At 56.1% G+C, this 111,872-nt stretch carries 111 protein-coding genes and 1 riboswitch (1 of these 112 running past the window's edge); of the genes, 50 read left to right on the top strand and 61 right to left on the bottom strand.

Translation table 11 applies throughout. The annotated features are described in order from the left end of the window. Positions 1-705, top strand: partial view of a MalY/PatB family protein gene (locus AC5EFR_RS14085; protein ID WP_493576423.1) — the 3' portion only. 471 nt of this gene lie to the left of the window's left edge; only the last 705 of its 1,176 coding nucleotides appear in the window; its start codon lies beyond the left edge, outside the window; its stop codon occupies positions 703-705. Positions 706-734: 29 nt separating this feature from the next. Here the strand turns inward: AC5EFR_RS14085 and AC5EFR_RS14080 are convergent, their stop codons facing one another. The 5 genes from AC5EFR_RS14080 to ispH form a co-directional block, all read right to left on the bottom strand. Further along, positions 735-1,352, bottom strand: a complete 618-nt coding sequence (locus AC5EFR_RS14080) for a trimeric intracellular cation channel family protein (protein ID WP_493576422.1) — start codon at positions 1,350-1,352, stop codon at positions 735-737. Positions 1,353-1,382: 30 nt separating this feature from the next. Continuing rightward, complete coding sequence (gene rnhA, locus AC5EFR_RS14075; RefSeq protein ID WP_299922490.1) at positions 1,383-1,844, bottom strand: ribonuclease HI; 462 nt, start codon at positions 1,842-1,844, stop codon at positions 1,383-1,385. Next, positions 1,837-2,424 carry a class I SAM-dependent methyltransferase gene (locus AC5EFR_RS14070; RefSeq protein ID WP_493576421.1) on the bottom strand — a complete coding sequence of 196 codons (588 nt, stop codon included), beginning with the start codon at positions 2,422-2,424 and terminating at the stop codon, positions 1,837-1,839. The genes rnhA and AC5EFR_RS14070 overlap by 8 nt, the downstream gene beginning before the upstream one ends. Beyond that, the gene (locus tag AC5EFR_RS14065; protein WP_493576420.1) at positions 2,424-3,038 is read right to left on the bottom strand and encodes a LysE family translocator; all 615 of its coding nucleotides are present in this window, start codon (positions 3,036-3,038) and stop codon (positions 2,424-2,426) included. The genes AC5EFR_RS14070 and AC5EFR_RS14065 overlap by 1 nt, the downstream gene beginning before the upstream one ends. 379 nt (positions 3,039-3,417) lie before the next feature. Next, positions 3,418-4,365: a 4-hydroxy-3-methylbut-2-enyl diphosphate reductase gene (gene ispH, locus AC5EFR_RS14060; RefSeq protein ID WP_493576419.1), complete on the bottom strand. Its 948-nt coding sequence runs from the start codon at positions 4,363-4,365 to the stop codon at positions 3,418-3,420. Between the two features lie 149 nt (positions 4,366-4,514). Here ispH and AC5EFR_RS14055 point away from each other — a divergent pair, with 149 nt between their 5' ends. Then, a complete protein-coding gene (locus tag AC5EFR_RS14055; protein WP_493576418.1) occupies positions 4,515-4,985 on the top strand; it encodes a c-type cytochrome in 471 nt (156 codons plus the stop codon). 124 nt (positions 4,986-5,109) lie between these two features. Here the strand turns inward: AC5EFR_RS14055 and AC5EFR_RS14050 are convergent, their stop codons facing one another. Then, complete coding sequence (locus tag AC5EFR_RS14050) at positions 5,110-5,682, bottom strand: LabA-like NYN domain-containing protein (RefSeq protein ID WP_493576417.1); 573 nt, start codon at positions 5,680-5,682, stop codon at positions 5,110-5,112. A 132-nt stretch (positions 5,683-5,814) separates the two neighbouring features. Between AC5EFR_RS14050 and folK the strand changes: the two genes are divergently transcribed. The 10 genes from folK to rnc all read left to right on the top strand — a co-directional run bounded on the left by folK (position 5,815) and on the right by rnc (position 13,502). Then, positions 5,815-6,375 (top strand): 2-amino-4-hydroxy-6-hydroxymethyldihydropteridine diphosphokinase, encoded by a 561-nt coding sequence (gene folK, locus AC5EFR_RS14045; protein ID WP_493576416.1) that lies wholly within the window; start codon positions 5,815-5,817, stop codon positions 6,373-6,375. A gap of 77 nt (positions 6,376-6,452) precedes the next feature. Next, complete coding sequence (gene rpoZ / locus AC5EFR_RS14040) at positions 6,453-6,806, top strand: DNA-directed RNA polymerase subunit omega (RefSeq protein ID WP_493576415.1); 354 nt, start codon at positions 6,453-6,455, stop codon at positions 6,804-6,806. Positions 6,807-6,837: 31 nt separating this feature from the next. Then, a complete protein-coding gene (locus AC5EFR_RS14035; protein ID WP_493576414.1) occupies positions 6,838-8,976 on the top strand; it encodes a RelA/SpoT family protein in 2,139 nt (712 codons plus the stop codon). 15 nt (positions 8,977-8,991) lie between these two features. Then, complete coding sequence (locus tag AC5EFR_RS14030; protein WP_493576413.1) at positions 8,992-9,630, top strand: DUF2062 domain-containing protein; 639 nt, start codon at positions 8,992-8,994, stop codon at positions 9,628-9,630. 90 nt (positions 9,631-9,720) lie between these two features. Then, positions 9,721-10,473, top strand: coding sequence for a pyridoxine 5'-phosphate synthase (locus tag AC5EFR_RS14025; protein WP_493576412.1), 753 nt, complete (start codon positions 9,721-9,723; stop codon positions 10,471-10,473). 15 nt (positions 10,474-10,488) lie between these two features. Next, entirely contained in the window at positions 10,489-10,923 is a 435-nt protein-coding gene (locus tag AC5EFR_RS14020; RefSeq protein ID WP_493576411.1) for an ABZJ_00895 family protein, read from the top strand. A 69-nt stretch (positions 10,924-10,992) separates the two neighbouring features. Continuing rightward, positions 10,993-11,439, top strand: a complete 447-nt coding sequence (locus tag AC5EFR_RS14015; RefSeq protein ID WP_493576410.1) for a hypothetical protein — start codon at positions 10,993-10,995, stop codon at positions 11,437-11,439. A 12-nt stretch (positions 11,440-11,451) separates the two neighbouring features. Beyond that, positions 11,452-11,880, top strand: a complete 429-nt coding sequence (gene acpS / locus AC5EFR_RS14010; protein WP_493576409.1) for a holo-ACP synthase — start codon at positions 11,452-11,454, stop codon at positions 11,878-11,880. Between the two features lie 111 nt (positions 11,881-11,991). Further along, positions 11,992-12,828, top strand: a complete 837-nt coding sequence (gene lepB, locus AC5EFR_RS14005) for a signal peptidase I (RefSeq protein WP_493576408.1) — start codon at positions 11,992-11,994, stop codon at positions 12,826-12,828. Then, positions 12,825-13,502, top strand: a complete 678-nt coding sequence (rnc, locus tag AC5EFR_RS14000) for a ribonuclease III (protein WP_493576407.1) — start codon at positions 12,825-12,827, stop codon at positions 13,500-13,502. Before lepB ends, rnc begins: the two co-directional genes overlap by 4 nt. A gap of 15 nt (positions 13,503-13,517) precedes the next feature. On the opposite strand, the gene AC5EFR_RS13995 is transcribed toward rnc, so the two are convergent. Both AC5EFR_RS13995 and AC5EFR_RS13990 read right to left on the bottom strand, forming a co-directional pair. Then, a complete protein-coding gene (locus AC5EFR_RS13995; RefSeq protein ID WP_493576406.1) occupies positions 13,518-14,039 on the bottom strand; it encodes an acyloxyacyl hydrolase in 522 nt (173 codons plus the stop codon). 326 nt (positions 14,040-14,365) lie between these two features. After that, a complete protein-coding gene (locus AC5EFR_RS13990; RefSeq protein WP_493576405.1) occupies positions 14,366-16,399 on the bottom strand; it encodes an oxidoreductase in 2,034 nt (677 codons plus the stop codon). Positions 16,400-16,616: 217 nt separating this feature from the next. Here AC5EFR_RS13990 and AC5EFR_RS13985 point away from each other — a divergent pair, with 217 nt between their 5' ends. Next, on the top strand, positions 16,617-17,051 hold the full coding sequence (locus AC5EFR_RS13985) for a globin family protein (RefSeq protein ID WP_493576404.1): 435 nt from the start codon (positions 16,617-16,619) through the stop codon (positions 17,049-17,051). Here the strand turns inward: AC5EFR_RS13985 and AC5EFR_RS13980 are convergent. Further along, complete coding sequence (locus AC5EFR_RS13980; RefSeq protein ID WP_493576403.1) at positions 17,043-17,660, bottom strand: class I SAM-dependent methyltransferase; 618 nt, start codon at positions 17,658-17,660, stop codon at positions 17,043-17,045. The genes AC5EFR_RS13985 and AC5EFR_RS13980 overlap by 9 nt on opposite strands. Positions 17,661-17,897: 237 nt before the next feature. On the opposite strand from AC5EFR_RS13980, the gene AC5EFR_RS13975 reads away from it, so the two are divergent. After that, on the top strand, positions 17,898-19,130 hold the full coding sequence (locus AC5EFR_RS13975) for a lytic murein transglycosylase (RefSeq protein ID WP_493576467.1): 1,233 nt from the start codon (positions 17,898-17,900) through the stop codon (positions 19,128-19,130). A 171-nt stretch (positions 19,131-19,301) separates the two neighbouring features. On the opposite strand, the gene AC5EFR_RS13970 is transcribed toward AC5EFR_RS13975, so the two are convergent. The 3 genes from AC5EFR_RS13970 to thiB are packed head-to-tail and all read right to left on the bottom strand — an operon-like array spanning position 19,302 to position 22,478. After that, entirely contained in the window at positions 19,302-19,973 is a 672-nt protein-coding gene (locus tag AC5EFR_RS13970; RefSeq protein ID WP_493576402.1) for a thiamine ABC transporter ATP-binding protein, read from the bottom strand. 16 nt (positions 19,974-19,989) lie between these two features. Continuing rightward, a complete protein-coding gene (locus tag AC5EFR_RS13965) occupies positions 19,990-21,510 on the bottom strand; it encodes a thiamine/thiamine pyrophosphate ABC transporter permease ThiP (protein WP_493576401.1) in 1,521 nt (506 codons plus the stop codon). After that, positions 21,486-22,478: a thiamine ABC transporter substrate binding subunit gene (thiB, locus tag AC5EFR_RS13960; protein ID WP_493576400.1), complete on the bottom strand. Its 993-nt coding sequence runs from the start codon at positions 22,476-22,478 to the stop codon at positions 21,486-21,488. The genes AC5EFR_RS13965 and thiB overlap by 25 nt, the downstream gene beginning before the upstream one ends. 46 nt (positions 22,479-22,524) lie before the next feature. Beyond that, positions 22,525-22,624, bottom strand: a riboswitch (TPP riboswitch). Positions 22,625-22,727: 103 nt separating this feature from the next. Between thiB and aroC the strand changes: the two genes are divergently transcribed. Next, on the top strand, positions 22,728-23,834 hold the full coding sequence (gene aroC, locus AC5EFR_RS13955) for a chorismate synthase (protein ID WP_493576399.1): 1,107 nt from the start codon (positions 22,728-22,730) through the stop codon (positions 23,832-23,834). Between the two features lie 12 nt (positions 23,835-23,846). Here aroC and AC5EFR_RS13950 read toward each other — a convergent pair whose 3' ends face one another. Together AC5EFR_RS13950 and AC5EFR_RS13945 are read right to left on the bottom strand one after the other, a co-directional pair. Continuing rightward, positions 23,847-25,922 (bottom strand): methyl-accepting chemotaxis protein, encoded by a 2,076-nt coding sequence (locus AC5EFR_RS13950; protein ID WP_493576398.1) that lies wholly within the window; start codon positions 25,920-25,922, stop codon positions 23,847-23,849. A 75-nt stretch (positions 25,923-25,997) separates the two neighbouring features. Beyond that, positions 25,998-26,900 carry a DMT family transporter gene (locus tag AC5EFR_RS13945; RefSeq protein WP_493576397.1) on the bottom strand — a complete coding sequence of 301 codons (903 nt, stop codon included), beginning with the start codon at positions 26,898-26,900 and terminating at the stop codon, positions 25,998-26,000. Positions 26,901-27,037: 137 nt separating this feature from the next. Between AC5EFR_RS13945 and AC5EFR_RS13940 the strand changes: the two genes are divergently transcribed. Continuing rightward, complete coding sequence (locus AC5EFR_RS13940) at positions 27,038-27,502, top strand: YbjN domain-containing protein (RefSeq protein WP_493576396.1); 465 nt, start codon at positions 27,038-27,040, stop codon at positions 27,500-27,502. A 145-nt stretch (positions 27,503-27,647) separates the two neighbouring features. Here the strand turns inward: AC5EFR_RS13940 and AC5EFR_RS13935 are convergent, their stop codons facing one another. From AC5EFR_RS13935 to groES, 5 genes are all read right to left on the bottom strand, one after another. Then, positions 27,648-28,763, bottom strand: coding sequence for a site-specific DNA-methyltransferase (locus tag AC5EFR_RS13935; protein ID WP_493576395.1), 1,116 nt, complete (start codon positions 28,761-28,763; stop codon positions 27,648-27,650). A 104-nt stretch (positions 28,764-28,867) separates the two neighbouring features. Continuing rightward, on the bottom strand, positions 28,868-29,479 hold the full coding sequence (rnhB, locus tag AC5EFR_RS13930) for a ribonuclease HII (protein WP_493576394.1): 612 nt from the start codon (positions 29,477-29,479) through the stop codon (positions 28,868-28,870). A gap of 26 nt (positions 29,480-29,505) precedes the next feature. Beyond that, positions 29,506-29,835 (bottom strand): hypothetical protein, encoded by a 330-nt coding sequence (locus tag AC5EFR_RS13925; protein WP_493576393.1) that lies wholly within the window; start codon positions 29,833-29,835, stop codon positions 29,506-29,508. 352 nt (positions 29,836-30,187) lie between these two features. Continuing rightward, positions 30,188-31,834 (bottom strand): chaperonin GroEL, encoded by a 1,647-nt coding sequence (gene groL / locus AC5EFR_RS13920; RefSeq protein ID WP_493576392.1) that lies wholly within the window; start codon positions 31,832-31,834, stop codon positions 30,188-30,190. Between the two features lie 70 nt (positions 31,835-31,904). Next, on the bottom strand, positions 31,905-32,192 hold the full coding sequence (gene groES, locus AC5EFR_RS13915) for a co-chaperone GroES (RefSeq protein ID WP_097805481.1): 288 nt from the start codon (positions 32,190-32,192) through the stop codon (positions 31,905-31,907). Positions 32,193-32,441: 249 nt separating this feature from the next. On the opposite strand from groES, the gene AC5EFR_RS13910 reads away from it, so the two are divergent. Together AC5EFR_RS13910 and AC5EFR_RS13905 are read left to right on the top strand one after the other, a co-directional pair. Continuing rightward, on the top strand, positions 32,442-33,740 hold the full coding sequence (locus AC5EFR_RS13910) for a metallophosphoesterase family protein (RefSeq protein WP_493576391.1): 1,299 nt from the start codon (positions 32,442-32,444) through the stop codon (positions 33,738-33,740). A 59-nt stretch (positions 33,741-33,799) separates the two neighbouring features. Further along, a complete protein-coding gene (locus AC5EFR_RS13905; RefSeq protein WP_493576390.1) occupies positions 33,800-34,729 on the top strand; it encodes an L-lactate dehydrogenase in 930 nt (309 codons plus the stop codon). A 15-nt stretch (positions 34,730-34,744) separates the two neighbouring features. Here the strand turns inward: AC5EFR_RS13905 and AC5EFR_RS13900 are convergent, their stop codons facing one another. Next, positions 34,745-36,025, bottom strand: coding sequence for a DEAD/DEAH box helicase (locus tag AC5EFR_RS13900; RefSeq protein ID WP_493576389.1), 1,281 nt, complete (start codon positions 36,023-36,025; stop codon positions 34,745-34,747). A 252-nt stretch (positions 36,026-36,277) separates the two neighbouring features. Beyond that, entirely contained in the window at positions 36,278-36,958 is a 681-nt protein-coding gene (locus AC5EFR_RS13895) for a DUF2161 domain-containing phosphodiesterase (protein ID WP_493576466.1), read from the bottom strand. An 86-nt stretch (positions 36,959-37,044) separates the two neighbouring features. On the opposite strand from AC5EFR_RS13895, the gene AC5EFR_RS13890 reads away from it, so the two are divergent. Further along, the gene (locus AC5EFR_RS13890; protein WP_493576388.1) at positions 37,045-38,040 is read left to right on the top strand and encodes a TraB/GumN family protein; all 996 of its coding nucleotides are present in this window, start codon (positions 37,045-37,047) and stop codon (positions 38,038-38,040) included. Positions 38,041-38,048: 8 nt separating this feature from the next. Here AC5EFR_RS13890 and AC5EFR_RS13885 read toward each other — a convergent pair whose 3' ends face one another. From AC5EFR_RS13885 to AC5EFR_RS13855, 7 genes are all read right to left on the bottom strand, one after another. After that, complete coding sequence (locus tag AC5EFR_RS13885; RefSeq protein WP_493576387.1) at positions 38,049-40,058, bottom strand: M3 family metallopeptidase; 2,010 nt, start codon at positions 40,056-40,058, stop codon at positions 38,049-38,051. 69 nt (positions 40,059-40,127) lie between these two features. Next, entirely contained in the window at positions 40,128-40,880 is a 753-nt protein-coding gene (locus tag AC5EFR_RS13880; RefSeq protein WP_493576386.1) for a hypothetical protein, read from the bottom strand. After that, the gene (locus AC5EFR_RS13875; protein WP_493576385.1) at positions 40,865-41,953 is read right to left on the bottom strand and encodes a HesA/MoeB/ThiF family protein; all 1,089 of its coding nucleotides are present in this window, start codon (positions 41,951-41,953) and stop codon (positions 40,865-40,867) included. Before AC5EFR_RS13875 ends, AC5EFR_RS13880 begins: the two co-directional genes overlap by 16 nt. After that, positions 41,904-42,341, bottom strand: coding sequence for a dUTP diphosphatase (gene dut / locus AC5EFR_RS13870; protein WP_493576465.1), 438 nt, complete (start codon positions 42,339-42,341; stop codon positions 41,904-41,906). The genes AC5EFR_RS13875 and dut overlap by 50 nt, the downstream gene beginning before the upstream one ends. 57 nt (positions 42,342-42,398) lie before the next feature. After that, positions 42,399-43,598, bottom strand: coding sequence for a bifunctional phosphopantothenoylcysteine decarboxylase/phosphopantothenate--cysteine ligase CoaBC (gene coaBC / locus AC5EFR_RS13865; RefSeq protein ID WP_493576384.1), 1,200 nt, complete (start codon positions 43,596-43,598; stop codon positions 42,399-42,401). Between the two features lie 65 nt (positions 43,599-43,663). Next, complete coding sequence (locus AC5EFR_RS13860) at positions 43,664-44,434, bottom strand: ChaN family lipoprotein (protein WP_493576383.1); 771 nt, start codon at positions 44,432-44,434, stop codon at positions 43,664-43,666. Next, positions 44,431-45,309, bottom strand: coding sequence for an RNA polymerase factor sigma-32 (locus AC5EFR_RS13855; protein ID WP_493576382.1), 879 nt, complete (start codon positions 45,307-45,309; stop codon positions 44,431-44,433). The genes AC5EFR_RS13860 and AC5EFR_RS13855 overlap by 4 nt, the downstream gene beginning before the upstream one ends. A gap of 198 nt (positions 45,310-45,507) precedes the next feature. Between AC5EFR_RS13855 and AC5EFR_RS13850 the strand changes: the two genes are divergently transcribed. After that, entirely contained in the window at positions 45,508-46,371 is an 864-nt protein-coding gene (locus AC5EFR_RS13850) for a glutathione S-transferase N-terminal domain-containing protein (protein WP_493576381.1), read from the top strand. A gap of 100 nt (positions 46,372-46,471) precedes the next feature. Next, positions 46,472-47,986 carry a YifB family Mg chelatase-like AAA ATPase gene (locus AC5EFR_RS13845; protein WP_493576380.1) on the top strand — a complete coding sequence of 505 codons (1,515 nt, stop codon included), beginning with the start codon at positions 46,472-46,474 and terminating at the stop codon, positions 47,984-47,986. Here AC5EFR_RS13845 and AC5EFR_RS13840 read toward each other — a convergent pair. From AC5EFR_RS13840 to rsmI, 4 genes are all read right to left on the bottom strand, one after another. Next, positions 47,956-48,813 carry an alpha/beta hydrolase fold domain-containing protein gene (locus tag AC5EFR_RS13840; protein WP_493576379.1) on the bottom strand — a complete coding sequence of 286 codons (858 nt, stop codon included), beginning with the start codon at positions 48,811-48,813 and terminating at the stop codon, positions 47,956-47,958. The genes AC5EFR_RS13845 and AC5EFR_RS13840 overlap by 31 nt on opposite strands. A 38-nt stretch (positions 48,814-48,851) precedes the next feature. Further along, the gene (gene gshB / locus AC5EFR_RS13835; protein ID WP_493576378.1) at positions 48,852-49,787 is read right to left on the bottom strand and encodes a glutathione synthase; all 936 of its coding nucleotides are present in this window, start codon (positions 49,785-49,787) and stop codon (positions 48,852-48,854) included. Between the two features lie 69 nt (positions 49,788-49,856). After that, the gene (locus AC5EFR_RS13830) at positions 49,857-50,231 is read right to left on the bottom strand and encodes a YraN family protein (RefSeq protein WP_493576377.1); all 375 of its coding nucleotides are present in this window, start codon (positions 50,229-50,231) and stop codon (positions 49,857-49,859) included. Continuing rightward, on the bottom strand, positions 50,228-51,103 hold the full coding sequence (gene rsmI / locus AC5EFR_RS13825) for a 16S rRNA (cytidine(1402)-2'-O)-methyltransferase (protein ID WP_493576464.1): 876 nt from the start codon (positions 51,101-51,103) through the stop codon (positions 50,228-50,230). Before rsmI ends, AC5EFR_RS13830 begins: the two co-directional genes overlap by 4 nt. Positions 51,104-51,247: 144 nt before the next feature. Between rsmI and AC5EFR_RS13820 the strand changes: the two genes are divergently transcribed. From AC5EFR_RS13820 to AC5EFR_RS13810, 3 genes are all read left to right on the top strand, one after another. Beyond that, positions 51,248-52,444 carry a penicillin-binding protein activator gene (locus AC5EFR_RS13820; protein ID WP_493576376.1) on the top strand — a complete coding sequence of 399 codons (1,197 nt, stop codon included), beginning with the start codon at positions 51,248-51,250 and terminating at the stop codon, positions 52,442-52,444. A 25-nt stretch (positions 52,445-52,469) separates the two neighbouring features. Beyond that, complete coding sequence (locus AC5EFR_RS13815) at positions 52,470-55,214, top strand: [protein-PII] uridylyltransferase (RefSeq protein ID WP_493576463.1); 2,745 nt, start codon at positions 52,470-52,472, stop codon at positions 55,212-55,214. Positions 55,215-55,285: 71 nt separating this feature from the next. Beyond that, complete coding sequence (locus tag AC5EFR_RS13810; protein ID WP_493576375.1) at positions 55,286-56,275, top strand: Gfo/Idh/MocA family protein; 990 nt, start codon at positions 55,286-55,288, stop codon at positions 56,273-56,275. Between the two features lie 43 nt (positions 56,276-56,318). Here AC5EFR_RS13810 and AC5EFR_RS13805 read toward each other — a convergent pair whose 3' ends face one another. The 3 genes from AC5EFR_RS13805 to AC5EFR_RS13795 form a co-directional block, all read right to left on the bottom strand. Beyond that, positions 56,319-57,353: a fatty acid desaturase gene (locus tag AC5EFR_RS13805; RefSeq protein WP_493576374.1), complete on the bottom strand. Its 1,035-nt coding sequence runs from the start codon at positions 57,351-57,353 to the stop codon at positions 56,319-56,321. A gap of 283 nt (positions 57,354-57,636) precedes the next feature. Further along, entirely contained in the window at positions 57,637-58,374 is a 738-nt protein-coding gene (pssA, locus tag AC5EFR_RS13800; protein ID WP_493576373.1) for a CDP-diacylglycerol--serine O-phosphatidyltransferase, read from the bottom strand. A 17-nt stretch (positions 58,375-58,391) separates the two neighbouring features. Next, positions 58,392-59,060, bottom strand: a complete 669-nt coding sequence (locus AC5EFR_RS13795) for a phosphatidylserine decarboxylase (protein ID WP_493576372.1) — start codon at positions 59,058-59,060, stop codon at positions 58,392-58,394. 172 nt (positions 59,061-59,232) lie between these two features. On the opposite strand from AC5EFR_RS13795, the gene AC5EFR_RS13790 reads away from it, so the two are divergent. Both AC5EFR_RS13790 and murJ read left to right on the top strand, forming a co-directional pair. Further along, positions 59,233-59,979, top strand: coding sequence for a lysozyme family protein (locus AC5EFR_RS13790; RefSeq protein WP_493576371.1), 747 nt, complete (start codon positions 59,233-59,235; stop codon positions 59,977-59,979). A 109-nt stretch (positions 59,980-60,088) separates the two neighbouring features. Further along, a complete protein-coding gene (gene murJ, locus AC5EFR_RS13785; RefSeq protein ID WP_493576370.1) occupies positions 60,089-61,633 on the top strand; it encodes a murein biosynthesis integral membrane protein MurJ in 1,545 nt (514 codons plus the stop codon). Here the strand turns inward: murJ and AC5EFR_RS13780 are convergent, their stop codons facing one another. Continuing rightward, the gene (locus AC5EFR_RS13780) at positions 61,634-62,320 is read right to left on the bottom strand and encodes a rhomboid family intramembrane serine protease (RefSeq protein WP_493576369.1); all 687 of its coding nucleotides are present in this window, start codon (positions 62,318-62,320) and stop codon (positions 61,634-61,636) included. Positions 62,321-62,395: 75 nt separating this feature from the next. On the opposite strand from AC5EFR_RS13780, the gene trpS reads away from it, so the two are divergent. After that, complete coding sequence (gene trpS / locus AC5EFR_RS13775) at positions 62,396-63,427, top strand: tryptophan--tRNA ligase (RefSeq protein WP_493576368.1); 1,032 nt, start codon at positions 62,396-62,398, stop codon at positions 63,425-63,427. A gap of 23 nt (positions 63,428-63,450) precedes the next feature. Here trpS and AC5EFR_RS13770 read toward each other — a convergent pair whose 3' ends face one another. From AC5EFR_RS13770 to ruvC, 5 genes are all read right to left on the bottom strand, one after another. After that, positions 63,451-63,822 carry a SpoIIAA family protein gene (locus AC5EFR_RS13770; RefSeq protein WP_493576367.1) on the bottom strand — a complete coding sequence of 124 codons (372 nt, stop codon included), beginning with the start codon at positions 63,820-63,822 and terminating at the stop codon, positions 63,451-63,453. Positions 63,823-63,874: 52 nt separating this feature from the next. Beyond that, a complete protein-coding gene (locus AC5EFR_RS13765; protein ID WP_493576366.1) occupies positions 63,875-64,516 on the bottom strand; it encodes a hypothetical protein in 642 nt (213 codons plus the stop codon). 125 nt (positions 64,517-64,641) lie between these two features. Beyond that, entirely contained in the window at positions 64,642-65,670 is a 1,029-nt protein-coding gene (ruvB, locus tag AC5EFR_RS13760) for a Holliday junction branch migration DNA helicase RuvB (protein WP_493576365.1), read from the bottom strand. 18 nt (positions 65,671-65,688) lie between these two features. Next, positions 65,689-66,363 carry a Holliday junction branch migration protein RuvA gene (gene ruvA, locus AC5EFR_RS13755; protein WP_493576364.1) on the bottom strand — a complete coding sequence of 225 codons (675 nt, stop codon included), beginning with the start codon at positions 66,361-66,363 and terminating at the stop codon, positions 65,689-65,691. Next, positions 66,360-66,848 carry a crossover junction endodeoxyribonuclease RuvC gene (gene ruvC / locus AC5EFR_RS13750; protein ID WP_299925327.1) on the bottom strand — a complete coding sequence of 163 codons (489 nt, stop codon included), beginning with the start codon at positions 66,846-66,848 and terminating at the stop codon, positions 66,360-66,362. The genes ruvA and ruvC overlap by 4 nt, the downstream gene beginning before the upstream one ends. 311 nt (positions 66,849-67,159) lie before the next feature. Here ruvC and AC5EFR_RS13745 point away from each other — a divergent pair, with 311 nt between their 5' ends. Further along, positions 67,160-67,366, top strand: coding sequence for a DUF1127 domain-containing protein (locus AC5EFR_RS13745; RefSeq protein WP_493576363.1), 207 nt, complete (start codon positions 67,160-67,162; stop codon positions 67,364-67,366). Positions 67,367-67,487: 121 nt separating this feature from the next. Here AC5EFR_RS13745 and AC5EFR_RS13740 read toward each other — a convergent pair whose 3' ends face one another. The 3 genes from AC5EFR_RS13740 to AC5EFR_RS13730 form a co-directional block, all read right to left on the bottom strand. Then, positions 67,488-67,832, bottom strand: a complete 345-nt coding sequence (locus AC5EFR_RS13740; RefSeq protein WP_493576362.1) for a hypothetical protein — start codon at positions 67,830-67,832, stop codon at positions 67,488-67,490. Between the two features lie 104 nt (positions 67,833-67,936). Then, complete coding sequence (locus tag AC5EFR_RS13735; protein WP_493576361.1) at positions 67,937-68,809, bottom strand: 50S ribosomal protein L11 methyltransferase; 873 nt, start codon at positions 68,807-68,809, stop codon at positions 67,937-67,939. A gap of 63 nt (positions 68,810-68,872) precedes the next feature. After that, positions 68,873-70,102: an MFS transporter gene (locus AC5EFR_RS13730; RefSeq protein WP_493576462.1), complete on the bottom strand. Its 1,230-nt coding sequence runs from the start codon at positions 70,100-70,102 to the stop codon at positions 68,873-68,875. 187 nt (positions 70,103-70,289) lie between these two features. Between AC5EFR_RS13730 and AC5EFR_RS13725 the strand changes: the two genes are divergently transcribed. Further along, positions 70,290-71,351, top strand: coding sequence for a YeeE/YedE family protein (locus AC5EFR_RS13725; RefSeq protein WP_493576360.1), 1,062 nt, complete (start codon positions 70,290-70,292; stop codon positions 71,349-71,351). 148 nt (positions 71,352-71,499) lie between these two features. On the opposite strand, the gene AC5EFR_RS13720 is transcribed toward AC5EFR_RS13725, so the two are convergent. Beyond that, positions 71,500-72,261 carry an ABC transporter permease gene (locus tag AC5EFR_RS13720; RefSeq protein WP_493576359.1) on the bottom strand — a complete coding sequence of 254 codons (762 nt, stop codon included), beginning with the start codon at positions 72,259-72,261 and terminating at the stop codon, positions 71,500-71,502. Beyond that, positions 72,258-73,193, bottom strand: coding sequence for an ABC transporter ATP-binding protein (locus AC5EFR_RS13715; protein ID WP_493576358.1), 936 nt, complete (start codon positions 73,191-73,193; stop codon positions 72,258-72,260). Before AC5EFR_RS13715 ends, AC5EFR_RS13720 begins: the two co-directional genes overlap by 4 nt. 151 nt (positions 73,194-73,344) lie before the next feature. Between AC5EFR_RS13715 and AC5EFR_RS13710 the strand changes: the two genes are divergently transcribed. Next, a complete protein-coding gene (locus AC5EFR_RS13710) occupies positions 73,345-74,322 on the top strand; it encodes a DMT family transporter (RefSeq protein WP_493576357.1) in 978 nt (325 codons plus the stop codon). A gap of 64 nt (positions 74,323-74,386) precedes the next feature. Here AC5EFR_RS13710 and hemE read toward each other — a convergent pair whose 3' ends face one another. Further along, positions 74,387-75,418: a uroporphyrinogen decarboxylase gene (gene hemE / locus AC5EFR_RS13705; RefSeq protein ID WP_493576356.1), complete on the bottom strand. Its 1,032-nt coding sequence runs from the start codon at positions 75,416-75,418 to the stop codon at positions 74,387-74,389. Between the two features lie 100 nt (positions 75,419-75,518). Between hemE and hemC the strand changes: the two genes are divergently transcribed. Further along, entirely contained in the window at positions 75,519-76,472 is a 954-nt protein-coding gene (gene hemC / locus AC5EFR_RS13700) for a hydroxymethylbilane synthase (protein ID WP_493576355.1), read from the top strand. Between the two features lie 101 nt (positions 76,473-76,573). Here the strand turns inward: hemC and AC5EFR_RS13695 are convergent, their stop codons facing one another. Together AC5EFR_RS13695 and AC5EFR_RS13690 are read right to left on the bottom strand one after the other, a co-directional pair. Beyond that, the gene (locus AC5EFR_RS13695) at positions 76,574-77,557 is read right to left on the bottom strand and encodes an NAD(P)H-quinone oxidoreductase (RefSeq protein WP_493576354.1); all 984 of its coding nucleotides are present in this window, start codon (positions 77,555-77,557) and stop codon (positions 76,574-76,576) included. 69 nt (positions 77,558-77,626) lie between these two features. Continuing rightward, positions 77,627-78,316, bottom strand: a complete 690-nt coding sequence (locus tag AC5EFR_RS13690) for a COQ9 family protein (RefSeq protein WP_493576353.1) — start codon at positions 78,314-78,316, stop codon at positions 77,627-77,629. A 114-nt stretch (positions 78,317-78,430) separates the two neighbouring features. Between AC5EFR_RS13690 and rpsU the strand changes: the two genes are divergently transcribed. Together rpsU and AC5EFR_RS13680 are read left to right on the top strand one after the other, a co-directional pair. Beyond that, on the top strand, positions 78,431-78,637 hold the full coding sequence (gene rpsU / locus AC5EFR_RS13685) for a 30S ribosomal protein S21 (RefSeq protein WP_049641104.1): 207 nt from the start codon (positions 78,431-78,433) through the stop codon (positions 78,635-78,637). Between the two features lie 191 nt (positions 78,638-78,828). Beyond that, positions 78,829-80,568: an alpha/beta hydrolase gene (locus AC5EFR_RS13680; protein ID WP_493576352.1), complete on the top strand. Its 1,740-nt coding sequence runs from the start codon at positions 78,829-78,831 to the stop codon at positions 80,566-80,568. 7 nt (positions 80,569-80,575) lie between these two features. Here the strand turns inward: AC5EFR_RS13680 and AC5EFR_RS13675 are convergent, their stop codons facing one another. Both AC5EFR_RS13675 and AC5EFR_RS13670 read right to left on the bottom strand, forming a co-directional pair. Next, on the bottom strand, positions 80,576-82,048 hold the full coding sequence (locus AC5EFR_RS13675) for a D-alanyl-D-alanine carboxypeptidase family protein (protein ID WP_493576351.1): 1,473 nt from the start codon (positions 82,046-82,048) through the stop codon (positions 80,576-80,578). Between the two features lie 232 nt (positions 82,049-82,280). Then, the gene (locus AC5EFR_RS13670) at positions 82,281-82,976 is read right to left on the bottom strand and encodes an HAD family hydrolase (protein ID WP_493576350.1); all 696 of its coding nucleotides are present in this window, start codon (positions 82,974-82,976) and stop codon (positions 82,281-82,283) included. 138 nt (positions 82,977-83,114) lie between these two features. Here AC5EFR_RS13670 and clpS point away from each other — a divergent pair, with 138 nt between their 5' ends. The 4 genes from clpS to hemF are packed head-to-tail and all read left to right on the top strand — an operon-like array spanning position 83,115 to position 86,225. Next, entirely contained in the window at positions 83,115-83,441 is a 327-nt protein-coding gene (gene clpS / locus AC5EFR_RS13665; protein ID WP_299925499.1) for an ATP-dependent Clp protease adapter ClpS, read from the top strand. 21 nt (positions 83,442-83,462) lie between these two features. Then, positions 83,463-84,449, top strand: coding sequence for a class I SAM-dependent methyltransferase (locus AC5EFR_RS13660; protein ID WP_493576349.1), 987 nt, complete (start codon positions 83,463-83,465; stop codon positions 84,447-84,449). A gap of 38 nt (positions 84,450-84,487) precedes the next feature. Further along, positions 84,488-85,288: an SDR family NAD(P)-dependent oxidoreductase gene (locus AC5EFR_RS13655; protein ID WP_493576348.1), complete on the top strand. Its 801-nt coding sequence runs from the start codon at positions 84,488-84,490 to the stop codon at positions 85,286-85,288. Positions 85,289-85,328: 40 nt separating this feature from the next. Further along, positions 85,329-86,225 carry an oxygen-dependent coproporphyrinogen oxidase gene (gene hemF, locus AC5EFR_RS13650; protein ID WP_493576347.1) on the top strand — a complete coding sequence of 299 codons (897 nt, stop codon included), beginning with the start codon at positions 85,329-85,331 and terminating at the stop codon, positions 86,223-86,225. 59 nt (positions 86,226-86,284) lie between these two features. Here hemF and AC5EFR_RS13645 read toward each other — a convergent pair whose 3' ends face one another. Further along, positions 86,285-86,827 carry a pseudouridine synthase gene (locus tag AC5EFR_RS13645; protein ID WP_493576346.1) on the bottom strand — a complete coding sequence of 181 codons (543 nt, stop codon included), beginning with the start codon at positions 86,825-86,827 and terminating at the stop codon, positions 86,285-86,287. Further along, the gene (locus AC5EFR_RS13640; protein ID WP_493576345.1) at positions 86,824-87,276 is read right to left on the bottom strand and encodes a nucleoside deaminase; all 453 of its coding nucleotides are present in this window, start codon (positions 87,274-87,276) and stop codon (positions 86,824-86,826) included. The genes AC5EFR_RS13645 and AC5EFR_RS13640 overlap by 4 nt, the downstream gene beginning before the upstream one ends. A gap of 75 nt (positions 87,277-87,351) precedes the next feature. Between AC5EFR_RS13640 and AC5EFR_RS13635 the strand changes: the two genes are divergently transcribed. The 7 genes from AC5EFR_RS13635 (at position 87,352) to AC5EFR_RS13605 (ending at position 93,918) form a co-directional block, all read left to right on the top strand. Further along, the gene (locus AC5EFR_RS13635) at positions 87,352-88,221 is read left to right on the top strand and encodes a pseudouridine synthase (protein ID WP_493576344.1); all 870 of its coding nucleotides are present in this window, start codon (positions 87,352-87,354) and stop codon (positions 88,219-88,221) included. Between the two features lie 75 nt (positions 88,222-88,296). Then, complete coding sequence (locus AC5EFR_RS13630; protein ID WP_493576343.1) at positions 88,297-88,494, top strand: hypothetical protein; 198 nt, start codon at positions 88,297-88,299, stop codon at positions 88,492-88,494. Positions 88,495-88,886: 392 nt separating this feature from the next. Next, positions 88,887-89,336, top strand: a complete 450-nt coding sequence (locus AC5EFR_RS13625) for a hypothetical protein (protein ID WP_493576342.1) — start codon at positions 88,887-88,889, stop codon at positions 89,334-89,336. Between the two features lie 187 nt (positions 89,337-89,523). Continuing rightward, positions 89,524-90,411, top strand: a complete 888-nt coding sequence (locus AC5EFR_RS13620) for a 5-bromo-4-chloroindolyl phosphate hydrolysis family protein (RefSeq protein WP_493576341.1) — start codon at positions 89,524-89,526, stop codon at positions 90,409-90,411. Between the two features lie 27 nt (positions 90,412-90,438). Next, positions 90,439-91,635, top strand: a complete 1,197-nt coding sequence (locus tag AC5EFR_RS13615; RefSeq protein ID WP_493576340.1) for a toxic anion resistance protein — start codon at positions 90,439-90,441, stop codon at positions 91,633-91,635. A gap of 53 nt (positions 91,636-91,688) precedes the next feature. Further along, positions 91,689-92,618: a DUF2927 domain-containing protein gene (locus AC5EFR_RS13610; RefSeq protein WP_493576461.1), complete on the top strand. Its 930-nt coding sequence runs from the start codon at positions 91,689-91,691 to the stop codon at positions 92,616-92,618. 190 nt (positions 92,619-92,808) lie between these two features. Next, positions 92,809-93,918, top strand: coding sequence for an SPFH domain-containing protein (locus AC5EFR_RS13605; protein WP_493576339.1), 1,110 nt, complete (start codon positions 92,809-92,811; stop codon positions 93,916-93,918). Here AC5EFR_RS13605 and AC5EFR_RS13600 read toward each other — a convergent pair. After that, on the bottom strand, positions 93,878-94,429 hold the full coding sequence (locus tag AC5EFR_RS13600; protein WP_493576338.1) for a hypothetical protein: 552 nt from the start codon (positions 94,427-94,429) through the stop codon (positions 93,878-93,880). The genes AC5EFR_RS13605 and AC5EFR_RS13600 overlap by 41 nt on opposite strands. 97 nt (positions 94,430-94,526) lie before the next feature. On the opposite strand from AC5EFR_RS13600, the gene AC5EFR_RS13595 reads away from it, so the two are divergent. Both AC5EFR_RS13595 and dtd read left to right on the top strand, forming a co-directional pair. After that, a complete protein-coding gene (locus AC5EFR_RS13595; protein WP_493576337.1) occupies positions 94,527-95,642 on the top strand; it encodes a TFIIB-type zinc finger domain-containing protein in 1,116 nt (371 codons plus the stop codon). 13 nt (positions 95,643-95,655) lie between these two features. Then, positions 95,656-96,099 (top strand): D-aminoacyl-tRNA deacylase, encoded by a 444-nt coding sequence (gene dtd, locus AC5EFR_RS13590; protein WP_493576336.1) that lies wholly within the window; start codon positions 95,656-95,658, stop codon positions 96,097-96,099. A 55-nt stretch (positions 96,100-96,154) separates the two neighbouring features. On the opposite strand, the gene AC5EFR_RS13585 is transcribed toward dtd, so the two are convergent. The 6 genes from AC5EFR_RS13585 to AC5EFR_RS13560 all read right to left on the bottom strand — a co-directional run bounded on the left by AC5EFR_RS13585 (position 96,155) and on the right by AC5EFR_RS13560 (position 107,042). Further along, positions 96,155-97,336 carry a beta-barrel domain-containing protein gene (locus tag AC5EFR_RS13585; RefSeq protein ID WP_493576335.1) on the bottom strand — a complete coding sequence of 394 codons (1,182 nt, stop codon included), beginning with the start codon at positions 97,334-97,336 and terminating at the stop codon, positions 96,155-96,157. Next, the gene (locus tag AC5EFR_RS13580; RefSeq protein WP_493576334.1) at positions 97,336-99,528 is read right to left on the bottom strand and encodes an ATP-binding cassette domain-containing protein; all 2,193 of its coding nucleotides are present in this window, start codon (positions 99,526-99,528) and stop codon (positions 97,336-97,338) included. Before AC5EFR_RS13580 ends, AC5EFR_RS13585 begins: the two co-directional genes overlap by 1 nt. 20 nt (positions 99,529-99,548) lie before the next feature. Further along, a complete protein-coding gene (locus AC5EFR_RS13575; protein WP_493576333.1) occupies positions 99,549-100,805 on the bottom strand; it encodes a TolC family protein in 1,257 nt (418 codons plus the stop codon). A gap of 151 nt (positions 100,806-100,956) precedes the next feature. Further along, positions 100,957-105,042 (bottom strand): hypothetical protein, encoded by a 4,086-nt coding sequence (locus AC5EFR_RS13570; RefSeq protein ID WP_493576332.1) that lies wholly within the window; start codon positions 105,040-105,042, stop codon positions 100,957-100,959. A 193-nt stretch (positions 105,043-105,235) separates the two neighbouring features. Then, positions 105,236-106,327: a Gfo/Idh/MocA family protein gene (locus tag AC5EFR_RS13565; protein ID WP_493576331.1), complete on the bottom strand. Its 1,092-nt coding sequence runs from the start codon at positions 106,325-106,327 to the stop codon at positions 105,236-105,238. 13 nt (positions 106,328-106,340) lie between these two features. Further along, the gene (locus tag AC5EFR_RS13560; RefSeq protein WP_493576330.1) at positions 106,341-107,042 is read right to left on the bottom strand and encodes a GntR family transcriptional regulator; all 702 of its coding nucleotides are present in this window, start codon (positions 107,040-107,042) and stop codon (positions 106,341-106,343) included. An 85-nt stretch (positions 107,043-107,127) separates the two neighbouring features. Between AC5EFR_RS13560 and AC5EFR_RS13555 the strand changes: the two genes are divergently transcribed. The 4 genes from AC5EFR_RS13555 to AC5EFR_RS13540 all read left to right on the top strand — a co-directional run bounded on the left by AC5EFR_RS13555 (position 107,128) and on the right by AC5EFR_RS13540 (position 111,319). After that, entirely contained in the window at positions 107,128-108,282 is a 1,155-nt protein-coding gene (locus tag AC5EFR_RS13555) for an LLM class flavin-dependent oxidoreductase (protein WP_493576329.1), read from the top strand. Between the two features lie 136 nt (positions 108,283-108,418). Beyond that, the gene (locus tag AC5EFR_RS13550) at positions 108,419-109,306 is read left to right on the top strand and encodes an aldo/keto reductase (RefSeq protein ID WP_493576328.1); all 888 of its coding nucleotides are present in this window, start codon (positions 108,419-108,421) and stop codon (positions 109,304-109,306) included. A gap of 25 nt (positions 109,307-109,331) precedes the next feature. Continuing rightward, the gene (locus tag AC5EFR_RS13545) at positions 109,332-109,829 is read left to right on the top strand and encodes a flavin reductase family protein (protein ID WP_493576327.1); all 498 of its coding nucleotides are present in this window, start codon (positions 109,332-109,334) and stop codon (positions 109,827-109,829) included. 182 nt (positions 109,830-110,011) lie between these two features. Continuing rightward, the gene (locus AC5EFR_RS13540; protein WP_493576326.1) at positions 110,012-111,319 is read left to right on the top strand and encodes a cytochrome-c peroxidase; all 1,308 of its coding nucleotides are present in this window, start codon (positions 110,012-110,014) and stop codon (positions 111,317-111,319) included. A 2-nt stretch (positions 111,320-111,321) separates the two neighbouring features. Here the strand turns inward: AC5EFR_RS13540 and AC5EFR_RS13535 are convergent, their stop codons facing one another. Next, positions 111,322-111,780 carry an NUDIX hydrolase gene (locus AC5EFR_RS13535; RefSeq protein WP_493576325.1) on the bottom strand — a complete coding sequence of 153 codons (459 nt, stop codon included), beginning with the start codon at positions 111,778-111,780 and terminating at the stop codon, positions 111,322-111,324. Between the last annotated feature and the right edge of the window lie 92 nt (positions 111,781-111,872).

The following is a 111,872-nucleotide window of genomic DNA, read 5'->3' as shown; positions in this document are numbered from 1 at the left end:
ATGATGACCGGCAATGAGCGCATGGTTATCCTGTGCTCACCCCATAACCCCGGTGGCCGCGTCTGGACCCGCGCCGAACTTAAAGGCGTTGCCGAATTTGCCCGGCGTCACAACCTGATACTGGTCTCGGACGAAATTCACCACGATCTGGTTATGCCCGGCAACTCCCATATCCCGATGACCCTCGTGGACGACAACGTTTTGGAACGTCTGGTGATGCTCACCGCCACCACCAAAACCTTTAACGTCGCCGGAAGCCATGTCGGCAATGTCATCATCCCCAACGAAGACCTACGTGCGCGTTTTGCGGCCACGATGGCCGGCATGGGGATGTCGTCCAACTCCTTTGGCCTGTTTATGGCCACCGCCGCCTATTCCCCAGAAGGCGCGGAATGGGTGGATGAATTGGTTCAATACCTTGATGGCAATCGCAAAATATTTGATGCCGCCGTCAACGCCATTCCGGGCTTGGCCTCGATGGACATGCAATCCACCTACCTTGCTTGGGTCGATTTTGACGGCACAGGCATGACCCGCGACGAGTTCACAACCCGCGTGCAAAAAGACGCCCGGATTGCCGCCAACCTTGGGCCGACCTTTGGTTCGGGGGGCGAAAGCTTCCTGCGGTTCAATTTTGCGACACCGCGCGCCCGTGTGATCGAAGCTGGTGAACGTCTGCAAAAGGCCTTTGGCGATTTGCAATAAGACGGGGGAATTCCCAACTTAATCCTCACTTAATCCTGGCGGGGTGGTCGCGGCTTATACGTTGGCATCGACCACCCCCAAACCAGTGACCCGGCGCGCAAGGCAAAGGTGAGACAGGCACATAGCAAGCTCGCCATCGACACGCCGACCATTGGGGCAAACAAAAGCGCCAATGACCCAACCAAACAGCAGGTCACATAAAGCTCGCCCTGTTTGAGCACCAAAGGCACCTCATTGGCGACAACGTCACGCATCAATCCCCCGGCGCATCCCGTTGCAACGCCCATAACCAAAATGATCGTGCCGGGTTGCCCCATCGCCTGAGCAACGCCCGCCCCGGCGGCCACCGCAACGCCCAGCGCGGCCGCGTCAAGCCATAGGATCGCGCGATACCGGCTTTCGAGCATATGCGCCGTAAAAAACACCAAGATCGCCGCGCCACAGGCCACGGCCAGATAGGTCGGGCTATCAATCCAAATCGGGGTGCGATCAAGCAGAAGGTCGCGCAAGGTGCCGCCCCCCAGCCCCGTCAAACAGGCAAAGAACCCAAACCCAATCAGGTCAAGCTGGGCACGACTGGCCACCAAGGCTCCGGTCAAGGCAAAGACCAAAACCGCCGCGTGGTCGAGTATTGAGATTACGGTCATGCCCTGTCCCTCGCGCTCTTTTCGGGCCTCTTAGGATTTGCCGGGTTTGAACGGTGCCATGCCTTCGCGCGCCAACTCGTCGGCGCGCTCGTTTTCGGCGTGGCCCGCGTGGCCCTTGATCCATTTCCAGGTCACGTCGTGGCGCACCTGCGCTTCGTCCAGCCGCTGCCATAGGTCGACATTCTTGACCGGTTTCTTGGCCGCGGTTTTCCAGCCATTGCGCTTCCACCCATGGATCCAACCGGTCACACCGTTTTTAACATAGGCGCTATCGGTCACAACGGTCAAAGACGACGGTTTGGCCAATGTTTCCAAGGCCATGATCGCCGCCATCAATTCCATACGGTTGTTGGTTGTTTCGGCCTCACCGCCGTTTAGCGTGCGCTCTTTGAGGATGCTCTCGCCATCCTTGGCAAAGAGCAAAACACCCCAGCCACCGGGGCCGGGATTCCCAGAGCAAGCTCCGTCAGTATAGGCATAGAGATCAGGCATAAGCGGTCATCAAAATATAAGGGTCATCGGTTCCAGCAAGGCCTTTGCCCGTGCCGCGAACCGCTTCAATAGCAGTGAACCCAGACTGTGCAAGCCTCTCGCGCAACTCCTCTTCGGAATAGTAGCTATAAAACCGGCCCAGCGCGTCGCGTTCTTCGCCTTGGCCAAGTTTCATGCCCAAGAACAGCACACCACCGGGGCGCAAAGCGCGGTGCACCGCCGCCACATGGCGCGGAAACTCGGTTCGCGGCGCATGAAGGAGTGAGAAGCTTGCCCAGACCGCATTATATGCGGCCCGTTCGGTCACATCGTCAAAACGGCCCAGCCGGGCGTCGACGCCCAACGCCTTGGCGGCGGATACAAATTCCGGTGTCGCATCTAGCGCTGTGACTTGGTGACCGGCCTCCATCATCTCGGCGGCCTGCAAACCGGGGCCACATCCCAAGTCAAGAATATGCGATTGCGGCGGCAGTTTTCCCAAGAACCCCGCCAAAGCCTCGGCTTGGGTGCCCGTCACCGGAACAGACACGTATTCGTCAACCCGTTCACCATAGACGTCGAGGGTGGTCTTATCCGTCATCAGGCGCGTTCCAGCGCCAAACGCCCAGCCAAAGCAGCAAAGACAGCCGCAAAGGAGCGGTTCAACCACCGCATCACCCGCTCGCTTCCCAACAACCATCGCCGGGCCAGAGATGCAAAAGCCCCATAGGCCGCAAAAATCCCAAAGGTCATCGCCATAAACACCCCGCCCAACACGGTCATCTCAAGGCTTGCGGTTGCCGGGTTGCCGGACAGGAACGGCGGCAAAAGAGCAAGGAAAAAGATCGACAGCTTTGGGTTCAAGATGTTGATCAACGCGGCACGGCGGGCGATGCGCCAAGCCGGTTCGGCGCTCTTTTCCGCACTTAGGCTAAGCGCGCCACCCGAGCGCAGGCTTTGCCATGCCAGCCAGAGCAGATACGCCACCCCGGCAAATTTCACGATGTTGAAAGCGACAGCAGAGGCATGCAAGACCGCCGCCAAACCCAAGGTCGCAGCAAGCAAATGCGGAACAATTCCAAGCGTACAGCCAAAAGCCGCCGCCAGAGAGGGGCCACGCCCCTGCCCCAAACCAATTGCCAGTGTATATAGAACGCCGGTGCCCGGCGCGAGAACCACAACAAATGCGGTCAATAGGAACTGTAGTGAAATCATCAATCGCCTCCCGAACGTTAGACCTAACGTACGGTGGCGCAAGGAATTGCCAAGTCTTTTTCTGCAGTCTTCCCCACGCTGCAGCACCGAAGATGACAAACAGGCGGACACCCCCGCCCCAATTGATCACAAGGATGCCCTATCAAGCTCCTTATCGGGTATCACAGGGTTTACGCCCCTGTGATCATGTCGCCCCTCCGGGGACGGCGGCGATCTTCTCTTTTTCAACGCGCCATACCAACGGCGACCTATCCCCTTCCCCCACAAGCCTGTCGCTGATGCGGGCGCTCCCTGTGCGCGCGCCAAGCCACCCCGATTTGTTCGGAGCGCAGGGGCGGGCGGGTGGGCTGTGCTGCGAAGAAAGCGGGGTGGCTTGGGTCTAGGCTTTTTGGCGCAACACCCGTGGCACTTTGAACTCAACGTTCTCTTCGGCGGTTTCCACCAGCTCGACGCGCAGATCAAACCGCGCCCGAAAGGCATCTATCACCTCTTCAATCAACACTTCTGGCGCAGAGGCCCCGGCCGTAATCCCCACCGATCCGATATTCCCTAAAGCGCGCCAATCAATGTCGGTGGCCCGCTGAACAAGCTGCGCATAGTCACAGCCATTCTTGCGCGCCACTTCAACCAAGCGCTTGGAGTTTGACGAATTGGGGGCCCCCACCACCAGCAAGGCATCACAATCCGGTGCAATGGCTTTGACCGCCTCTTGGCGGTTGGTGGTGGCGTAACAAATGTCTTCTTTGTGCGGCCCAACAATCGCCGGGAACCGTTTGTTCAACGCCGCGACGATGCCTTTGGTATCATCCACCGACAAAGTGGTTTGCGTGACAAAGGCCAAACGCGCGGGGTCGCGCACCTCAACCGTCTCAACATCGGCTTCGGTCTCAACCAACAAGACCTCGCCATCGGGCAACTGGCCCATGGTGCCGACGGTTTCGGGATGTCCCTCATGGCCGATCATAATCATCTGCAACCCGGCTTCGGCATGGCGTTGCGCTTCGATATGCACTTTGGACACCAGTGGACAGGTCGCATCGACAAAGACCATTTCACGCCGCGACGCCTCCGCAGGTACCGATTTCGGCACCCCATGGGCGGAAAAGATCACCGGGCGATCATCGGGGCATTCTTCAAGCTCTTCGACAAACACCGCCCCTTTGGCGCGCAGATCATCGACGACATATTTGTTGTGCACGATCTCATGGCGCACATAAACCGGAGCGCCCCACTTCTCGATCGCCATTTCGACAATCTTAATCGCCCGATCAACACCTGCGCAAAAGCCGCGCGGTGCCGCGAGGTATAAGGTCAGAGCTTGGGTCATGGCGTCACTCCTAAACGTCATCCTGTTCAAAACGACCTATAGACAATGTGGGTGCATCGTCCAGCCCGACAACCCAACGATGTCACGTTTTCGTGTCTTGACCTTCCACCGACTGGAAGACCGATCACCGATCAAAAAAGGACAACTCTATGACCCGAACTTTGCGCTTTTCTCTTGTTGGGTTGGCCGTTATCGGCGGCATCGCCACAGCGGCCTATCTTTGGCAAAGCAAACCTGCGAACGCCAATGGGCTTTTGCCCTATCAAGACGCTGACCGCATCGCCAAGGGCGCAAAAATCTACGAAGACGCCTGTGCCTCTTGTCACGGGGATCAATTGCAGGGTGAACCCAATTGGCGCGAACGGGACGCAGACGGCTATTTGCCCGCGCCGCCCCATGATGAAACCGGGCATACATGGCACCATCCGGATGGGCAATTGATCCAGATCGTCGCGTTGGGAACAGAAACCATCGTTGGCAATGGCTATCAATCCAACATGATTGGGTTTGCCGACAGTCTGGAACCGCAAGACATTGTCGATGTTTTGGCCTTTATCAAAAGCACATGGCCCGATCATGTCATCCTTCGCCATAACGACATCAACGCGCGCGCCAAATAATCGCCCCTGACGAGATCGTCGCGACAACCAGCCAACTGCCACGACAAAGGCCGCCCAGAATTCTGAGCGGCCTTGCGTTGTTCACAAGGGCAACCCTCATCCCCATGAGGCTGCCCTTGGCGGTTTATTGGCCCGTTGCCACTTCAAAGTTGCGCTCAATCGGATTCTCACGCGGCGGGCGCCCGATGACGTCGCGCAGCTCATCCAACTCGATGAAGTTATCGCACTGACGACGGAGTTCATCGGCGATCATCGGCGGCTGGCTACGGATGGTCGACACGACCGACACGCGCACACCCTGACGCTGAAGTGATTCGATAAGCGGGCGGAAATCTCCGTCGCCAGAGAACAGAACCACGTGGTCGACACGCGGTGCCAATTCCATCGCATCGACGGTAAGCTCGATATCCATGTTGCCTTTGACCTTACGACGGCCTTGGGCATCGGTGTACTCCTTGGCCGGTTTGGTGACCATGGTAAAGCCGTTGTAGTGCAACCAATCTACCAACGGGCGGATCGGCGAATATTCGTCATTTTCGAGCAGAGCCGTGTAGTAAAAAGCGCGAACCATTTTACCGCGACGCGCGAACTCTTGGCGGAGCAACTTGTAGTCAATGTCGAATCCAAGCGCTTTGGCTGCGGCATATAAGTTCGACCCATCGATGAACAGCGCAAGCCGTTCGTCTTTGTAGAACATCGAAAAGTCCTTTCATGTAATGTAATCCGCGAAGAAGTGTGTGAGTGATGCGGATCAGATCAGATACAGTAAAGAATATGGGAACAGGTGCAAGAACCCGAACCTGTGCAAAAGGATAGACGGAACTGTTCTATGGTACAAGAATTCTTAATAGCGCTGGGGTCAAACCTCGGTGAGGGGCACAATAACCCTTTGAAAACAGTTAGAAACGCTATTCTCGAAATGGCACATGTCGGATTCACCATACGTCGCGTAAGTCGCTTTTTTGTGACACCTTGTTTTCCGGCCGGGGCCGGGCCTGACTATATCAATGCCTGTACAACCGTCGACAGCCAGCATTCTGCCCAAACAGTTTTGCAGCATCTGCACGACATTGAGGCCGCGTTTGGGCGCGAACGGGTTCAACGATGGGGCAGTCGCACGTTGGACCTTGACTTGATCGCGATGGACGACGCCGTGATGCCCTCGGATCGGGTTCATGAAGAGTGGCGCAACCTGCCGCTTGAGGCGCAAAAAATCCGTGCGCCCGATGACTTGATCCTGCCACATCCTCGGATGCATGAACGCGCTTTCGTGCTTGTTCCGCTCTGTGACATCGCTCCGAACTGGCAGCATCCGGTCTTGGGAACCACGGTGCGTGAGATGACGAACGCCCTGCCCCAAGCTTTGCGCGACGAGGTTCGACCAATCTAATCCGATTTGGCTTGTCAAGCCCTTGGAGCCACGCTAAAAGCGCAACTTCGTATACACCCAACAAAGGTAGTCGCCCCATGGCCCGCGTGACCGTTGAAGATTGCGTTGACAAGGTTCCCAACCGGTTTGAACTGGTGATGCTTGCCGCCCATCGGGCGCGCGAAGTGTCTGCTGGTGCAGCGATAACTGTGGATCGTGACAACGATAAAAACCCCGTTGTTGCCCTGCGCGAAATCGCAGATGAAACACAGTCGGTCGAAGAACTGCGTGAACGTCTGATCGAATCGAACCAGACTCAGATCGAAGTTGACGAACCAGAAGAAGACGCCATGGCGCTTTTGATGGGGGCGGAACAGGACAAGCCGCAAGACGACGACATGTCCGAAGAGAAATTGCTGCGTGCCCTGATGGAAGCGCAAGGTCAGGGCTAAGCCTGACAATTTTGGGGGATAAAGGCGCCCTATGATCGCCGCAGAAGACCTTGTTGCCCTTGTTCGCAACTACAACCCCAAGACCAACGAAAAGCTGATCCTCGCGGCCTATGATTATGGCCGCGAGATGCACGAAGGCCAGTTCCGCAAGTCGGGTGAGCCTTATTTTACCCATCCCGTCGCCGTTGCCGCCATTCTAACCGAGCAACAGCTGGATGACGCCACCATCATCACCGCCCTGCTGCACGACACGATCGAAGACACGCGTAGCACCTATACCGAAGTCTCTGAGAAATTCGGGCGTGAGATCGCCGATCTGGTCGATGGTGTGACCAAGCTGACCAACCTTCAGCTGTCGAGCACCGAAACCCAACAGGCCGAGAATTTCCGCAAACTGTTCATGGCGATGTCCAAGGACATGCGGGTGATTTTGGTCAAACTCGCCGACCGTCTGCACAACATGCGCACCATCCGCGCCATGAAGACCGAAAAGCAGATCAAGAAGGCGCGTGAAACCATGGATATCTATGCGCCGCTTGCCGGTCGTATGGGGATGCAATGGATGCGCGAAGAGCTTGAGGATTTGGCCTTTCGCGTGCTGAACCCCGAGGGGCGTAGCAGCATCATCCGCCGCTTTATCACACTGCAAAAAGAAACCGGCGATGTGATCCACCGCATCACCGGCGACATGCGCCACGAGCTTGGCAAGGTCGGGATCGAGGCCGAGGTCTTTGGTCGCGCCAAGAAACCCTATTCGATCTGGCGCAAAATGCAGGAAAAGCAGATCGGCTTTTCCCGTCTTTCCGACATTTACGGCTTTCGTATCATCACTCTGAACGAAGCGGAATGCTATGCCGCGCTCGGTGCTATCCACCAACGTTGGCGCGCGGTGCCGGGCCGTTTCAAAGACTACATTAGCCAGCCGAAATCAAACGGTTACCGCTCTATCCACACCACCGTCTCGGGGCGCGATGGCAAGCGTGTTGAGGTGCAAATTCGCACCCGTCAAATGCACGAAGTTGCCGAAACCGGTGTGGCGGCGCATTGGTCCTACAAGGATGGTCAGCGCGCCGAAAACCCGTTTGCCGTTGATCCGGCGAAATGGATTGCCTCGCTCACCGAACAGTTTGACGAAGACGACGATCACGACGAGTTCCTCGAAGCTGTCAAGCTTGAGATGTATTCGGACAAGGTGTTCTGTTTCACGCCCAAGGGCGATGTTGTGAAGCTCCCCAAGGGCGCAACGCCGTTGGATTACGCCTATCAGATTCACACCCGGATCGGCTCCAAATGTGTCGGGGCCAAGGTCGATGGCATCCGCGTGCCGCTTTGGACACGGTTGAAAAACGGGCAGTCCGTGGAAATCATCATCGCCGAAGGGCAAACACCTCAGGCGACTTGGCTCGACATTGCGACCACCGGCAAAGCCAAAACCGCGATCCGCCGTTCGCTGCGCGAAGCCAACAAAGAGCGCTATGTCAAACTCGGGGCGGAACTTGCCCGCGCGGCGTTTGAAAACAATGGCAAGAAAGCCACCGATAAGGTGCTTGAAAAGGCTGCTGCAACCCTGCGATTTGGCGACACGGATACTTTGCTTGCCCGGTTGGGCAGCGCCGAAGTCACCGCGCGCGAGGTCGTTGAAGCGGTTTACCCCGACCTAGCGATTCGCAATGAGGCCGAGATTGACGCCGGCCGCGCCGTTGTAGGCCTTGAACATGGGCAGGGATTTGCCCGTGCGGCATGTTGTCAGCCCCTGCCCGGTGAACGGATCATCGGCTTGGCACGCCGCGGCCGCGGGGTGGCCGTTCACACCATAGATTGCGGGGCTTTGGCCGATTTTGAGGATCAACCAGAACGCTGGTTAGACTTGCATTGGGCGGAAGGCAATCACCCTCCGGTTTATACGGTGACCCTCGAATTGACCATTGGGAATGACGCAGGCGTGCTGGGACGGATTTGCACATTGATTGGGGAGCGTAAGGCCAATATCTCAGACTTGAAATTTGTCGACCGGAAACCTGATTTTTACAGACTTCTGGTTGATGTTGATCTGAGAGACGCAGAGCATCTCCATACGGTGATGTCCGCAGTAGAAGCAGAAAGCAACGTCGCCTCGGTTGAGCGGCGCCGTGATCCCGCTTTGGCCGCTGCGCCTACTCCGACGGAGTGATTTGAAAGGAAGACTGTGGTCTTCAAACGACGTGACAGGCGCCCGATCTGGAAGATCGTGCTCGAGTTCTTCTGGCCGCGTGGCGGCTGGGGGCGCGCCGCGCGTTACGTCAAACACCGTCTGCACCGCCTGCCTGATCCGCCCCATCGCATTGCACGCGGTATTTTCGCCGGGGTTTTCACCACCTTCACGCCGTTTTACGGGCTACATTTTCTGACCGCCGCTTTGATTTCTTGGGCGATGCGCGGAAACTTCCTTGCCGCGATCCTGTCGACCTTTTTCGGCAACCCGCTGACCTATGTGCCCATTGGCGTTGCGTCGATGACCACGGGGACGTGGTTGCTCGGGCTGGAGAACACGGGTGAACATGGTGGTTTGGCGCATAAATTTGTCAAAGCGGGCGAAGATTTGTGGGACAACCTCGTTGCGCTTTTCAATGGGTCCGATGTCGATTGGACGGATCTTTTGATCTTTTATGACGAGGTGTTCTATCCTTACATGATCGGCGGCATCATCCCCGGTCTGATCACCGCGACCGTGTGTTATTACATCTCGCTGCCACTGATCACCGCCTATCAGAACCGTCGCAAGGGCGCCCTCAAGGCGCGGCTGGCGGCGCTACGCAAGAAAAAGGCCGACAACAACGCCAAGTGATCCGTTTAGCGGGTTGGAGCGCACAGGCTTCCCTCATATGATCAAATTCGACTCGCCATTGCGAGCCTGATTTCAGACGGGGTATCGACCATGACCAACTATGCCGGACGCTTGCGCCTTGGGGTGAACATTGACCATGTGGCCACCGTACGAAATGCCCGTGGTGGGGCCTATCCCGACCCGATCCGCGCCGCAAAACTGGCCGAGGAGGCCGGGGCCGATGGCATTACTGCCCACCTGCGCGAAGACCGTCGACACATCACCGATCCCGACATTGACGGGTTGATGGCGGCACTATCTGTGCCTCTTAACTTTGAAATGGCCGCAACGGACGAGATGCAAGCCATCGCCCTGCGCCACAAGCCGCACGCGGTCTGCATCGTGCCCGAAAAGCGGGAAGAGCGGACCACCGAAGGCGGGCTTGAGGTTGCGCGCGAAGAAAACAAGCTGGCGCATTTCATTGCCCCGCTGCGCGATGTTGGTTGCCGCGTGTCGATCTTTATCGCCGCCGATCAAAAGCAGATCGACGCCGCCAATCGCATTGGTGCACAGGTCATCGAGCTGCACACCGGGGCCTATTGCGATTTCCATGCCGAAGGCAAGTTTGACGAGCGCGATGAAGAGCTGGCCCGTTTGCGTGATATGTGTGCCTATGCGCATGCGCTGGGGCTTGAGGTTCATGCCGGTCACGGGTTGACCTATGACACGGTACAGCCCATCGCGGCCTTCCCCGAAGTGATGGAGCTCAACATCGGGCACTTCTTGATTGGCGAAAGCATCTTTCGTGGCCTTCAACCCGCCATCGCCGAAATGCGGCGTCTCATGGACGAGACGCGCACCTAACGTTTGGAGTATCTCGTGAGCATCAACCTAACCCGCTACACCGTCATCTATGTGCTGGCCATCGCCATTTTGATGGCAATTTCCATTGCTCTGGAAACCTTTACCAGCATTGAAATGCCAACCGGTGTGTCAACCGTTTTGCCGGTCATGATGGCCGCCATGCTAGAAGGGCAACGCCATGCCCGCGAAACCAAGCAGCCACTTGAATCGAGTGACGCATGGAAATCAGCGCTGGCGGCCACGGGTATCGTCATCGTGGTATCAATTTTGCTTGTCGCCGCATTCTTTGTTCTTGTTCCCGGTTTTGCCGGGCTCTTTGCGGCGCTGGGGTCGGTCGCGCTTGTGATACTTGTCGCCATCAGCCTTATCGTCGTTTTGCTCACCAATCGCTTTGCCCTAACCATGGGGGCCAAGAACGAATTGAAAGCGCAGGCCAAGCGCAACGCGTAAGGTATACCGGGCATAGCGTTTTGCCAAAGTCATGCTACCCTGCCTAAAACCCCACGTCAGGAGTTCCAGATGTTGCGCCCAATCCTAGCCGTCCTCACCCTTGCAAGCGCCCCGGCCATGGCCGCCGATGTTCAAGTCTTGGATTGTGATTGGCAGTCAAATGCTCGCAATATCGTCGAACCTTGGGAGGCCAACACCCGCACCTTTTCCAACGGCAAAACCCGCATAGCGGCGCTGGATACCATCGAACCGGCTGCGGGTTGGGCTTATGTTTTGGTTCTATCGCCGCCCTATGACGAACTAGGCAGCCGCCAATGCAAAGTGATTGGCATGAACGGCATGGGCTTTGCCGGGATGGATTTCAGCCAAATGCAAAGCAGCTATGACCCAAATCGCGGTTTGTCTTTTACCGTCCCTGTGGCTGAGTACAATTTTGACACCGGTGCCGGGGTGCCGCGCCTTTTGTGGTTTCAACTCAATCAGGCCACCGGCGCGATCCTGACCGACCTACGTTAGGCAATTCACTATATGATCATTGGAATAGGCACCGATTTGGCCAACATCGACCGGATTCAAGGTACTTTGGATCGTTTCGGAGATCGGTTTCGCAACCGGATTTTCACAGAAACCGAGCAACGAAAATCAGAGCGGCGCCATGACGTCGCCGGCACCTATGCCAAACGCTGGGCCGCCAAAGAGGCCTGTTCCAAGGCGCTTGGCACCGGGTTGCGGATGGGCATCGCCTGGAAAGACATGTCGGTGACCAACCTGAAAACCGGCCAACCGGTGATGGAAGTGACGGGTTGGGCCAAGGAGCGGCTCGATAGCCTAACCCCCGCAGGGCATGAGGCCATTATTCACGTCACACTAACCGATGACCACCCTTGGGCTCAGGCGATGGTTCTCATCGAGGCCCGCCCCATGCCAGCGAACACGCCAGAGACGCAAACAACCTGAATTCTCAGGGCAAAGCACGACGGTGAAAGCGACAATCCGGCCTAGCGCGGCTTGACTCCAACGCCGCCCCCCCGCATGAAGCGATGAGATTTTCAGGCAAGGAAGAAACGCATGTCGGCCAAGGAAAAAAAGAGCGGCGGGATCGTCGAGACGATCAAAACCGTGGTCTACGCTCTGGTGATCGCTGGTGTTTTCCGCTCCTTGTTCTTTCAACCGTTTTGGATTCCATCGGGGTCAATGAAAGACACCTTGCTGATCGGTGACTTCCTCTTCGTCAATAAAATGGCCTACGGCTATTCATATGCCTCTTGCCCGACTGTGATTATCGGCGTGTTGGGTATCAACGTCGACGCAGGCGATATCTGCGGTTGGGCAGATGGCGACAACACACGCTTGTTTGGGAACGAACCTGAGCGTGGAGATGTCGTTGTATTTCGCCACCCCGTTACCGGCCGCGATTTTATCAAACGCGTGATCGGCATGCCCGGTGACAAAGTACAGGTCAAACAGGGTCTGGTTTACATCAACGGAACCCCGGTCAAAGTAGAACGCGACGGGACCTTTGTTGAAGTCGCCGAACCACAGGGGCCCCAGCGGCTTTCGCCACGTTGTGAAAACGGCCCGGTTGGCCATGGCGGGGCCTGCGAAAAATCCAAGTTTATCGAAACCCTGCCCAATGGTCGCTCGCACAGCATTTTGAACATTGGCAATCAACCATCTGACAATACCTCGGTCTATTCCGTTCCCGAAGGTCACTTCTTCTTTATGGGCGACAATCGCGATAACTCTTCGGATAGTCGCGTACCAAACATCGTCAACGGTGTGGGTTTTGTCCCGTTCGAAAACCTGATTGGTCGGGCGGATCGCGTCATGTTCTCATCAGCTGGCACATCCATGTTATATTTCTGGACGTGGCGCAGCGATCGGTTTTTTAAAGCAGTCCAATGAAGGTTTCCGCAGATCTGATCGCCTTGCAAGACCGGCTGGGGTACACATTCTCCAAGCCCGACTTGCTGCGCCAATCGGTGACCCATAGCTCGATGTCGAGCCCAGCGCGCAGCGACAACCAGCGGCTTGAGTTTCTGGGGGATCGGGTTCTTGGCCTTGTTATGTCCGAGGCGCTTTTGCTTCATGATCTCGAGGCCACCGAAGGTGTGCTTGCGCCACGCTTCAACGCCTTGGTACGCAAGGAAACCTGTGCGGATGTCGCCCGTGAAATTGACCTCGGCGCGGCCCTAAAGCTTGGCCGGTCCGAGCAAATGTCCGGTGGGCGGCGCAAGCTGGCCCTTTTGGGCGATGCCATGGAAGCGGTGATTGCCGCGGTCTATATTGATGGTGGTTTTGACGCCGCCAAAGAGCTTATTTTGCGCCTTTGGGGCAAGCGGATCGAAAGCGTCGAAAGCGACGCCAAAGACGCGAAAACCGCGCTACAGGAATGGGCGCAAGCCCGTGGGCTAGAACCGCCGAAATACGACCAAACCTCTCGATCAGGGCCGGATCACGCCCCGGTCTTTACCATCGAGGCGCGCCTTACCTCTGGTCAAACGTCCACCGCAACGGCCGGGTCCAAACGTCAGGCAGAACAGGCCGCCGCCAAGGCATTGCTCGACAAGCTATCCTAGGGCGATGGTCAAACCTTAGTTAAACGGAATAGACATCCGAAGCTGAACGGTCTCAATACCCGGGTTTTCATCATAAATGCCGGCGTTTGACCTGTGATCATAGCTTGCCGCGAACCGCCAACCCCGGCGGTTTTCGTAGCCAAATTCAATGCCGGATCTGAATTCTAACGGCCCGCCAAGATCAAACCCACCATTGTCCAGATAAAGGCCCGGCATGGCGTGCAATTCGGTGTAAAACGGCGTGTTGCCAAAATCGAGTTTATAGGTCTGCCCAAAGCCCACCCAAACTTCGCCGTTTTCACCAACCGAGGCACCAACTGCGTTTCCAAACGGCCCAATTTTCAAGCCCAAGTCATAGCGCAGATACACTTCTGATGCAGGTCCTGCCTGGCGCTCAAGAACTTCGCCCATCGAAAAGGCAAGGCGCGGGCTATCGTGCGACCTGCCCATACAACCGTCCGCCGTTCCACAGTGGTTTGTGCTCATATCCGCCAAACCGAGAACCAACATTAGAACTGCAAAAGTACCATCAGCCATGGAATCCGCCTCCTGTTGGGTCAATCCATGGAACAGTTTTGTCCAACTGTCTAGAGACAGAGCCCACTAATTTGGGATGCATCGTTTGACAGATTTTGGTCCAGACGAGGCATGTGCCAGCCGCAAAAGTGATCTCTTTCCACGGCATATAACGCGGGCTGGGCAAAACCCACGCGCCTGATACCGCGCATTTGTCTTGCCAAGCATCTCAAATTTATGGGTCCTGCCCCTAGGCAAAGGCCGTCAAATTTCCAAGTATCGCCCTCCTCAGAGGTTGGCGTTTGCTGGCTTTGCGCACGCCCGCCAAAGCCAGTAAAAATCGCAAGCTAGGCCGCATCAAACCCGACGGCAAGACGCACGCCTTGGTCGATGGCACGCTTGGCGTCAAGTTCGGCGGCGACATCCGCCCCACCGATGACATGCACGGTTTGCCCAGAGGCCTCCAAGTCATCGGCCAAGCTGCGCTCAGACAGCTGACCGGCACACAAGATGACGTTGTCACAGGCGATCACCTCAGGGTTTTCGCGCGCCTCGCCATAAGAAATATGCAGGCCCTCATCGTCGATGCGTTCGTAATTCACGCCCGCCTTCATCTGTACGTTTTTCATCTGAAGCGCGGCGCGATGAATCCAGCCGGTGGTTTTACCCAAACGCTTGCCGGGCTTCTCTTTCTTGCGCTGCAACACCGTGACCTCTCGGATGGCGGCGTCGGGCTGTGGCCCTTCGGGGGCCAAGCCGCCACGGGCATCGGCCGGGTCGGTGACGCCCCATTCCTTCATCCATTCTGGTAGGTTTTCGGTCGGGCTTTCGTCCGTTACAAGAAATTCGGCGATGTCATAGCCAATGCCACCCGCACCGATCACAGCGACCTTTTTGCCGACCTCGGCCTTGTGGCGCAGCACGTCGATATAGCTCAAAACCTTTGGGTGATCTTGGCCGTCAATGCCGGGATCGCGCGGGGTGACGCCGGTGGCAATCACCACCTCATCATAGCCCTGCAACATCTCGGCCGTCGCCTCGGTGCCAAGCTGAACGTTCACGCCGGTTTCCTTGACCATGGTCGCAAACCAATCAACAAGGCCCCAGAATTCCTCTTTGCCCGGCACTTGCTTGGCCATGTTCAACTGACCGCCAAGCTCTTTTGCGCGATCGATCAATGTCACATCATGGCCGACCTGCGCCGCGGTCATTGCCGTTGCCAAACCCGCCGGTCCGGCCCCAACCACCGCCACCTTTTTCGGCGTGGCGACGGGGGATAGATCGATCTGCGTTTCATAGGCGGCGCGCGGGTTGACCAAACAGGTCGAGACTTTGCCCGCAAAGGTGTGATCCAAACAGGCTTGGTTACAGGCGATACAGGGCGCGATGGTGTCGGCCCGACCCGCCGCCGCCTTGGCGACGAAATTGGCATCGGCAAGGAAGGGACGTGCAAGCGACACCATATCGGCACAGCCTTCGGCCAAAACATCCTCGGCCACCTCGGGCGAATTGATCCGGTTGGAGGTGATCACCGGAATGCCAACCTTGCCCATTAGCTTTTTGGTCACCCAAGCAAAGGCGCGGCGCGGCACGCTTGTGGCGATGGTCGGAACCCGCGCTTCGTGCCAGCCGATGCCGGTGTTCAAAATCGTCGCCCCGGCCTTTTCGATTTCCTGCGCCAGCTGCACCACCTCATCAAAGGTCGAACCATTGGGGATCAGGTCGATCATGCTCAACCGGTAGATCACAATGAAATCGGGGCCAACCGCCTCGCGCACCCGTTTCACCACCTCAATCGGAAGGCGCATGCGGTTTTCATAAGAGCCGCCCCAGCGGTCAGTGCGTTTGTTGGTATGGGTAACAAGGAACTGGTTGAGGAAATAGCCCTCGGACCCCATGACCTCAACGCCGTCGTATCCGGCGCGCTGCGCTTGGGCGGCGGAATGGGCGATATCGGCGATCTGCTTTTCGATACCTTCTTCGTCTAACTCTTTGGGTGGAAACGGGGAAATTGGCGATTTCACCGGGCTTGCCGACACACATTCCGGCCCATAGGCATAGCGCCCGGCGTGCAAAATCTGCATCGCGATCTTGCCGCCCGCGTCATGAACACGGTCGGTAATCACCTTGTGATTAGCGATATCCTTGTCGGTGAAAAGCCCCGCCGCGCCGGGAAAAACGCCGCCTTCCATGTTGGGGGCCATGCCGCCAGTCACGATCAAACCAACATCACCGCGCGCCCGCTCTGCATAGAACTCGGCCACCGCGTTCCAGTCACCGCGTTCCTCAAGATTGGTGTGCATTGACCCCATCAACACGCGATTTTTCAGCGTGGTGAATCCCAGATCCAGCGGGGCAAGCATATGCGGGTAGTGGCTCATTTTGGCTCCTCCGTAAGCGCGACGCCCGCGACTTGGGACTTCGGTTCCAAAGGGGGCGGCTTTGCCAGCAGATCACACGATCCGCTTTACGTTGTCACCGCCTACGTCACGTCAGGAGTTTGGCGAAACCTTACGTTACCTTAACCTAAGTCAAGATAAACTATGCCGTTATGTATACATACCGATTATCATTCTCACATTTTTCAGTACGAGTGACATGCTAACATTTGATCCAAGTTACCTGTTGGAACACGTCCCGAAGGTGTTCCAAAAGAAGGGCCAGTTTCGGGATGCCTTTTATGGCAAATTGCTTGAACAAGCTCCCGAGCTGCGGCCGCATTTTGACCGGTATCCAATTGCAAAAACTCATATGATGGAACGGTTTATGATGGATTTGGTCAAATCCGCATCGACCGGTATCGGCATTGCCGATCTTGCAACCAGCTTTGCCGCCTCGCATGGGAAATTCAACCTTGTGGACCGTCACTTCACCGCCTGTGAAATCGCTATGAAACATGCGTTTTCACAGGTGAGTCAGGAACAATCTTCGATCCCCACCGATGCGGAACTCAACTTTCATATGTTCCTAGAGATCGTCTTTCATGAGTTGCGTAAAGCCAGTCAGAGCGCCGGGGAAGCCCCGCTACCCTGACCGCTTACGCGCGACGATAAAGCGGCTGATGTTCTGCTTGGGAAAGAACATCATCTCTTCTACGTCGAACCCGGCGTCAACCATCATCGCCTTTAACCGGTTTGGCCGAAAGGAATGAACCGGTTTGGGCGCTTTGCCGACCAGCTGCATTAACGCGATCAATGGGATGAACCATGGCTTGTTGCCCAAACAGGGGGTCTTGGAAATGAACAATCCGCCTTCGGGCAATTGGCTATGCACATGGGCCAGCGTCGCCACGGGATCGGCGACCAGATGGATCAGGTTGAACGCCAGAACCACATCATAGTTCCCCGGCGCGCGCCCGGCGTCGGCCACGTCAAAGGTTAGGTTTTCAACGCCGTCCCCCACACGCTTTTCATTGGCGATTTTGATCATTTCGCTCGAAATATCCGTGCCCGTATAGTGCCCCGCCGCATCGGCGAGTTTGAGCGCGGTTGTCCCGGTGCCACAGCCGATCTCCAGCACCGACATGTCGGGCGTGATCAACTCGCGCACCCGCGCCAGCGTCGCCTCGTAAGCGGGCATGTTGCCAATTGGGTCATTGGCGTATTTGCGGGCGATCTTGTCCCAAAACTGTGCGTGTTCCATCGAGTTGTCCTATGCGCTGTGTTCAAATCTGACTGGGGCATAGTTAGGCACCCTGCGTGGGTATTGAAATTGCCGCATTTGGCAGAGGGCCCATGCAATTCTGCATGTATCACCGCACAGCTGTCCAAAACCGGCCAATCCCCGCCACCGCGTTGCCCTACTCCTTAAAACCTCTGGCAAAACTGGCCAACCTGTTCACAATGGGGGGAAATCCCCTGTTTCGGAGTCTCATTGGTGATGCGTTTTCTCATTCTCGTCCTGTGCCTGACCGTCGTCCCGGCCTTGTCTTCGGCCCAGGATCGCAAGGCCGTTGAGCGGCAATTCCAAACTTGGTTGCAACAAACCATTTGGCCCGCTGCGCGCAAAAAGGGCGTGTCGCGCGCCGTCTACGAGGCGTCTTTGTCTGGTGTGTCCTTGAATTGGAAGTTGCCCGGTCTTGTGCCGCCGGGCGCAAAATCCGTACCGCGTCAGCAATCACAGGCTGAATTTGGCGCGCCATCGCGCTATTTCCGCCGTCAGTCCATTGATGGGGCTACCCGTGGTGGTCGCCAAATGGCCAAGGCCCACGCCAAATCCTTGGCCGCGGCGGAACGCAAAACCGGGGTGCCGGGGCGGATTATTCTCGGCATTTGGGGGCGTGAAAGCGGATATGGCAAGGTTCCGATACGCCACAACACCTTTGAAGTCCTTGCAACCAAAGGGTTTATGAGCACCCGAAAATCCTATTTCACCGGCGAACTCATCGCGGCGCTGCAAATCGTGCAGGCCGGGCATATTCGCGGCCAAAACATGAAAAGCAGCTGGGCGGGGGCCCTTGGTCAGCCGCAATTTATGCCCTCCAGTTTCCTCAAATATGCCGCCGATGGGAGTGGCGACGGACGCGCCGATATTTGGAGCTCCGAAGCGGATACCATCGCCTCGATTGCCAATTACCTCAAACGCCATGGCTGGCAAAAGGGTCGCGATTGGGGGTTCGAAGTCACGGTTCCCGCGACGGTCTCTTGCGCGCTCGAAGGGCCGGATCAGGGCCGGAAATTCCGGGACTGGGCCAAGATGGGGGTGCGCCGCACATCTGGAAAACCCTTTCCAGATAATGAGTTACGCCGCGAAGGCTTTTTGCTAATGCCCGCCGGTCGTCACGGTCCGGCCTTTGTGGTCACGCCGAATTTCTACGTGCTGAAAGACTACAACACCAGCGATCTCTATGCGCTTTTTGTGGGTCATGTCGGGGATCGTATCCAATACGGTATGGGCGATTTTAGCGCCTCGTGGGGCAAGATTGACAAGATGCTACGCTCGGACATCGCCGCGATGCAACGCGGACTTGAGGCGCGCGGCCATGATGTGGGCGGGGCCGATGGCCTTCCCGGCTACAAAACCCGCCGCTCCATTGGGCGCTGGCAAGAGGCAAACGGCCAAACCGCCACCTGCTTTCCCCGTGCAAAAATGAAAACACAACTCTCGCGTTAGGTGAGACGGCTGGCCACTCCCCCTTAGCCAAAGCTTACGTGACAGGTTTCGAACCCACAAAATCCTATCGAAGGTGCCTCAAATGCCGGACGAGACGCGAAAATAGATTGCAACGGTTTTCTGATTTTTCGAAATGCCTATAACAGTTTAGCAGGTCCGTTGGGCCAGCGTTCAGTTTTGTCCGACATACTCTTGATAGGCCTCGGGAGGATTGGCGAAAAACGCAGCCGTCGCCACCGGCAAATGCACCTTGTCATCGGCGATCAACACAACATCTTCGGCAAAACGGCGGGCATCACTCGGGTCATGGGTGACCATGACCACCAAAGCTCCCAAATTACCCGCCACGTCACGGACCAGCCCAAGCATCTCGGCCTTGAGAGCCGGCCCAAGTGCCGAAAAGGGTTCGTCCAAAAGGATAATGGGGCGCGCCTGAAGCATCACACGGGCAAGCGCCGCACGGCTTTGTTGACCTCCGGACAAGGTTCCGGGTTTGCGGCCCGAGAACCCCGCCAATCCAACCCGCTTGAGCGCCCCTTCGATGCGCACGCGATCTTCTTCACTGGCCCGCTGCCCATTTGGTTTGAGTGCCAAAAGCAGATTTCGAAACACCGTCAGATGAGGGAAAAGATTCCCGTCCTGAAACAAGATGGAAACCGGGCGTTTTTCTGGTGACAATGGCGTGAGGTCAGTGCCACACCATCCAATCTGACCGGCACGCAACGGGCGAAACCCAGCGATCACATCCAGTAGGGTCGATTTACCGGCCCCCGACGGCCCCAAGATGGCAACGCGGCGTCCCGGGGCCAAGGATAGCGTGCCCGTCAGCGCGCTATTGTCCATGTCAACGGCTAGGTTTTCAAGTGTCAGCACCTACGCGCCCCCCTCGGTCAAACAGCCAAAACAGCCCAAAACTCAGGATCAACAAAAGCAAAGCCGCACCGGCTGCGGCCTCCATTTGGTAGGCCCCCATCAAACGGTAGACTTGCAAAGGCAATGTCGCCCGATCCGGATCGGCAAAGAGCGCAATGACCCCTAAATCCCCCATCGCCAAAGCCGCCGTCAAGCCCGCAGCGAACCCCATGGGCCGACGCAACCGAGGCAACCAGACAAGCGCCACCCACGCCCAAATCGACAGGCGCAAGGTTTGCCGCAACCGGCCAAAATCTTGCTCGATCGCCTCGGCCTCGGGGCGCAAAATCCGCAGAGCAAAGGGTAAGGCCATCATGGCATTCACCACGGTTGTAACCGGCAAGGCCATCGTGAACGGGTTCACAAACGGCCGCAAAATCAAGAACAGGCCCGTGCCAATGACCAGTGGCGAAATTGCGATCGCCGCGACAGATAGCAGCTCTCCCTTGCGATTTGCCAAGGGCAACGCCCAAGTCATGGAGAGAGCGGTTGAAGCCAGCGCGACCAAGACGGAATGCTTGGCTGCGGTCCATGTCCCCTGCCCCGCACCCGCAAAAAGCCCCGGCATCCCTTTGAGAACAACCAGCGCCAAAGGCACCAACAAAAACGCCGCCGCTAGAAAAATCCAAATCATATCAATGGTTCGCGCCATTGCGCTTCGGCCATCCCATCGCGGAACTTGCCGACCACGCCCGACACCAAACCCCTGCGACGGTGCCAATTTCAGAGCGATCAACCCGGCGACCGTTGCCAAGCCGAGCTGCATCAAGGCCAGCATAGCCGCCCGACCAAGATCGAAATCAAAACGCATCGCTTGATAAATGGCGAGTTCAACGGTGGTGGCCCGCGGCCCACCGCCAAGCGTTAGGGCAACAGCAAAACTTGTGAGGCAAATGACAAAAATCACCGCAAAGGCACCGGGAGCAATCCGGCGGATCAACGGCCATTCCAGCGATAGGAACTGGCCCCAGGGTGTCAAACCAAGCGACGCAGCCAAGCGAAACCGTTCACCGGGAATAGCAAGCCAAGCCTGCAACAGCATCCGGGTTGCCAAAGGCAGGTTGAAGAAAACATGGGCCAAAACCACGCCATGCAAGCCATAAATATCAAGGCGGGGGCCACCGAAAGCCGCAAGGGCGCTATTCAAAATCCCGTTTTGTCCAAAGACCGCGATCAATCCCATTACGGCAACAATCACCGGCAAAATGAATGGGGCCCCGAGCAACGAAATCAAAAGACGGCGGCCAAAAAACTGACGCCGAGCCAAAGCGCGGGCCACCGGAATAGCAAGCAGGGTTGAGAAAAATCCGGAAAGGAGAGCCTGCCAAACGGTGAATTGCAGGGCCTCGAAATCACCGGGCCGAAAGGACCCAAGCCCTCCGGCCCGAATGAGCACAGCCGCAATTGGCCCTAGCGTCATAACCGCCAGAGCCAATGCCGCAATTATTGAGACAGCGCGCTGCGCCATGCCTCAATCGCCGTATCACGCAAAGCTGCCGCTTCGGTTTCATCATAGAACAAGACCGTTTCCGGCAGGTCGAGTTTTTGGAAACCTTCAGGCCATTGATCCTTGGGAAGGGCTGCGGGAATCGACCAATTGCCGGTCGCAATCATGCCTTGAAAGTCTTGGCCCAATACAAATTCCATGAATTTGTCAGCCAGTTCCGGTTGATCAGTCGAGGCCACTTTGGCCGCCAATTCGACCATGAAATAGTGACCTTCCGGGAAGATAGCGGCCTTTTTCGTCTCATCACCTTCGGCAATAATGTGGTAGGCGGGGGATGTTGTGTAGGACAAAACCATGTCGGCTTCGCCATCTGTGAACATGCCATAGCTTTCCGACCAGCCGCGCGTCACAGTGACGATTTTCGGAGCCAGTTTCGCCCATGCATCGGACGCTTTGTCCCCGTAAACAGCGTTCACCCAGAGCACCAATGCTAGGCCCGAAATCGAACTGCGCGGGTCTTGGATCACAAGGCGCAAGTCGTCGGGCGCGTCCAAAAGGTCATCAAAACTTGTCGGTGCGGTTTCGATTTTTGTCGTATCGTAGATGAACGCGGTGTGACCATAGTTGAAGGGCAGGAACGTGTCGTCGGTCCAATCAAGCGGCAAGGTCAGCCCATCTAGTGCGACGTTGTGCGTCGCAAACAGGCCGGATTCGCGTGCCTTTTTGGTGACATCGGTGTTGAGGCCAATGACGATATCGGCTTCGGTTTTATCACCTTCGAGCAGAATGCGCGGCAAAAGATCACCGGGTTTGAATTGCAAATCACAGCTGCACTTCGCCTCGAAGAGTTCTTCGATTTTAGGACCAGGGCCCCATTCGGAGACGAAATAATCAGGGGCATAAACAGTCAGCACAGGTGCGTCGGCCAGAGCAAAGCTGGCTGTCAGACATCCTGCAGCAAACGTGAAGGCCTTCATGGGCGTTTTCATGGGCTTCCTCCAAGTATGCGGCAGATGGGTTGGTTCAGACCGCATGTTGCATGGTCCCGACCTTCCCTCCGCCGGTGTTATCCGGGTCAGGTTCTACGGGTTCGCATACGCATCTCAGCCTGTGTTTGGCACCCCGAGGTGGCGGCGACGCTAGGAGGAAGCCCACAGATGTGCAAGCGAAAACAGCGCGATTGGGCTTGAGGATTGGGCCACTCTGACCTAGGAAACCAAGGCAAAGGAGACCCGCGCATGAGCCTCAACACATTTGGTCATCTGTTCCGTGTAACCACCTGGGGTGAAAGCCATGGGCCGGCCCTAGGGGCAACCGTTGACGGGTGTCCCCCAGGCGTGGAAATCACTGAAGACATGCTTCAGGTCTGGTTGGATCAACGTAAACCCGGTCAAAACAAATTCACAACACAGCGTCGTGAACCGGATTCCGTACGCATTCTTTCAGGGGTTTTTGAAGGCAAAACCACGGGGACGCCTGTCCAGTTGATGATTGAAAACACCGATCAACGCTCAAAAGACTACTCCGAGATTTCGCAAAAGTTTCGCCCGGGCCATGCAGATATAACCTATTGGCAAAAATACGGTATTCGCGACTACCGAGGCGGCGGCCGGTCCTCGGCCCGCGAAACAGCGGCGCGCGTTGCCGCCGGCGGTTTGGCGCGCGCGGCCCTTGCCCATCTTCTCCCCCAAGTGGAGGTGAAAGGGTACATGGTTCAAATGGGTCCGCGTAAGATTGATCGCAGCCGTTTTGACGACATGGCAATTGATAAAAATCCGTTCTGGTGCCCTGATGAAACGGCCGCCAAGGATTGGGCAGATTACTTGGATGGATTGCGTAAATCCGGCGACAGCGTTGGGGCCGTTATCGAAGTTGTGGCGCGGGGCGTTCCAGCAGGTTTAGGGGCCCCGATCTATGGTAAGCTGGATACAGATATCACCGCTGCGATGATGTCCATCAACGCTGTGAAAGCTGTTGAAATCGGCGATGGTATGGCTGCAGCGGCCTTAACAGGGACTGAAAATGCTGATGAAATCAGCATGGGGTCGGATGGTCCGGTATTTTCGTCAAACCATGCGGGCGGTATTCTCGGTGGGATTTCGAGTGGGCAAGAAATCGTTACGCGATTTGCTGTGAAGCCAACCTCATCTATCCTAAACACACGCAAAACCATTACGAAGGATGGGCAGGATACCGACATCATTACCAAAGGTCGCCATGATCCATGTGTTGGAATTCGGGCTGTCCCGGTCGGCGAAGCTATGATGGCCTGTGTTATACTTGACCACCTATTGTTGCACCGCGGTCAAGTCGGTGACGCTGGGGGCCAAATCGGCCCCCAATAACTGTCTTTAACGTTAGAATTCTTTCCACTGATCTGCATTTGAAGCAACCGGTTGGTGAGGTTCCATTGGCTCGGGTTCAGTCACACCTTGATCTTGTGGAGCCCAGGTATCTAGTTCCGCATCTACAAGAGCAGTGTGAACTGGCTGCTCTTCCCAACTCGTGTTTGGTTCGTCGACGATTTCTAAGGTCGAATCCAACGGCATCGCCCCTACCTCAAGGTCCTGATCATATAGTTCGGGCTCATCAGGAACGCCTGCTTGGTCACTCACCAAAACAGTGCTGTCAGCTTCAGACCCACCGCTATGGGGGGCAAAAGGCTCCGGGGATGAAACCGCTGGAGTTTCGTTGATCTTATTTTCACCAGCAAAGCTTTCGAGCAAATCGGTGAGACGAGACGCCTCATGGCTCAATTCCTGGCTCGAAGTGGTGGCATCTCCCACCATTGCTGCATTTTGCTGGGTCACTTTATCTAGCTCAGCAACCCCAACATTGATTTCTTTGACCGCACCGGCCTGTTCACGGGCAGAAATTGCAATACCTGCCACCATCTCAGAAACGCCGGTCACACTTTCAACAATTTGTCCCAAAGTGACTGACGTCTGTTGTACTAGCTTTTCTCCATCTTCGACTTGCGCTGTGCTATTCAGCACCAAGTCTTTGATTTCACTTGCAGATTCTGCTGACCTTTGGGCCAATCCACGGACTTCCGACGCAACGACCGCAAATCCTTTACCGGATTCACCGGCTCTGGCAGCTTCGACCCCTGCGTTGAGGGCAAGCAGATTTGTCTGAAACGCGATATCGTCAATGACACCGATGATCTGAGTGATTTGTTCCGACGACTTCGCGATGGAGCTCATTGCCTCCATTGCTTGTGTCATCACTTCTCCACCTTCCTGTGCGCGGCGACGCCCTTCAACAACTTTCTCATCCGCCTCTTGGGCACGCGACGCGGCACATTGCACACTTTCTGACAATTCATCTAACGCGGCAGCAGATTCTTCCAAAGTTGCGGCTTGGAGTTCGGCGCGTCGTGACATTTCGTTGGACATGTTAGACAGCTCACGAGAATTGTCTTCGACGGTTTTTGCACTGTTACGCAAGGACCCAACTAGCTCTTCCAAAGTTGTGGCCAGCCCATTGAAATCCTCGCACAAGTTCACATAGCCTTCGCCCAAATCACCCCAATCGTCACTTGCAATGCGATCTTCGAGGTCACCATCCTTTAGGTTACTCATTGCTGATCCGAGCGCTTCGAACAACTCAGCGCGGCGATCATTTTCCGATTTGACGCGTTTGGATGCCGCGTCCCCTTTTGACAGTTTGACACGCAGGACGTCCAGCTGCCTTGCAATTTCACCCAACTCATCTTTGCGCTCGATATCGGGAACATCGGTGTCGTATTTCTTGTCAGCAATTTGCCCAACGGCGACTACAGATCTCTGAATTGGATTGGCGAGCTTGCGTCCAAACAAAAGCGCCAGCCCAAACCCCGCAACGATTGAGACAACCAACGCTCCGACAACAATCACAGAACTTGTGTCAACAATATCCAGCATCAGCGTATTTGAGCGCTGTGCGTTCTCCATGAGGAGAATGTGTTCCGCCTCAAGGGTTTCGAGGCTCGCTTGTAGCAGGGGGATAACGCGATTGCGAAAATCTCTTGATCTTTCATGGCCAAGCGCCTCGCGAATATTGGGGACCTCTTGATGGAGGCCTGCAAGGTCCGACTTGGTCGCCGTCAGAGGTTCAACCGCCTTATTATAGATGGCGTAGTCAGACTGATGCTCGGCCATCACGGACAAGGCTTTGTCCAAACCCGAAACTGCGTCGGCCAGGCTCATGTCGAGATCATCAAAAGCAGTCGGTTCGCCGCGATCAATCATCAAAATACTAAGGAGCGCAAATTCCGCACTTGAAAAGGCACCAGCAACACTCGCATCGATTTCTGCGGCATGGCTTGTTTTTTGAACAAGCCCGCCAACACGCGTATTGGTTACCAAGGAAATGATTGCACTGCACACCATCAAAGCAAGAAATGCCCCCGCAAAGGCAAATACTTGTGTCCGGATCGAAAACCTGCTCATTATCTAATCCCCGTTTCGGATGCAGTTGATTGGCACCATGGGTACGGGTAGGCAGTTAATAAAGGCTGGACACCCTCACGTTTGCGCAGGAGATTTGTCTCGCATTTTCCGTATTTCACTGACACGAGACATCTGGACAGCCAAAATCCCACCAGCGATCACGATCACCCCGATAATATCAGTGCTTCTCAAGGTTTCCCCCAATAGCAACGCCGCAAACGCAACGCCTAAAAACGGATTGAGAAAGTGGAAGGTTGCAGCGCGAACGGCACCGATCCGGTTAACCAGCAAGACCCAAATCGACGTTGCCGCGAGTCCGGGCACCAATGTTGTATAGACAAACGCGGCTATAAGCTCCGGGGACCACGTGACCTTGATCTCTTCCAAAACCAGCCCAAAAGGCCACAACGCGGCGCTTCCAATCAACATTTGCAAGCCGACGATCATCATATAGTTGCCGCCCGATAACGCGCCGCGCAATGACATGGTTGCGATTGTCAGGGCCATCACCCCGATCACACAGAGCAAAATACCCATGCCATCAACACCGCTGCTGAGACGTGTTCCCATAATCAAAGCGACGCCAATCATGCCGCCAATCAGGCCAATCAATGCCATCGGTTTGGGCGCGTCACGCAAGAACAGCCACCCTGCCAAGGCAACCAACAAGGGCATGGTTGATGCGACAATCGCCGCCAAGGATGCCTCAACCCATTGCATTGCAACGAAATTCAACCCAAGATACAACGCGTTCTGACACACACCAAATATGATGGTTGCCCGCCATTGCGCCGGCGTTAGCTTCCATGTCTGGCCCATCAACCGGGCGATGAAAACGGCGATCGCCCCAGATATTAAGAACCGAAAGGCAAGCGCCGATAGTGGCGGTGCCGATGCGACGATTATGCGTGCAGAGGTAAAGGCCGACGACCACATCGCGGCGAATGCCAACCCCATTAATAAAGCACGTACATCCATATAGCCTCAGTAGTGTGAAAACCCGCAGGTGAAAAGCACCTTTGAAAGGAAGGGTTTACCGGAATTGCGCGCGCGGGCTCACGTTGTTAGGCTATATTCACAATTTAAGGATAGTTTCAAAATTGGAAGGTCACGCCATGCGCAACATTTTGATTTCAGCAGGTTTTTTTCTGCTCCCGCTCGCTGCTGCTGCCCAATCGCAAGTTGATGCATCGGATGCCAACGCCTTGGCCAACTTGTTAAAGGCCGAAGGGTATAAGGTTGATGTCACGACCGACAAGGTTGGCGACCCATTGCTCAAGGGCAAACTTGACGGAACCAATTACGACATCTTCTTCTATGACTGCACCAACAATGCCAATTGTCGGACCATTCAGTTTCAGGTTGGCTATGACATGACCAATGGCATGTCGTTGCAACGCGCCAATCAGTGGAACTCTGACATGCGTTACGCCACGGTTCATCTCGACAACGAAATGGACCCGTTTTTGCAGATGGACCTAAACATTGATTATGGCGTGTCGGCAGAGAACTTTGTCGATAACTTCAAAATGTGGTCCAACGTTTTGGGCCAATTTGAAGATTTCATCGACTGGAACTAATCGCCCCGTCGGCGTCAAAAACCGTATCGCACCGAAAAATGCCCCGCCTGCCAAGCAAGCGGGGCCAGTAGATGCCTGTGATGGCTCACATGGCACCGGCGGTGTTCTTAAAAATCTTGGGTTTGACGCCTTAGCCTACGCTCGATTAATTCGGGCGTTCGCTCATTTCGGCGCGAATTTGTTGACGCAGGATGTCAATCGGAACGGTTTTGCCGTCGCGTTTGAAGCACCAGTAGGTCCACCCGTTGCACGATGGCGCGCCTTCAAGCTTGGCCCCGACCTGATGGATCGACCCTTTGATGTCGTCCCCAATCAAGGTGCCGTCAGCGCGGACCTTGGCCTTGTGACGCCCGTTCATCGACCATAGCTGTTCACCCGGGCGCAGCATACCGCGCTCCACCAGCTGACCAAAGGGCACACGGGGTTCGGCGCGTTTCGACGTCGAAACCTGAAGCGCGTCTTTATCAAACTTGCGGATGTCGTTGATACGTTTTGTGGCAACCTTGCGGTACTGTTCTTCGCGCTCGATACCGATCCAATCGCGGCCAAGCATCTTGGCAACGGCACCGGTTGTGCCTGTGCCAAAGAACGGGTCAAGCACAACATCGCCGGGGTTGGTTGAGCCAACCAGAACACGGTGCAGAAGGCTGTGGGGTTTTTGCGTCGGATGGGCCTTGTCGCCATCCTCGTTTTTGATGCGCTCGCCACCGTTACAGATTGGCAGAACCCAGTCGCTGCGCATTTGGATACCTTCGTTCAGCGACTTGAGCGCCTCATAGTTGAAGGTATATTTGCCCGCTTCGGATTTAGACGCCCAAATCATGGTTTCATGCGCATTGGTGAACCGTTTGCCGCGGAAGTTCGGCATCGGGTTCGACTTGCGCCAGACAACATCATTCAAAATCCAGAAGCCAGCATCCTGCATTTTGGCTCCGACACGGAAGATGTTGTGATAAGAGCCGATCACCCAGATCGCCCCGTCGGGCTTGAGCAATCGGCGCGCCGCCTTGAGCCAGTCTTGGGTAAACTTATCGTAGGCGGCAAAACTGCTGAATTGGTCCCACTCATCATCCACGGCATCAACCTTGGAATTGTCCGGGCGGTGCAGCTCCCCTTTGAGCTGCAAATTATAGGGCGGGTCCGCGAAAATCAGGTCGACAGAATTCTCGGGGAGGCTGTTCATAACCTCCACGCAGTCTCCTGCTAGAATCGTGTTGAGAGGGAGCGCATTTGCGCTCGTCATCTTGGTCATTTTCGTCATTCTCTGCCTCTGTCCCTGCCGTGTTTTCACGGTCGTTGGTTGAGTACAGGATGATTCATTGATGATTCGCGGTCAAATTCTTTATTAAATCAGGCCCTTACGATTTACTCTTGATACAAGATATTGTGCACCGGTTTGAAGGACCGTCTATGATGTGGGGTTACCCCAAGATTTTGCAGTGCAGATTTGTGACATTTTGTGGGGTAACCGGCGTTCTTTTCCCAACCATAACCTGGGTAGTGTTGCGCGATCTTGATCATGACATCATCTCGCCACTTTTTGGCCACAATTGACGCCGCTCCGATGGTTTGCGAGAGAGAGTCCCCCTTGACGATTGCAGTGGCCGGACAAGAAAGCCCCTGAGGCAACCGATTCCCATCAACCAAAAGGTGGTCAGGACGAATCGGCAGGCCATCAACGGCCCTTTTCATTGCCAACATGCTTGCCTGGAGGATGTTGATTTCGTCGATTTCTTCGACTGTTGCTTCGGCGATCGAGAAAACCGCCGTTTCACGAATGAGCTTGTCCAATGCTTCGCGCTTTTTCGCAGAGAGCTTTTTGGAGTCTGTTAGCCCCTCCGGGATATTATTAGGGTCCAGGATCACCGCACAGGCCACCACAGGGCCCGCCAGAGGGCCACGGCCCACTTCATCAACCCCAGCAAGCCGCACACCGCGCGCATGGTAAGGAACATCAATGTTATCTGTGTTGGTCATAAGACCAAAAAGCGCATCACTCTCGCTTAGGCAAGAGCGCCTTTGTCTTTCGGTTCCTTGCCTTCGAGAACGACAGCAACCAAAGAAAGTACCGCAACCTCTTCGCTTGTGTCGCGACCATTGATGCGCTCAGACAGCTGCATACGCTCATCAAGGGACAGCGGGATCAACAGCGGCTCAGAAGACCCCGTCGGAACATCAACCACCCAATCAAGATCTTCCTTCAGCGCTTTTAACAAAGATTGCCGCACCAGATAACCCATGGGCAGATTTGCCGGTGAAATCGCCAAAAGTTGCCGCCGCATCCCGTCCGGAACGCTGACCATCAGGCCTTTTCTGAGATTGTGGCAACTCATGTCTTCCCCCAAGCCTCATTCTCCTAGGCAGTGTAGGTTAACAGAATGCCTTCAATTGGAGAAGATACAAGGACGATTTTGCGACGGCGAATTTGTTGACGCCACCCGCACGTCACAACTCTTAAGTCGCAGGGGTTTGCATCTATCTCAACAAAAAAGGCCCCCAAAAGGGAGCCTTTGTCGATCGTGACGCTTGGCCATCGGTTGGTAGCGCTCGTGATAAAGGCCCCGATGGGGCCTTTACACTGTCGCATGTCGACAGAATTCCTAAAAGGAATTCGTCTGTCCTTCTCGGCAGGCCTTCGCAAAGCAAGGCCGCCTGTCAGGCTGCACAGATCAAAAGATCTGTTGCTTACATCATGCCGCCCATGCCGCCCATGTCGGGCATGCCGCCACCTGCTGGCATACCGCCGTCTTTCGACGGTTTGTCGGCAACCATGGCTTCGGTGGTGATCAGCAGACCAGCAACCGAAGATGCATCTTCGAGAGCGGTACGTGCAACTTTGGCAGGGTCGATAACGCCGAAGGAGAACATGTCGCCATATTCTTCGGTCTGAGCGTTGAAGCCGAAGTTGTTGTCTGTCGACTCGCGCACTTTGCCCGCAACAACAGCACCGTCAACACCCGCGTTCTCTGCGATCTGACGCAGAGGCGCTTCGAGAGCGCGGCGAACAATTGCGATACCGGCGTTCTGGTCAGCATTTGCGCCTTCCATGCCTTCGAGAGCTTTGCCAGCCTGAACCAGAGCAACACCACCACCAACGATGACGCCTTCTTGAACAGCCGCGCGGGTTGCGTTCAGAGCATCGTCAACACGATCTTTGCGCTCTTTAACTTCAACCTCGGTCATGCCGCCAACGCGGATAACGGCAACGCCGCCAGCCAGTTTCGCAACACGTTCCTGCAGCTTTTCACGGTCGTAATCAGAAGACGTTTCTTCGATCTGAGCGCGGATCTGAGCAACACGCGCTTCGATCTCTGCTTTTTCGCCAGCGCCGTCCACAACAGTGGTCTCGTCTTTGGTGATCTGAACTTTCTTGGCGGTGCCAAGCATGTCCATGGTCACGGATTCGAGCTTCATGCCGAGGTCTTCTGCGATCACTTGGCCGCCTGTCAGGATCGCGATGTCCTGCAGCATGGCTTTGCGACGATCACCAAAGCCAGGAGCTTTGACAGCAGCAATTTTCAGGCCGCCACGCAGTTTGTTAACAACCAGAGTTGCCAGCGCTTCGCCTTCAACGTCTTCGGCAATGATCAGCAGTGGCTTTTGCGACTGGATCACTTGCTCGAGCAGAGGAACCATTGGCTGCAGCGACGACAGTTTCTTTTCGTGCAGCAGGATCAGGCAGTCTTCCAGCTCGGCGGTCATTTTGTCAGCATTGGTGACAAAGTATGGCGACAGGTAACCGCGGTCGAACTGCATGCCTTCAACAACGTCGGTCTCGGTTTCGAGGCCTTTGTTTTCTTCGACGGTGATTACACCTTCGTTGCCAACACGCTGCATCGCGTCTGCGATTTGCTGACCGATTTCGGCTTCGCCGTTGGCGGAGATGGTGCCAACCTGAGCAACTTCGTCGCTGTCTTTAACTTCGCGGGCCATGCCCTTGATGCCGTCAACAACTTTGGCAGTCGCAAGATCGATGCCACGCTTGAGGTCCATTGGGTTCAGACCGGCTGCAACCTGCTTGAGACCTTCTTTGACGATGGCCTGAGCCAAAACTGTCGCGGTTGTTGTACCGTCGCCAGCTTCGTCATTGGTGCGCGAGGCCACTTCTTTGACCATCTGTGCGCCCATGTTCTCGAACTTGTCTTCAAGCTCGATCTCTTTGGCAACAGAGACACCGTCTTTTGTGATGCGCGGTGCGCCGAACGATTTGTCCAGAACAACGTTACGGCCTTTGGGGCCCAGTGTTACTTTAACAGCATCTGCGAGGATGTTGACGCCTGCCAGCATACGGTTGCGGGCGTCGGTATCGAATTTCACGTCCTTAGCGGCCATGTGTATTCTCCTAAGAATTCATATAGATGTTGGTCAGAAAGGATGGCGCAAACCGCCATCAAGCCATCGTTCAGCCGATAATGCCGAGGATGTCGCTTTCTTTCATGATCAGCAGCTCTTCGCCGTCCAGAGTGATCTCTGTACCGGACCATTTGCCAAACAGGATGGTGTCACCCTCTTTAACGTCCATTGCGATGCGGTCGCCGTCTTCGTCACGTGCGCCTGCGCCTACGGCAACAACTTTGCCTTCAGCGGGCTTTTCTTTTGCGCTTTCAGGGATGATCAGACCACCGGCGGTCTTTTCTTCACCTTCCAGGCGGCGAACAACTACGCGATCGTGAAGCGGTGTAAATGCCATTCTTCGAGTCTCCTTGGCTCAAAGTTATCCTCTATAGACCCCCTGTTGAGGGCCATTAGCACTCATCAAGTGCGAGTGCTAACGGTGCATAGCTAGGCAGCGGATTGGAGCGAGTCAACATCTTGTGAAAAATTTTCGACTCTATTTGATCCGGCTCGACGCAGGCACTTGCCGTGCACACATCATAGACTGGCGACGAATCAACTTTTGGTGGATTGTGGATATATTGAAACAGGAAGGAATTGCAGAATGTCTCTCTGGAAAATTGTTGCTTGTCTTCTTCTCACTGCCGGGGCTGCAAAGGCTGAAGATACCTTTCTTGCCTTAAGTGACGTTCATTATGGGGTTCGCGCCATCTCTGGAAAATGGGGACATGGCAACGAAACCAGTTTGGTTTTGTGGCAGAACGCCCAAGCCAAAGCCATCGACCTCATTGCCAAACAAGCACCCAAGTTCACCGTGTACCTTGGCGACATGCCCGCCCATAGCGAACCCGAAGCAACGCGGAAACAGGAATTCACCACGGTTTTGGGCGGATTGGCGCATATCGCGGGCCCGTCGCATCGCTTGTATTTCCTGCCCGGAAACAATGACACCAATGCCGGCGACTACTGCCAATTCACAGATAACCAAGACGAAACCCCCTTCGCCTCCGCGCATAGCGGCAATTGGCCTGCGCTAAATGCGATGGACACATTGATTGATCGCTCGGGCTTGGCGCAAGGGTACTATTCCGCCTACCCATTGGGTAAAAACGACACGTCATTACGTTTGATCACGTTGAATACCGTGATGTTTAACGCGAATTACGGGCACGGTTTCCATTGGACCCCCTGCCAGCCATATATGACGGATGCCGAAATACAGATGGCAGCCAGTATCCAACTCAGCTGGCTGGCCCAGCAGCTGGCAGATGCTCAGGCAAATAACGAACGCACACTCATTGCGATGCATGTTCCGCCGGGGATGGATGGCCATGGCGGGTCACCTATGTGGAACCCTGACCTGACGTACCACGACCCAACCCCCCCAAAGCTATTGTCGACTGTGACAGCAAGCGTCCCCAAAGGCTCGTCGGTTGAAACCATATTCAGCGAGGTGATCTCAGCCTATTCGGATCAAATCACCGGGATTTTGACGGCCCATACCCATCTGGACGACATGCGCCGTTTGTGGACCTGCAAGGGTGACTTGGTGGGTTTGGCGATCGGAATCCCTGGTATCACCACCGACCATGGCAACAATCCAGCTATGAAACTGTTCAGTTATGACAGTCGCAAAAACATCACCGACGCCACGACCTATTATGCCAGCGAAACCACCGGCCACAATTGGGTCGATGCCAATCGCTATGGGTTTTCAAAAACCTACTGCCCACCTTCACAGGATTGTGCGGGTATGGATCTGTTCTCGATCATATCCGCCTGGCCGAAGTCGCAGACTCAAAAACTGGCCAAACGCATGGAACAGGTGTTGAAAACCAAACGTAGCCCTGTCAGCGGGCGCTATTATGCACAGGCAATGGACGCTTACCCGCAATGTGATTAGGATCAATGACAGCGCTAACAACCCTTTCTAAGACTGTGTCCAACTAAGGGGAGTACGCCATGAAAATCGGAATTGTAGGGGCCGGAATGGTCGGATCGGCCGCGGCGTTTTCTTGCGTCATGCGCGGGGCGGCATCGCGGATTGTATTGGTCGATCTCGACAAGGCCCGCGCCCGCGCCGAGGCCGAAGACATCGCCCATGCGGTGCCCTTTGCCCACGCCGTCCAAGTGGACGCGGGTGACTACGCCGACTTGGCCGGTGCGGGTGTTGTCATCTTAGCCTGCGGGGTCAGCCAGAAACCCGGCGAAACCCGTCTGCAATTGTTGGACCGCAACGCCGAGGTGTTTCGATCTGTGGTTGGTGAGGTCATGGCGATCTGCCCCAGCGCGATTTTGTTGGTGGCGTCGAACCCCGTCGACATCATGGGCCAAATCACCCAACGCCTGTCTGGCCTGCCCCCGGACCGGGTGATCGGATCGGGCACTATTTTGGACACGGCACGGTTTCGGTGGTTGTTGGGGCGTCATTTGGGCATCGCGCCACGGTCAGTGCATGGTTATGTCCTTGGTGAACATGGCGATTCCGAAGTTCTCGCGTGGTCATCGGCGCGCGCTGGATCAGCCTCGGTTGCCAGCTTCGCAGCCCAAGTCGGCAATGCCATAACCGAAGATGTCCGCCAAACAATTGACTACGGCGTCCGCCATGCTGCCTATACGATCATCGAGGGCAAAGGCGCAACGTGGTACGGAATCGGGGCCGGTTTGGCCCGCATCGTTTCGGCAATCACATCGGATGAACAGGCGGTTCTGACCGTTTCCGCGGTGTCCGATGTTTTGGGCGTGCGTGATGTGGCCTGTTCGGTGCCACGAGTTGTCGGGGCGCAAGGGGTGAGCGCAGAGTTACTCCCGGACCTCTCAGACAAAGAAACCGAGGCCCTAAGAGCCTCGGCTGAACTTTTGAAAACAACAGTGGAGCAGGTGTCGCTCTGACCCCTGCCCTATCGGTTAACGACGACCAGAGCGGCGACGTTTCTGACCACTCGATGGGCGACCATTGTTGTTGGCTGGCTTGCCACCACCGCTACGATGACCACCGCCACCACCACGGTTGCGACCACCGCCGCCACCGCGTTGTTGCTTTGGGCGATCAACCGGCTCTGGTTCCACACCTGACGCCACCGGAATGTCGATCTTCATCAACTTCTGGATCTGGCGCAACAACAGGACTTCGTCAGCGGCACAGAATGCAATCGCCTGACCATCACGGCCCGCGCGTGCGGTCCGACCAATCCGGTGCACATAGTTTTCGGCAACCTCAGGCAGGTCAAAGTTCACCACATAGGCCACACCGGGAATGTCGATCCCCCGCGCGGCGACATCGGTGGCCACAAGGATATTGATCTCACCGGCGCGGAACGCTTTGATGGCACGGTCACGTTGGCCTTGGCTTTTGTTTCCGTGAATAGACGCGGCGTTGTATCCATCGGCGACAAGCCCCTTCATCAGGCGTTCAGCCCCATGTTTGGTGCGCGAGAAAACAAGCGTCAACGCATTGGGATCATCCGACAGGATTTCACGCAGCTTGCGCGGCTTGCCCGCCTTTTCGACGAAATGCACCGATTGGGTGACCTTGTCGGCGGCTTTGCCGGGGGGCGACACCTGAACCTTTTTCGGGTCGTTCAGATAGGCGCGGCTCAGCTCTTCCATCTGTTTTGGCATCGTCGCCGAAAACAACATGGTCTGGCGTGGGGTGCCAAGCGCCGGGGCAATTTTGCGCAGCGCATGGATAAAGCCCATGTCGAGCATCTGGTCGGCTTCGTCCAAGATCAGATGCTGAACCGCCTTAAGATCAACGGCGCGACGATCCATCAGGTCAATCAAACGCCCCGGTGTCGCCACAAGAACATGCGTGCCACGCGCAAGAACCTGGATCTGTTTGTTGATTGATTGACCGCCAACCACGGTTGTCACCCGGATCGGTGTCTTGGAGGTCAAAACCTTGAGGTTGTCGGCGATCTGATTCACCAATTCCCGTGTCGGGGCAAGGATAAGCGCCCGCGCGGTTTTGGGATCGGGCTTGCCATGAAGGCCGAGCAGATGGTTGACCAAAGGCAAGCCAAAGGCCAGCGTTTTGCCGGTTCCGGTTTGGGCAAGGCCCATGATGTCATGCCCGTCAAGCGCCAACGGCACAGCTTGGGTTTGGATAGGTGTTGGTTTTTCGAAACCCGCCGCTTCCAAAGCAGCGTTCAGTGCGGGCCGCAGGCCCAGTTCGCTAAAGTCGAACAAATGGAATTCCTTTACTGGCCCCATCGGCCCTATGCCAAATGGGACAGAGATACACAGCCACACAGGAACGTGCGGCCACATGAGGGTGGGCAAGGCCTCGGGACAGCTGGGCGTATCCCGCGCTCTCCGGCTTTGCCTTTGCAACCCTGCGTGATTGGGAAACGGTATCTGGTGTCGCTGAGAGCTCAGGGCTCGGCATGCTCACGCGGCAGCGCAGCAACCTGTGTCACATGGCGGTTAAAGTGGCCTGCGTCAAGCGTCTTTAGGGTCGTCCCAGCTATAGGCCCAGTGTTTTAACCCCTGAAGGCCGGTCGCGGATAGCGCATAAACACCGGTTTCGACCTTTTCAAACCACCCGTAATGGTTCGACCGCATGATTGTCGTGGCCTTGGCGACCCCAGTCGCTTTGGCTACATCCTTGCCCCGGCTCGCCCCCACCTCGGCCAACATCGCCGCGCATTTCAAGGCGTCCTGACGATAGCCCGTGACAATACCATGTCGTGTTGCACCACCTTGGTTCGGGTCCCCTTCCAGCCGATGAAACTCCCGCAACAACCGCGTCTGGCGCTTTTTGCTTTTGCGCGGTGCATAGGGGCCGGGGTCACATTGGACCTCAACTGTCTGATCATCGCGCACCGTAATAAAGCCCAGCCCCAACCGACGGCACATGGCCAGATTGTCCTTGAGAGCGCGTTTGGCGGTCTTGCCCTTGGGTTTGGGCACGGCAATATACACGGTATCCGTCACGCTTAACCGCGCCACGGCCTGATGGTACAACGAAAGGGAAATCGTCAGTTTCAGTTCAACAATGACCGGCGGTTCATCTGCACGGATCGCCACAACATCCGCCGCGCCGACCTCGCCCTTGACCTCATAACCCTGCCGCCGAAGCAGAGCCTTAACCGGCTCGTAAAGATCGCTTTCCCGCCGCATATCCGCCTGTTTCACTTGTCATTCCATTGCTCAACGGGCTTAGTTTGCCCCAAACAGATTGCCCTAAATAGATCGCCGGAGCCACCATGTTACGATTTCTTGCCCTTGCCTGTACCACAGTTGCCTTGTCTAACCCCGCCTTTGCAACTTGCAAAGGGCAAGACCTCCGCCCAGGTCTCAGCGACGAACAACGCCACGAACTCGCGGTTACGATTGAAAACACCCCCTATTCCGAGGGTAACTTCTGGACGGCAACCAAGGGCGATGAAACCATCTATTTGGTTGGCACGCTGCACATCAATGACCCGCGCATGCAAGGGCCGGTCACGCGGTTGACGCCGATTGTCGAATCCGCCGGTGTTCTCTTGCTCGAAGCCAATGACGTCGCCGAAGCGGCACTTAAAAAGAGACTGGCAACCGACCCGTCGCTGATCTTGCTTAAGGGCAAATCTTTGATTGATCTGATGAGCGAAGAGGATTGGCAAAAGCTGGCGCGACTGGCCAAAGATCACAATATTCCGCCCTTTATGGCGTCAAAAATGCAGCCGTGGTTCCTGTCCATGACCTTGGCTATTCCCGCTTGCATGAAACAAGAAGCTCTCAAGGGCAGCGGGGGTTTGGATGCGCAACTCAATGACATCGCCAATGCGGCAAATGTTCCGACCCAATCTCTCGAAGATGTTCAGACGCTATTTAAGGTTTTCTCCAAAGACCCGATTGAGGAACAGATCGCCATGCTGATGGCCGGTTTGATGGCCCCGGATGCTTCCAAAAACGGGATGGCGACCATGTTCAACAGCTATTTTGAGGAACGCGTTGCCGAGGGCTGGCATCTCAACCGCATTCTGACTCCTGAGTTGACCGGACTAAGCGCGGAATTTGCCAATGAGGTGTTTGCCGATCTGAACAAAGACCTTCTTGAAACCCGCAACATAGGTTGGATTCCGGTCATCCTTGATGCGGCAGCCCAGCACGATGCCCCAATTGTCGCAGCCTTTGGTGCAGCGCATTTGATGGGGGATGCCGGGGTTTTGAACCTCTTGGCGCAAGAAGGGTTTACCCTCGAACGCCAAGAGTTTTGATGCGAGGCTTAGGCGGCCAATCCGCGCCCTTTCAATAGGGCGTCGACCCCCGGCATCCGCCCACGGAACGCCAGATAAAGCGCCTCGGCGTCTTGTGATCCACCGGCCGAAAGGATGTGCTTTTCAAGCTTGGCCGCCATATCCGCGTCAAACGGATCACCGACCTCTTCGAACGCCGCAAAGGCATCTGCGTCCATCACTTCGGACCACATATAGCTATAGTAGCCGCTGCTATAGCCGTCGCCGGAAAACACATGGGCGAAATGCGGCGTGGCATGGCGCATCGAAATCGCGCGCGGCATGCCGATGTTTTCCAACACTTCGGCCTGCTTTTGCATCACATCCGCCGGGGCTGGACCGTCATGAAAGGCCAGATCAACCAAGGCCGAGGCGACATATTCAACCGTCTGGAACCCCATATCGAAATTCGCGGCACCAAGCACTTTGTCAAGCAAGGCTTTGGGCATCGGGTCACCGGTTTCGGCATGGGTGGCGAATTTTTCCAACACCTCCGGCACTTCAAGCCAGTGTTCATAAAGTTGGCTTGGCAGCTCAACAAAATCACGTGCGACCGAGGTGCCAGAAATCATGTCATAGGTCACATCCGATAGCATCTGGTGCAGCGCATGACCAAATTCATGGAACAAGGTGCGCGCATCATCATAGGACAGCAGAGCCGGATCGCCTTTGGCAAAGTTGCACACGTTGACGACAATCGGGATTTGCACGTCGGGGAATTTGCGTTGTGAGCGGATTGCCGAACACCACGCGCCCGACCGTTTTGACCCGCGGGCAAAATAGTCACCGATGAACACCGCAACCGGGGCACCATTGCGAGTGACTTCCCAAGCGCGGGCGTCTTCGTGATACAAAGGCACGTCTAGGGGCGCAAATTCGAGATCAAACAGACGTGTCGCGCAATCAAACGAGGCCTCGATCATCTTCTCCAGTTGGAAATAGGGTTTAACCTCTGCCTCATCGAGATCATGTTCCGCCTTGCGCCGTTTTTCAGCGTAGTAACGCCAATCCCAAGCCTCTAGCGGGCCGTCTATCCCGTCGGCTTTCAGCATGGATTCCAAAACCTGTGCATCCGCGTCCGCTTGGGTTTTGGCCGGTCCCCAAACCGCCATCAACAGCTCGCGCACCTTGTCCGGCGTGCCCGCCATCTCGGTTTCCAACTTGAACCCCGAAAAGTCGTCATAGCCCAAAAGCTTGGCGCGCTCTTCGCGCAACGCTAGGGTTTCATTGGCAATATCCCGGTTGTCTGTCGCGCCACCATTGGCCCCGCGTGCGCCCCATGCCTGATAGGCACGTTCGCGCAACGCCCGTTTGGGGGAAAACTGCAAAAACGGCACAATGACCGACCGTGACAACGTCACAACCGGGCCAAGGCCACGTTCCTCTCCCGCCGCACGCATCGCGCCGATAACAAAATCAGGCAACCCGTCTAGGTCCGCCTCAGAGACTTCCATGACCCAATCACGCTCATCCGCCAAAAGGTTCTGCGTGAAGGACGTGCCCAAAACCGCCAGACGGTTTTTCACATCGGTCATCCGGTCGGCCTCGGCCCCGTCCAAGGCCGCGCCGGCACGGACAAAATTGCGATGCAACAACATCAAAACCCGGCTTTGTTCATCATTTAGGTCAAGCGTGTCGCGTGCCTCCCAAACCGCTTGAATGCGTTCAAACAACGCGGTGTTGGAGTAAATCGCAGAGCTATGCGCCGAGAGTTTCGGCGAAAACTCCCGCATTAGGGCTTCGCGGGTTTCATTGCTATCAGAGCCCGAAATGTTGAAAAAGACCGAGGCCACCTTGTCCAGGGCCGCGCCGGTGCGCATCAACCCTTCGATGGTATTTGCAAAATCTGGGGCCTCAGGGTTGGCGACCAAGGCCTCGACCTCTTGCAAATCCTGCGCCATTGCGGCGTCAAATGCCGGGGCAAAATCGCCATCAGCGATCTTGTTAAAAGGCGGCAGCCCAAAAGGCGTATCCCATTCTTGCAACAGCGGGTTGGTCATTGACACATCTCCATATCTTTGGCTGAAACCTAGGGTGCGCAACCCATGGCTGCAATGGCTTAGCCGAAATCAAAGCTGCAAATGCAAGTGATCATCATGGCGGGCCGCTCGGCATCCTTGGAACCGCAATTTTTCATCACTTAGTCCCAAATCTTTTGCTAAAGGCGGTTCGAGGAACAGCTTGGAAACCCGCGGATCGTTAAGCAGTGCTTGGGTCAAGGCTCGTGTCCTTGCCCTATCCACTTCAAAATCGGACCACAAAGGTTGCAAGGGCGTCAAAGACCACCGCATCGTTGGCCAAGCATCTGGACATTGCTTGACCTCCAGAGTCTCAAAGACAAAATAACCGATGGGAGACCGCGTTTGACCGGGCAGAAACCCATTCGCATCACGATAGAAAAAAGCAAAGTCCAGCTTTTCACCATCGTCATGTGACAAGTGCGGGATCAGGGGGAAGCCCTCCCAAAAGGGCAAGTTGCCATCGAGGTAAAGCGTCTGCGTCCCCGGATATTCTTGCGCAACTTGGTCGGCGGCGTTTTGTGCGACATCCGCCATCTCAGGCGTCACAAAATGGCGCATTGTCACGCAATAAAACACCGACTGCGCCCGGAGCGTTTCTCCGAAACAGGGCAAAGCCACCCGCCCGAAAAACGGCGCGATCTGTAGCGCCGCGCCCCACAATGCCGCATAAACCAGCAGAAAAACCAGAACCCGTTGACGAAACCGCAAAGCAATCAGCCAAGCCAAACCGCCCAATTGCGTGAGCAGCGTCAAAAACAGGATCCAACCCACATGCCCGGCCCAGATCAGCCCCCGCAGCACGGGCAGCCCTCACGTTTTTTCAACGTGATTTTTCGGGTTTCGCCCCAGAGCGCGTCATAGATCAACATCTCGCCCCGCAAAACCGCGCCCGCCCCGGTGATCAATTTGACCGCCTCGACGGCCATCATCGACCCAACAACGCCGGGCAAAGGCCCCAAAACGCCAGCTTCGGCACAGCTTGGGGCCAATTCCGGAGCCGGTGCGTTTGCGAAAATGCACTGGTAACACGGCCCGCCGTTGGCCGGGTCAAAGACGCTGACCTGACCCTCCCACTGGCTAAGTGCGCCGGAAATCAGAGGTTTGCCCAAGGCAACCGCCGTTTCATTGACCAAGTATCGGGTGTCAAAGTTGTCGGTTCCGTCCAGAACAACATCATAGTCGGCCACAAGCTCTTTGGCGATCTCGGCGGACAGGCGGCGTTTGTAGGGCCGCACTTTGAGGTAGGGGTTAATGGCCTTCATCCGCGTTTCGGCGGAAAACACCTTGGGGGTGTCAATGGCGTCATCGCTGTGAATAACTTGCCGTTGCAAGTTACCTGCGTCAACGACATCGTCATCAATCACCCCAATCGTGCCAACACCCGACGCCGCCAAATAGAGCAAAGCCGGAGAGCCAAGCCCCCCTGCACCAATCACCAAAACCTTGGCCTCTTTTAGCTTTTTCTGCCCCGGTCCGCCGAGTTCACGCAAAACGATTTGGCGGGCATAGCGCGACAGCTCGCCTTCGGCAAAAAGGCTTTCATTCTGGGTCACGGGTATCTCCTTGGCCTGCGCTTTGGATCGCAGTTTAGCCAAGCCAACCCGATAGACCCAGACCATGGCAGAAAATCCCAGCAGGATCAGCCAAAAGGCCGCAGACCCGCCTGTTGCGATGCGCAATGGGTGCCCGTCAGGCAGAACCAGATGCAACAGGATCACCGCCCCAAAGAGCACCACCAACAAGGCCCAGCGCAGCGGCTTTGGTGCTTTGGTCAAGTGGCCAACACCCCAGATCAGCGCTGCCAAGCCAAGAACAGGGATCACGTTATTGCCTCCCGGTGGAACCAAATCCACCGGCACCGCGCGTCGTATCATCCAATTCGGAGACCAGTTCAAATTGCGCCTGCACAACAGGGGCGACGATCATCTGTGCGATCCGATCGCCATGCGCAATGACAAACGGTTCCTGCCCTGCATTCATCACAATGACCCCCAAAGGCCCGCGATAATCGCTGTCGATTGTGCCGGGGCTATTGGGCAGAGTGATGCCTTGTTTCAACGCCAAACCGCTACGCGGACGCAGCTGAACCTCAAACCCTTGCGGGATGGCCAAGCGCAACCCGGTCGGGACCAAAACGCGCGATCCCGGGATCAGCTCTATGCTTTGTCGATCCGCAAAATTGGCCCGCAGGTCCGCGCCCGCCGCCCCATACGAGGCATAGTGAGGCAATCCTAGGGATTGGTCGGCACCCTCATCCCACATCATTTGAACAGCAATCACACCTGCCCCCATTTCTCGTTGCGCTGCAAGCGGCGCGCGTTAGCCGTCGCCCAAATAGGCTGCGATACGATCCGCCAATGCCCGCGCAACTTCGTCTTTGCTCATACGTGGCCAGTCTTCCGACCCATCCTCAGAAATCAAAACAATCGCGTTTTCTGATCCGCCCATGATGCCGGTTTCCGGCGACACGTCATTGGCAACGATCCAATCACAGCCCTTGCGCGCCCGTTTGGAGGTCGCATTGGCAACCACATCATCGGTCTCGGCGGCAAAGCCAACCACCAAATCAGGTCGCCCCGCGTCCATCTGGGATACCTCGGCCAAAATGTCCGGGTTTTCGGCAAATTCCAAAACCGGCAATCCGCCTTTGGTCTTTTTGATCTTGCTATCCGAGGCGCTGGCCACCCGCCAATCCGCCACAGCCGCCGCAAAAACCCCGGCATCCATCGGTAGGGATTTCATCACGGCCTCCCGCATTTCTCGGGCGGATTGGACCTCGATGACGTCTACGCCTGTTGGCCGGGCCGCCTCGGCCGGACCGGTGACAAAGGTCACATCCGCCCCCAGCGCCCGTAGCGCATTGGCGATGGCGGTGCCCTGCGCACCCGAGGACCGATTGGCGATATAGCGCACCGGATCAATGGGTTCATGTGTCGGACCAGAGGTGACCAAAACCTTGCGACCACGAAGCGGACCGTCGGCAAGCGCGGTTTGAATGGCGGCGACAATCTCCATCGGTTCCGCCATGCGCCCCGGACCATATTCGCCACAGGCCATATCTCCGTCATTTGGCCCAACAACCGAAACCCCGTCGGCCTTTAGCGTGGTCAAATTGCGCTGTGTCGCCGGGTGATCCCACATACGCACATTCATCGCCGGGGCAATCATCACCGGCGTGTCGGTCGCCATCAACAAAGTGGTCGCCAGATCCCCGGCCAACCCGTTGGCCATCTTGCCCATCAAATCCGCCGTCGCCGGGGCAACCACAACCAAGTCTGCAACGCGGCTAAGTTGGATATGCCCCATCTCCGCCTCTTTGGTGAGGTCGAACAGATCGCGGTGCACCTCTTCCCCCGCCAAGGCGGCGACGGACAAGGGGGTCACAAATTGTTCGGCGGCCCGAGTCATGACCGGGGTGATTGCCGCGCCGCGTTCGCGCAGGCGGCGGATCAGATCGAGGCATTTATAGGCCGCGATCCCGCCACCAATGATCAAAAGAATGCGTTTGCCTGTCAGCATGATCCCACCTGCCCGTCGTTTGCCCAAGTGTTACGCGCGCGCGCAACAAGTTTCAACGCAGGCGGTTATTTAAACGCGGCACAAGGATCGTCGCGTTCCACCGTCGGGCTAAAGGTGATTTCGTCAAACACGCCATCCGGCGGGCCAACGCCCTCTTCGCCTTGGCCTAGTGAATAGATGTCTAAATTGGGCGCAACACGGTCCAAAATCACCGGTGCCCCCCAATCTTTGCGCGCATGCCCGTTGCCGGTGATCACAGCAACCGGGCCACCGGTTTCCTCAAACGCCTGAACAACAGCTCGGGCCAAGGCGGCGTCCCGCAGCCGCTGCATATTCACCATCATCGGCAACATGTTTTCAGGAAGCGCGTCACAATGGGCGGCCATTTGCATGGCTTCCCGCTCTGTTTGTTGCGTATCTGGCAAAGGCTGATCCAACCCGAACTGCGCAGCATCACGGCCGAAAACGGCTTGGACCGGTTCACTCATCAAACGCCGCGCATCTTCGCGCGGAACAGCGCCACCAAAAACTTGGGCCTCTGGTGCCGCAGCAAAGATCGGGTAATACATCGAAAAATCGGGCCAGCCCGAGCTTTCCCAACCCAACGCTTGTTCAAGAAGATCGGCATTACCGACAAGTTCCGGCGTCACCAAACTGGCCTGATCAGCCGTCAGCATTTCAAAAACCAAAGCTTTGGGTTTTGCTGCTGTGACACGTTCGGTCTGCTGCTGGTGATGGCCCGGATTATCGTGCGTTTCACCTAGGAAAATAACGTCCTGCGCCGACAAAGGCACAGGGCAAACCAACATGGCAGCGGCGATCAAAGCGTAGTTCATACCAAGAACTGATGCACCTCGTCGGCGTTTTCTTCAAGGCTTTTCCGCATCTTGGTCATCGCGGCGGCCTCAACCTGACGAATACGCTCTTTGGACAGGTTGAGCTCGTCGCCAAGGCTTTCGAGGGTCCGGGGCACATCGCGGAGCTTGCGTTCGCGCACAATGTATCGTTCCCGATCGCTCAACCGATCCATCGCGCCAACAATCCAATCACGCATCTGAAGCGTATCATGACGATCAGCGACAATTTCCGCCGCCTGCGCGCCGTCATCCGCCAAGGCATCAATCCATTCACGCCCCTCATCTTCGGTCGATTGCGTGGCGTTGAGCGAGAAATCAGACCCCGACAAACGCCCTTCCATCATCTCAACATCGCGCAAAGGCACGCCAATTTCCGACGCGATCCGGTGGCGCAACTGATGTCCGTCAAGTGGTTCACCGGCAACTGTTGCCTCACGTTCGATCTGAGCCTGCACACGTTTCATGTTGAAAAACAGGGATTTTTGCGCGCTGGTTGACCCGGTGCGCACCATCGACCAATTGCGCATCACGTAATCTTGGATCGACGCTTTTATCCACCAAATTGCATATGTAGAAAAACGCACGCCGCGGTCCGGGTCGAATTTGTCTGCGGCTTTCATCAACCCCAGACCGGCCTCTTGGATCAGGTCATTCATCGGCGCGCCATAGCGTTTAAATTTTGACGCTTGTGAAATCGCAAGGCGCATATAGGCGTTGATCAGGCGGTGCAGCGCCTTCTCATCCCGATTGTCACGCCACGCGCGCGCCAGTTCTTGTTCGGTTTCGGCATCCAAAAGCTCAGCCTTCATGGCTGCGCGTGGCAATTGCCGATCGTTTAATCCGTCCAGTGCCATCGTAAACCCCCTGTCGTTACGCGGTACAGTTTGAATACGGTCTTGCGCGCCGTTTGGATTAGATGTGGGGTGGATTTATCTTTGATCAACCCTGAGATGACAGAGCTGTGATCAAAGTTTCTGATAAACGCGCGCACAATTCAGAATTTTCAATTTGGCGAAATCTAATCCACCTTTGAAATAACGACAGGAGATTTCATGACCCATAGATTGATCATCGGTGACTACACCTACTCAAGCTGGTCCTTGCGCGGCTGGCTGCTCTTGCACCGGTTTGGCATCCCGTTCCGCCCTGAGTTGGTGGAATTTGACCAAGATAGCGTTGCAAATCAGCTTAAGGAACACGCCCCGGCGCGCACCGTTCCGACCTTGATCACCGATACCGGGGATGTGGTTTGGGATAGCCTTGCCATTGCCGAGGAACTCGCAACGCGCCATCCAGACGCTGGTATTTGGCCATCCGATCCGTCACTGCGCACATTAGCCCGCAACTTGGCGGCGGAAATGCACTCTGGGTACAATAGCCTGCGCAATGAATGCCCGATGAACCTATCCGTGGCCTACAAAGGCTTTGATCCCTCTGACGGAACCAAGGCCGATTTGGCGCGTATTGACTACGTTTGGGGCCATGCTCTTGAGCGTTCAAATGGTCCGTGGCTCTGCGGAGAATATTCGGCCGTGGATGCATTCTTTGCCCCGGTTGCAGCCCGTATTGCGGGCTATGGTCTTTCGGTTGGCGAGGCGGCCCAAGCCTATGTTGCGCGCCATTTGGCCGACCCGGCCTTTCGCCGCTGGCGTGCCTTGGGTGAGGCCCGCGCCGTTGCCTTGCCATGGTATGCCAAGGATTTTAACACCGTAGATTGGCCTGGCCCCAAGCCCTTGAGCGCCCGTATCGTTGAAACCGGCACGGCGGAAAACGCGTATTGCCCCTATTCTGGCAAGCCCGTCACACATTTGTTTGAGGTCAAAGGCCGGACATTCGGCGTTTGCAATGCCAATTGCCGCGCCAAAACCGTTGCCGACCCAGAGGCATGGCCTGCGTTTATGGCGTTGCTGGCCTGACACCTATCTTAACCATTTCAATGGGGCGTTAACACTTTTGCAACCATGATTGTCTCAAGCTTGGCCGCCAATGTCTGGCACCGGCAAAGGAGCAGGGATCATGGTTGCACATGCCTACACAGTTGCATTCGAAGGGGTCGAAGCGCGCCCCGTCGAAGTGCAATGCGCCATAACCCCAGGTCTCCCGGCGTTCTCCATCGTGGGTCTGCCGAACAAGGCCGTCTCTGAGGCCCGTGATCGCGTGCGCACCGCGCTTGCCTCCCTTGCTATCGCGCTGCCATCCAAACGGATCACAATTAACCTTTCACCGGCGGACCTCCCCAAGGACGGGTCACATTTCGATCTCCCCATCGCACTTGGTTTGCTCGCTGCTTTGGACATCATCCCCAAGGACGCCGTGGCGCAAACCGTTGCCTTGGGAGAGCTGTCATTAGATGGGGCATTGGTTCCGGTTTTAGGGGCTTTGCCCGCGGCCATGTCTGCTGCCAATGATGATCGGGCCTTGCTTTGCCCCTATGCCTCCGGCCCAGAGGCCGCTTGGGTCGATGCCTGCAATGTCATCGCCGCCAAAACGCTTTTGGATGTGGTGCGTCACTATTCAGGGCAAGCCGTTCTAGAACCCGCCATCGCGGGTGAAGTCGCGGCACAAACATCCTCAAAAGACCTGCGTGATGTCAAAGGTCAGGAACGGGCCAAACGCGCGCTGGAAATTGCGGCGGCTGGGCGGCATCACCTGTTTATGGTCGGCACTCCCGGGTCTGGAAAATCCATGTTGTCGGCGCGGATGCCCGGCATTTTGCCACCCCTGTCCGCAAAAGAGGCGTTAGAGACCTCGATGATCCATTCTGTGGCCGGTATCTTGGAAGAAGGCGGTGTTCCTCGCTCTCGCCCCTTTCGCCAACCTCATCACACCGCGTCTATGGCGGCGATCATCGGCGGCGGGCGCGGTGCCAAACCCGGCGAGGTCAGCATGGCCCATAACGGCGTGTTGTTTCTAGATGAGTTGCCAGAGTTCCAGCGGCAGGTTCTAGAAACACTTCGACAGCCCGTTGAAACAGGCGAGGTTATGGTGGCCCGCGCCAATGCCCATATCAATTACCCCTGCCGATTCCTGCTATTGGCGGCCGCAAACCCATGCAAATGCGGGTATTTATCTGCCCCTGATCAGGCCTGTTCCCGCGCACCCATTTGTGGAGAAGACTATTTGGGGCGGATTTCCGGCCCCTTGATCGATCGGTTTGACCTGCGTCTTGATGTGCCGCCGGTGTCTGTTGCGGATCTCGATCTGCCTGCGACTGGGGAGAGTTCTGAGACCGTTGCCAAGCGGGTTGCCGCCGCGCGTGACCTCCAGCGGTTAAGGTTTGAAAACCACGACAATATGCACACCAATGCCGATGCCGAAGGGCAAGCCCTAGAAGACATCGCCGCACTTGAACCCGAAAGTCGGGACCTATTGCTGCGCGCGGCGGACCGGTTCGGGCTTTCTGCGCGTGGCTATCACCGGGTTTTGCGCGTCGCCCGGACCATTGCGGATTTGGACCAAAGCGAAAACCTACAGCGTCCACATGTGGCCGAAGCGCTGTCTTACCGTTTGGTGTCCGCCAAGGAATCCTGAACAAAACTTGCCAATTGGCGCAAACTTTTGCGCGCCTCCGGCAGCCAGCCATCCATCAGATGCCAGACATGCGGCGCATCGGATAGGCTTTGCAAGCGAACATCGCCGCCAAAACCGCGCAACCGCTCCGCCAATCGCGTGGCATCGTCGCGCAAAATCTCGGTTTCGGAATAGTGGATCATCGCCGGCGGGCAGTTGGGAAACGCCGCGAACAACGGTGAAATGCGCGGGTCCTTGGGGTCGAGGTCGCCCAAAACGATGTCGCTTAGCTCTTGGAACCGCGCGACCGGTAAAATCACGTCGCTGTCTTTGTTCGTCTCGAGGCTTGCCCCGGTTTGGGCGAAGTCGACGCAAGGTGACATTGAAAACACACCCGCAGGAACCGTTCCGCGCCGACACAGCTCTGACAAAATCGCAAAGGCAATACCACCCCCGGCGGAATCACCGCCCAAAACGATGTCTTTGGGCGCAAACCCCTGCGCCATCAGCCGATCCCACGCCGCCAACGCATCGTCAAAGGCCGCCGGGGCCGGGGCATCTGGAGCCAAGCGATAATGCGGTGCACAGACCTCAAGGCCCGAAAGACGAGACAGCCTGCCAAGCAGCCCTTCGTATACCCACGGGCTCCCGGCGACATAGCCGCCGCCGTGGAAAAACAGAATTGCCTTGCCTATTTGACACGGGCCAGACGCAATCCAATGCAGGCCACCGGGCCGCATATAATGCCGCAAAAAGGGAGGTTTGCGAAACGCCAACCCGGCCAAAAAGTCCAAGGCCTTGTGGGCGTCATCCGGCCCGCGCGTTTTGGTCAGCTGCGGTTTGATCACATGCCGCAGCCATTTGTTCAGACATCTAAGTTGCCAACTCAGGCGCATTTGGCTTCGATAGCCAGCCAGATTTTTTCGGCAACGTTGATCCCGTCAAAGCGTTCCAACTCTTGGATGCCGGTCGGCGAGGTCACGTTGATCTCGGTCAGATAGTCGCCGATCACGTCAATCCCGACAAAAATCTGGCCTTTATCACGCAATGTCGGGCCAATGGCTTTGCAGATTTCCAAATCACGCGCCGAAAGCTCGACCTTTTCGGGCCGCCCGCCAACATGCATATTTGATCGCACCTCACCCGCTGCTGGCACTCGGTTGATGGCCCCAACCGGTTCTCCATCGACCAAGATCACCCGTTTGTCACCCGCGGTGACATCGGGGAGATATTTCTGCACAATCAACGGCTCACGCGAGAAACCGGTAAAGAGTTCGTGCAGCGAAGATAGGTTGCGATCTTGGGCGTCCAGCTTGAACACACCGGCCCCGCCGTTGCCGTAAAGCGGCTTTAGAATGACGTCGCCATGACGTTCCTTAAAGGCGCGGATCGTGCGCAAATCACGCGCCACGGTGGTCGGCGGTGTGAGGTCTGGAAAGTTCAAAACCAGAAGCTTTTCCGGGTAATTGCGCACCCAGAACGGATCATTGACCACCAAAACCTGTCCGGCCAGCCGATCAAGCAGATGGGTCGTTGTGATGTAGTGCATGTCAAATGGCGGGTCTTGGCGCAGCCAAATCACGTCAAAATCGGCAAGGTCCACAACCTCTTCGGGTTGCAAAACGGCGGGTTCATCGGCGACCCGCTGTACCGTCATCCGGTGACCACGGGCGGTGATTTTACCCTCTTCATAGGCCAATTGATCCGGCCCATAGTAAAACAGCTCATGCCCACGGGCCTGTGCCTCTTCGGCAAGGCGAAAGCTGCTGTCTGCGTTGATGTCGACACCCGAAATCGGATCCATCTGAAAGGCGATTTTCATGGTTTTTCCCCAATTCTTCTCGCCATAAATGGCGCATGCCTGCCTTGGGTTCAATGGCCGGTTCTGATCTTAATGACCAATCGCGTTCTCGATCACGTGAATGATGCCCTGATTGTCGACCAGCGCCACGTCAAATCGCATCGGCGTCAACAACCCCAAAGGTTGGGTCCCGGCGAATTCCTCAGCCGCAGATTGGAGCCGTAGCATTTGATGCGGGCTTAGCCTTTCGGCGGCGCGCGCGGTATTGCGGCTCTTTTTGACCTCAATAAATACCAAACCGTCGCCATCTTTGGCGATCAGATCAATTTCACCGCCCTGCCCCCGCCACCGCGTTTCCAAAATCGCGAAACCACGTCGTTCGTAATCTTGGGCAACTTGAAGTTCCGCCGACATCCCGGCGTGAAATCCAACGCTCCCCCGAGATTGACGTGCGGTTTTGGTCATTCCTCATCCTTGTCTTCTTGCGTGTCATCTTGGGCCATATGCATGGCACGCTGGTAAACAGGGCGGCGTTTGATATCAAACTTGCCCGACACAAAATCGGCGGCGTCCCGCACCGACATGGTTTGCAGGGCCAAGCGTAGGTCCTGATCTATTAAGTCTTCGCTAACCTCGGCCTTGTCGCCTTTGCCGATAAGCAAAACAATTTCGCCTTTAACGTTGTTATTCGCGTAATGGTCGGCCAAGTCCGCCACCGTCCCCCGCCGGCTTTCCTCAAACTTTTTGGTCAATTCTCGGCAAACCGAAGCAGGGCGATCCCCCCCCAAAACAGTTACGGCATCCCTCAAAGACGCCGCCAAACGTTTGGGTGATTCATAGAAAGCGAGTGTCGCCTGAACCTCGGAGAGCTCTTTGAGCACCCGCTTTCGCGCCCCCGATGCATTGGGCAAAAACCCTGCGAACAAAAACCGATCCGTCGGCAACCCCGCCAAGGTAAGCGCGGTCACCACCGCCGAGGCCCCCGGTGCGGATGTGACCGGCAATCCCTCATCCTGAACCGCGCGGGCAAGGTCAAACCCCGGATCCGAAATCATCGGCGTGCCCGCCTCAGAGGCATAGACAACGGACCGACCCGCCTGCAGTTCCGCCATAATCCGTGGTCGGGCGCGGGCTCCGTTATGGTCGTGATAGGGAATCAGCGGTCTGTCGCCCAAGGCAATACCGTGGATTTCCATCAATCGGCGCAGGCTGCGGGTGTCTTCGGCGGCCAATACATCTGCATCACGCAAAATATCCAACGTCCGCAACGTGATGTCGCGGGCATTCCCAATCGGTGTCGCCACCAAATACAGGCCCGCAGTTAGGTTTTGACGCATGCCAACGTAATTTTCCCCGTCAATCATCGCGCCATTCCCCGCCTTGTCCTGATTCATTGCTGGACCCCTCACTCTGCTTGTTTATATTCGCGGTCAACCAAGCGCGGGGCGAACCCGCGACAAAAACGAGGGAGTTCTCCGTCCATGTTTGCTGTTTTGTCCCCCATGCGCAAGGCGTTACGCCCCGCAATTGGCCTCGCGGCCGCTGTGATGCTTTCTGCTTGTGATCCGACCGCCCTTGGTGGTTTGGGCGAAAGCGCGGGTGGAAACTCTGGCCCGAAAATCGATCCGAAAAAGCCGATTCAGGTGGCGTTGTTGGTGCCCAAGTCCGATGCCCAAGCCGCTTCTATCGCTGTTTCTATGGAGAACGCAGCGCGTTTGGCCATCGCCGAGTTGAATGGCGTTCAAATCGAATTGAAAACCTATGACACGGCTGGGGTTGCCTCAACAGCAGCAGCCCAAGCGCAGCGCGCCGTTGATGAAGGCGCGAAAATCATTCTCGGCCCCTTGCGCGCCGATGCGGTGAACGAAGCCGGTCGCGCGGTTGCCGACGAAGGCATCAACGTACTCGGGTTTTCCAACAATCCCTCTATTGCCGGCGGCAATGTCTTTATTCTGAGCCCAACGTTTAACAACACGGCCAACCGCCTCATGGCCCATGCCCGCAACCAAGGCAAAAAGAGCGTCGTGATTGTCTATTCCGATGATGTTCCCGGCCAATTCGGCCGCTCTGCGATTGAACTCGCGGCTTCGGCAAACGGAATTCGCGTTGTGTCTACCGAAGGGTATACCCTGTCCGTCGAAGGGGTGACGGCCACAGCCCAAGCCGCAGCGGCAGCCGTCAAATCCGGAGAAGCGGATTCCATCTTTATCACCACCGATGCAACCAACGCCGCGATGCCGATGTTGCTTAACCAATTGCCAAGCAATGGCATTGCACCGGATCAGGTTCAATATGTTGGCCTGACACGATTTGACGTGCGCCCCGATCTGTTTAGCCTCCCCGGCGCAACGGGTGTTTGGTTCGCGCTTCCTGACCAGGGTCAGCAAAACGCCTTCAACAGCCGTTATTCCGCGACCTATGGTGCTGCTCCCCATCCCCTTGCTGGAATCGCCTATGACGGCATCTCCGCCATTGGTGCCTTGGCCAAACAAGGGAGGGGCGACGCTTTGACCGCCAAAGCATTGACCCGGGGTACTGGCTTTAACGGCACCGGGGGTGTATTCCGCTTGAAAGCGGATGGCACCAATGAACGGGCGCTGTCTGTGGCAACGATCAAAGACAATCAGATGGTGATCCTTGACCCAGCCCCAAAAGCCTTCTCAGGCGCAGGTTTCTAAGACCGACACACAAGACAAAGACCTGATGCCGGACGATTTGATCGCACCGGCATCAGCGATTTTCGACCTTCCAACCATCCGTGCCGAGCTTTTTGAAAGCTTTCCCAAAGACGCCAAGGAAGCCGAGATTCGCAAGCTTACTGTGGCCAAGCTTGCGCAAGCGCGCGACGTTGGGCGCAAAGTGATCGCCGAAGCCCTTGCCGCAGAACCCTTTGGGGCCCGCCGCACCACCCGCGCCTATACATGGCTAACCGATGGCATGGTCCGCCTGACCTTTGAGGTCGCGACCAAACGTTTGCACAAACTCAACAATCCGACCGAAGGTGAACGCCTTTCGGTGATTGCCGTTGGCGGTTACGGGCGCGGCGAAATGGCCCCGTTTTCCGATGTCGATCTGCTGTTTTTGACCCCCTACAAAATCACCGCTTGGGCCGAAAGCGTCATTGAATCGATGCTTTACATGCAGTGGGACCTGAAGATGAAGGTTGGCCATAGCTCTCGCACGGTGAAAGATTGTATTCGTCTTGGCGGCGAAGACATGACCATCCGCACCGCCATGCTTGAGCATCGCTATTTGACCGGTGACGCCCCGCTTGCCGAAGAGCTGGACCAGCGCCTGTTGAATGACCTGTTTACCGGGACCGAACGCGAATTTGTCGAGGCCAAATTAGCCGAACGCGATGCACGGCACGAAAAGCAGGGCCAGCGGTACATGGTCGAGCCCAATGTCAAAGAAGGTAAGGGCGGGTTGCGAGACCTGCAATCGCTCTATTGGATTGCCAAATATGTGCACCACACTGATGACATCTCGGAACTGGTGCAGCTTGGGGTGTTTCATCCCGATGAGAACGAAAAATTTGTTCAAGCTGCGCGGTTTTTGTGGGCGGCGCGCTGTCACCTGCATCTGGCGGCTGGACGCCCTGTTGAACAGCTTAGCTTTGACATGCAGGTCGAAGTGGCCGACCGCATGGGCTATACCGACAAACCCGGGCGGCGCGGTGTGGAATGGTTCATGCAAGACTATTTTCGCCATGCCACAGCCGTTGGGGATCTCACGCGGATTTTCCTGACCTCGCTTGAGGCGGACCACAAGAAAGCCCCGCCGCTTCTTGAGCGACTTTTCAAACGCAAGCCACGGGTCAAAGAAGGCTTCAAAGTCGTGAATGGCCGCCTTGCCATCGCGGATGACACCACCTTTTTGAATGATAATCGCAACATTCTGGGCCTCTTCGGAGAAGCCTTGCGCACTGGTCTCTTGATCCACCCCGATGCGATGCGGCTTGTCACTGCCAATCTGGATTTGATTGACGACGACATGCGAAACGACAAGGACGCGCAAAAACAGTTTCTTGACCTTGTCCTAAAACATGGCAACCCCGAGCGGGCGCTGCGGCGTATGAATGAGCTTGGGGTTTTGTCGGCCTTTATACCCGAATTCGCCCCGATTGTGGCGATGATGCAATTCAACATGTATCACCACTACACCGTCGACGAACACACCATTCAGGTTATCCAACATCTCGCCAATATCGAGCGCGGTGAAGTGGGCGAAGAGCTTCCGGTCTCCACCGAAATCATCAAAAGCGGCATCAATCGCAAGGTTATGTATGTGGCTCTATTGTTGCACGATATCGGCAAAGGTCGGGACGAAGATCACTCGATCCTAGGGGCCAAGATCGCCCGCAAAGTCGCGCCACGCCTTGGCTTGAAACCCAAAGAGGCGGCGACGGTGGAATGGTTGGTGCGCCACCATCTGGTCATGTCGGACATGGCTCAGAAACGCGATATTGCCGACCCGCGCACCGTGCGCGATTTTGCCAAAGTGGTCAAAACCGTTGAACGGCTCGATCTGTTATGTGTTTTGACGGTCTGCGATATTCGCGGCGTTGGGCCTGATACGTGGAACAATTGGAAAGCCTCCCTGATCCGCGCGCTTTACCGTCAAACCCGGCGGGCGCTCGAAGATGGAATGGAGGCCCTGAACCGCGAAAACCGTGGTGCCGAAGCCAAGAAACTGCTGCGGGAACGCTTGCCCGACTGGACAACCTCTGCGTTGCGCAAAGAAGTGGGTCGCCACTACCCGCCCTATTGGCAGGGCTTCCACATCACCGCCCATTTGGTTTTTGCCGAACTGCTTCGTGACATTTCCGACGATGAAATCAAAATCGACATTCATCCCGACGAAGACCGCGACGCCACACGCGTCTGTTTTGCCATTGCCGATCATCCGGGGATTTTCTCGCGGCTGACCGGGGCCTTGGCGCTTGTTGGGGCCAACATTGTCGATGCACGCACCTTTACCACCAAGGATGGCTACGCCACCGCCGCGTTTTGGATTCAGGACAGCGACGAAGCCCCCTACGAGACCGCGCGCATTCCGCGCCTCAAGGATATGATCCGCAAAACCCTTATGGGGGAGGTGGTGGCCCGCGAGGCGATCAAATCAAAGGACAAGCTCAAGAAGCGCGAACGCGCCTTCAAGGTGCCGACGTCGATCACCTTTGATAATGAGGGATCCGAGATTTACACAATCATCGAGGTCGATACGCGTGACCGGCCCGGCTTGCTCTATGATCTGGCTCGCACTCTGGCAAACTCCAACGTTTATATCGCCTCTGCGGTCATCGCGACCTATGGCGAACAGGTGGTCGACACCTTCTATGTCAAAGACATGTTTGGCCTGAAATTCTACACTGAAAGCAAACAGAAAACGCTGGAAACCCGCCTACGTGCGGCTATCACCGCGGGTGTCAAACAAGCCAATAGCTAAGTGGGGTTGTGGCGGCGCGATCACGTCGGGCCGCCATTTGCATCCCCTAAAAACTTCGCTACCACTAGGGAATGACACTGAACTGGGCAATCTTTGGCACGGGCTTTATTTCCAATAAAGTCATCGACGGCATAGCGCGAAGCGACGGTTCGCAGGTGCAGGTCATCGCGGGACGTAAGCCAGAGGTTTTGACCAAGTTTCAGGCCGCACATGGCATTCCCATGATCTCAACCCACTATGGTGCGGTTTTGGCCGATCCGTCGATTGATGTGATTTACATCGGCCTACCCAACCATGTTCATCACACGCTCACAGCGGCGGCAGCCAAAGCGGGCAAGGCGGTTTTGTCGGAAAAATCCCTGACGACCACCATGCACGATGCAGATATATTGCTATCCTCAGTTCGGGCGCATCGAACCTTCTTTGTCGAGGGTTTCATGTATCTGGCTCATCCGTTCCTTCACCGGTTTTTTGAGATTTTGCAGGATGGGCGTTTGGGGGAATTACGATCAGTGTCTGGTGTTTATGCCGCCGATATCTGGAAGGTCGTCAATCCGTTAGGGATGGGCACTCTCTACAATTTGGGGTGCTATCCGGCGTCCTTATTGCACCTTACTGTTCAAACCATGTGCGGGCCAAGGGCCTTTGGGCAACGCATATTGCACGGTGTTGGTAACCTAAACAGCGACAACACCATTTGTGATGCCGCCTGTTTGGTACGCTTCGACAACGGTGTCATTGCAACGCTGCAATCCACGGACAGCTACGGCACATGCAATGCGTTTAGCGTTTTGGGGAGCAAGGGAGAACTGCGATTTGTTTCCAACCCTTGGCAACCCATCGCCGGACGCTCACATTTGCAATGGCGCCCCTATGACGGTGATGTCGAAGACATCTATGTCGAAGATGATTTTGACGCCTTCTATCACCAGATCAAAATGGTTGAACGGCATGTGATGGCCAAAGAGCAAGAGGCAGCGCGCCCCTCTCCCGGCCATCAAGATAGTTATGAGATCATGCAGTTTCTAACCGATTGGGAATCTGCGTGCCGTCAGGGCTAAAACAAAAGCCGATCTGGTTTCAGATCGGCTTTTACAATTTCGTTTATCCGTAAATCGCTCGGGCTTGCCTAAACGACATAAGCTTGTGGCTTTTCTCATCCCAAAGGTGCAACCGCACCGAGGCAAAGCTTTCGCGGATGGTCATCCGGTTTGAGCTAGCCAGTTCCGCATGATCGCGCAGCACTTCGGGCAGGCGATAAAAGGGGATGCGGCTATAGAGGTGGTGCACATGGTGAATGCCAATGTTGGCGCTGGCCCACTGCAAGGCCTTTGGCAACACATAATACGAGCTGCCGTGGAGGGCGGCATCATGCAACTGCCAGTCTTCTTCCGATTCCCAATGGGCGTTTTCGAACTGATGCTGGACGTAAAACAGCCACATGCCAATCGTCGCGGCGGTCAGCGTTGACGGAACGAAGATAATCAGAATTGGAGCCCAGCCACCAAACCAATACAAAATGCCCAATGCAACAAACATCACCAAATTGGTCGACATCGCGCTGATCCAATATTTGCGCATGTTCATCAAGCCAATCGGCAACCTATTTTGAAGAAAGAACAGATAGCTTGGCCCAAAGCCAAACAAGATGATCGGGTTGCGATACAGGCGATAGTTCAAGCGACCAAGCCAGTTTAGTGCGCGATATTCTGCAACGGTCATCGTGTGAATATCACCGATGCCTCGGCGGCCAAGGTTACCATGTGAACTATGATGGATCGAATGGGTGCGGCGCCAGACGTCATACGGGGTCAGCGTCAACACACCCAGTACACGGCCAAGCCAATCATTCATGCCACGGCTGGCAAAAAACGACCCATGCCCGCAATCGTGTTGGATGGTGAACAAGCGAACAAGAAAAACACCCGCCGGAAGCGACAAGGCAAAGGATAGCCAGTAGCTAACCGCGAGCGCCTTCCACGCCAGAACCCAAAGCACGATGAAAGGGATCGCGGTAACCGCCACCTCAAACCAGCTTTGCTTCCAGTTTGGATCGCGATATTGCGAAAGAAGTTTGACCCAATCACGGGGGTCACGGGGTTCGGACTGCTGTGCCGAAAGGTCTGAATGTCGGTCCATGCGCCTGTACTGCTGTCGTAGGTTTCAGCCTAGATACCGGATTGCGACAGTATCGCAACGTCAATATCGTCTCAGGGCGCTTATCATTTGGTTAACAGTGCCACAAAAGCAAGAATACGCCGTTTGGTTGGGAAAATGCCACAATTTGGCGGGCCAAATGTCTCTTCGAAACGATGAACTAAATGCCCCCTGGGTAGATCTGGCACAACCAATCGTAGAACGCCTGGGATTTTTATCACAGGATTCGGGGAATTTGCCCCCGAGTTTAGCCGCCCGACTTTGGCTAAAGGCGTTTCGCGCTTACCCAGGCCCAAACAACCGTTCCCACATAAGCCAAACACAAGACAATCAATGTGAGCCACGCATATGTGAGCAGAGCTGCAAAAACGATCGAGATCACAAAGAAGAAGAACTTGAGACTGCTGCGTGAGATTTTAGTCGATTTGAATGACCATGTCGGGATTTGCGACACCATCAACAAACCGACAACAATGATATACAAGCACAGGATTAGGCCCGGCAGCCCGTCGCTTTCGGGGAATGCAAAAGACCAATAGAGCGGCATCATCACAAGGTATGCCCCGGCGGGTGACGGAACTCCTTCGAAAAAGGCGCTCGCCCCGTCGTTTTCCGCTGTCTTATTGCCAACGTTAAAGCGCGCCAAACGAAGAACACAACACATCGCAAAGACCAGCGCCGCAAACCATCCAATGCCACGCACGTCTTGCAAGGCCCAGAAATAGAGTATGAGGGGCGGGGCGACACCGAAGTTCAGGAAATCGGCAAGCGAATCCAACTCCGCCCCCATTTCGCTATCGCTGCCCAAGGCCCGTGCCAATCGGCCATCCAACCCATCCAAAACACCCGCCAGCAGAATCAGGTTCACCGCCAGCACATAGTTATCCTGTGCCGCCATACGAATGGCCGTCAAACCGGCGCAAATTGCGGCAATGGTCAGCGCGTTTGGCAGCAGCTGGATAAGCGAAAATTCGCGTTCTGGTTTTTCGGTGGGGTTTGTCATGCCTAACTTGATCAGCCTCAGCCCTTGGCCGTCAAGTCAGCAAGTACAGTTTCACCGGCAATCATCGTCTGGCCAAGCTGAACCATCGGGTCAACACCGTCAGGAAGATACACATCCAGACGAGAGCCAAAACGGATCAGGCCAAAGCGTTCACCGGTTTGCAATTCAACACCGGGTTCCACAAAGCAAACGATCCGACGCGCAACCAAGCCCGCAATTTGCACAACGGCCAAATCACGACCATCGGCCATTTCGATGCGCAGGCTGTTGCGTTCATTGTCTTTGCTGGCCTTATCAAGCGAGGCATTAAAGAACTTGCCCGGACGGTAGGCCACAGCCGTGACTTTCCCGGCGATGGGTGCGCGGTTCACGTGGCAATTGAAGACGCTCATAAACACGCTGACACGGGTCAGCGGGGCGTCAGCCATGCCGAGTTCCGCAGGGGGGACAGCCTTTTCGATCAACGAAACGATGCCATCCGCCGGGCTAATGATCAGCCCTTCTTTTTGTGGAGTGACCCGCTCTGGATCGCGAAAGAAGTAATAGCACCAGACGGTCAGGCCAACGCCGATCCAACCCAATGGCTCCCAGATCAGGAACAGAACAAATGTGATCGCGGCGAAGATGGCGACGAATTTGCGCCCTTCGGGGTGCATCGGCTTGATAAACGTGTCGCGCATACGCATGGCAATCACTCTCCTATGTCTTTGGATCACTGTGTCTTAAGTGGTTGCGCCCTAAACGCAAGGGGGCACAGCGCTTGACCGCCAAGAATTGCGCCAAAGCCGGGCAATTCGAAATCAGTTGTCAACAAATTTGCTTCATAACGCTGGTTGAACAGAAAAGATGAGGGGCAGAATGCACCGTTGGGTACTTGTGATCGGGCTTTGGATATGTGGTTGGGGGGGCTCCTTCGTTGTTGCGGAACAATTGCCGATGGACAATCGCGGTAGCCTTTTGGCCACCCGTCAGCCGATGTTTGCAACTTCTGGCGCGGCAACAACCGCCCCGCGCAACAACAGCAGCCTGTTTGCCGGTCAATCCGCAGGGAGCCTTCTGGCCCCCTACCCCGCCCGTGCAAAACCCCAACCCACCGCCGCCCGCTTTCATTTGGGGATGACCCCAAACACCCCCTTGGCGCGCATCCGTCATCTGATTGCTATGGCTGAGGCCGGCAAGAAGGGATATGACGCCGTTCAACATGGGGCCAAACGCAAGCCGTCCAAACGCCCGACCGACATGACAATCCAGGAGATTTATACCTGGATCGCCAACACGCCGGGCCAACAACACGCCATTGGGCGCTATCAATTCATCCCCGCAACCCTGCGCCGTTTGGTGAAAAAGCGCGGGATTAGCCGTCAGGCGCGGTTCGACAAGAAAACTCAAGATGCCTTGGCCGATGTTCTCTTGGCCGAAGCTGGTGTTCATGAGGTGATCAAAGGTGAGCTGCCGCGCCGTCGTTTCATGCACAACCTCGCCAAAATCTGGGCTGGTCTACCGACGTCAAATGGCGAATCCTATTACAAGGGGATCGCAGGCAACAAAGCCACGATGAGTTGGTCGCATTTCGACCAGGAAATGAGACGGATCTTTCCGGGGTAAACGCGCTTTGAAAGCCGCTTGAAACACCGGTTTGATCAAAGGGTTTCCTGCCCCGTTTACCCGAACAGCCAAATCCGATAGGCCTGCCGCAATTCGAAAGGCAGCTATCATGAAACCGATCAAACTGATTTCAGGCGTGATGACCGTCGGCTTTTGGACATTGGCAAGCCGCATTCTGGGATTTGTCCGCGAAATCATGATCCTGAGCCTCATCGGCCCCGGCCCGGTCATGGATGCGTTTGTCGCCGCCTTTCGCTTGCCCAACATGTTTCGTCGTTTCTTTGCCGAAGGCGCATTTAACGCCGCTTTTGTACCAATGTTTTCTAAGAAATACGAAGCGGATGAAGACCCGGTCGGGTTTGCTCGCGATGCTTTGAGCGGCCTAGCCTTGGTTCTAACACTACTCACAGCGCTAGCCTTGATCTTCATGCCCGCCCTTGTTTATGCGACCGCTGGCGGCTTGGCGGGGGACGGACGTTTTGACCTCACCGTCGGGTACGGCCGGATCGTCTTTCCCTATATCTTCTTCATCTCGCTTGCGGCGCTGTTCTCTGGCGTTTTGAACGCGACCGGCCGCTTTGCCGCCGCCGCCGCTGCGCCCGTCTTGCTCAATATTTTCTCAATCCTCGTTATGGCCATCGCCCATGCTGTGGGCGGTGAAGTTGTCACTTGGCTGGTTTGGACAATACCTTTCGCAGGGATCGCACAGCTGACCCTGGTTTGGATCGCCACTGATCGCGCCGGGATCAAGCTCCGGCCATCGCGTCCGCGCTGGACACCTGAGATGAAAATGCTGGTCGTGACCGCCGTTCCCGCCGCCTTGGCGGGTGGTGTTATGCAGATCAACCTGCTCGTTGGCCAATGGGTTGCGTCGAGCTTCGACAGCGCCATTTCATGGCTCTATTCAGCAGACCGCCTATATCAACTGCCGCTTGGCGTAGTCGGCATCGCCGTGGGGATTGTTTTGCTGCCTGACCTGTCCCGCCGCCTTAAGGCCCAAGATGAAACAGGTGGGCGCGAGGCGTTTTCGCGGGCCGGGGAATTGTCATTGGCGCTAACCATCCCGTCTGCGGTTGCTTTGATGGTTGTGCCTTTGCCACTCGTTTCTGTTCTTTTTGAACGCGGAGCGACATCCCACGCCGACGCCCAGGCGATTGCTTTGGCCGTTGCGATCTATGGCTTGGGCCTGCCGAGTTTTGTCTTGCAAAAAGTGCTGCAACCGCTGTTTTTTGCCCGTCACGACACCAAAAGCCCGTTCCGCTATGCGGCTTGGGCGATGGTGATCAACGCCGTGCTGGCCTTTGGGCTTGCGCCCGTGATCGGCTGGTTTGCACCGGCGATCGCAACAACGGTTGCGGGTTGGGTCATGGTGGCGATGCTGGCCAATGGCGCGCGCAAAATGGGGGATGTCGCCCGCTTTGACAGCCGCTTTTACAGCCGCCTCTGGCGCATTTGTCTTGCTTCGGCCGTGATGGGCGGCGTTCTTTGGGCGGCACATCTGGCGTTGAGCCCCTGGCTCTATGCCCAATATGTCCGATATTTGGCGCTTTTGGTACTGATTGCCATCGGATCGCTCGCCTATGGCGTATCAGGTCAATTGCTCGGCGCGTTTAGCATTTCGGAACTCCGCGGCATTGTGCGACGACGCAAGTAATCAATTGCGCCGCATCAACTCCAAGAACCGTGACCAACCGCCGGGAACCAGCAAAACGGTGATCACAAACCCTGTGGCAAATCCGGCCAGCTCGGCAACCCAAGAATTATCGCCACCAAACAAGAGCGCAAAAAGGAACTGGATCACCAAAAGCATCCCGATCAACCGGAACGCCAAAATCTGAGGCGCGCCCAAGGCCCCAAGCTTTGCCCACATGAAATAGGTGAACCCGCCAATAAGACCGTAGGCAGGCGGGTAAGCCCCGATCAAAATGCGCGGATCATCAAACACCAGCCCATAGGCCAAGGCCCCAACGGCAGCGGTTGAGAAATAGATCACCACAAATTTCCAAGCCCCAAGGGATTCGGCCACGATTTTGCCCATTGCCAAAAGGATCACCATCGCAAAAAGACCGTGGGTGAAATTGGCGTGGACAAACACATAGGCAACAAACCGGAGTAGATGCTCGACCGGCCACTGCCCGGTGCTGATCATCCATTCAAAGACCTTGTCCGAAAAGCCAAACCGCTCCCATGCTTCGATGCGCCAACCAACGGCGGACCGATCACCGATCAATCCGCGCTCGGCGAGATTGAAGGCCAACTCTAAACCCGCCATCACCAGAAAGAGGGCCACCACAACCGGAGGAAGCGGGTTAACAGCGCGTTCATTATGCGGATGGGTCATTTCTGCTCTTTCTTGACGATGCCTGATGCCATGGGTAAGCCACACGAGTCCATTATTCCAGACGGAGATAGAAATATGACAGAGGGCGTCCAAACCCCATCTGCATTTACCCCACGCATCTTTTCGGGGATCAAACCCTCGGGCGGGCTGACGCTGGGCAACTACCTTGGCGCGATCCAAAAATTTGTCGCCGCTCAGGATGCTGGTACCGAAAGCATCTTTTGCGTGGTGGACCTGCACGCCATCACCGTCTGGCAAGACCCAAGCGATCTGCGCACAGCCACCCGCGAAGTGGCGGCGGGCTATATCGCCTCGGGCCTTGATCCGGCGAAATCGATCCTTTTCAACCAAAGCCAAGTGCATGAGCATGCGGAATTAGCGTGGATTTTCAACTGTGTCGCACGTGTTGGTTGGATGAACCGCATGACGCAGTTCAAGGAAAAAGCCGGTAAGAACGCGGAAAAGCAATCGCTTGGGCTATATGCTTACCCATCGCTGATGGCGGCGGATATTTTGTTGTATCACGCCACCCATGTCCCGGTTGGTGAAGACCAGAAACAGCACGTTGAGCTTACCCGCGATATCGCGTCCAAGTTCAACCACGACTACAAGGTCGACTTTTTCCCAATCGCGGAACCGGTCATCGAAGGCCCAGCCGTACGGGTGATGAACCTGCGCGACGGGTCCAAGAAGATGTCGAAATCTGGTGAAAGCGACATGGAACGCATCAACATGCTCGATGATGCGGATAAGATTGCCAAGAAGTTCAAGAAAGCCAAGACCGATCCGGAACCGCTTCCCGAGACGCTTGACGGATTAGATGGCCGCCCCGAAGCGCGCAATTTGGTCAACATTTACGCGTCGCTATCTGGTCAAACCTCTGAACAAGTGATCAGCAACTATGCCGGGGCCGGTTGGGGCAAATTCAAGCCCGCGCTGGCAGATTTGGCTGTCGAGAAGCTTGCGCCAATTTCGGACGAAATGCGCCGCTTGATGGATGACCCGACCGAGATCGACAAAATCCTTGCGCAAGGGGCCGAAAGAGCCCGCGCCATCGCGGCACCGGTCCTGAAACGGACCTACGACATCGTCGGAATGGTGCGTTAAATCAAAGGCGTCGCTGGGTTTGACTACCTATCAAGAACCCAGCGACGCGCCTCTTCCAACTCTGCCCGTTTGAACGATTTCATCCGTATCCCCAAAGTGACGGGAGCCGCAGAAATGATCGGGCAATACCACCCGATATCCGACACAATCGCCACCCGGTCGATATGCGCCAAAAGCCCGCCATCTTCGGGGCCCGGTTCGGTGACGATTTGCTCATCAAAACCCGCGAAACTGTCGATGATTTCGATGACCTGAATGCTTCCTTGTGTCTTAATGAACCCGGCCATTGGCATCATAATAGATGCATAGTCTTCGCGGCACAGTGCACCGCGTACGGTAAGCTCTATTGTGCGTCGCTCGGGGAATTCGGCATAGGCCATGGGCACGTTGGGCATCTCCTTTTTGATAAAAAGTAGAACCCCTTACCTTGCGTCACCTTGATCCCAATCAACTAGCGTCACTTGCCCCCATAGACAAGACCCGGGCTGACAATCGCAAGGCGTGGCTTGGGTCTTGGGCGACGGGCGGCATCACCGGGTCATAGGTGGCCTTGATGACCGCGCCGATCTCGGGATGCAAAACAACCTGACCGCTTTCTAGTTTGGCCAAAGGTGAGCGCTCCGAAAACGCCTTTTCCGACCACAAAAGGAAGACCTGAGCCACTTGGCTCAGCGCCAAATCCTCGGCTGGCTGTTTCGCCATGACGTCATCCATCCGCAAAAAGACAAACGCCGCTTGAATAGCCCCGGTGTCATCAAAGCGAAAAACCCGATACTGGTTTGCCCCTGCGTCTTTGAGGCGGGCAACCATCGGATCAAGCCCGTCAATCAGCCGATCAAGGTCCGGAACGCCAAGCAGTTCATCCCAATCGCGGAAAAAGAACATCATGACGTTTGACCCAAGCTCCGGGTCGGTTTCCGCCATTTTGTGATCGGACAAAACGCACAGCGCCTCAAACGCCCCTTTGACAATGCTCAGGGTCTCATCTTCGATACCAAAGACAATCGGCACGATCGGTCGCCCCCAGCGGGCGCATAGATAAGAGCCGTCATTGCGGGTAAACAGCGTTTCGATCTCTTGCGGTGTCATGACGTCTCCTGCGGCTGGGTCTGCCCGATATGGGTTTCAAAACCTGCGCGGGGTTTAGCCATAGTCTGGGTCGCAACACCAGTCGAAATTCCGACGCAGATCAGGCCAATCAAGAGGCGCACCACTTACTTGGCAAACAAATCCGTTTGGCCCGGTGGCTTGGGGGCTGCCATACCAAGATGGGTCCAGGCCTTTTGGGCCAACATGCGGCCACGCGGGGTGCGCTGGATCAGGCCCTGTTGCAACAGGTATGGCTCGACCACTTCTTCAAGTGCATCTCGGCTTTCGCTTAGGGCTGCGGATAGGGTTTCGATCCCAACCGGGCCACCAGCATAGTTTTCAGCAATCAGTTTGAGATACCGCCGATCTGCGCCATCCAACCCAAGGGCATCCACGCCCAAACGGGTCAGGGAGCTATCGGCCAACGCCTTGGTCACGACACCACCGCCTTCGACGATGGCGAAGTCGACGACACGTCGTAACAAACGGCCAGCGATGCGCGGGGTTCCACGGGCACGTCGAGCAATTTCAAGCGCCCCGTCGCCCTTCATCGTCACGCCAAGTTTGCGCGCGTTTCCGGCGACGATGGTTTCCAATTCGGGGATTTCATAGAAATTCAGCCGGGTCGGAATGCCGAACCGGTCGCGCAATGGCGTGGTCAAAAGCCCCAGCCGAGTGGTGGCTCCGACAAGCGTGAAGGGCTGCAACTCAATCCGAACCGTGCGCGCCGCGGGGCCTTCGCCGATCACCAGATCAAGCTCAAAATCCTCCATCGCCGGGTAAAGCACCTCTTCGACGGCAGCATTCATCCGATGAATTTCGTCGATAAACAGAACGTCGTTGCGTTCCAGATTGGTCAGGATCGCGGCCAAATCACCGGCCTTGGCCAAAACCGGCCCAGAGGTCATGCGAAAACCAACCCCCAATTCGCGCGCCATAATCTGGGCCAGCGTGGTTTTCCCAAGGCCGGGTGGGCCATGAAACAACGTATGGTCCATCGCCTCGCCACGTTCACGCGCCGATTGAATGAACACCCGTAGGTTGGCACGGGCTTCGGCCTGACCGATGAAATCATCAAGCATTTGCGGCCGCAAAGCGCGGTCACGGTCGCCGGGCATTTGCTCGGGGCGCAGGGTTGGGTCAGGCTCTGTCATGATGTGTCCCTAAACGCCTTAGCCCGCCGGTGCGAGCAGTTTCAGCGCCGCGCGGATCAAAGCCGGGGTCTCGGCCTCGGGGGCTTCTCCGGCGGCTTGTGCCACAGCGGCGGCGGCCTCGCTTGGGCCGTAGCCCAAATTACCAAGCGCGGACAAGGCTTCGGATTGCGCAGAGGCATTGGTTTTCTTGGCGGGCGCTTTGGGTTTGCGCGTCGGTTTAGTCGGGGTTTCGATCACATCATCAATGACATCTTCCGCCGTTGTCGGTTCCGATTGGCCCATGGCCATGACGGTCGGGGCCTTGTCCTTTAGCTCAATCACCACGCGTTGTGCGGTTTTCGGGCCAACACCTTTGGCCACTTTGATGGAATTCCAATCCTCAAGGGCAATGGCCCGGCTGACGCCATCCGCGCCCAGCGCGCCCAAGATCGCAAGCGACGCCTTGGCCCCGATCCCCTGAACCCCCATCAACAGGCGGAACCATTCCTTTTCCACCAAGGTCGGGAAACCAAAGAGCTGCAAAAGGTCTTCGCGCACCAAAAGATCAGTATAAAGGGCCGTCGCCTCGCCAACGCCCGGCAACGATGCCATGACGCGATCGGTGCAATAGACGACATACCCAACGCCACGCACATCAATCAGGACGTGGTCCATGGTCTTGTATTCAATCCGCCCTGCAATACGCCCGATCATGCCCGCACCTTCATTCTGTTTACGCTTTGGTGATGCGCATGGCAGATGGCAATCGCCAAAGCATCCGCCGCATCCGGCCCGGCGAGATCAACGCCGGGCAATTGCATTTTCACCATGTGAGCAATCTGGTTCTTGTCGGCATGACCAACACCAACCACGGTTTTCTTGACGCTATTGGGGGCATATTCGCCAATCGGCAGGCCAAATTGCGCCGGAACCAACAAGGCGATCCCGCGCGCTTGCCCTAGTTTCAGGGTGCCAACCGCGTCTTTGTTCACAAATGTCTTTTCAACGGCGGCAATATCGGGCGCGTATTTGCGCAAAACATCGGTCAATTGTTCATGCAGGGACAGCAGGCGAACCGCCAATTCCGTGCCTGTTGAGTGGCAAACGCCATTTCCGATATGCCTGAGTCGGCTTCCGTCGACCTCAATCACGCCCCATCCAAGGTTTCTGAGACCCGGATCAATCCCCAATACTCGCATCGCTGCCCGCTTATGTTGCTTTTTAGGCACTTCTAGCACGAAAGGGGAACAAACGCCAAGGTTAATGCGCCATGTCGCATTTGCGACGCGCGTTGATCAATAGGCGACAGAGGGCGGCAAAACAGGCTTCTGCAACGCAGAAAAACGACACATCCCTAGTCGCATTTTCACCTTGTTTTATGGTCCGTTAACCGGACTTTCCGCCATGCAGAAAACGCATAGAACCCATGCAATAATCGCCACTTGTCTGGGCGCTTCGCCCATTTTATGTGCGGTTTTAGAATTACCAAACTTACTCAAGGAGACTAGACATGGCCGCACTCGACCAGACCCGCCCCTTCGTAGCCGCTGGCTCCGCCAAAGGCTTCGCTTCCGTATTCGCGTCACTCGCCGGAGCATTTTCCGCATGGAAAGACGCCCGCGAAACACGCAAAACACTGTCCTCACTCAGCGATCGTGAGCTGGACGATATCGGCCTGAACCGCGCCGACATCGACGTTATTGCGGGCCGCTACTAAGCGTCCCCATCCCCGTCAACTTGGGTTGAAAGGGATCGGTTTTCGCCTCACACTCCCAGGCGAAACAAAAGAGCCGCGTTCCAGATCCGGAACGCGGCTTCTTTTTTGGTCGCCACTTGTATCACGCCACAAAGGGCGACATCACCTCGGCGATTTTGGCGGTGATCGGGTCGATCTGCATCAAAAAGGCCCCGACCCTGTCCGATGTGGTGCCCGCGGCCAAGGCATCGAGATGGCCTTGGTACACATCCCGCCCCAACCAATAGAGCACAAAGCTTTTGAAGGTGAACAGGCCGACAATGCCCATGACAAGGAATCGCAGCGCGTAATTGCCGACCTTGTTGTCTGGCACTTGGACAAACCGACCATCCTTGGTCTGTTTATTCACGTACCCCCGCGCCATACGGGTATGTTTCTTTCGCACCGCTTTTTGGCGGATGTCAAATGCTTGGAGGGATTCGTCCATGGCAGCCTCTGTTTGTCCGGCCCCCACCGGATACAAAAGAGGTACTGCCAAACTATGGCGAAAATTGGGCAAATGTGGCGAATTTTCCTTAACTCAGGCGAAAATTAACCAGGTTTGCGCAAAGTAAGTGTCACCCATTCGCCAATTGTGTCGCGACGAACAAGGTTAACGCCATTGCTTTCGTAGACCTCGATCACCTCATCTGCCTGACGCACAAGAATACCCGAAAGGATCGCATAGCCGCCCGGTTGCAAGCTACGTGACATGTCAGGGGACAGGTCGATCAGGGGCTGTTTGAGGATATTGGCAAACACCAAATCAAAAGGCGCACGTTCCGCCAGTTTTGTATGACCAAAGCCCGCCGCCTCGACACAGACGACCTTGCCATTCAGGTTGTTGGCGGTGACATTGGCTTCGGCGACTTCTACGGCGACTTCATCAATATCCGACACGATGACCGGATCGGGCCAGATGCTCGCCGCGCCCATGCCCAACACGGCGGTGCCACAGCCGATGTCGGCGACGTTCTTGCCGACAAACCCGTCGCTCGCCAAACGATCAAGCGCCTCTAGGCAGCCTTGTGTCGTGCCGTGATGCCCGGTGCCAAAGGCCATGGCGGCCTCGATCAACAGGGGAACACTGTCTTCTGGGATTTTGTCGGCGTCGTGGCTTCCGTAGACAAAGAAACGCCCGGCCACCACAGGGGTCAAATCGCGGCGCACTTTGTCGACCCAATCGGTATCGGGAACCTCGGAGACCACAAAGGGATCGGCCCCATAGGCGGCTGCCAAGAGCGTCAGTTCGATATCATTGGGTTTCTCTAGGAAATAGCCACCGACTTCCCACGTTTCACTGCCATCTTCGATTTCGAAAACGCCGATGCCCGTGGGTTCCGGATCCATATCTTCGAGCGCAAGGCCCAGCGCCTCGGCGGCGTCTTTGGCGGGCAATTTGGTAAAGGCGGTGAAGGTGGGCATGGCTGTCTCCGGATACGGGTTCCGCGCCCTCCTACACCACTGCTCCCCTTTGCACCAGCTTGGCTATTGCGCCGGTGTCGGCACCCCGCGCGAGAAAATGGTTTCCATGCCAGGTTCAGGATGACGCGGGATCATCAGAGCCAAGGCAAGGCTCACCGCCGCCATTGCCGCAGCTAGGCCAAACACTGCCCCTGGCGAGATCAGCCACAGGTATCCCAGCAGTGCCGGTAAAAACACCGCCGCTATATGGTTGATGGTAAAGGCAACGGCCGCCGTCGGAGCAATATCCGCCGGGTCCGCAATTTTCTGAAAGTAGGTCTTTAGCGCGAGGGCCAGTGAGAAAAACAAATGGTCCAACACGTAAAGAACAGAGGCGAGCAAGACGCCCCAGCCGAACCAATAAATGCCGCCATAGGCCAGAAACACAACAATGAGCCCGACATATTCGAACACAAGAGTCCGGCGTTCCCCAAAACGCGCAACCGCATGACCAAAGACCGGTGCCAACGCGATATTGGCAATCAGATTGATCAGATAGAGGCCCGTGACCTCATGCACATCAAAGCCAAAGCGTTCCACCATCATGAAACCGGCAAAGACAACAAAGATCTGGCGCCGTGCCCCCGCCATGAATTGCAAGGCGTAATAGAGACCATAGCGGCGGCGCAGAATGAACTTTTTGACCTGCGGGTTCGGGCTTTCGAATTGACGAAAGCCAACAACGCAATAAGCAACAATCAACAGGGTCAATCCGCCCGAGACCATAAAGACAGTGTTGTAAGACAACCCCAAGCTTTCCCACGTTAGAACGATCAACGTGTAGGCAACCAGTGTCGCCGCCGACCCCGCCGCAATCAACCAGCCCAACATTTGCGGCGCCCGATCTTTTGGCAGCCATTGTAGTTGCAGGCTTTGATTGACGGTTTCGTAGTAGTGAAACCCGATCGAGCTAAACAGGGTGACAAACATAATGCCACCCACCGTCGGGAACCACGCGGTGACCGCGGTCGCCACGCCCAAAAGCGTCAAGGAGAGCAAGGCAAGCACCTGTTCACGCACAAACAAGATGATCAAAATCACACCAACGGCAAGAAAACCGGGGATTTCACGGACAGTGTGGAGCCAGCCGATATCCGATCCGTCAAACTGCGCCACTTCGATGACAAAGTTATTGAGAAGAGCAGACCATGTCGAAAACGACAAGGGCAAGGCAAGGGCCATCAAAAACAAAAGCGTCACAGGGCGCTGCCAGATTGGCAGAGACTGGGCATCAGATAGGGTAATGGTTTTCATACCCTCGGCTTTACGCCCCCAAAGATGCTTTGGCGAGTCGTCTATTCGTGCGTGAATGCGCATCAATCGTGTGACGCGCACACATTCATCAAAAACAAATCATAATTTGTGCATGCGTATGATTTAAGTCAAGGCAACGTTGCTCACATCTGGCGCAGGTTCCGCCAAAGCGGGAAAGGAGCGGCGCATGGATTTGGTTCCCTTGGTAGAGAGCATCGGTGAAAACCCGACGGCGGCACTGTTTGGTTTGATCACCGGCATCATCTTTGGCGTCTCGGCGCAACGATCCCGGTTTTGCCTGCGCGCAGCCACGGTCGAATTTGCCCGCGGCCGCATGGAAGACAAAGTCGCCGTATGGCTTTTGACCTTTTCAACGGCGGTTGTCTGGGTTCAAGGGGCGCAGCTTTTGGGCCTTATGGACAGCAGCGAAGCGCGAATGATGGCCGTTCCCGGCAGTTGGTCCGGCGCTGTGGTTGGTGGTTTGATTTTCGGCGGTGGCATGGTTTTGGCGCGCGGCTGTTCCGGGCGCCTTTTGGTTTTGGCGGCGACCGGCAACATGCGCTCGATCGTGTCGGGGCTGATCTTTGCCGTCGTTGCCCAGATGAGCCTAACCGGCTGGTTGGCCCCGCTGCGCGATTCTATTGCCTCGCTCTGGATTACATCGGGGGGGCGCAACATGGATTTGCTTTCAGCCGCCCATTTGCCCAAAGAATCCGGTCTGATCCTTGGGCTTTTGATCGCGCTGTTGGCGCTTGAGCTATCTCGCCGCCACAAGATCGGGCTTAGCCGATTGTTCTTTGCCTCTGGCGTCGGATTTGCGGCAGCCGTGGGCTATGGGTTGACCTATGCGTTGTCTCAGGTCGCCTTTGAACCGGTGCAAATCGAAAGCCTGACCTTTACCGGCCCGTCGGCCAACACCTTGATGTTCTTTCTTGATCGCAACTCGATCTTGGAATTTGACATCGGTCTTGTCCCCGGCGTTGTGATCGGGTCCTTCCTATCCGCCGTTTTGGCCAAAGAGTTTCAGTTCCAAGCCTTTGAAGGCGCGGGCCCCATGCGGCGCGCGATGATTGGCGCGGTGATGATGGGCTTTGGCGGCATGTTGGCGGGTGGCTGCGCCATTGGGGCCGGTGTGAGCGGTGGTTCGATCTTTGCCGGAACCGCTTGGCTTGCCCTATTTTGCATGTGGATTGGTGGCATGGCGATGGACATGGCCCTGGGTGGGCGAAACGAAACGGCAACGGCCTAACCCACACCGGGTCACGATGGGTTGAAAACCGCCGCAAAGACCCGCACATCACAAGGCACGAGCAGCGTGGGTTTGGCAAAACAACGCAGCTTGCGGGACAGGAGCGGGGCGGTGAGGCCTTTCCGCTCCTGTTTCTTTGATCATATGGTCATTGGCGGATGCGCCATCCGGTTTTGAAGATCCACCAGATTGCCCCAAGGCACAGCGCCGTAAAGCCACCAATGGCCAAAAGGCTTGTCGCAATAGGCACATCAGCAACCCCAAAAAACGACCAGCGGAAACCGGAAATCAGGTAAACCACCGGGTTAAATTTGGTGATGACCTGCCACACCGGGGGCAACATCGAGATCGAATAAAACGCCCCACCTAGGAACACCAACGGCGTAACCACCAGGAGCGGAATAAGCTGAAGCTGTTCAAAATTACGCGCCCAAATGCCGATTATGAATCCAAAAAGCGAAAAGCTTATGCAGGTCAGCAGCATGAACAGGATCATCGCCACCGGGTGGGCAATATGAATGTCCACAAAAAGCGCCGAGGTCACAAGGATCACAACGCCGATGAACATTGCCTTGGTTGCAGCCGCCCCAACATAGCCGAGCACGATTTCAAGGAAGTTCACCGGAGCGGACAAGAGTTCAAAGATCGTGCCGATAAATTTGGGGAAGTAGATGCCAAAGGACGCGTTGGAAAGCGCCTGTGTCATGACCGACAGCATGATCAGACCCGGCACAATAAAGGCCCCATAGCTCACGCCTTCGACCTGATCAATCCGCGAGCCAATCGCCGCACCAAAGACGACGAAATACAAAGCGGTCGAGATGACCGGTGAAATGAAGCTTTGCGCCAAGGTTCGAAAGAACCGCGCCATTTCAAAACGGTAGATTGATACGACAGCTTGCCAATTCATGCTGCGTCCTCCCCTTGACCATGAACAAGGCCAACAAAAATATCCTCAAGAGAGCTTTGGACCGTGTTTACATCGCACACCTTGAGACCGGCATCGGGCAAGGCCGCCATCAAACGGCCAATCCCAGTGCGGTCGGCCTTGGCGTCAAAGGTGTAGACAAGCGTCCGTCCATCGTCGTCAAGCGTGAGGTCAAATTGCGACAGGCTGTCGGGGATAGTATCTAGTGGATCGGTTATTTCAACACGCAACTCTTTCTGCCCCATCTGCGCCATAAGCGCCTCTTTTCCTTCAACCAAAAGGATCTCACCGCTGTTGATCACGCCGATCCGGTCGGCAATGGCCTCGGCTTCTTCGATGTAATGGGTGGTCAAGATGATGGTCACGCCATCGCGTTTCAGCTCCTCGACCGTTTCCCACATATCGCGACGCAATTCGACATCAACGCCGGCGGTTGGTTCATCCAAAAACAGCACCCGCGGTTCATGGCTGAGCGCCTTGGCAATCAAAACCCGGCGCTTCATACCGCCAGAAAGCTCCATCACCTTGGCATCCCGCTTTTCCCAAAGCGACAGCTTGCGCAAGACCTGCTCGATAAAGGCATCATTGCGCGGCTTACCAAACAAGCCCCGTGAAAACCGCACGGTGTTGATCACCTTTTCAAACGGTTCGAGATTGATCTCCTGAGGCACCAGGCCAATCAGGTTGCGCGCTTCGCGGTAGTTGTCGATGACATCATTGCCGCCAACAACAATGGTCCCGTCGGTCGGTAGCGTGATCCCGCAAATCGCCGAAATGAGCGTTGTCTTGCCCGCGCCATTCGGCCCAAGCAGCGCCAAGATTTCCCCTTCTTCGATATCAAGCGACACACCTTTGAGCGCTTCAAACCCGCCTTCATACACTTTCCGCACGTCGCGGATTTCTACCATTGCCATGTTTGGCCCCCTGATTTCGCCCGCTGCACCCTAAATGTGCACAGCGCAAAGGCAATTGTTCAATACTGCACAGCACCCATGCACAGACCTATTGGTTCGTCCTGTCGCAAACTGGCTGGACGCGTCGCAAACCGAGCGATAGGGCTGGTGCATGACTTCCGAAAAAATCAATCTTCCGGCCAAGGGGATCATGTTTATCCTGATTGGCACGGCTGCCATTTCCGTCAATGATCTGTTGGTCAAAATGTTGTCCGATGGCTATCCGCTGCATCAAACCATCTGGGTGCGGTCCTTTGTCGGGCTGCTCTTTACGCTGCTGTTTTTAAAGTTCGAAGGCGGGTTTGCGGCGCTGCGCACCTCAACACCGAGCATTCACGCCTTGCGCGGCGCATTGATCGTCTTTGCGAATATGACATTCTACGCGGCGGTGGCGGTTATGCCGCTTGGCCAAGCGACCGCGCTTTTCTTTGTCGCGCCCCTGTTTATCACGCTTTTGTCGATCCCTATCCTTGGTGAAAAGGTCGGCATTTTGCGATTGGCGGCGGTTTTGGTTGGCCTCATCGGCGTTGTGATTGTTCAACAACCTTGGAGCGGCGAGTCGAGCGTTCCACTTTTCGTTCTTTTTCTGCCGGTCATCGCGGCGTTTCTCTATGCCTTTACCCAAGTCCTCACCCGCAAACTCGGCGTGTCTTCCCCGGCTTCGGCACTGGCGTGTTACATCCAGTCCACTTTTCTGATGGTGTCGACCCTGTTTTTCCTAGTTGCAGGCGATGGGCGCTACGCTGAAGGTATCGACAATGACAGCGTCACCTTCCTATTGCGCGCATGGCGCTGGCCGGACACGGGCGACATTCCGGTTTTCATCGGCTTGGGCCTGTGTTCCGGGGCCATCGGCTACTGCCTGAGCGCCGCTTATCGCTCTGCCAATGCCGCCACCATAGCCCCGTTTGAATACATAGGCCTGCCACTGGCGATCTTTTGGGGATGGATGATTTTTGGCGAATGGCCAGATGTCGCCATGTGGATTGGCTGCACCTTGATCATCGCAGCAGGGTTGTTTGTGTTTCTGCGCGAGCAAATAAAAAACCGCCCCCTGCCCGGTCGACGCAGGCTTTGGGGGCGGCGATAATTCCTATGGTCGCGTCCGGACGCCCAAAATCCGTGCACGGATTTTGTAGCGCAAGCCGGAGAGGTTAGACTTTGCCGCGAACTGCGTCGATCATCAGTTGCACATTCTCTGGGTCCGCATCCGGTGTGATGCCGTGACCTAGGTTGAAGATGTGCGGCCCATTGGACAAGGCTTTGACGATGCGCTTGGCTTCATCCACCAGATCCTGACCACCGGTCACCATATGACGGCTGGCCAGATTGCCCTGAACACAACCGCCAGTTTGAACATTGGCCGCGGCCCATTCGGCGGTGACACTATCATCAAGCGCCACACAGTCCGCCCCGGTCGCCTCGTGGAAACCAACGTATTTGTCGCCCGCCTGACGCGGGAACGCTATGACCGGCAGGTCAGGGAAGCGTGATTTCAGCTCACCGGTAATGATCCGCGCGGGTTCCTTGGCATAGCGGTCAAAATCGTCGCCCTGCAAAGACCCGGCCCAGCTATCGAAGATTTTAACAACCTCGGCACCGGCTTTGACCTGTTCGGTCAGGTAATCAATGGTCGATTCGGTCAAACGGTCGATGATCTTTTCGAACAGCGCCCGGTTTTCCCCTTTAAGCGCATGGGCAGGCCCCTGATCTTTGGTGCCTTTGCCCGCAATCATGTAGGTTGCCACCGTCCATGGCGCCCCCGCAAAGCCGATCAACGTCGTTTCCTCGGGCAATTCCTTGCGCAAAATTCGCACGGTTTCGTAAACCGGATTGAGCGTCTCGTGGATCATCTCACCACGACCCAGCTTGTCAAAATCGGCATCCGAACCGATGGTCGACAAACGCGGCCCTTCGCCGGTCACAAACCACAAATCCATGCCCAGCGCCTGGGGCAGCAACAAGATATCCGCAAAGAGGATCGCCGCATCAAACCCATAACGTCGGATCGGCTGCAACGTCACCTCAGCCGCCAGTTCGGAATTGTAGCATAGCGACAGGAAATCACCTGCCTGCGCGCGGGTCGCTTTGTATTCCGGCAAATAACGCCCGGCCTGCCGCATCATCCAGATCGGCGGAGTGGGCAATGTCTCTCCGGCAAGCGCACGCAAAATGGTTTTGGTCATGACGGCACCTTTGTTGTTTGTCACCCTCGTCCCGCGCCTGAGACAGGATGTCAAGCGCAGCCCATTGTCACCCTGCCTTTGCAGCGCTAAAGCTTCCTCCATGACACAGAAGCCCACAGCAGATGCCCCGTTGAAAATCGGCACCCGCGGATCCCCGCTGGCGCTGGCTCAGGCCCATGAAACCCGCGCGCGCCTGATGGCGGCCTTCGATCTGCCTGAGGATGCATTCGAAATTGTCGTGATCAAGACAACCGGCGATGATCGCAGCTTGATTGACGCGGATCGCCCGCTCAAGGAAATCGGCAACAAGGGCCTTTTTACCAAAGAGATCGAAGAAGCCATGCTAAACGGCGACATCGATATCGCGGTGCATTCGATGAAAGACATGCCGACGGAGCAGCCAGACGGCCTGATCCTCAATACCTATCTACCGCGCGAAGACACGCGGGATGCCTTTATCTGCCCGCAATTCCAAAGCCTGCATGACCTGCCCCAGGGCGCGGTTGTTGGCTCGTCCTCCTTGCGTCGCCGGGCCCAGCTTTTGGCGCGCCGCCCCGACCTGCAAGTGGTTGAATTTCGCGGCAACGTCCAAACCCGCCTTAAGAAACTCAACGAAGGCGTCGCAGTTGCCACCTTCCTTGCCATAGCAGGTCTGAACCGCATGTCGATGACCGAGGTTCCTCGGACAGCTATTGAACCAGAAGACATGCTGCCAGCGGTTGCCCAAGGTGCCATCGGTATTGAACGCCGCACAGATGATACGCGGATGGAACTGATGCTGGCGAAAATCCACGACACCGACACCGGTATTCGCCTTGCCGCTGAGCGCGCCTTTTTGGCGGAACTCGATGGGTCTTGCGAAACACCGATTGCGGCTCTGGCTGAACTCGATGGCGGAACACTGCGCCTACGCGGCGAAATTCTCCGCCCAGATGGTAGCACATCTCATGCCGGTGAAATCAGCGGCAAGGCCTTTGACGGTCCGCAACTCGGCCGCCAATTGGCGCAAGAACTCAAAGGAAAGGCCGGTCCGGGTTTCTTTGACTGGCACTGACACTGACGATCCCGCCTTCTGCTTCTTCTGTCTCCAATTATCCTGGGATGAATGGAGCTGAAGGCACAAGAGGGGGCTATCCCCCTCCGCCACCGGTGTAGTTACCCAACCTTCAGAACAATTTTCCCGATATGCCCCGAGCTTTCCATGCGGGCGTGGGCTTGGGCTGCGTCCACAAAGGCAAATTCCGAATCCATCACTGGAGCGATCTTACCTGCATCCAACATCGGCCAAACCTTGTCGCGCAGCGCGTCTGCAATCCGCGCCTTGGCCAGATCGCTTTGCGGGCGCAGCGTGCTTCCGGTGATTGTCAGACGGCGCGTCATCACCTGCGCAAAGTTCAACTCGACCTTGGGCCCTTGCAAAAACGCGATTTGGACGAGCCGTCCATCATCGGCCAAAGCTTTGACGTTGCGCGGCAAATACGGCCCGCCAACCATATCCAAGATTAGATCGGCCCCACCTTCGGCCCGCATCACATCGACGAAATCGGCATCACGGTAATTGATGGCTTTTTCCGCCCCCAACCCCAGACAGGCCTGACATTTTTCATCCGACCCTGCGGTCACAAACACCCGTGCGCCAAATTGCGACGCAAGCTGGATGGCCGTTGTGCCAATCCCACTTGATCCACCATGGATCAAGAACCGCTCTCCGGCCTGCAACGCCCCGCGTTGAAACACGTTGGAATAGACGGTGTAGAAGGTTTCCGGCAAACATGCCGCCTCTTTCAAACCCATGCCATTGGGGACAGGCAAGCAATGCGCCGCAGGGGTCGCCACATATTCGGAATATCCGCCACCGGGCAACAAGGCACAGACCTTTTCGCCGATCGCGGGCCATTCAACGCCGCTGCCGACCGCTACAACTTCACCCGAGGCCTCAAGCCCCGGAAGGTCCGACGCCCCGGCGGGTGGGTTATACATGCCGGCACGCTGCAACGCGTCGGGGCGGTTAACCCCGGCATAGGCCACTTTGATCACAACCTGACCCGGTCCCGCCTCGGGCATCGGGCGTTCACAGGGTTTCAAAACCTCGGGGCCACCATGTTCGGTGATCTCAATTGCGCGCATGGTTTGTGTCATCGGGGGCTCCTCTTCCGGCTTGCCCTGTTGGTATCACCCTTGCGGCGCGGTGCAAGTGGGGCGCATGTCTTAGAACGGGCGTCCACCGGGAACATTACGTGGCCCTCCCTCGGGGGCTTTGACCTGCTCAAAGAGCTTGCCCAAGCCATCCATCACACCGCCAATCACCGGGGCTTTGCGCATCGCCGCTTTGGTTTTCTCAAACTGCATAACGTTTTCAATACGGCGGTCCAAGAACTCCCATGTGGCACTATGTCTGTCGGACTGATCCCCCAACCAATACAAAACCACCGAAGAATAGACAGCCGAGAGCGTCGCGCGCTTTGAATACCAGTTCAGATCACGCGACGAATCGCCCATCGCAGTCCAAATGCGATCAGAAGTACCCCAGATCAATTTGGCCCCATCCGCCGCATTTTGCGGCAGGGCAAACAAGGTTGTTCCACGCTGAACCAGCTCGCGATCATCAACCGCCTCGATCCGGGCGCGCACCGCAAAGGTGACCTTGTCGCGGATGCGCATGTCGTCAAATCCGGCCTCTCCCATCCGCGCCACCATCGCGTCATCACCACGCTGATGATACAGTATAGCAAGGTCCAACGCCCCACGCGGACACAGCGCGCGCGCCATTGCCATGTCCATTCCACAATCTTGAACAGCGGCTTTAAATGTTTCTTCGTTCCAGCCATCAAACGGCACATGGATCAAAGCAGCATCCAATAGGGGATCAACAGGCGAGGTGGAAATTTGGTCCGACATGTCACGGGTTCCTTTGGTCTGTTCGCTAAGACTAGACAAATTTCAACCGGCTTGCTATAGGCCGGGCTCCTGCAAATCCTTGCAACACAAACTTAGAAAGGTGGTGAAAACCACATGCAGGTCAGTGTTCGTGACAACAATGTCGATCAGGCGCTTCGCGCTCTGAAGAAAAAACTGCAGCGCGAAGGTGTGTTCCGCGAAATGAAGCTACGTCAGCATTTCGAGAAACCGTCCGAGAAAAAAGCGCGCGAGAAGGCCGAGGCCATCCGCCGTGCCCGCAAGTTGGCTCGTAAAAAAGCTCAACGCGAAGGCATGATGTAAGCAGTTATTGTTTACGCTGTAAAAGATAGACGACCCCCGAATGCCTTGGCGTTCGGGGGTTTGTCATTTTTGGGACCTTGATTTGCGATCTAGGACGCTGAAAAGGTAGGGCATCCCTGCCCTTGTCATATTACGTGCCAGCGGCGAAAATCAGTTTTCTTTGCTTGTCAGGAATTGGACCCCAAATGCCAATGCGCCCGCTGTTCGTGTTTTTAACCGTTTTGCTTGTGACCCAGCTGGGCTGGCAGACGGCGTCTGCGCAGGATATTTCGCGGGTGGTCAGCATTGACCGATTGGCTCAGAGTGACCCTCTAGCCGCGCTTCAGGAAACCGATGTCGCCCTACGTGATCCACGCGCAGTAGGCACCCCGCCTGATATTCGAATTTTGTTGGACCTGCTCCAGCTGCGCGCCGAATTGCTCGAACAGATGGGCCAAACTTTGCAGGCGGCTGATGCTTGGGCGTCTGTTGCACGCACCCGTGCCTTTTCACGCGCACATCTACGTCAAGACCCGGTTCCCGCCTTTCTCAAATCCGCCGCCTTGTATGAGCAAGAACAAGCCCTTGGCCGCGCTCGGCAGGTCACCGAAGCCGCCATTGCCGCAGAAAAGGAAACCGGCCGCGACGACGCCGCCTTGCTAAGCCTTTATGAGCTTTTGGAACGGCTGGCCAATCTGGATCGTGATCCCAAGGCCGCCGATATGGCATTGGCGGCGCGCGAAGCCTTGACCGGTCCAACATTTGAAACGCAGGCCGAAAACCCAAAAAACGGCTTTCGCATTGTCGATGTTTATTATGCCACCGACCGCGCCCGGACCGGTCAAAGCGATCCGCGCGAGTTTTATGGAACCCAGCGCAATACGCATTTGGAATTGGGTGTCGCACAGGTCACGATCCCAGAAACCCATGTTTCCGGAACCGTCGAGCGCCCGTCGGTTTGGCGTTTGGAGTTCAACCCGTCGCCGACCAAACACATTTTGTTGAAATCGGTGGAACCGGTGAATGCCGATGCCTTCTTTGGCCGCTTACAGGGCGAGTTTACGGCCGATCCTCAGCGTGATCTCTTTGTTTATATTCACGGCTTTAACCATAGTTTCGAATATGCCGCGCAGCGTGCCGCTCAGATCACCTTTGATATGGGCAACGCAGCCGTTCCGGTGCTTTTCTCATGGCCATCGCGCAATAAGACCGCCGGATATTTTGCCGATGCCGCCGTTGTGCGCCTGTCGGGGCGGCGTTTGGCGGTTTTCCTTGAGGATTTGGTCCAACGCTCGGGCGCGCGCACGGTGCATGTTCTCGCCCATTCCATGGGATCACGGGCCTTGACCGATGCGCTGGAAATCATGGCCCTGCGCCGCAATGCCAAACCCCAGGACCCACCGGTTTTAGGCCAGGTGATGTTTGCAGCCCCGGATGTTGATACGGAATTGTTCGCCGCAATGGCAAATGTTTTCAAACCCTTGGCCAAACGGACAACCCTCTATGCCTCATCTACCGATTGGGCATTGGTCTCGTCTCACAAGCTCCACGGCACAACGCCGCGTGCAGGATTGGGCGGCGATCTACTACTGGCCTCTAGTGGAATCGACAGCATCGACATGACCGCCATGGGCGAAGACATGTTGGCGCATAACTACTTTTCCAATGACAGTTCCGCCCTCGCGGATATGGCGACATTGTTCTGGCAAGATGCCTCGCCGGCACAACGCTGTGGTTTGCAAATTCGGTCCGACAGCCAGCAACCGGTTTGGGATTACCGTACCGGGCAATGCCCTTCAAATGACCTGATCAGCGTCTTCTCGAACTTGCAGCAAAAAAACATCCACCAAAGCGAAGACGCGCGCAAACTTGTGGTGGAATTGGTGCCCGATCAAGGCAGGATCGAAGTCATCCTATCCTTGATCGAGCGTATTCTGACGGACCAGAAATAGGGCTTAGTCAGCCCGGCCCGATCATAAAGCACGTCACCTGACGCGCCTGAAGGCGTTTGCAAGCCAATTCGGCGGTATCACGAGACAAGCCCATAAAGTTTGCGTCGAAACCACGTTTGCCTTTGACCACCTTGCGCAGCGACCCATCCAAAGTGGTGGTTTCTGCCAAAGCCGTTTTCAGCAAAACTTTCTCGGCGGCAAAGCGGCTGGGATAGCGCCCGACGTTGATACCCCAATGGCGCCCACCAGATGTTGACAATCGCGTCACAACTTCGGCTTTGCGCGACGGCGTTGGCACATCTCTGGGGGCAACTGTGGCGACCGCCACACCTGCCGGTCGGATCACGGGCTTTATCGACGCAGCTGGCGCATTCCCTGATTTGGTCGGGGCAACGGCGGCAACGCTAAGAACCTCTTTCAAGGCATTTTCAATGTCATCCTGAGCATCGGCAACCATTTGAGATGTATCAGGAACTTTGACTCTCCGCGCCTGCGGGCGGAGGCTGCGCGTGACTGCAGCCGACGCAACACGCACCGATTTGGCGCGTGCCCCCGGTTTGGCAGACGGCTTAGTTGCCGGGGCTTCTACAACGATTGTTTTCCCTCGGCCAGACCCGCGGTAAGGGGGTTTTTTGGGTGCGCGAAAGGACACCCGTGTTGGGGCCCGCTTGAATCCCAAATCCAGCAATTCAGCGACTTTGGCGTTACGGGACGCTGTTGAACGCCCGCCAAAAACCGTTGCGATAACGCGTTCACGACCCCGTTCGGCGGACGCCACAAGGTTGAAGCCAGCGGCCCGAGTGTAACCGGTTTTGATGCCATCGGCACCGCGATAGTTGCTGAGCAAACGACGGTTTGTATGTGACACCTGCCGCACCCCAGCATCCACCGTTTTGCGCGAGAACAGGTTGTAATACATTGGATAGTCATAAATGACGTGTCGCCCCAAGATCGACATGTCACGCGCCGTAGAAAGGTGCCCGCTCTCGGTCAGGCCGTGCGCATTGCGAAACGACGTCCGCGTCATGCCGAGCGCCTTGGCCGTGCGGTTCATCCGACGCGCAAAGGCGGCTTCGGAACCTTCAATCGCTTCGCCAATCGCGGTGGCGGCATCATTGGCGGATTTAACCGCAGCCGCCCGCACCAAGTAGCGCAATTTGATCTTTTGCCCGGCCCGCAACCCAAGTTTCGACGGCGGCTCTGAGGCCGCGTGGGTCGAAATCTTGACCTTGGTGTCCATGCTGATTTCGCCGTTCTGTACCGCCTCAAAGGCGATATAGAGTGTCATCATCTTGGTCAGAGATGCCGGGTGCAAGCGGGTGTCCGCATTGCGTGCGTGCATAACCTTGCCTGATCGGGCATCCATCACCAAAGCTGCGTAGGGCGCAGCTATCGCGCTGAACGGCACCAATAGGGCCAACCAGATAAACGTGAATAGATACAGGCCCAATCGGCCCGTTTGCCTGCGACGTCCCGTCACGATCTCTGCCTTCTACTGCCTCGGTGGCCCCGGTTTTCCGGTGACCAAATATTGTTATTGGCATTGACACTAGCACGGAAATCACTTTCAGAAAAGCCCGCAATCTATTGATTTTTCGTAACTTTATATTAACCACCCATTCAACATCTAGGGGTTCTCAGGAAAAGCCCCCCTAGACCGGCCAATAAGGCGCAATTGTGGCAAATTAAGGCGAAAATGTGGCGATTATTTCTCAACCGATTTGCGCGACCAGATCGACCAATTCCGAAAGATCATTGAGCGTATGAAACCGCGGTGATTGGGGGGGCTCCGCATGTTCAAGATCCCAAGCCAAGTCATGGGGGACATAAACGCCCCAGCTGCCGATCTCGATTGCCGGGCGCACATCAGACTTCATCGAATTGCCAACCATCATCGCCGCCTCGGCACCGCCGGGTTTACTTTCAAAAATCCGCGTATAGGTGGCGGGCACCTTGTCTGACACGATTTCGACCGCATCAAATAGCTCCCCCAATCCCGATTGCGCGAGCTTTCGTTCCTGATGCAGCAAATCGCCCTTGGTGATCAAAACCAGATGATGCCCGCCGCAAACCGCCTCAACGGCCTCGCGTGCATGGGGCAAAATCTCCATCGGGTGATTCAGCATATCGCGACCTGCCTCCAACAATTGTGAGATAACCGACGTCGGCACCTTGCCATCGGTGACATCAATCGCGGTTTCGATCATCGAAAGCGTGAACCCTTTTACCCCAAACCCATAGTGGCCAATATTGCGCCGTTCCGCGTCGAGAAGGCGGGCATCGAGATGCTCGGGCTCTGCGTAATCCCTTAACAACTCCGCGAATCGCTGTTGGGTGAGATGGAAAAAACGCTCGTTATGCCAAAGCGTATCGTCGGCATCGAAGCCAATTGTACGTAATTTCTTCACCTTTCACCTCTTAGCTTTCCCGCGCCCCCTTTTCGTCGCGGTCAGACAGGTTATATAACCGGGCTAACCGTATGAAGGCAAAGCACGCAGCTGATGACAAACACCCTGAACTTCCGGACGCTCGCCCAGAATTTCACCATGACCGACCCAAATGGGCCGGATGATGGCGAAGGGGATGCCGGTATTGCTGTGCAAACACGGCCAAAAACCAAACGGCCACCGTTGTACAAGGTGATGCTGTTGAACGACGATTACACGCCGATGGAGTTTGTCGTTCACGTTTTAGAACGCTTTTTCGGCATGACCCATGCCCAAGCGTTTGAGGTCATGTTGACGGTTCACAAAAAGGGGTTGGCGGTTGTGGGTGTCTTTTCCCATGAGATCGCTGAGACCAAAGTGAGCCAAGTGATGGATTTTGCCCGCCAAAATCAGCACCCGCTCCAATGCACCATGGAAAAGGAATAGGTCCGCGAGGGCAGTTCTGAGATGAGCATGGATCGCCTCTCCTACGCCACGTCTTCGGCGGGTCTGACCCTGCCTGACGGGAAAATTGCGCTGTTTGGCGCGTTGATTGCCGATGGTCTGGGTGATCTTGCCCCCCAACAGGTCGAGGTTATCCAACGGTTTCATCCTGAGTTTACCGCTTGGGAAAAACGTGTTGCCACCGGAACCGAGCCCAAAGGCCCCTATGCCGCATCCATTGTGACATTGCCGCGGGTGCGCGCCTTGGCGCAGGCCCAAATTGCCCAAGCTGCACAGGCAACGCCGGGGGGGTTGGTCGTAATCTCTGGGGCAAAGACCGACGGGATCGACCCGATCGCCAAGGCGTTGAAAAAGAAAGTGACCTTGCTTGGCAATGTGGCCAAAGCCCATGGTCGCTGTCTTTGGTTTCAAGCCTCGGATGCGTTGGACGATTGGCTAGCGCCAGAGATGAGCCGCAATGCCGAGGGTGATTTTACCGCACCGGGTGTGTTTTCCGCGGCCGGGTCCGATCCGGCGTCACGGGCGCTTGCCGATGCTCTTCCGAAAACGCTCAAAGGAAACTTTGCCGATCTTGGCGCTGGCTGGGGCTGGCTCTCGCGGGAAATTCTCAAACGAGATGGCGTAAAAACGTTGCATCTTGTCGAAGCTGACTTGACCGCTTTGACCTGTGCCAAGGCCAACGTCACCGATTCCCGCGCAGATTTCCATTGGCACGATGCCACAACGTGGAAGGCCGCCAGCGCATTGGACGGTGTTATTATGAACCCGCCTTTTCACACCGGACGCAAAGGTGACCCAAACCTTGGGCAGGCCTTTATCGCCAGCGCTGCGCGCCTTTTGCCAGCCCATGGTCAACTGTGGATGGTTGCGAACCGCCACCTCCCCTATGAGGCGACATTGGAGACCCGATTCCGCGATGTCAGCGAAATTGCCGGGAATTCAAAATTCAAAATTCTACATGCATCCCGCCCCTCTCGCACCCGGCGATGAGTTCGGCTAACGTCGCCGCATAGGCGAAGGAGTCTCTTATGGGTTTTTCCATCGAAGGCAAAACGGCGATCGTCACAGGGTCCGCCAATGGCGTTGGTCTGGCGATTGCGCGGCATTTCGTCGACAAAGGCGCAAATGTCATGTTCGCGGATATGGACGAAGACAGTCTCGTCAAGGAATGCGGCACAACGCAAGAAGATGGCAATATGCGCTATTTTGCGGGCGATTTACGTGAACGCCTAACCATGGCCAACCTGCTCTCGGCCACATTGGACGCCTTTGATCGGGTTGATATTCTTGTCAATGGTTCTCGTCAGACGATGCAATCATCACCGCTTGATTTTGATGATGGGTCCGTTGAGCAAATGTTGTCCCAGAACCTGATGACATCGCTCCGCCTTAGCCAATTGGTCGCCAAACGGATGATCAAACAGGCCGAGGGTCAGGAAGAAGGGCAAGTGGGGTCTATCATCAACTTGTCGTCTATCGCCGCGCGTCGGACGCACCCCGAATTGCTAGGCTATTCCGTATCCTGCGCCGCATTGGATCAAATGACCCGGTCGATGGCGGTTGCCCTCGCACCCGAGCGTATTCGCGTCAATGCCGTGGCCTTTGGGTCGGTGATGTCCGCAAGCTTGCGCGGCATTCTCAAAGAACACAAAGACTATCGCGCCGACATTGAGCAACACACGCCGCTGGGCCGCATCGCCGCCCCAGAAGAACTTGCCGAAGCGGTTCAGTTTCTGGCCTGCGAAGGCTCAAGTTTCATGACCGGGCAAATCATGACCATTGATGGCGGGCGCACCCTGCTCGATCCTGTCGCAGCCCCGGCACATTGATGCTCACCCTCTGTCGGTTTACACACCCACCGACAGGGAGATGACCATGACCGAAATTTTTGCCGACGAGAAAGCCCGCGCCAGCGGCTGGTTTCGCAGCCTGCGCGACGAAATTGTTGCCGCCTTTGAAGGGCTGGAAGACAGTCACGACACCGGCCCCTTTGCCGATCAAGCCGCCGGTCGCTTTGACGTGAGCGAAACCAAGCGCCAATCTGATGATGGCTCGGATGCGGGTGGCGGATTGATGAGCGTCATGCGCGGTGGTCGTGTTTTCGAAAAGGTCGGCGTTAACGTGTCGGCCGTCTATGGCACTTTGGGCGCGGCGGCGCAAAAATCCATGGCGGCACGCGGTGTTCCCGGAATCGAAAAAGACCCGCGGTTCTGGGCCTCTGGGATTAGCCTTGTCGCTCATATGCAAAACCCGCACTGTCCGGCGGTACATATGAACACCCGGATGTTTTGGACGCCAAATGCCTGGTGGTTTGGGGGTGGCTCAGACCTTAACCCTTGTCTTGAATATGACGAGGACACCGCGCATTTTCATGCCACCCAACAAGCCCATCTCGATCCACATGGTGAAAGCCTATATCCCGAGCTCAAGACATGGGCGGATGAGTATTTTTACATCCCACACCGCAATCGCGCCCGTGGGGTTGGTGGGATTTTCATGGATGATCGCAACACAGGCGATTGGGAGGCCGACTTTGCGCTCACCCAAGACATCGGTCGCGCCTTCCTTCCGGCCTATGTGCCATTGGTTGAAAAACGCCGTGTGGATGCGTTTGGGGAGGCTGAGAAAGACGCGCAATTGGTGCATCGCGGTCTCTATGCCGAATACAATCTTGTTTATGATCGCGGTACTAAATTTGGCTTGGCGACGGGGCACGACGCCAATGCGGTATTGATGAGCTTGCCTCCACTGGCGAAATGGGTGTGACGCGGGTCCAAATTCCGTGCACGGAATTTGCAAATATTTTGCAAAATATTTAGGTGCGCTTACGCCTTGCGCCATGTGCCTGTGGCCAATCCGTCTAGACTCCAATCCCCCACGGACCACCGCACCAAACGCAGGCACGGCAGCCCGACATGGGCTGTCATCCGCCGCACCTGACGGTTGCGCCCTTCGGTAATTGTCAAGGACAGCCATGCATCCGGCACCGTTTTGCGAAACCGTACTGGCGGAGTGCGCGGCCAGAGGTCGGGCGGATCAATTCGTTCGGCTTTCGCAGGCCGTGTCAGCCCATCTTTGAGTTCAACCCCCTTGCACAGCGCCGCGATTTGCCTGTCCGAGGGTTCCCCCTCGACCTGAACCAGATAGGTTTTGGGCTTTTTGAATTTCGGGTGGGCAATCTTGGCCTGCAGTTGGCCATCATCGGTTAGAACCATCAAGCCTTCACTATCCCGATCCAAACGGCCCGCCGGGTAAACCCCCGGCACATCAATGTAATTCGACAGAGTTTCACGCTGGCTGCCCTCGGTCCCCTTGTCGGTGAACTGCGACAACACAGCAAAGGGTTTGTTGAACAAAATGACGGTCATAGCCGGCGCTCCGCAAAAAAGTCTTTCAATAGATCCGCCGCATCTTGCGCGGCAATGCCATCATAAACCTCGGGCACATGATGGCATTGGCGATGATCAAACACCCGCGCACCTTGGGCCACGCCACCTGATTTCGGATCGCCCGCGCCATAGTAAAGCCGCCCGATCCGCGCAAAGGAGATTGCCCCGGCGCACATCGGACAGGGTTCTAGCGTCACATAGAGATCATGCCCCGCGAGACGCTCAACCCCCAACACAGAACAGGCCGCGCGGATCGCCAAGACTTCGGCATGGGCGGTTGGATCGTTCATTTCACGGGTGCGATTGCCAGCTTTGGCAACCACGGTCCCAGATGGATCAACAACAACAGCCCCAACAGGGACTTCACCACGGGCCGCGGCGGCGCGCGCCTCTGACAGCGCGATATCCATATAGCTACGAAAGGTCATGACGCCCTATAGCCTCTGCCACTCAAATGGGCTAGTCGTGTTGCCTTGATCCCAATTCGCCAGAGACTGCTAGACATGACAGCTTCCGACACCCCAAAGGGCGACCGTATCGCCAAGGTTATCGCCCGCGCCGGTATTGCCAGCCGCCGTGACGCCGAAAAGATGATCGAAGCCGGGTTGGTGGAGGTCAACGGCGAGGTGATCACCCGCGCCGCTTTGAACGTCACAGAAGCCGACAGAATTGTTGTCGAAGGCAAGGAGCTGGGTGAACCTGAGGAGCCGCGCCTGTGGCTGTATCACAAACCAACCGGTTTGGTGACAACAACCAAAGACGAACAGGGTCGCCCGACGATTTATGACGACCTGCCCGAAGACATGCCGCGCGTTATGAGCGTCGGCCGTCTTGACCTGAATTCCGAAGGGCTGCTTTTGCTGACCAATGACGGCGGGGTCAAACGCAAGCTTGAACTTCCATCGACAGGTTGGCTGCGCCGCTATCGTGTCCGAGTGAATGGTCGTCCAACGGACGAGGTTCTTGAGCCGCTTCGCAAGGGGATTGTCGTCGATGGTCAGCGCTTTCAGCCGATGACCGTCACAATCGACCGCCAGCAAGGGGCCAACGCTTGGCTAACGGTCGGCCTCCGCGAGGGGAAAAACCGCGAAATTCGCCGCGCGATGAATGACATTGGGCTTTTTGTGAACAGGTTGATTCGCATCTCATATGGTCCGTTTCAACTTGGCCAGCTCAAAGATGGGGCCGTCGAAGAAGTGCGGCGCAAGATTGTGCGTGACCAATTGGGGCTTGCCACCGAGCAACCCACGGGAACGGCCAAACGCGCCGTGTCACGGACGCGCAAACCGAGCACCACAGCAAAACCTAAAACCTTCAAACCAAACGCAAAAGCCCCCAAAGGCAAGGCCACACGTCCAAAGCGGAGCCGTTAAGGCCCGGTTAACGCTTCTCGAAGTTACCCGTATCCTGCCCAGATTTTGCCCGGTTTTGCGCGCAAGCATAGAGGCATGTTGACCACAGTTCTTGCTCTTGCGACTTTGTTCGCCACGATGTTTCTCATCCTCGGCAATCTTCGGATGGTCGCCCGCGATACCTATGACGCGTTGGCCAATTCAACGTTTCGCGCCTATTCCGAGGGACAGCTCATGCCGCGTTTGGCCTTTGCTGCTTTGTGGCTGATGATATTCGCGCTGAGTTGCTTTTGACGGAGGGTAAAATGCGTGACATGAGACAATTCGAACGTTCACCAGAAGCTCCGGTGTTTGATTCCGGGCTTAATGTTTTGTTTCTTGCCGCCTTCCCTCTTGTTCTATGGCTGTTTCATGGTTCCCTAACGGGCATCGCAACCGCCTTGCTTGAAATGGGGTTGCTATCTCTCGCCTTGCGTCTGATTTCGCGAGGCCAAGACATCCAACGCGGTTATGATTTGGTCCCAGTATGCAAAGCTCCAAGGCTGCCTCGGAAACTTGTAGGGTCCCTTTTGATAGGCCTTGTCGTCTTGATTCTCGCGGGTCACCATTTCCCCACCGCGAGCCTTCCGCTCATGCTTGCCTGCGTCGCGACTGGACTAAGCCTAACTGCGTTCGGCATGGACCCGTTGAAAGACAAGGGCGCGGACAATCCTGAGCTGCTTAACCGCATTGCCGCAGAGCATGCCTGGGATGAAGCCGACAACATATTGTCACAAATTACGGACCGGATTGCGTTGTTTGACGACGCTGATTTAACTCTCAAATCCGATGCAACCCGTGCCATGGTCATGCGGCTGATGCGCAGTTTTGGAACTGATCCGAAGGATTTGTTCAGGATCAGCAAACTGGTGAACAAGTTTTCTGACATTTTGCGTACAGAAACGGACCGCCTCGAAGCGGCGTGGCATGGAGATGATCACCTTTTTGCGCGCCAACGGTTTGTCCTCAAACTGGAAGTGCTTAGTGAAAGCTTCGAAGCACATGCCCGCGACGGCAGTCAACGCAGCGGCCGCGATGCATTTGATCTCGAAGCTGACCTTCTTTTGGACAGGATGCCTCAAGAATCGGCGGCGTGATGCCGGTCTGACGCTCAAAGCGGCCAGTTCCCCCTAGCAAGCTCGAAACTTTATCCCTAAGTTACAAGGCGAAACCTGACACAACCGGGGGGTTCCATGTCCGGAAGCGGCTTGCAAAAGCTTAGTTACATTTTGTTGATCGTCCTCTTGTTCGGCCTCTCCACCGGCTGGCTAGGGGGCCTTTGAAATGGCACAACGATTTGGTGGGCAATTTAGCCCGGATGGCTCTGACGATCCCAATGATGATCTGCCTGCCAAGGGTGCGTACCACAAAGCCAAGGTAAGCCCGGTTGGCGCGCGATCGAACGTGATGTTTATTCCACCTATCGTTCTGGCTGCGACGTCGATCAATGACGGGGCCGTTGGTATGGCCGTCGGCCTTGTTGGCGCCGGCGCGTTGATCCTTGGGGCGTGGCTCTTGCGCGAAGGGCTTGAGGCCGAGGCCGCCTATGATGAACGCAAAGTGGCCCGTCGCCCCGGATTTCCGCGCAAAATTGCGGCTGCTGTACTAACTGGCATCGGGGCCGCCATTGCCGCCTATAGTTCGGAGCCCGGCGTTGTAGCGCCGCTGATCTTCGGCAGCGCGGCTGGTGTGTTGCACCTTGGGGCCTTTGGCATCGACCCGCTCAAGGACAAGGGCATGGAAGGCATCGACACCTTTCAGCAAGACCGTGTTGCGCGCGTTGTGGATGAGGCCGAGGCCCAGCTTGATGCGATGACCGATGCCGTCAAACGCGCCGGTGATCGCAAGGTCGAGGCCCGTGTCGAGCGGTTCCAAATCAAGGTTCGTGAAATGATCCGTACCGTCGAAGAAGATCCGCGCGACCTCACCGCTGCCAAGAAGTATCTTGGCGTTTACCTGATGGGGGCCAAGGACGCGGCGGTTAAGTTTTCCGATATCTATGCGCGCAACGAAGACCGTCAGGCGCGCAGCGATTTCATGATGCTTTTGACCGATTTGGAAGAAAGTTTTGGCAAGAAGACCGAGAAGCTTCTTTTGGATAATAACGCCGATTTGGCGATTGAAATAGATGTGCTGCGCGAACGGCTGCAGCGCGAGGGTGTACGCCTGTAGAAGGCGGAATTTAAAACGGGGGATCCCATGTCTGAGAATGTTCGTAAGCAAGCCGAAGAGGCGCTGGCCTTGGTCGAAGAAGTCAACGCAGTGATCCTGCCAGAGCCAGGTGAGGCGAACGCCGTTGTGCCATTGGCCGAAGCCGCGCCAGAAGTGGGCGAAGAAATTCGCACACGTATGGATGAAATCGACATGGGTGACACCAATTCGATCGTGTCCTTTGGCTCCGCGGCTCAGGCCGAGCTGCAAGAGATTTCTCAGGCGATGTTGACCGATGTGCGCAATAAAGACGTCGGCCCGGCGGGCGACGGTCTACGTGACATGGTTACCACCATTCGCGGTTTTTCGGTTTCCGAATTGGACGTGCGTCGCAAGCAAACATGGTGGGAAAAACTGCTGGGTCGCGCCGCGCCCTTTGCCAAATTCACCGCCCGTTTCGAAACTGTTCAGGGTCAGATCGACAAGATCACCGACAGCCTGCTCAAACATGAGCACACGCTTTTGAAGGACATCAAATCGCTTGACCTTCTCTATGAAAAAACTCTGCAATTCTATGACGAGCTGGCGCTGTATATTGCGGCTGGTCAGGAAAAGCTGAACGTTTTGGATACCGTCGACATTCCGGCCAAAGAGGCCGAGGTTCAGGCGGCTGACGAAAACGATCAGGTCATGGTGGCGCAACAATTGCGCGATTTGCGCGCCGCGCGTGATGATCTGGAACGCCGCGTCCACGATCTAAAACTGACCCGTCAGGTCACGATGCAATCGCTACCTTCGATCCGTTTGGTTCAGGAAAACGACAAATCGCTGGTCACCAAAATCAACTCGACCTTGGTCAACACCGTGCCGCTTTGGGAAACCCAACTGGCTCAGGCCGTCACCATCCAACGCTCGGCCCAAGCCGCCGCTGCGGTGCGTGAAGCCAATGACCTAACCAACGAATTGCTGACCTCGAACGCATCGAACCTGCGCGAAAGCAACAAGATGATCCGCGAAGAGATGGAGCGTGGTGTGTTTGACATCGAAGCGGTCAAACAGGCCAATGCCGATCTGATTGGCACCATCCAAGAGAGCCTTCAAATCGCCGACGAGGGCAAAGCACGTCGTGCCGCCGCCGAAGACGAGCTCAAGAAAATGGAAGCGGAACTGCGCGATACCTTGGCCTCGGCCAAAGCGCGCAAAGACGGTGTTGGTGACAATGCCGCGACTGCGGTTCCGGCCTGATCCAGTTGCGCTGGCGCAAGACACTTACCGCCTCGGCGGCGTTGATTGGCGTCATGGCCCTTTTGGGCTGTGACGCTTCTACGCTTGCGCCGCGCAAAACCTCTGTGACACCGGCGGTGCGACCAACCGGCTTGGTCCCGCCTCCACCAGCGCCTGTTCAACCTGCGCGCCCCACTGGCCCCTCGGCGGCCAGCAAAGAGCTGATGGATTACTACGCTCGGGTGCAAAACGACCTTCTCGTTCGTGGCTTATTGCGCACCGATGGCGGCGGCCCGGATACGGCGTTCACCGACACGATGTTGATCCGCAATTTCGAACAAATTGCGCTTGCCGAAGAATATGAACGCGGAGCCGGGTTAACTCCGTCCTCTGGTACGCCAAGCGCGGTCAAGAAATGGACCAAACCGATCCGGATGGTCACCGAATTTGGGGCCGGCGTTCCCAAAGACCAGATCGCCGAGGATCAGGCCCGCGTCACAGCCTATGCAGCACGCTTGGCCCGGATCACCGGCCATCCCATTCAAATGACTGCCCAAGACCCGAACTTTCATGTGTTGTTCATGTCAGAAGACGACACTCAATTTATCGCTCCTAGAATACAGCAGCTTGTTCCCGATGTGACACCTTCGGCACTTCGGGTGTTTGATGACTTGCCACGTTCAATCCACTGTTTGGTTGTCGCCTTTTCCGACACCCCAAACGGCTATGACTATGGCCAAGCTATTGCGATTATCCGCTCCGAACACCCGGACCTGTTGCGCCGCTCCTGTATTCACGAGGAAATCGCCCAAGGGTTGGGTTTGGGCAACGATGATCCGCGTGCCCGCCCGTCCATTTTCAATGATGATGACGAATTCGCCTTGCTGACAACGCACGATGAAATGCTGTTAAAAATTCTCTATGATCCACGCTTACGTCCCGGAATGAAGCGTGAAGACACACGCCCCGTCGTGATCGAACGTGCCGCTGCGTTGGTAAACTAACCGCCACTGCCTTTTGAGCACGAGGCCGGGCCTGCAACAGGTGATGTATTGCCGGGGTGTTTCGACCTACAACGACAAACTGGTACTTTAATCAGCCTTTTCCCCCATGAGTTTTAACAGGTGACGCTAGAAACTCGTGCCGTGAATGGTTATCTTTTTGCCATCAACGACCCAGAGGGGACCGAGTTTTATGGGCATTTTCGATTTTCTATCCGGCCAGTTTATCGACGTTATTCACTGGGTGGACGATACACGAGACACATTGGTTTACCGATTTGAGCGCGAAGGCCATGAGATCAAATACGGGGCCAAGCTAACCGTTCGCGAAGGGCAGGCCGCCGTCTTTATCCACGAAGGCCAATTGGCTGACGTCTTTACGCCCGGGCTTTATATGTTGGAAACCAACAACATGCCCATCATGACATCCCTTCAGCATTGGGATCATGGGTTTAATTCGCCGTTCAAATCAGAAATCTATTTTGTGAACACCAACCGGTTCACCGATCTGAAATGGGGCACCAAAAACCCGATCATGCTGCGCGACCCGGAATTCGGGCCGACCCGCATTCGGGCCTTTGGCACCTATTCGATCAAAGTCGCTGATCCGGCGCTGTTCCTCAAAGAGATCGTTGGCACCGATGGTGAATTCACCATGGACGAGATCAGCTTTCAGATCCGCAACATCATCGTTCAGGAATTCAGCCAGTCGATCACCAAATCCGGCATTCCTGTTCTGGATATGGCGGCCAATACCGGCGATGTTGGCAAGCTTGTTGCCCAAGCCATCAGCGGCACCATTGCGCAATACGGTCTTGAATTGCCTGAACTTTATATCGAAAATATCTCGCTTCCACCAGAAGTCGAAAAGGCGATGGATACCCGCACCTCGCGTGGTATCACCGGCAATCTTGACGACCACATGAAGTACAAAGCAGCCGAGGCCATGGGCCAAGGCGGCGCGATGGATCAATCCATGGGCATGGGGTTTGGGGCCGGTATGGGCATGAACATGGCCAATCAAATGGCCGGTGGGATGGCCCCCGCCGGACAACAGCCGGGCGCGGGTCTGACGCCGCCGCCTCCCCCCGTCGAACATGTCTGGCATTTGGCTGTGAACGGCCAAACGACGGGTCCGTTTTCCAAAGCAGACCTTGGCCGGATGACCACAAGCGGGGAGCTTGCCCGCGACACCCATGTTTGGACACCAGGACAGGACGGTTGGAAAAAGGCCGGTGACGTTCAAGAGCTAGCACAGCTCTTTACCGTGATGCCGCCACCGCCTCCTCCGCCAGCTGGCTAAGTAAAATAGGGCCCAAACAGGCGTCCGGCGCAAAGTCGAAAGTTTCGACGTGCCGGGCAGGAAAGGGTTTGTAAGACGACACCTGACTTTCAACGATCAAGGTGTCGTCAACACAGATATCTTGCGCGAAATTGCCGATATTGAATCCAAATCCGCCTTTCCCACATCCACTTCCATCGCCCGCCATGTTCCAGGCCTGTGGCATGCGCACAATCGCGCTTTCGTGCAAAAACATCCCTTCCCTAGGCAAAAGGTGCAACCGCCATGCGGTGGTTTCCGACTTTTGGCCCAACCCCCAAGAGCCGATCTCTGCGCCATCTTTGAAGCCTGTTACCTGAAAACAGTGCAGGTCATCGCCTGTCACAATCGACGAGGATGCCAAGGCATCATCATATGCCAACGCCCCTTGCATGCTATAGCCTTGTCCTCCGATCCACTGGAACTCAAAGAAGACCTCTCCGGCAGAAAGGCTGGATGCGAAGATTGTAAAAACGAGTGTAAATAGGCGCATGGCGAGGTCAGGAACGAATGTTAAAGGTATGTGTTTGAATACTTTTCATTTGAACCAAAATTGACCATTTTGCCAGTAAGTCAAGCAGGAGATCACAATGTCAGGTCACCCCGAGCCAACCCAAAAAGCCAAAGAAGAACATCGCTTCCCCTGTGATCAATGCGGTGCAGATTTTCGGTTTGATCCCGATGGCGGTCAAATGGTCTGTGACTTTTGTGGTCATACAGCAGAAGTCACAGAGACCGGCCCATGGGAGGGGGGCATTCGTGAATTGGATTTCAATGCGGCCATAAACAACGTGCTTCCGTTGCAAGAAATGGAAGAAACCCGCGTTTCAAAGTGCCCAAATTGCGCCGCAGAAGTCGAATTTGATCCCGATTTACACGCCTCCGAATGCCCGTTTTGCGCGACACCCGTGGTCACGGATACAGGAGAACACAGGCATATCAAACCCAAGGGACTCCTGCCCTTTGCCTTGGACGACAAGGCCGCGCACGACGCCATGAATGACTGGTTGGGGCGGTTGTGGTTTGCGCCAAATGGGTTGCAGGACTACGCCCGAAAGGGGCGCAAAATGAACGGTATCTATGTGCCATATTGGACCTATGATGCTGATACAAAATCCGCCTATCGTGGCGAGCGTGGCACGATTTATTACGAGACAAGAACCGTTATTCGCGACGGGAAAACCCAACAGGAAAGGGTGCAGAAAATCCGCTGGACCCCGGTGTCGGGGCGCGTGGCACGGTTCTTTGATGATGTGTTGGTTCTGGCCTCCAAAGCCTTGCCCAAGACATACACCGATGCGTTAGAGCCGTGGGATCTTAGCGCTATGGAACCTTATCGGCCTGAATTCCTTGCCGGATTTCGGGCCGAAGGGTACCAAGTCGACCTGGATGTTGGCTTTGACGAAGCCCGCGCCATAATGGATCGCCAAATTCGCCGCGATGTAAAATTCGACATCGGTGGTGACCGGCAACGCATCCATGGGCTCGACACACATGTGTCTGATGTGACCTTTAAACACGTGCTATTGCCGGTCTGGATGGCGGCCTACAAATACCGCGGCAAAAGCTATCGCTTTGTTGTCAACGGGCGCACGGGGCGGGTCAAAGGCGAGCGCCCTTGGTCAGCATGGAAGATCAGCTTTGCCGTTGTGTTGGGGCTTCTGGTTGCCGCCGGTATTGGCTACGTCGTCGCTATGAACCAATAAGAAGGCAAAAGATATGCGCGCATTGTTACAACGGGTTTCCGAGGCCCGCGTTGAAGTGGACGGAGAGACCATTGGTGAGATTGGGCCGGGTCTTTTGGTTCTTATCTGCGCGATGCAGGGCGACTCCGAAGCTCAGGCCGACAAACTGGCCGCCAAAATTGCCAAGCTACGAATTTTCAAAGACGATGACGGGCGCATGAACAGGTCGGTCAAAGACATTGGCGGAAGCGTATTGGTGGTGAGCCAGTTCACTCTTGCCGCCGATACGTCCCGTGGAAATCGCCCGGGCTTTTCGACTGCAGCGCCGCCAGTGGACGGCGAAGCGATGTATGAATATTTCGCCAAACAGATAGCCGCCCAAGGCCTTTCCATCGCGAAAGGCCAATTTGGGGCCGATATGAAAGTCAGCCTATTAAACGACGGTCCGGTGACCATTTGGATGGACAGCGAGGCGTGAGCGACCAAAACCCGTGCACGGGTTTTGCAAATTTCGTCGACGAAATTTGGGAGCCTTACGGCTCCCGGAACGCCTCACGAGATTTGTACAACGGCTTGAGAAGATACTGCAAAACCGTCTTTTCACCGGTATGCAACTCGGCCTGCGCCAACATACCGGGGCGAATTTCCATCGCCGCCTGACGATCAGTCATCGACGACATATCAACCCGAATTGACACTTTGTAATGCGCCTCAGTCTCCGGACGGCGTTCATCTTTGTAGGTGTCAGCCGAGATCACGTCGACACGCCCTTTGAGGGTTCCGTAGATCGTATAATCATAGGCCGTCAGCTTGATCGTGGTCTCTTGACCCGGACGGATATTCGCAATGTTTTCCGGTTTGACCTGCGCCTCAACAAACAGCTCTTCGTCCACCGGAATGATTTGCAAAATCTCTTCGCCGGGACGGACAACTCCACCAATTGTGGTGACGCTCAAGTTGTTGACGATGCCGTGCATCGGAGACGTCAGCACGGTCCGGTTCAACTGATCCTGTGATGCCTTAAGGTTTTGCTGCAATGTCGCCAGCTCTTTCAGGGTGTCCGAATACTCTTCAGCTCTGGCCAATTCCGTCTGCGTGACAATCTCATCATAAAGCTTCTTGGCGTCGGCCTGGGCTTTGCGGGCCCGTGTCACTTCGATCAGGGCAACAACCTTTTTGTCCAAAAGGTTTTCCATCAAATCGAGCTCGCTCTGGGCCTGATCCAAAACCCGGCGCGCACCCGAACTTCGGCTGATGAAATCCGTGTAGCGCGCATAAAGCAGCGCCTCTTCGGACGCCACCATATGAGGCGAACGCATCTCCAAAGATGCGGGGACGTCAAAAGTCGACGCCCCCGCCAGTTCGGCCTCGAGCCGCAGGCGGCGGACCTCGAGGGCGGTGATTTGGTCGCTCAAGTCATCAACCGAGCTTTTGAATTGGGTACCGTGCAGACGCGCAAGCACATCGCCGCGCAAAACTTCATCCCCCTCTTTGACTAGCAACTCAGAGAGAATGCCGCCTTCGAGGTTTTGGATGATCTGTGGGCGTGACGAAGAGATGATCTCGCCCTCGGCACGTACAATTTCGTCGACCCAAGCAAAGGATGCCCAGATTACAAAGGCCCAGACCGAAATGGCACAAAGCCAAATTGTCATGGACGGGCCATTCATGTCCTTTTGCAGCTGTGCTGCCAGATTGGTCGAAGACACAGCCATTATGCAGCCCCCTGTCCGGCCGTGCGCAGGTGATCAAGCACCTGATCGCGCGGGCCATCAATTGCCATACGGCCGTTTGCCAAAATCATCGTGCGAGATGCCAAAGACAAGATCGGCACCCGGTGTGTCGCAATCACCGCCGTGCGGCCTTGCAACCATGTTTCCAGCCGTGAAATCAGCGTCTTTTCAAGCGTTTGATCAAGGGCCGCCGTCGGCTCATCCAAAAGGCAAATGTCCGGATCCTGAAGCCAAAGCCGCGCCCAGCCGATGCTTTGACGTTGGCCAACCGAAAGGCCTTCGCCACCATCACGGATTTCCAGATCAAGGCCCTTGGGATGGCTTTTGACGAATTGCCCCAACCCGGCAAAATCCAGCGCTTCGAACAGACGTTCGTCATTGCGCTCCATCATATTGAGGTTGAGATTGTCGCGCAGCGTCCCATGAAACAGACGGACGTCTTGGCCCAGATAGCCAATGGTCCGGCGTAAATCACGCGGTTCGATCTGCGACATCTCGGTGCCATCAATCAAAAGCTTGCCCGATGTTGGCGCATAAAGCCCGGTCAGCATTTTCAGCAGGGTCGATTTGCCCGACCCATTGGCCCCAAGGATGGCCAAAACCTGACCCTGTTGGATTTTAAGCGCCTGCAAATCCAGAACGGGGGACCCTTCGGGGTCATAGTGATAGCTGGCATCGCGCAGCTCATATTCACCGTTTAGTTTTTCGCGGCGCAAATAGGTCCGTTCGGTCGAGCGGTCACAATCGACATGAGCAATTGCGTCCAACCCGTCCAGCGCGCTTTTGACATTGCCCCAGCGCGCCATGATACCCGACAGCTGCGTCAAAGGGGCCAAGGTGCGCGACGACAAAATACCAACGGCGATGATCGACCCGACGGTGAATTCACCCGCAAAAACAAGGTATGTCCCGGTGATGACCGCGCCGACATAGGTGGCCTGCTGAACGCCTTGGCTCCAAAACGTCAGGGACGCCGCCAGTTTGCGTTGTTCGGAAGATTTCAAAGCTTGGACAGCAGTCAGCTCTTCCCACGTCCGCTCGAACCGGTCTTCGGCGCGTTGGGTTTTGATCGTATCGAGCTCAACCACCACCTCTTGGAGCAAACGGGATTGTTTAGAGGATGCGCCCTGCATTTCCTGCGTGAGGCGGATCATTTTCTTCTGCATCAAGAACCCGGGCACCACCATCATGATGCCCCCGGCGATCAAGACCCAGACAACCGACCCAGCGATTGACCAGACAAGGGCGAGAAAGACGAAGATAAACGGAATGTCGGCCAAGGCCCCTACCGTCGAAGCGGTAAAGAATTCACGGACCGAGCCAAATTCACGCATCGCAGAGAACAGCTGAGACGGCGACCGACCCGCGAGATCAGAGCGCATGCCCAGCAAGCGTTGCATCAGGGTTTTCTGCACCCCCAACTCGATCTGGCGCCCTGCCCCATCGAGCAATTGCGAGCGCGCAACCTTAAGGAAGGCCTCAAGCAACAAAGCCAAACCAGCACCAGCGGCCAAGACCCAAAGGGTTGCTTCGGATTGATGCGGGATCACCCGGTCATAAACCTGTAGCGAAAACAGCGCCACAGACACGGCCAACAGGTTGGCCACAAAAGAGCCCAAGGCGACTTCGCTGAAATGGCGCGAAAAGCGACGGAATTCGCCCCAGAACCAATGGGTATTCTCATCTAACTTGGCATGGGTTTCCGAAAGCACCTGAACCGGAGCCTCTGCCCGAACCAATCGGCCCGAGAAATACGGACCAAATTCGGCAATGGCGACTTCGGAGCGGCGATCGGTGCCGCTTTCGTCATAGATGGTTAGACCGCCATCTTGTTGACCAAGCACCAAGACGGTTTGACCGTTGCTCATCAAGGCGATGGCGGGCCAAAGGGTTGGCACCAAACTATCCGGCTCTTGCAACTCGGCGATCAAACCAGCGGCTTCTAGCCCGGCCTTTAGCGCGACCTCGTCATAGCTGTCATCACAACCGGCCTCGCGCACCAAGGCTTCGAGAATGTCATGCTTGCGGGCGTCCACACCAAGGCGGCTGCCTAGAGTCAGGATCATATCAGCGCGCGATTGCGCCTTTTCGGAATAGCGAGACTGACGGGCGGCTCCGATGCTTGCCCCCGTTGGGACGGCCCGCAAAACCGCGTCTTTGGCACGATCCGCCATGCGGAGTATTTGAGGCGAGGTCAAATCTGCGCTCCTTCGGCCAATCCGCCGCGCAGACGCGCCAGTTCAAGCTCGGCCCGCGCCGCCTTGTATTTCAGATCGATTTCACGCTCCAGCGCCATTGCATAAGTCTCGTACACACCAACTACATCCATTACTTGTCTTTGACCGCCGTCATATTGCGCTTGGAAAAGGTCGAGGTTCTCTTTGGCCCTTTGGGTCAAGGTCGTGGCCTCAATTGCTTGTCGGCGGAAGGCTTCAAGCTGACGTGACTGTGCCGCAATATCGCGCGCGGCGTCTTCGCGGGCTTCTTCGACCCGGCGAGCGGCGGTTTCCTTGGTCACCTCAAGGGCCTCGAACTCGGCCATTGTCCCTAGGCTAAACAGGGTGTCGGTGGTGACTGTCGCCCCAACGGACGGGGCGCTTTGACCGCCCTTGGCGTTGACAAACAGACCCGGCAAATGCTGTGCCCGGCTAATCTTGGCTTCGGCAATCGCGCGTTCCTGTTCGCCTTTTGAGCGCAACACACCCAGCGCCTCTGCGCTGCTATCGGACCGCAATCCACCAATTCCACGTAGGTCGCTAAGCTGACGCGCTGACATGGCGTTCAGCTCTGCCATGGCGGTTACGGTGGCTTCTTGTGCCTCAGAGGATCGGGCCTGCATTGATGACAGTTTTTGCTGCAACACGTTGAGGTCGGACATATCCGATACGCCGCCGTTGACGCGCTGCTGCATGACCCATTCGAATTGACTCATGTCCCTGATCGCCACGGCCAGATGGCTTGATACGTCCCGGTTTTGTTCGGCCTTGAGGTACAAGGACAAGGCATCGTGAACCCGTTGATTGCCGTCTTCGACAAGGGTTACGGCGGCGATTTCAACATTGGCCTTGGCCAGATCACGCTCAGCTTTCTTGCGGCCGTTGTCAAAGATGACCTGATTGATCACCAGATCGGTGACAAATTCGCCAAGTGAATTGAGCGATACATCGGGTCCTATCGAGGGGAGCCAGTTGTACTTGGCCGCTTGCTCTCGCAATCGTGCCACCCGCAACTCGGCCTCGGCCACACGGGCATCAGATGCAATCACAGCATCCGCCACGCGGCTATAGGGTGTCCCAGAGATCAAAACCGATGGTCGACCCTGTAACGCCTTTATGATCTCGGATGAATCCGAGGCTCGGACAACCGCTTTCTTGGGTTTTCCGGCTGGGGCCGCCGCATCCGGTTCAGCCCCCTTGAAGCGAGAGACTACGCCCTCACCCATATCTTTCATGCATCCGGGCAGCATCGCAACAGCGATGATCAAGCCCAGGCTCCGCCTGCTCATACTCATAGTCGTGCCCCCGTATCGGCGCGATTGATTTTTATAATTTCGGGATCCAGGGCCCGGTTCAGCCGGGCCTCTGGACGTTTTATACTGGTACTTAAACGACGCCAGTCGACACGTTGGTGATGTCGTCGTCAATCAACAGAGTAGCATCACCCAAGGTGAAGACATTGTAGGTCTCGCCACCTTCGGTCTGCGTACCGGCCGCCTGAGCACCGGTGATCGTAACGCTATCGTCAACCCCACCATGAACAACCAGAGTGTCCGTGTTGGACGACAAGGCCGTCAACTGGGCTTCTGTGATGGTCAGATGGCTATCCTCGGCGAACTGCAAATCGATTGTTTCGATGTTGAAGCCGGACAAGGTCGAGGCCAAATCGTCAGTCATCGTCACTTCGGACGTCGCCAGATCATCAGTCACCAGATAGGAGCTCGACACATTGCCTGCGCCATCCGTCGAAGTCAGAACCAAGTGCGATCCATCCGGAACAGCGTCCGAGAAACTATGGAAGGTTAGATCCAGAGCATCGACATCGACCTGGCTTTCCAGAGCAACACCGACAACGCTTGGGCTTGAACCTTCGCCACCAATGACGCGCCCGATTTCAACGGTATCGTCGCTGATTTCGGTCCGGATTTGGTCGACACCCTCATGGTTGCGGCCATAGCCTTCCCAAGCAAGCTCGCCGGGGGCTTCGGTATCAACATTGATGGTTTCGGTCACAGTGCGGGTGTTGCCAGCAAGGTCCGTGGCGTCAACCGTTGCGATCTGAGGACCGGTCCCCGGCAAGATCGAGCCGGGAGGAATGTCCACAGTCCAGCCACCATTTGAGTTAACCGTCGCTGTGTGAGCAACGCCACCAAAGGTCACAACAACCGTCGATCCAACTTCGACCTGACCACTCATTTCAAAGCCCTGAGCCGCCTCTTCTGCGTTGACAATGTCATCGCGTGTGGTGGGATCAGTCGACACATTGAGGCGGTTGACCTCGGTGTCGATGTCAAAATTGGTGGTGGTTTCGGCCGTGTTGCCTGCGACATCCGTTGTCTGGATCAACGCGCTTGTCGCGTGCTCACCCGCCGGGATTTCGCTTGCCGAGAAATCCACAGACCAGTTGCCATCGCCATCAACCGTCGCGGCACGTGTCACCCCGTTGAAGGTCACAGCAACCGTACCGCCGGGTTCTGTTGTGCCCGCTAGTGTAAAGCCATCCGACGCCTCGTCAGCGTTGATAACATTGTCGCCCTCAACCGGGTCGCTGCTGACGCCAAAGTTCAGAACTTCGGTATCAACATCAACGCTGTCGGTACGGGTAAGCGTGTTACCTGCGCTGTCGGTGATCGTCGCGGTGATATCGGCCGTGTAGGTGCCCGGTGCAATTTCGCTGGCGGCGAAAGGTGCCGTCCAGATACCGCTGGCATCGGTTGTGACCGTGTGGGTCACGCCGTTCATGGTCACATCAACCGATTGGAACGGTGTCGATGTCCCGGTCAGGACCACACCATCCGATGCTTCGGCAAAGTTGACCATGTCATCCCCTTCGACCGGAGCCGGCGAGATGGTGAGCAACCCTGCGTCTGTATCAACGCGAACCTGCTGAGAGATCGTGTCCGAGTTGCCGGCCAGATCGGTAGAAACCGCCGTCATGGTGACCGTGCGGTCGCCGCTTGGCAATTGCGCTGCCGAGAAGCTGGCGGACCAGCTACCATCGGCTGCAACCGTTGCCGGAACGGTCACACCGTCCAGCGTCACATCAACGGTGCCGCCCGGCTCGGTTGTGCCGGTCATGGTTAGCCCTTGCGAGGCCTCTTCGGCGTTGATCACACCATCGGCCCCACCAGGGGTCGAAGTGAAGTCAAAGTCACGGACCAGCGTATCGACATCAACGGTGCCCGTTGCCGTCGCTGTGTTACCGGCGGCATCGGTAGAGACCGCGGTTACGTCCAAAGTGGTTTCACCAGTCGGCAGGTCAGAGGCTGCAAAGTTCGCGGTCCAGCTACCGTCCGAGGCAACAACCGCCGTGTGTGTCACACTGCCCATTGTCACTTGAACCGAGGCACCTGTTTCGGCTTGGCCGGTCAGGACAACACCGTCAGAGCGTTCCGCCGCGTTTACGACGCCTTCGCCTTCGACATTGGCCGTCATCACCGAGACATTGGTTTCGGTGTCGATATTGATCGTTCCGGTCGCCGTTGCAACGTTGCCCGCCGCATCGGTGGAGACCGCGGTTACATCCATTGTGGTGGTGCCGGTCGGCACATTGTCCGCCGGAATTGTGACGCTCCAGCTACCGGAGGCATCGACAACAGTGTTCAACACTGTGCCACCAACGGTGACTTCGATCGCGGCACCCGCTTCGCCAACACCGTTTAGAACCACACCATCGGCGCGTTCCGCAGCGTTGACGGTTCCGTCACCCTCTACGTTGCCGGTCGCCATGGCGATGTCGTTTTGGGTGTCGATGTTGATGCCACCAGACGCCGTAGAAATGTTCCCGGCCAAATCGGTGGAAGTCACAGACACGTCCGCAACCGTTGTGCCCGCTGGCAAGAAGCCCGCGCCAATGTCCACAGACCAAGAGCCGTCATCACCAACCGTGGTTGACCAAGTGTTGCCGTTGATTGCGACTTCGATCGACGAACCGGCTTCGCCCGTCCCGCCAACAGTCACCGTGCCGCCATGTTCAACAGCGTTAACAATGCCATCTGCGGCCACGGTCGAGGTATCAACCGTCACACCGGCTTCGGTGTCGACATTGAACGTGTGCGACATGGTCACAACGTTGCCCGAAATGTCGGTCGAAACGATCTGAGCTGTGGTGCTGTAGGTGCCTTCGGCCAACATCGAGCTGTCGAAAGTCACGCTCCAGTTGCCATCGCCATCCACGGTCACAGACTGCATCTGCCCTTCGATGGTCACCTCAACGGTTGATCCCGCTTGGCTTGTGCCAGTCAGGGTCACACCCGCTGCATATTCGCCCGCATTGATCAAATCATCGCCGGTCAAAGGCGCATTGCCCAAGGTGACTTCGTTGACAGTATCAATTTGAATTTGTTCGTTCACAACGGTTGTGTTGCCGAAACTATCGGTCGCGGTGATCACCACATCTTGGGTGTATTCACCCGCAGGCAGAACAGTCGCATCAAAAGTGAAAGACCAGCTGCTATCCTCGCCAACAACAACAGTTTCACTGTGTTCACCGATAGTGACGGTCACAGTGGAACCAGCTTCGGCCGACCCCGAGATTTCAACGCCGTCCTGATGATCTTCGCCATTGAACAAATCGCCGAGCGAAACAGTCCCATCTGTGGCTTCAAGCACCGGAGGTGTCGTGTCAATTTCGAAGGATGGTCCGTCCAGCTCGATCACCTCGCCGCCGGGATTGGTCACAACAACCGGGATGTCGGTATAGACGCCATCAACAGGGAAATCATCCCCGGTGAATACAGCTTCCCATGTGCCGTCCTCACCAATTTGAGTTGTGACTTCTTCTTCACCGATTGTCACAACAACATCGGATCCCGGCTCGCCGGTTCCGGTGATTGTGATTGACGGCTCATCGCCGCCACCGATGTCATAATTATTGTCCGGATCGTCAACAGTGGGAACGATTGGATCGCTTCCCCCACCGCCACCGCCGGGGTTACCGCCCGCAGCAACCCCAAGAAGCGCCGCAGTCCCGAGACCAGCAGCCCCAAGGCCACCCATGCCCAAACCGGCCGCACCAAGCAGGCCCGCGCCAAGCATCGAAACCTCTTCGCCTTCGGGGTCGTAAGGAACAGCACCGTCAAGCGCGACCTGAGGATCATCAACAAAGATCAACTCGTCGGTCGGGCTCCACTTGCCCCATGTTTCGGTCGGCCCATATTGCGCGAACAATGCCCCACCGTCCGCCTCAACAAAGCTCACTTGGTTCAGCTCACCACCGGAGCTGAGGAACAAGCGGCTTCCGTCGCCGTTGTCCGAAAAATACCCTTCAAGCACGATGACCCGACCGTCGGTCAGGGTTATCAGCAGATCATCTGCTGCACGGTCATACCCGCGCAATTCAGCTCTGTTCAAATTCAGGGAAATGTCCTGTCCGCCTTGGGCATTGACAAGGAAATCCTCATCACCACCACCAACAGAACCACGCTCAATCGCACCCGCACGGGTACGCACCACGAAATCGATCGCGCTCATGATAACACCGCTCTACCTCTACGTGACCGTTTGTTTTTTTATGGTCACTTATTTTGCTCTGCCCATCTTTTAACGCAATTCCCTGAAACGCGCTAGAAGGAATATGTGGGAGGTAGCAAAATCTTGGGGTTAGAGGGCGAATCAGCACGAATTGGGGGGATAGCTGTGGCAAAAAAGCGGCATTTTCGCCGGATCAAAGGTTAACAACAGCCCCTGTAATCGCCGATCTCTGTGCGGCGTGACCGATGCGCACCGCCCAAGCCCCATCGTCTAGCGTCACATCTACCGGCTTCTGACCGCGCACCACAGCCAGAAAGTTCTGATGCTGATAGAAGGTCGAGCCATTGTGATCCCCCGCCTCCAATAGCGCCTCTTCGACCGGAATTTCCAGGGCAACCGGCCCCTTTGGCGCACGCGGGCTCACGATCACCTGCGACACCGGTGGTTCGCCCAAATGCTCCGGCCAAAAGCGCCCTGGCCCCGGAACCAAAGCTTCGATTTTGCCTTTTGGACCCACGGCGCTTAACTCTTCCTGATAACGAGAGCCTTCTGCAAACATGCACAGTTCCAACATGGCCCGTGTGCCGTTGGCAAAATCGACAATCACATAACCACTGTCCCAAATATCGGAGTCGGCACCGTCATAGGTTTCGCCAATATGATTAACCGCCTGCCCAGCGCTGGCCATGACCCGCACCGGATCGGACTGCAACGCCACCCGCATCAGATCAAAGAAGTGACAACATTTCTCGACCAACGTCCCGCCGGTTTTGGCGTTGAAGCGGTTCCAATCCCCAACTTTTGTCAAAAACGGGAAGCGGTGTTCGCGGATGGTAAGCATTTTGACGCCGCCTGTCGCGCTTTCTAGCTCGTTCAGAAACTTAGCCACCGGCGGCATATAGCGATACTCCATCGCAACCCAAATCGGAGCAGGATAGGACGCTTTGATCGCATCGATCCGCGCGGCGTGATCCGGATCAGTATAGAGGGGCTTTTCCATCAAAAGTGGCAAAGGACGCGTGCGGGCGATTTCTTCGAGCTGCTCCACATGCAGGTAATTGGGGCTTACCACCAACAGGCAATCCAAGGCGTCATCCGCCAAAAGATCACCAACCGAAGCGTAAAACACAGCGTCCGGCACAATCGCACGCGCCTTGTCCGCCATTCCCGCGTCAGGTTCAAAAATCGCCTGCACACGCGCACCATCCAACAGGGCGATATTGCGCAGATGCTCTTGCCCCATCATGCCGCAGCCGATGACGCCATAGTTGATGATCTTAGTCATTCTTTTCCCTGTCTTATTTTAGTCGCGACACGTAGGTGGCCACGTTTGTATCGATCCAGCCGCGCGAAACCTCGACCCGGCTGCCATCATTTGCGAGGCTGACCCGTGTCGCCAAGACCGTTGGCGTGCCGGTCGCAAGGCCATAGCTGTCCGGGGCCCAGTCTGGAACTTCGGACACAGAGAACCGGTCTTCGGCTGATTTGATCCATAGACCCAGTTTTTCGCGGTAATAAAGGTAAAGCGATTCCGAAAGATCGCCCTCGGACACTTCGCTCGTATAAGACGCGTCCAGCCAGATTTCCTCGACGACCGCCGGTTTGCCGTTCAGGCGGCGCAAACGCCGAATGCGATGCGCCTCATCACTTGCCCCAAACTCCGGAAGATCATCTGGCTTTGTCACGCGATCCACCGACAACAATTCCGCAGTGGGCAAGCCGCCCCCCTCATGGAGCTCGACCCGGAAAAACGTATACACTGACTGCACGTCGCTTTGGGCGCGCACATAGTTTCCAGAGCCCTGAATACGCTCAAGCATTCCCTTTTTCGTCAAATCTGCCAATGACTTGCGCAACGTGCCAACCGAGGTCCCAAGCTGGGCTGCATATTCCCGTTCGGGCGGAAGCCGTTCCCCTTCGGCCAATCGACCAGCATTGATTTCACGGATCAGCATTTCACTGATCTGAAGGTAAAGCGGCAGGGAATGGCGGTCTCTCATCGGGCGGTAATCCAAAATTGATCCACCATTGATTTACTCAGAATCGGATGCTACGCAAGAGAAAATGCATGGGAGGTGCACCTTAATGACAATCGTACCCATCACGTCCCCCGATCTGGACGCGGCAGAAGTTTCATGGTTCGCAGCGCTGTGCTCGGACGACTACGAATTCCTTGGCGTGCCGGATGGCAAGCTGCGCTCAAGCTGGGCGCATTGTTCCGGCATCGTCAAAGAGGCCGAAGCGCAAGGGTTTCGCAATATCCTGTGCCCATCCTCCTATCAAGTTGGCCAAGACACGCTCAGCTTTGTTGCCGGATGCGCTCCGATTACTGACAAGATCAACATGCTGGCCGCTGTGCGCTGTGGTGAGATGCAGCCCATCATGCTGGCCCGCACGCTTGCCACGCTCGACCACATGCTCGAAGGGCGCCTTACGGTGAACATCATTTCTTCTGACTTTCCCGGTCAAAAAGAAGAGAGCAGTTTTCGCTATCAACGCTCCCGCGAAGTGGTTGAGATTTTGAAACAGGCCTGGACCCAAGACAAAATCAACCACAAGGGCGACGTGTATGATTTTGCCGAACTCGGGACTGACCCGGTGGTGCCGTATCAAACCGGTGGGCCTTTGCTCTATTTTGGCGGCTATAGCCCTGATGCGCTTGAGCTTTGCGGCCAGCATTGCGACGTTTACCTGATGTGGCCGGAACCCAAAGACCAGCTTGCGGAACGCATGAAAGCGGTGAATGTGGTCGCCGAACGCTATGGTCGCACGCTTGATTATGGCTTGCGGGTGCACTGCATCGTGCGCGACACCGAAGCCGAAGCCCGCGAATACGCCCAGCACATCGTTAGCAAGCTAGACGATGACAAAGGTACGGAAATTCGCGACCGCGCCTTGGATTCCACCTCTCTTGGCGTCTCACATCAGGCCAAAAACCGCGAACTCGCGGATATGGAAGGCTTTGTTGAGCCGAACCTTTGGACCGGTGTTGGACGGGCGCGATCCGGCTGTGGCGCGGCGCTTGTTGGCTCAACCGATCAGGTTCTGAGCAAGCTAGAAGAATATCAGAAAATGGGCATGCGCGCCTTTATCTTGTCGGGCTATCCGCACATGGATGAGTGCAAGCATTTTGGCGAAAAGGTCCTTCCTCAGATGAAGACTTGCTCGCTCCCGCAAGCCTATGGACGGGTGCCAACATCGGCCCCGGCCACACCTTTGGCGGCAGGTCCACGCCGCTAGCCCGACCGCCTGACAAGAACACTTTGGTGATGTCGTTGTTGAACCCTTCCTTTCAAAGCGATATCGCCCAAGCACCTTTAATTCAGGTAACTTTTGAAATGACTGCCGCGCCTTGCCCGGCCTGACGGAGATCAAAATGGATCGTATCAAACTCAATGACGCGCTGGACATGAGCCGCCTCGTTTATGGCATGTGGCGTATTGGCGATGACGCAGATACCAGCGCCGCCCACATCCAGAACAAGATTTCCGCCTGCCTTGATCAGGGCATCACCACAATGGATCAGGCCGACATTTATGGCGGTTACGAGGCCGAGGAAATCCTTGGCAATGCTTTGACACCCGAATTACGCAACCAGATCGAGATCGTCACCAAATGCGACATCGTCGCGCCGATGGGCCGCTATAGCGATGCGCCGGTCAAGTATTACGACACCAGCCGCGCCCATATCATGGCCTCGGTTGACCATTCGCTGCGTCTGATGAAGGTTGATCACATTGATCTCTTGCTCATCCACCGCCCCGATCCTCTTATGGATCACAAGGAAACCGGTGCTGCGCTGGATGATGTTGTGACAAGCGGCAAGGTTCGCGCCGTTGGCGTGTCGAACTTCCGCCCCTATGATTGGGACCTGCTGCAATCAGGCATGAAAACCAAACTGGTCACCAACCAGATTGAAATGAGCCTGCTGTGCCACGATGCATTCACAAACGGCGATTTGGCGCATCTCCAGCGTCTCGGCATTGCGCCAATGGCATGGTCCCCGCTTGGTGGCGGTGCCTTGTTTGATACCGACAACGCCGGATTGCGCAGCAAGCTTGCCGAAATCGGTGCCGCACAGGGTGTGGATGAGGCTGCCGTCGCGGTTGCGTGGCTTTTGGCCCACCCCGCAAGCATTCTGCCGGTTCTAGGCACCAACAATCTAGACCGGATCAAACAGATCGGTGATGCTGCCAAAGTAGAAATGGATCGCAAGACTTGGTTTGCGCTTTATACAGAAGCGCTTGGCCACGAAGTCGCCTGATCCAGAGAAAGCGAAGAACGTGACGATGCAAACCACCCGATTTGATCCGGCCCAGTCCGACCCACGTGCCTTTCGCGATGCGCTGGGGCGGTTTGGCACCGGTGTGACCGTGATCACCTGTGCGACCCCAACCGGGCCGCTCGGGATCACTGCCAATAGCTTTGCCAGTGTCTCGCTTGACCCGGCCTTGGTGCTTTGGTCGCCGGCCAAAGGGTCGTCGCGCTATCCGTTTTTCATGGCCGCGGAACATTTTGCGATCCATGTGATTGCGGATGAGCAAAAGGACATCTGTCAGGGCTTTGCCCGGTCGGGCGACGCCTTTGACGGGCTGGATTGGGAAAACAGCCCGCGTGGCGTTCCCCTGATCAACAATTGCCTGTCGCGTTTTGAATGCCAAACGCACGCCACACATGACGGTGGTGATCATTCGATCATCGTGGCCAAAGTGATCGAAGTGGCGACCCGCACCGGGGATCCATTGATGTTCTTTGGCGGGCAATACGGCAGCTTTGCGCCCCAATAAGACGAATCATCATTTTCGCCATTGTGGAAACAATACCTGCGCGCAACAGCCCATTGTTGCGCGCACCTTTTGCTATCCTCGCGTAAACAATAGAGGAATCCGCTACTTGTCAGGTGGCGCTGGCTTGGGCAGTCTGAAAGAATTGCAGATAACATTTTCGTGACCAGCCCAAGGGTAACCCTATGCGTATTCTTTCCCGGCTTTCCATTTCTCTGGCAACGGCCTGTGTCATGGCCACATCTTCGGCCAATGCCGACACCATGTCCAAATCGGATTTCATCAATTTTGATCCAAAGCAGGCCGCTCTGGGTCAGTTTTTGTTTTACGACAAAATCCTGTCGGGCAATCAAAACATCAGTTGCGGAACCTGTCACCATCATACGCTCGGCGGAACCGACGGCGTTAGCCTTGGCATCGGCGAAGGCGGCGAAGGGCTAGGGCCAAATCGCAGCCCCGGTAGCGGTGAGACCAAAATCGCATCACGGATACCGCGCAACGCCCCGGCCCTGTGGAACTTGGGGCACCGCGATGTGCGCGTCCTGTTTCACGATGGTCGCGTCGAGGCCACAGACGCAAAGGGCGGGCGGTTTGAGACACCGGCCGAGGCGCGCCTCCCTCACGGATTAAACTCGATCCTTGCGGCGCAGGCGCTTTTCCCGATGAGCTCAGACGCCGAAATGGCCGGAGTTGCCTCCGAAAACCCGGTCGGTGCCGCCTTTGAAGAGCGCATTGATCATGGCTGGGAGGCAGTCGCCAATCGGGTGCGCAACACCCCAAACTACACCCCACATTTTACCAAGGCCTTTCCACATGTCGCCTCGGCGCAAGACATCACTATTGTCGAAATCGCCAACGCGTTGGCTGCGTTTATTGGCACCGAATGGCAAAGCTTTGACAGCCCCTATGACGCCTACCTAACCGCCGGAACGCCGCTGCCTGCGGACGCAGAACGCGGTCGTCAGCTCTTCTTTGGGGAGGCAGGTTGCGCGCAATGCCACAATGGCCCGCTCTTTTCAGATCAGGGTTTTCACTCGGTTGGGGTGCCGGCTTTTGGCCCTGGACGCATCGACGGACAACGCGATATCGGACGCATGGAAACAACCGGCGATGCCGATGACGCCTATAAGTTCCGCACACCATCCCTTCGCAACATCGCGCTTACCGGACCCTATGGCCACAACGGGGCCTTTCCGACCCTGCGCGACATGATCCGACACATGGCCAACCCCGAAGGATCACTCGCAGATTGGACGCCGGATATGGCCAGCCTCCCCAAAGTCGCCTGGCTTCAGGATGTAGATTTCAAAGTCATGTCAGACCAGAACGAAATGCAGCGTTTATTGGCCAATCTCGACACCACCAAGGTCCCGCTAAGCGACGCCGACATTTCCGATATCGAGGCCTTCTTGCATGCCCTGACCGGAGCAAGCGCAGAAACGCCGCCTATGGGCCGCCCCGACACCGTGCCAAGCGGCTTGCCGGTCGATTAACGTCAGGATGCTTTGAGTAGCTCTCGGATCACAGGCTGCTTGCGCGGCTTGCGATCCAGAGACCGCAGCATCTTTGCCAATTGCTTTTCCTGAACACGGCGCGCCGCCGCCTTGGGCGTAAACCAACGACGGGTGCGCTGTTTGCGTTCTTTCCAATCGCGCTTCAGCTTTTCAACGATCATCGGGTAAACGCGCACGACACAAGGCAAGGGTTTGCCGTTGTCCAACACCTTGTCGTATTTATAGGTCCCGATCATATCGTGGCTAATTCGGCCTTTGATCCCCGCCTCTTCCAAGGCTTCGATCGACGCGGCCTTCCAGGGTTTGGTGTTATCCATTTCCCAACCCTTGGGCACAATCCAGCGCCCCGTTCCGCGCGAGGTAACCATTAACACTTCTAACTTGCCGTCTTTGTCCCATCGCAAGGGCAAAGCAGCGATCTGTTCGCCTTTTTTAGCCATACTCGTCCTCATTCGCGCGTTGAGTACATAACGCCTGATGTTTGACTTTTACAGGCTAAACAGGTGAATTTTTTGTTAACAATGCTGAAATT

It is taken from the genome of Pelagimonas sp. (assembly GCF_058892305.1).
The sequence above is the reverse complement of the archived record's forward strand: the minus strand, read 5'-3'. Positions and strand labels throughout refer to the sequence as shown.

What these genes read in the sequence shown, in the direction of transcription:
- ruvC (WP_299925327.1), bottom strand. Translation starts at nt 66,848, where the DNA reads ATGCGAGTATTGGGGATTGATCCGGGTCTCAGAAACCTTGGATGGGGC.
- AC5EFR_RS14015 (WP_493576410.1), top strand. Translation starts at nt 10,993, where the DNA reads ATGTTGCGCCCAATCCTAGCCGTCCTCACCCTTGCAAGCGCCCCGGCC.
- AC5EFR_RS13975 (WP_493576467.1), top strand. Translation starts at nt 17,898, where the DNA reads ATGCGTTTTCTCATTCTCGTCCTGTGCCTGACCGTCGTCCCGGCCTTG.
- AC5EFR_RS13600 (WP_493576338.1), bottom strand. Translation starts at nt 94,429, where the DNA reads ATGCGCCTATTTACACTCGTTTTTACAATCTTCGCATCCAGCCTTTCT.
- groL (WP_493576392.1), bottom strand. Translation starts at nt 31,834, where the DNA reads ATGGCCGCTAAGGACGTGAAATTCGATACCGACGCCCGCAACCGTATG.
- AC5EFR_RS13925 (WP_493576393.1), bottom strand. Translation starts at nt 29,835, where the DNA reads ATGAGTTGCCACAATCTCAGAAAAGGCCTGATGGTCAGCGTTCCGGAC.
- AC5EFR_RS13585 (WP_493576335.1), bottom strand. Translation starts at nt 97,336, where the DNA reads ATGGCTGTGTCTTCGACCAATCTGGCAGCACAGCTGCAAAAGGACATG.
- AC5EFR_RS13535 (WP_493576325.1), bottom strand. Translation starts at nt 111,780, where the DNA reads ATGGCTAAAAAAGGCGAACAGATCGCTGCTTTGCCCTTGCGATGGGAC.
- AC5EFR_RS13635 (WP_493576344.1), top strand. Translation starts at nt 87,352, where the DNA reads ATGACAGCTTCCGACACCCCAAAGGGCGACCGTATCGCCAAGGTTATC.
- AC5EFR_RS13645 (WP_493576346.1), bottom strand. Translation starts at nt 86,827, where the DNA reads ATGACCGTCATTTTGTTCAACAAACCCTTTGCTGTGTTGTCGCAGTTC.
- AC5EFR_RS13950 (WP_493576398.1), bottom strand. Translation starts at nt 25,922, where the DNA reads ATGAGCAGGTTTTCGATCCGGACACAAGTATTTGCCTTTGCGGGGGCA.
- AC5EFR_RS13770 (WP_493576367.1), bottom strand. Translation starts at nt 63,822, where the DNA reads ATGCCCAACGTGCCCATGGCCTATGCCGAATTCCCCGAGCGACGCACA.
- AC5EFR_RS14050 (WP_493576417.1), bottom strand. Translation starts at nt 5,682, where the DNA reads ATGTTCTACAAAGACGAACGGCTTGCGCTGTTCATCGATGGGTCGAAC.
- AC5EFR_RS13655 (WP_493576348.1), top strand. Translation starts at nt 84,488, where the DNA reads ATGGGTTTTTCCATCGAAGGCAAAACGGCGATCGTCACAGGGTCCGCC.
- hemC (WP_493576355.1), top strand. Translation starts at nt 75,519, where the DNA reads ATGACACAGAAGCCCACAGCAGATGCCCCGTTGAAAATCGGCACCCGC.
- rpsU (WP_049641104.1), top strand. Translation starts at nt 78,431, where the DNA reads ATGCAGGTCAGTGTTCGTGACAACAATGTCGATCAGGCGCTTCGCGCT.
- AC5EFR_RS13765 (WP_493576366.1), bottom strand. Translation starts at nt 64,516, where the DNA reads ATGACACCGCAAGAGATCGAAACGCTGTTTACCCGCAATGACGGCTCT.
- AC5EFR_RS13710 (WP_493576357.1), top strand. Translation starts at nt 73,345, where the DNA reads ATGACTTCCGAAAAAATCAATCTTCCGGCCAAGGGGATCATGTTTATC.
- hemF (WP_493576347.1), top strand. Translation starts at nt 85,329, where the DNA reads ATGACCATGACCGAAATTTTTGCCGACGAGAAAGCCCGCGCCAGCGGC.
- ruvB (WP_493576365.1), bottom strand. Translation starts at nt 65,670, where the DNA reads ATGACAGAGCCTGACCCAACCCTGCGCCCCGAGCAAATGCCCGGCGAC.
- AC5EFR_RS13850 (WP_493576381.1), top strand. Translation starts at nt 45,508, where the DNA reads ATGACCCATAGATTGATCATCGGTGACTACACCTACTCAAGCTGGTCC.
- AC5EFR_RS14070 (WP_493576421.1), bottom strand. Translation starts at nt 2,424, where the DNA reads ATGACGGATAAGACCACCCTCGACGTCTATGGTGAACGGGTTGACGAA.
- lepB (WP_493576408.1), top strand. Translation starts at nt 11,992, where the DNA reads ATGTCGGCCAAGGAAAAAAAGAGCGGCGGGATCGTCGAGACGATCAAA.
- AC5EFR_RS13995 (WP_493576406.1), bottom strand. Translation starts at nt 14,039, where the DNA reads ATGGCTGATGGTACTTTTGCAGTTCTAATGTTGGTTCTCGGTTTGGCG.
- AC5EFR_RS13895 (WP_493576466.1), bottom strand. Translation starts at nt 36,958, where the DNA reads ATGCGGCGGGAAAGCGATCTTTACGAGCCGGTTAAGGCTCTGCTTCGG.
- AC5EFR_RS13555 (WP_493576329.1), top strand. Translation starts at nt 107,128, where the DNA reads ATGACAATCGTACCCATCACGTCCCCCGATCTGGACGCGGCAGAAGTT.
- AC5EFR_RS13695 (WP_493576354.1), bottom strand. Translation starts at nt 77,557, where the DNA reads ATGACACAAACCATGCGCGCAATTGAGATCACCGAACATGGTGGCCCC.
- AC5EFR_RS13935 (WP_493576395.1), bottom strand. Translation starts at nt 28,763, where the DNA reads ATGACGAAAATGACCAAGATGACGAGCGCAAATGCGCTCCCTCTCAAC.
- acpS (WP_493576409.1), top strand. Translation starts at nt 11,452, where the DNA reads ATGATCATTGGAATAGGCACCGATTTGGCCAACATCGACCGGATTCAA.
- AC5EFR_RS13890 (WP_493576388.1), top strand. Translation starts at nt 37,045, where the DNA reads ATGTTACGATTTCTTGCCCTTGCCTGTACCACAGTTGCCTTGTCTAAC.
- AC5EFR_RS13715 (WP_493576358.1), bottom strand. Translation starts at nt 73,193, where the DNA reads ATGGCAATGGTAGAAATCCGCGACGTGCGGAAAGTGTATGAAGGCGGG.
- thiB (WP_493576400.1), bottom strand. Translation starts at nt 22,478, where the DNA reads ATGAAAACGCCCATGAAGGCCTTCACGTTTGCTGCAGGATGTCTGACA.
- AC5EFR_RS13965 (WP_493576401.1), bottom strand. Translation starts at nt 21,510, where the DNA reads ATGGCGCAGCGCGCTGTCTCAATAATTGCGGCATTGGCTCTGGCGGTT.
- AC5EFR_RS13605 (WP_493576339.1), top strand. Translation starts at nt 92,809, where the DNA reads ATGGGCATTTTCGATTTTCTATCCGGCCAGTTTATCGACGTTATTCAC.
- AC5EFR_RS13905 (WP_493576390.1), top strand. Translation starts at nt 33,800, where the DNA reads ATGAAAATCGGAATTGTAGGGGCCGGAATGGTCGGATCGGCCGCGGCG.
- AC5EFR_RS13595 (WP_493576337.1), top strand. Translation starts at nt 94,527, where the DNA reads ATGTCAGGTCACCCCGAGCCAACCCAAAAAGCCAAAGAAGAACATCGC.
- AC5EFR_RS13615 (WP_493576340.1), top strand. Translation starts at nt 90,439, where the DNA reads ATGTCTGAGAATGTTCGTAAGCAAGCCGAAGAGGCGCTGGCCTTGGTC.
- AC5EFR_RS13910 (WP_493576391.1), top strand. Translation starts at nt 32,442, where the DNA reads ATGTCTCTCTGGAAAATTGTTGCTTGTCTTCTTCTCACTGCCGGGGCT.
- AC5EFR_RS13830 (WP_493576377.1), bottom strand. Translation starts at nt 50,231, where the DNA reads ATGACCAAAACCGCACGTCAATCTCGGGGGAGCGTTGGATTTCACGCC.
- AC5EFR_RS13860 (WP_493576383.1), bottom strand. Translation starts at nt 44,434, where the DNA reads ATGAACTACGCTTTGATCGCCGCTGCCATGTTGGTTTGCCCTGTGCCT.
- AC5EFR_RS13660 (WP_493576349.1), top strand. Translation starts at nt 83,463, where the DNA reads ATGAGCATGGATCGCCTCTCCTACGCCACGTCTTCGGCGGGTCTGACC.
- AC5EFR_RS13740 (WP_493576362.1), bottom strand. Translation starts at nt 67,832, where the DNA reads ATGGACGAATCCCTCCAAGCATTTGACATCCGCCAAAAAGCGGTGCGA.
- AC5EFR_RS13720 (WP_493576359.1), bottom strand. Translation starts at nt 72,261, where the DNA reads ATGAATTGGCAAGCTGTCGTATCAATCTACCGTTTTGAAATGGCGCGG.
- AC5EFR_RS13690 (WP_493576353.1), bottom strand. Translation starts at nt 78,316, where the DNA reads ATGTCGGACCAAATTTCCACCTCGCCTGTTGATCCCCTATTGGATGCT.
- AC5EFR_RS13885 (WP_493576387.1), bottom strand. Translation starts at nt 40,058, where the DNA reads ATGACCAACCCGCTGTTGCAAGAATGGGATACGCCTTTTGGGCTGCCG.
- AC5EFR_RS13980 (WP_493576403.1), bottom strand. Translation starts at nt 17,660, where the DNA reads ATGGAACACGCACAGTTTTGGGACAAGATCGCCCGCAAATACGCCAAT.
- murJ (WP_493576370.1), top strand. Translation starts at nt 60,089, where the DNA reads ATGAAACCGATCAAACTGATTTCAGGCGTGATGACCGTCGGCTTTTGG.
- AC5EFR_RS14065 (WP_493576420.1), bottom strand. Translation starts at nt 3,038, where the DNA reads ATGATTTCACTACAGTTCCTATTGACCGCATTTGTTGTGGTTCTCGCG.
- AC5EFR_RS13970 (WP_493576402.1), bottom strand. Translation starts at nt 19,973, where the DNA reads ATGGACAATAGCGCGCTGACGGGCACGCTATCCTTGGCCCCGGGACGC.
- AC5EFR_RS13570 (WP_493576332.1), bottom strand. Translation starts at nt 105,042, where the DNA reads ATGAGCGCGATCGATTTCGTGGTGCGTACCCGTGCGGGTGCGATTGAG.
- AC5EFR_RS13945 (WP_493576397.1), bottom strand. Translation starts at nt 26,900, where the DNA reads ATGGATGTACGTGCTTTATTAATGGGGTTGGCATTCGCCGCGATGTGG.
- AC5EFR_RS13805 (WP_493576374.1), bottom strand. Translation starts at nt 57,353, where the DNA reads ATGGACCGACATTCAGACCTTTCGGCACAGCAGTCCGAACCCCGTGAC.
- AC5EFR_RS13620 (WP_493576341.1), top strand. Translation starts at nt 89,524, where the DNA reads ATGGCACAACGATTTGGTGGGCAATTTAGCCCGGATGGCTCTGACGAT.
- AC5EFR_RS13990 (WP_493576405.1), bottom strand. Translation starts at nt 16,399, where the DNA reads ATGAGCCACTACCCGCATATGCTTGCCCCGCTGGATCTGGGATTCACC.
- AC5EFR_RS13610 (WP_493576461.1), top strand. Translation starts at nt 91,689, where the DNA reads ATGGCCCTTTTGGGCTGTGACGCTTCTACGCTTGCGCCGCGCAAAACC.
- AC5EFR_RS13725 (WP_493576360.1), top strand. Translation starts at nt 70,290, where the DNA reads ATGGATTTGGTTCCCTTGGTAGAGAGCATCGGTGAAAACCCGACGGCG.
- AC5EFR_RS13745 (WP_493576363.1), top strand. Translation starts at nt 67,160, where the DNA reads ATGGCCGCACTCGACCAGACCCGCCCCTTCGTAGCCGCTGGCTCCGCC.
- dtd (WP_493576336.1), top strand. Translation starts at nt 95,656, where the DNA reads ATGCGCGCATTGTTACAACGGGTTTCCGAGGCCCGCGTTGAAGTGGAC.
- AC5EFR_RS13815 (WP_493576463.1), top strand. Translation starts at nt 52,470, where the DNA reads ATGCCGGACGATTTGATCGCACCGGCATCAGCGATTTTCGACCTTCCA.
- coaBC (WP_493576384.1), bottom strand. Translation starts at nt 43,598, where the DNA reads ATGCTGACAGGCAAACGCATTCTTTTGATCATTGGTGGCGGGATCGCG.
- ruvA (WP_493576364.1), bottom strand. Translation starts at nt 66,363, where the DNA reads ATGATCGGGCGTATTGCAGGGCGGATTGAATACAAGACCATGGACCAC.
- AC5EFR_RS13810 (WP_493576375.1), top strand. Translation starts at nt 55,286, where the DNA reads ATGACACTGAACTGGGCAATCTTTGGCACGGGCTTTATTTCCAATAAA.
- rnhB (WP_493576394.1), bottom strand. Translation starts at nt 29,479, where the DNA reads ATGACCAACACAGATAACATTGATGTTCCTTACCATGCGCGCGGTGTG.
- AC5EFR_RS13790 (WP_493576371.1), top strand. Translation starts at nt 59,233, where the DNA reads ATGCACCGTTGGGTACTTGTGATCGGGCTTTGGATATGTGGTTGGGGG.
- AC5EFR_RS14025 (WP_493576412.1), top strand. Translation starts at nt 9,721, where the DNA reads ATGACCAACTATGCCGGACGCTTGCGCCTTGGGGTGAACATTGACCAT.
- groES (WP_097805481.1), bottom strand. Translation starts at nt 32,192, where the DNA reads ATGGCATTTACACCGCTTCACGATCGCGTAGTTGTTCGCCGCCTGGAA.
- AC5EFR_RS13575 (WP_493576333.1), bottom strand. Translation starts at nt 100,805, where the DNA reads ATGAAAGATATGGGTGAGGGCGTAGTCTCTCGCTTCAAGGGGGCTGAA.
- rnc (WP_493576407.1), top strand. Translation starts at nt 12,825, where the DNA reads ATGAAGGTTTCCGCAGATCTGATCGCCTTGCAAGACCGGCTGGGGTAC.
- AC5EFR_RS13580 (WP_493576334.1), bottom strand. Translation starts at nt 99,528, where the DNA reads ATGGCGGATCGTGCCAAAGACGCGGTTTTGCGGGCCGTCCCAACGGGG.
- rnhA (WP_299922490.1), bottom strand. Translation starts at nt 1,844, where the DNA reads ATGCCTGATCTCTATGCCTATACTGACGGAGCTTGCTCTGGGAATCCC.
- AC5EFR_RS13630 (WP_493576343.1), top strand. Translation starts at nt 88,297, where the DNA reads ATGTTGACCACAGTTCTTGCTCTTGCGACTTTGTTCGCCACGATGTTT.
- hemE (WP_493576356.1), bottom strand. Translation starts at nt 75,418, where the DNA reads ATGACCAAAACCATTTTGCGTGCGCTTGCCGGAGAGACATTGCCCACT.
- AC5EFR_RS13875 (WP_493576385.1), bottom strand. Translation starts at nt 41,953, where the DNA reads ATGATACGACGCGCGGTGCCGGTGGATTTGGTTCCACCGGGAGGCAAT.
- AC5EFR_RS13855 (WP_493576382.1), bottom strand. Translation starts at nt 45,309, where the DNA reads ATGGCACTGGACGGATTAAACGATCGGCAATTGCCACGCGCAGCCATG.
- AC5EFR_RS13565 (WP_493576331.1), bottom strand. Translation starts at nt 106,327, where the DNA reads ATGACTAAGATCATCAACTATGGCGTCATCGGCTGCGGCATGATGGGG.
- dut (WP_493576465.1), bottom strand. Translation starts at nt 42,341, where the DNA reads ATGTGGGATGAGGGTGCCGACCAATCCCTAGGATTGCCTCACTATGCC.
- AC5EFR_RS13940 (WP_493576396.1), top strand. Translation starts at nt 27,038, where the DNA reads ATGCGCAACATTTTGATTTCAGCAGGTTTTTTTCTGCTCCCGCTCGCT.
- AC5EFR_RS14055 (WP_493576418.1), top strand. Translation starts at nt 4,515, where the DNA reads ATGACCCGAACTTTGCGCTTTTCTCTTGTTGGGTTGGCCGTTATCGGC.
- AC5EFR_RS13550 (WP_493576328.1), top strand. Translation starts at nt 108,419, where the DNA reads ATGGATCGTATCAAACTCAATGACGCGCTGGACATGAGCCGCCTCGTT.
- AC5EFR_RS13735 (WP_493576361.1), bottom strand. Translation starts at nt 68,809, where the DNA reads ATGCCCACCTTCACCGCCTTTACCAAATTGCCCGCCAAAGACGCCGCC.
- ispH (WP_493576419.1), bottom strand. Translation starts at nt 4,365, where the DNA reads ATGACCCAAGCTCTGACCTTATACCTCGCGGCACCGCGCGGCTTTTGC.
- AC5EFR_RS13780 (WP_493576369.1), bottom strand. Translation starts at nt 62,320, where the DNA reads ATGACCCATCCGCATAATGAACGCGCTGTTAACCCGCTTCCTCCGGTT.
- pssA (WP_493576373.1), bottom strand. Translation starts at nt 58,374, where the DNA reads ATGACAAACCCCACCGAAAAACCAGAACGCGAATTTTCGCTTATCCAG.
- rpoZ (WP_493576415.1), top strand. Translation starts at nt 6,453, where the DNA reads ATGGCCCGCGTGACCGTTGAAGATTGCGTTGACAAGGTTCCCAACCGG.
- gshB (WP_493576378.1), bottom strand. Translation starts at nt 49,787, where the DNA reads ATGAAAATCGCCTTTCAGATGGATCCGATTTCGGGTGTCGACATCAAC.
- AC5EFR_RS14035 (WP_493576414.1), top strand. Translation starts at nt 6,838, where the DNA reads ATGATCGCCGCAGAAGACCTTGTTGCCCTTGTTCGCAACTACAACCCC.
- clpS (WP_299925499.1), top strand. Translation starts at nt 83,115, where the DNA reads ATGACCGACCCAAATGGGCCGGATGATGGCGAAGGGGATGCCGGTATT.
- folK (WP_493576416.1), top strand. Translation starts at nt 5,815, where the DNA reads ATGGTACAAGAATTCTTAATAGCGCTGGGGTCAAACCTCGGTGAGGGG.
- AC5EFR_RS13730 (WP_493576462.1), bottom strand. Translation starts at nt 70,102, where the DNA reads ATGAAAACCATTACCCTATCTGATGCCCAGTCTCTGCCAATCTGGCAG.
- AC5EFR_RS13845 (WP_493576380.1), top strand. Translation starts at nt 46,472, where the DNA reads ATGGTTGCACATGCCTACACAGTTGCATTCGAAGGGGTCGAAGCGCGC.
- AC5EFR_RS13545 (WP_493576327.1), top strand. Translation starts at nt 109,332, where the DNA reads ATGCAAACCACCCGATTTGATCCGGCCCAGTCCGACCCACGTGCCTTT.
- AC5EFR_RS13540 (WP_493576326.1), top strand. Translation starts at nt 110,012, where the DNA reads ATGCGTATTCTTTCCCGGCTTTCCATTTCTCTGGCAACGGCCTGTGTC.
- AC5EFR_RS13795 (WP_493576372.1), bottom strand. Translation starts at nt 59,060, where the DNA reads ATGCGTATGCGCGACACGTTTATCAAGCCGATGCACCCCGAAGGGCGC.
- AC5EFR_RS14080 (WP_493576422.1), bottom strand. Translation starts at nt 1,352, where the DNA reads ATGACCGTAATCTCAATACTCGACCACGCGGCGGTTTTGGTCTTTGCC.
- AC5EFR_RS13560 (WP_493576330.1), bottom strand. Translation starts at nt 107,042, where the DNA reads ATGAGAGACCGCCATTCCCTGCCGCTTTACCTTCAGATCAGTGAAATG.
- rsmI (WP_493576464.1), bottom strand. Translation starts at nt 51,103, where the DNA reads ATGCGTCAAAACCTAACTGCGGGCCTGTATTTGGTGGCGACACCGATT.
- AC5EFR_RS13820 (WP_493576376.1), top strand. Translation starts at nt 51,248, where the DNA reads ATGTTTGCTGTTTTGTCCCCCATGCGCAAGGCGTTACGCCCCGCAATT.
- trpS (WP_493576368.1), top strand. Translation starts at nt 62,396, where the DNA reads ATGACAGAGGGCGTCCAAACCCCATCTGCATTTACCCCACGCATCTTT.
- AC5EFR_RS13680 (WP_493576352.1), top strand. Translation starts at nt 78,829, where the DNA reads ATGCGCCCGCTGTTCGTGTTTTTAACCGTTTTGCTTGTGACCCAGCTG.
- AC5EFR_RS13985 (WP_493576404.1), top strand. Translation starts at nt 16,617, where the DNA reads ATGCTAACATTTGATCCAAGTTACCTGTTGGAACACGTCCCGAAGGTG.
- aroC (WP_493576399.1), top strand. Translation starts at nt 22,728, where the DNA reads ATGAGCCTCAACACATTTGGTCATCTGTTCCGTGTAACCACCTGGGGT.
- AC5EFR_RS13640 (WP_493576345.1), bottom strand. Translation starts at nt 87,276, where the DNA reads ATGACCTTTCGTAGCTATATGGATATCGCGCTGTCAGAGGCGCGCGCC.